This window comes from Paenibacillus sp. J22R67 (assembly GCF_059692175.1).
In genome coordinates this window covers 805808-920676 of the sequence record NZ_JCAUAX010000002.1, presented here as the reverse complement: position 1 = coordinate 920676, position 114869 = coordinate 805808, and the positions used below count along the sequence as shown (strand labels likewise).

The following is a 114869-nucleotide window of genomic DNA, read 5'->3' as shown; positions in this document are numbered from 1 at the left end:
ATTCATTTCACTCATGGTGACATCTCCTTAAAATTAAATTGACTCTCCTATATTATCAGATAGGCGGCGACGTGAAAAGGACCGCGTATCGAGTCGAATCAACTCGAATGCGCGGCCCCCTAATTATGAGATGGCTTTTGAGGCAAATTGGCTGTTATACAGGTCGGCATAGAAGCCATTTTGCGCTAAAAGCTGTTCGTGTGTTCCCTGTTCAATAACGGTTCCGTGATTCATCACAAGAATGAGATCAGCGTCACGAATGGTAGATAATCGATGGGCAATGACGAAGCTCGTGCGGTTCTCCATCAGATTGTTCATTGCTCTTTGAATGGAGACTTCGGTCCGAGTATCTACTGAGCTGGTCGCTTCATCCAGAATCAAAATAGCAGGATCCGCTAATATTGCTCGAGCAATGGTAAGCAGCTGCTTTTGACCATGGGAGAGATTGGAAGCTTCTTCATTTAAAATGGTGTTGTAACCGTCCGGCAGCGTTCGAATGAAGTGATCCGCATACGCCGCGCGAGCCGCATTCACGATTTCTTCCTCGGAGGCTCCGTTTCGGCCGTACGCGATATTCTCACGAATCGTGCCGTTGAACAGCCACGTGTCTTGAAGGACCATGCCGAACAATCCCCGAAGGTGGCTGCGAGACATTTTACGGGAATCAACGCCGTCAATGGATATCGTTCCGCCTTTTAATTCATAGAAGCGCATGAGCAGGTTTACAATGGTTGTTTTTCCTGCACCGGTCGGGCCAACAATGGCCACGGTTTGACCTGGCTCCACTTCAATATTCATATGATCAATGAGCGGCTCATCCGTTTTATAGGAAAAAGCGACCTCGTTGAATTTCACATGCCCGCGCACATGCGAAACGGACTTACTGGCTGTCTCCTCTAATACTTCTTCAGGCTCATCCAATAGCTCGAAGATACGTTCAGCGGCAGCGATGGTGGACTGAATAACGTTTGCGATATTAGCAACTTGCGTGATGGGCATTCCAAATTGACCAGAGTACTGGATGAAGGCCAAAATATCCCCAATTTTGATCGCACCATGCGTTACCATGATACCGCCAATGACGCTGACAAGCACATATCCGATATTTCCGATAAATGACATGAGGGGGAAAATCATCCCGGAAATAAATTGCGCCTTCCAGCCTGAATGATACAACCGGTCATTGATGTCATTGAATTTCTCGATTGATTGATGTTCACGCCCGAAAGCTTTGACAATGGTATGCCCCGTATACATTTCCTCGACATGGCCATTGAGCTCGCCAAGTGTTTTTTGCTGCCCTTTAAAATATTTCTGTGAGCGGGAAGCAATCATTTTCGTTCCCATAATACTTAGAGGCAACGTGATTATAGTTACCAAAGTCAACAGCGGGCTAATCGTAAGCATCATAATAATAATCCCGAGCAGAGTAACAAGGGAGGTGATTAGCTGTGTTAAGCTCTGCTGCATGGTGGAAGAGATCGTATCCACGTCATTCGTTGCGCGACTCATCGTATCTCCATGACTGCGAGAATCAAAGAAGGAAAGAGGAACCCGAGCCAGCTTGTCGCTAATATCTTTGCGGAGATTAAACACAATTTTCTGTGTGACACCAACCATGATCCTTTGCTGGATAAAAGTTAAAACAGCGCTGAAAACATAAAGCACAGCTAGTATTAAAACAATTTGCAGCAGCGCATCAAAATCGATGTGTGCGCCAGCCACACCTTTCAGCTTAGCCATGGAGCCTTCATATAGCTTCGTCGTTGCATTCCCCATGAGTTTGGGGCTAACGATGCTGAAAACTGTACTAAGCACGGCAGCTATAAACACAGAAACGATGGATATCCGGAAAGGTTTCATGTAGCCGGTAAGCCGGCGCAAGGTGCCTTTGAAATCCTTTGCTTTTTGAACGGGCATACCCATTGCACCCATGCCGCCTCGGCCAAAATGAGCCGGATTAACACCCTGGGAGGAAGGGCGCTGTTGATTTTTCGGTTGATCACTCATGCTATTTCCTCCTCTGACAGCTGGGAAGCTACAATTTCTTGATAAACGCCGCAGGTGCTCATCAGCTCGGTATGTGTACCGATCCCGGCAATGCGTCCGTCTTCCAGCACGATAATGCGATTGGCATCCATAATGGTGCTGACACGCTGAGCTACGATGATTTTGGTAGCTTGCGAGGTTTCAGCTTTAAGTGCAGCTCTAAGCCTTGCGTCGGTTTTGAAATCAAGTGCAGAGAAGCTATCATCGAAGACGTAGATTTCCGGTTTGCGAGCGAGGGCTCGGGCGATAGCCAACCGCTGCTTTTGACCGCCAGATAAATTCGTGCCTCCTTGGGCGAGGACAGATTGATAGCCGTCTTTCAGTTCAGCAATGAAATCTGCGGCTTGCGCCGTCTGTGCAGCCTGCTCGATCTCTTCCTCTGTCGCCGCCTCGCGTCCAAAGCGGATGTTATCCGCAACAGTACCGGAGAAGAGAGCTGCCTTTTGAGGGACGTATCCAATTAGTTGTCTAAGGCTATCTAACTTCAATGTAGGCAAAGGATGACCGTCAATTGTAATGCTTCCTTCATTAACATCATAAAAGCGCAGCAGCAAATTGATCAGTGTTGTTTTACCAGAACCCGTACCACCAATAATGGCTGTTACCTCACCCGGCTCTGCCCGGAATGAAATATCACGGATCGCAGGTTGCTCGGCACCCGGATAACTGAAGGTTACATGCTTAAATTCGATCGCTGCTTGATCAGAGGGAAGGGTCATTGCCTCTTTGGTATTTTGTATCGTAGAGGTCAATGTCAGAACTTCATTAATACGCCCTGAAGATGCGGATGCTCTTGGAATCATCATGAAAATCATCGTCATCATGAACATCGAAAACATAATTTGCATCGCATATTGAATGAAAGCCATCAAATCGCCAATTTGCATCTGATTGCTATCAATGCGTATTCCACCATACCAAAGGATGACAACAATCCCCAAATTAAAGACCAACATCATGATCGGCATCATAGTTGCCATGATAGTGTTCACTTTGATGGCCGTTTGTGTATAATCTAGATTTGCTTTTTCAAACTTCATCTGTTCATGTCCAGACCGGTTAAAAGCGCGAATGACTCGGATACCCGTCAAATTCTCGCGAAGCACGAGATTAATGGCATCGATTTTGACTTGCAACACTTTAAATAGAGGAAGCCCTTTAAACATGATGCCTACAATAGCTAATGCGAGAATCGGTATAACAGAGATAAGGACAATTGCCAGATGGGCATCCTTGTAGGTCGCCATGATTACACCGCCAACGAGCATTGTCGGTGCGCCAATGAACATCCGCATCATGACAACGACTTGCTGTACTTGAGCGATATCATTTGTGGTTCGTGTAATGAGGGATGAGGTACCAACCTTGTCAAATTCATTAAGAGAAAAGCTTTCAACATGGCTAAAAAGCTTGCTGCGCAAATCTCTGCCGAATCCAGTGGCTGTCCGCGCCAGCAAGTAGCTGGCGATCATAACGCAAACCATCGCACCCATAGCTACCAAAAGCATGTAGGCGCCAAAGCGTAGAATATAGGCAACATCTCCATGCAAGACCCCGACATCCACAATGTCCGAGAGCAGAGTAGGGAGATACAATTGGGCTAGTGATTGAAGAAGCATTAGGGCAATGATGGCTGCTACTGCAAATTTGTACGGTTTCAAAAGTCTAAACAGTTTGAACAAATGTTTTCCTCCTTAAAGAATCGTGAGTAAGTGTCATGGTATGAATTTGATATGTAAATTATAACACATGATAAAATATCTGTTCAAAAAAACAATCACGTTAATATTGACTTATCGTGTCGAAAGTGGCATAATTCTTTTAATTACATATGTACCTTTAAAAACAGTCCAGAGAGGCTGGCAAGGTAGTCGATAAGAAAAGACGGGATAAGCTGAATCGAGCATTCAGTTTATGAACAAGCTTGAGGATGTGCGCATCCTTATGCCCCGGTCTGTATCTTTATGCACGCTAACTCCTTGCCAATTAATGGGCAAGGAGTTTTTTGGTGTGTTTTAACCTGGCCAAAACTCAGCTAGTGCTTACGATGTAAGTTTTGCTAAAGCAAAACTCTCAGGAGGCGAATCAAATGAACGAAGCAGCCGAACACACGATTATAGACGAAATGGGAATTCGACGTGCCCTTACGCGGATTGCGCATGAGATACTTGAAAAGAATAAAGGGGTAGAAAATTGTACCCTAATTGGGATTCGGACAAGAGGCATTTATTTAGCGAAGCGAGTCGCTGAGAGAATCTTAGAAATCGAAGGCGTACCGGTTCCTGTTGGCGAGATTGATATCACCTCTTATCGAGACGACCGGGTCAAAGTGAAATCAGTTGAGAACGTCCAAGAAGGCGGCCGCATCCAAATTCAAGACCGGAAAATCATTCTGTTCGATGATGTCCTGTTTACAGGACGCACCGTGCGAGCAGCAATGGACGCCTTAATCGACTTGGGCAGACCGCAAATGATTCAGTTGGCCGTGCTTGTGGACAGAGGGCATCGCGAACTGCCGATTCGCCCGGATTACGTAGGAAAGAACGTGCCTACCTCCAAAAGTGAAAGCATTGAAGTGCTGCTAACGGAAATCGACGATAAAGACGGCGTCATTATACTTCAACAGAGGGGGAAACAGGAGTGAGCATGGTGAGTACACAAACGAAACATTTTCTAGGATTAAAAGGGGTTAGCGCTGATGAGATCACGAGCATCCTTGATCGCGCGGCCTACTTTGAGCAGAGTCCTGTGAAAGTGACTAATCAATTTAACGGCAAATTCGTCTCTAACTTATTTTTTGAAAATAGCACAAGAACCCGTTTTTCCTTCGAGCTGGCGCAAAAGCGTCTAGGCGCGGATGTGCTAAACTTCTCGGCAGCGGAGTCCAGCGTACAAAAAGGCGAGTCCATCTACGACACAGTTCGCACATTGGAATCCATGGGCATCGACGCAGGCGTTATCCGCTTGAAGCCGAACGGCGTGCTCCAGGAGCTCGCGGAGAAAATCAAAATCCCGCTCATTAACGCGGGTGATGGCAACAACGAGCATCCGACGCAAGCGCTGCTTGACTTCTACACGATGCGCAAACAGTTTGGCGCCATCAAAGGCTTGACCGTCTCCATCGTCGGAGACATTCTGCACAGCCGCGTGGCGCGCTCGAATCTGTGGGGGCTGCTCGCACTAGGCGCGAAAGTACAATTCTGCGCGCCGGCCAGTATGCAGGCTCCAGAACTCGCAGAGTTCGCGCCGTATGTGTCCTTCGACGAAGCGCTGAAGGCAGACGTCGTCATGATGCTGCGTGTGCAGCTAGAACGCCACGACACAGGTCTTCTTCGTTCCGCGGAGGATTACCGCGAGCAGTATGGACTGACAGTAGAGCGCGCAAGCCGCATGGCTCCTCACGCGATCATCATGCATCCGGCTCCGGTTAACCGCAACGTGGAACTGGACGATGAACTTGTTGAACATGAAAAATCAAAAATTTTCACACAAATTGCTCACGGTGTGCCGATCCGTATGGCCGTCATCGAACGAGCTTTATCATAAAACAGGGGGATTTCACCACAATGGGCATTTGGATTCTAAACGGATTTACAGTTGACGCAAATAATGTACAAGCGAAGAAACACATTTTAGTTGAAAATGATAAAATTGCTCAGGTTTTGGACGCAGCTGACGGTTCAGCTCCGCAAACAGAAGGGCATGAAGTGATCGACGCAGCAGGCAAATTGGTAACACCTGGCTTTATCGATATGCATGTTCACTTGAGAGAACCTGGGTTTGAACATAAAGAAAATATTGCGACTGGAACGCGCTCCGCAGCAAGAGGCGGCTTCACAACGATTGCTTGTATGCCGAATACGAGACCCGTCATCGATACCGTTGAGACGGTGAACTACATATTGGATAAAGCAGCTACAGAAGGCGTAATTCGTGTCCTGCCTTACGGCACGATCACGAAAAACGAGCTAGGCCGCGAGTTGACTGACTTTGCCGCGTTGAAAGAAGCGGGCGTCATCGGCTACACGGATGACGGCGTAGGCGTACAAAGCGCGCAAATGATGAAGGATGCAATGGCACTGGCCGCATCCATCGGAATGCCCATCATCGCTCACTGCGAAGATGATACGCTTGTAGTCGGAGCGCCAGTCAGCGAAGGTTCTTTCGCGAAGAAGCATGGCCTAAAAGGTATCCCGAACGAATCCGAAGCGATTCACGTTGGGCGCGATGTGCTGCTGGCTGAAGCAACGGGTGTTCACTACCACGTGTGCCACGTTTCTACAGAGCAATCGGTTCGCTTGATTCGTCACGCGAAGCAGTTCGGCATTAAAGTGACCGCAGAGGTATGCCCGCATCACCTCGTGCTGTCGGATGAAGATATTCCAGGTCTAGACGCTAACTGGAAGATGAACCCGCCGCTGCGCACACCGCGCGATGTGCAAGCTGTCATCGAAGGTCTCGAAGATGGCACGATCGACATTATCGTTACGGATCATGCCCCGCACTCGGAAGAAGAGAAAGAGAAGGGCATGATGCTTGCGCCTTTCGGTATTCTTGGTTTCGAGACAGCCTTCAACCTGCTGTATACGAAATTTGTCCTGACTGGCAAATGGACGCTAGGTTTCCTAGTAGATCGAATGACGAAGAAACCTGCTGATGTATTCGGACTTCCATACGGAACATTGCATGTAGGCAGCGTCGCGGACATTACCATTGTAGATTTAGAAACAGAACGCGAGGTTCTCAAAGAAGAGATTGTTTCGCGCAGCAAAAACACACCGTTTATCGGATGGAAACTGAAGGGTTGGCCAGTTGTTACCATCGCTTCAGGAAAAATTGTTTATTCATAAAAACGACACGATCGATCTATACGGCAACCGAAAAATCGTGTATATTTATACAAACTAATCATTTTTTATGCAAGTCTACGTAGGAATGATGGTAACAAATTAGCATGACATCTGCGGTTCGTTAGAATCGTTGACAATAGTGAAGGAGCTGAACATACATGCAGGCAAGATTGTTGCTGGAAGACGGCACGCTTTTTACAGGAAAATCGTTCGGTAGTGAAGGAGAGTCCGTCGGCGAGGTAGTATTCAACACGGGGATTACAGGGTATCAGGAGGTTCTTTCCGACCCTTCCTACTGTGGTCAAATCGTAACGATGACTTATCCTTTGGTGGGGAACTACGGTGTGATTCGTGATGATTTTGAATCCGTACGCCCATTCATTCATGGCTTTGTCGTTCGTGAGCATGAAGAAATCCCGAGTAACTGGAGAGCTCAATACACGCTTGGCAGCTTGCTTAAGGAATACGGCATCGTAGGCATCAGCGGCATCGATACGCGTATGTTGACTCGTAAGATTCGTCACCACGGTGTTATGAAAAGTTTGCTGACAACTTCCAATAAATCCGTTGCTGAGTTGACTGAAATCCTGAGAGGAACTTCCCTCATGACGGATCAAGTTGCTCGTGTCTCCACGAAAAGTGTGTTCGGAGCACCTGGTCACAAAGAGCGTATCGTACTCGTTGACTTTGGCGCAAAAAGCGGAATTATCCGCGATCTGAGCAAACGCGACTGTGATGTTGTTGTAGTGCCTCAAGATGCAACAGCGGAACAAATCCGCCGCCTTGCACCAGATGGCGTCCTGCTCTCTAACGGCCCTGGGGATCCCAAAGATGTTCCTCATGCTGTCGAAATGATCAAAGGTTTGCTTGGCGATATCCCACTTTTCGGAATTTGCTTGGGTCACCAACTGTTCGCACTCGCTTGCGGTGCTGACACAGACAAACTGAAATTCGGACACCGCGGCGGTAACCACCCGGTTAAAGATTTGGCTTCAGGCCGCTGCTATATTACATCACAAAACCATGGCTACACAGTTAAAGATGAGTCCGTCGCTGGAACTGATCTTGAAGTGACGCACATTAACAATAATGACCGTACGATCGAAGGTTTGAAACATAAGAAATTCCCAGCTTTCTCGGTTCAATACCACCCGGAAGCCGCACCTGGACCTTTTGACTCCAGCTATCTGTTCGATGACTTCATCTCGATGATTCGTCAACACAAACTTGATAACCCAGAGCAGCCGCGCCAAGCGCAAATGCTTGCTCAGTGGAAAGCGTCCACGGCATCGACATCGACATCTGTAAGTAAAGCTTACGAAGCAAGTTTTGCTGACGCAAAACTCTAGGGAGGAACTGTAATATGCCAAAAAATAATACACTCAAAAAGATCCTCGTTATCGGTTCCGGTCCGATCGTTATCGGTCAGGCAGCGGAATTCGATTATGCGGGAACGCAAGCTTGCCAAGCATTGAAAGAAGAAGGCATGGAAGTTATCCTGATCAACTCCAACCCGGCTACGATCATGACGGATACGAACATGGCAGACAAAGTATATATTGAACCCATTACCCTTGAGTTCGTTACACAAATCATTCGTCAAGAGCGTCCAGACGGCTTGCTTCCGACACTAGGCGGTCAAACAGGTCTGAACATGGCTGTAGAACTTGCTCGCGCAGGAGTACTTGAGAGTGAGAACGTGAAGCTTCTGGGGACGCAGCTTACTGCGATTGAGAAAGCGGAAGACCGTGATCTTTTCAGAGACTTGATGAGAGAACTAGAGCAGCCTGTACCGGATAGCGTTATCGTAACAACAGTCGCGCAAGCGGTAGATTTTGCTAATGAAATCGGCTTCCCGATCATCGTTCGCCCAGCTTACACACTTGGTGGTACTGGCGGCGGTATCTGTAACACAATGGAAGAGTTGACGGAAATCGTAGCTTCCGGAATTCGATACAGCCCAATTGGCCAATGTCTCGTTGAGCGCAGTATCGCAGGCATGAAAGAAGTCGAGTATGAAGTCATGCGTGACGCGAACGACAACTGTATCGTTGTATGTAACATGGAGAACTTTGATCCGGTAGGCGTACATACAGGAGACAGCATCGTAGTAGCGCCAAGCCAAACGTTGTCGGACCGTGAATATCAAATGCTTCGCTCCGCTTCCTTGAAAATCATTCGCGCTTTGAACATCGAAGGCGGTTGTAACGTACAATATGCGCTTGATCCACACAGCTTCCAATATTATGTCATCGAAGTTAACCCGCGTGTAAGCCGCTCATCGGCGCTTGCATCCAAAGCAACAGGTTATCCGATTGCCAAAATGGCAGCTAAAATCGCAATTGGTTACACGCTCGATGAGCTTGTGAATCCAGTTACGGGTCAAACTTATGCTTGCTTCGAGCCTGCACTTGACTACATCGTGTCCAAGATCCCGCGCTGGCCATTCGATAAATTCACGGCAGCTAACCGCAAGTTGGGTACACAAATGAAAGCAACTGGCGAAGTTATGGCTATCGGCCGTACATTCGAAGAGTCCATTCACAAAGCAGTTCGCTCGTTGGAAATTGGTGTACATCGTTTGTTCCTGAAGGAAACAGACCTTATAGATAAAGCAACATTAGAAACCCGTTTGCAAAAACCTGATGATGAGCGCTTGTTCTTACTAGCAGAAGCTTACCGCAGGGGCTATTCCGTAGAACAATTGCAAAATTTGACGAAAATTGACTGGTGGTTCTTGAACAAACTTGAAGGTTTGATTAAGTACGAGAAAGAAATCGCGGCAAGTGAATTAACGGCTGAGCTGATCTTTGAAATTAAGCGTAAAGGTTTTACAGATCGCGCAATTGCTGAAATTCGTACGCTTGCAGGCTGCACAACATTCATTAACGAAGCGGATGTAAGAAATTATCGCTTGAAGCAAAATATTAAACCTGTTTACAAAATGGTTGATACTTGCGCAGCGGAGTTTGAAGCTTCGACGCCATACTATTATTCAACTTATGAGCAAGAAGATGAAGTAACGGAAACAACAAAAGAGAAAGTTGTCGTACTTGGCTCTGGTCCGATCCGTATCGGTCAAGGGATCGAGTTCGACTACTCAACAGTACACGCTGTATGGGCGATTCAAGCTGCTGGCTACGAAGCTGTTATTATCAATAACAACCCAGAGACGGTATCCACGGATTTCAATACATCCGATCGCTTGTACTTCGAGCCATTGTTCTTCGAAGATGTTATGAACGTAATTGAACGCGAGAAGCCAATCGGGGTTATCGTACAATTCGGTGGACAAACAGCGATCAACCTGGCAGCTCCTTTGCACAAAGCAGGAGTTCGCATTCTAGGTTCCGATCTGGAAAGCATTGATACAGCGGAAGATCGCAAAAAATTCGAAGCCCTGCTAAGCAAGCTTTCGATTGCTCAGCCTCCAGGCGGCACAGTAACTTCGGTGGATCAAGCGGTTGGAACAGCTGCGAAGTTCGGCTATCCGGTTATCGTTCGACCTTCGTATGTCTTAGGTGGACGTGCGATGGAAATCGTCTACTCCGATGAAGAATTGCTAAGCTACATGGAATATGCTGTGAAAATCAACCCTGAGCATCCAGTGCTTATTGACCGTTATATGTTAGGTAAAGAGGTAGAGGTAGACGCGATTTGTGATAGAGAAACGGTCCTAATCCCTGGGATTATGGAACACGTTGAACGTGCTGGCGTTCACTCCGGCGACTCCATCGCTGTGTACCCGCCGCAATCGCTCTCTGATGATATTAAAGCGCAAATTATCGAGATTACGACAAAAATTGGTCTTGAACTTAACGTCGTTGGTTTGGTAAACATCCAGTTCGTTATCCACAACGATCAAGTGTATGTAATCGAGGTTAACCCGCGTTCTTCCAGAACGGTACCATTCTTAAGCAAAGTAACGAACATCCCGATGGCAAACGTGGCAACACGCGTAATTATGGGACAAAAGCTGACGGACATGGGATACCAAAGCGGTCTATGGCCGGAAGATAGCTATGTCTCTGTAAAAGTGCCGGTATTCTCCTTTGCGAAACTGCGCCGTGTAGATACAACGCTCGGACCTGAGATGAAATCAACAGGTGAGGTCATGGGCCGTGATACGAACTTTGCCAAGGCTCTTTACAAAGGCTTAATCGGTGCGGGTATGAAAATTCCATCTGCTGGTTCAGTCGTAGTAACGGTTGCTGACAAAGACAAAGAGGAAGCAATTGAAATCTTGAAAGGCTTCTATCGCCTCGGCTACAAAATCATTGCGACTGGCGGAACGGCGACAGCTATTGAAGAAGCTGGGCTTCCAGTAACAACGGTGCATAAATTGAGCGAAGGCTCGCCAAACATTTTGGACTTGATCCGCAGCGGGGATGCGCAATTTGTTGTAAACACGCTGACCAAAGGTAAAACGCCTGAGCGCGACGGTTTCCGTATTCGTCGTGAAGCTGTAGAGAACGGTGTGGTATGTATGACATCGCTCGACACAGTAAGAGCACTCGTTAATATGCTTGAAGCGATCAACTTCTCTTCACGCGCAATGCCAGTTCATGTCTAAGAAAGAGGTGACGGACTTGTCAGTATTAACTCGTACGGATGTTGCAGGACGCATTATGGTCGCGTTAGATTATGCGAATGCGGCAAGTGCCGAAGGGCTGCTGAAGCAGCTTGAGGGGATTCCTTGCTTCGTGAAGGTGGGCATGCAGCTGTTCTATGCTGCAGGTCCAAGCTTCGTCGCGAGTCTGAAAGATCGCGGTTATAAGGTGTTCCTCGATGTGAAGATGCATGACATTCCGAACACAGTCAAAGGCGGCGCGGAAAGCGTAACGCGCCTAGGGGTGGATGTTTTCAACGTCCATGCAGCCGGAGGCAAGGACATGATGGTAGCTACCTTGGAGGGTGTCGACAAGGGACTAGCCGCAGGCGCTGCACGCCCGATCGTCATCGGCGTGACACAGCTGACCAGCACCTCGCAAGCGGTGCTGAACGAAGAGATCGGCTTGACCGGCACGGTTGAGCAAGCCGTCATTCGTTATGCCCGTTTGGCGCATGCCGCGGGGCTTCAGGGCGTCGTCGCCTCACCGCTAGAGGTGACGGCGATTAAGGCGGCGTGCGGTGACGGATTCGTCACCGTAACGCCGGGCATCCGCCCAGCAGGTGCGGATATTGGCGACCAGTCGCGCATCATGACGCCAGGAGAGGCGTTCGCGCAGGGCACGGACTACGTCGTGATCGGCAGGCCGATCACAGGCGCGGCAGATCCAAGGGCTGCGTTGGAATCGATTATTGATTCCATCCTGTAGCACCTAATAACGGAAGGAACGGTGGAAGAAACATGAGCCAACTCGAAACGATTGCGAAGCATGTCGCGGCTTCCTTATTAGATATTGAAGCGGTCGCTCTTCGACCGCAACAACCTTTTACATGGACATCGGGCTTGAAATCCCCGATTTATTGCGACAACCGTCTGACGATGTCTCACCCGGCTATTCGCGAAGTAATTGCTGACGGCTTCGTCAGTTTGATTCAAGAGAAGTTCCCGGATGCTGAGGTTGTAGCTGGCACAGCAACTGCTGGCATCCCCCATGCTGCATGGGTAGCTCAGAAGCTGGGTCTTCCGATGATTTACATTCGCGATAAAGCGAAAGGTCATGGCAAAGAGAACCTGATTGAAGGTTCTGTGAAGCCAGGCCAAAAGGTCATCGTTATCGAGGACCTGATTTCAACAGGCGGAAGCTCTTTGAAAGCAGCAATTGCTGTCAAAGAAGCCGGAGCTGTTCCGCTAGGCGTACTAGCGATTTTCTCCTACCAATTGGACAAAGCGACAGACGCTTTCCAAGCAGCAGAGATGCCGCTTCATACGCTTTCCAACTACTCTACGCTGCTTGAAGTTGCCTTAGAGAAGGGCACAATCAAAGCTGACGACATGGCACTACTTCGTTCATGGAGAGAGAATCCTGCAGCGTTTGGCGTGTAGAAGAGGCTCGAAGATTATTAGATTCAACTGGTTACCGCATGAGCGGCGCCGCATTTGGATGGCCATCTCGTCATTCGTTTATAAGTGAAATAGGAAAGAGGCCCTACCTTTTCGATAAGGAGGGCTTCTTTTGTATTTATTCCTTTGGGCTGGTCAATAACTGGATAAATGTTTGCAAGGGCTGGGAGATCCACTTTTTGGGATGGAGCAGTAGTTGGATATCCAGCTTTAATTGTTCATGTGAAAAAGGCAGGGAAACGAGCTTTTGTTGCTCGAGTTCGCTCTGAACGACAATCTTAGGCAGCAGCGCGATGCCAAGTCCATTCATGACACATTGTTTAATCGCTTCTAAATTACCGAGTTCGAAGCCGATTTGGAGCGGGATGGCGTGATCTTTAAGCAACTTTTCAAACATCCCCCGATAAATGCAGCTTTCTTCTGTCACAATAAATTCAGTTTGTTGAAGATCAGTAAGACTAATGTGGTCTAGCTGTGTTAACGGATGAGTCAATGGAGCAACGAGCAGTAAAGGTTCTTCTTTTATTTTCGTACAAGTCAGGAGGGGCTCAGCTGGATATCGATCCAATAGCAAACCCAGATCATAGTCGCCTTCTCTGACCTTGGTCATAAGCGAGGATTCGCTGTCAGGATATAATTGAATGTTAAGACCAGGATAAAACTGTTTCAAAGCTTGCAAATACGGAGGCAGGTAATAAGCTGCAAGAGAGTTAATCGTGCCAATCGTCAGAGTACCCGTGACCTGGCTTGCCACCATTTCTTTGGACTGATCATAGAGATCGAGCATCTGTACAGCCAGCTTCAGCAGGCTTTCACCAGGAGATGTTAAGCGCAGCTGCCGGCCATATCTTTCAAAAAGAGGCACCCCGTATTCACGCTCAAGCTTCTGAATTTGCATGGTAATGCTGGACTGTGCATACCCTAATTCTTCGGCGGCTTTGGTAAAGCTTTTTCTTCGGGCAACCTCCCGAAAGGTGCGGAAATACGTTAAGTCCATGGTAGCTCCCTGTATTATCATCAAAAATATTGATGAGTAGTATCATTTATTATAGCTAACTGTGATGATACTTTCCATGCTAAAGTGTATGTACGACATCAAATTAACGGGGAGTTGGCTTATATGATAAAAGAAAAAGACTTGCATGGTGTATATGTGCCTATTATTACGCCTTTTGATGAGGAGGGCGAGTTGGATGCTGCTTCCTTTTATAATCATGCTTACAATTTGTTTCAAGATGGGATCGATGGACTCGTTGTTAACGGCACGACGGGGGAATCACCAACGATTACAGCTGATGAGCTTGGCGTTATGTTTGCAACAGCTCAAGCGGCTCGAGACGCAGCCCATGTGCAGGTACCACTCGTAGTCGGTACGGGTACGAATGATACGCGTTCCACGGTGCGTAAAACAGAAGAAGCTGGAAACCTTGGTGCTGACGGAGCTTTAGTTGTGGTACCGTACTATAATAAACCTAGCCAGCAAGGGATTATTGAGCATTTTCGCCGAGTTGCTAGTGTTGGTGTGCCTGTGATTTTATATGAAGTACCTCACCGCACAGGGGTGAAATTAGAGTTGGATACAGTTAGGGCCATTCTCGAACTTGATGGTGTGATTGGGATGAAAGACAGTACACCTAACACACAGGTAGTCGTGGAGCTTACTAGAATGGGCTCGAAACCGATTTTGTGCGGAGAGGATACGCTGCTTTTCGAGGCTCTTCAATCTGGAGCAAAAGGTGTAATGAGTGCATCTGCGAATGTGGAGACTGAGCGGTTTGTAGCGTTTTACCGTCATTTTCTGGCAGGTCAGCAGGAGAAAAGCAAGGAGCTTTACGAAGAGTTGCAGCCGCTAATTCGTCTTCTTTTCCAGGAGCCGAACCCAGCTCCCCTCAAATGGCTGCTTGAACAGCAAGCTATTATTGAAACGGGAACGCTGCGGCTGCCACTTTTGCCAGTAACGGAAGGCCTGCGCACTAAGCTTGCATCTTATTTGTAAAGGGAGAGTTGACTGAGCTATGACTCGAACAAAAGTATTTACGGGTTCACCTTGGGAGCCAACGGTAGGTTATTGCCGGGCAATCAGAGTCGGAAATCGCATAGAGGTAGCTGGTACAACTGCGATGAAGGAAGGGAAAGTAGTTGGGGAAGGCAATGCCTATGAACAAGCGCGTTTTGTGCTCGAGACCATAGAGAAAGCACTCTTGGAGCTTGGTGCTGCCATGTCGGATGTTATACGTACGCGCATGTTTGTGACGGATATTTCTTTATGGGAAGAATTCGGCCGTGCGCATGGGGAATATTTCCGGGAAGTTCAGCCTGTGGCAACAATGGTTGAGGTGAAAGCATTAATTGATCCTAGGTTAATGATCGAGATTGAGGTTGAGGCGCTTAAGACCGAAGGTTAATGGGGGGTTTGGAATTCAAGCTTTAATAAAAATAGCGCTTTTCCATCTTGTTGTCGATAGCATGTCGCAGACAAGAGGGAGAAGCGCTATTCGGATTGCTATCTGTTACCTGCTAACCTACTCGTTTCCCAAGAATAATCAGGTCTCGTTCGATTCCGTCAAGCTCAGCAATGCCCGGAAGATGCGCCCAATTTTCAAAACCGAATTTACGGAAAAGCTGCAAACTAGGTTCATTATGTCCGAAAATAAAGCCGAGCAAAGTTTTAAGTCCTAGCTTGGGACAAGCCTCCAAAGCCTGCTCCATGAGGTATCGGCCAATTCCTTGGCCGCGGCATGCTTCGTCTATGTAAATACTGACTTCTGCCGTAGCATTGTAGGCTGGGCGGCCATAAAAGGATTGAAAACTAAGCCAACCGCAGATCCCGCTGCCATTTTCCAGTACCCATAAGGGCCGGAAATCGGCGGAGTGCTCGTGAAACCAGCCTTCACGACTGGCTGTCGTAACGGGTTCCGTATCTGCGGTGACCATACGTCCTGCGACAGTTGAATTATATATTCGTACAATGTCCGCGAGATCTTCCAAGTTGGCATCGCGAAGAGATAGATTTGTTGTGCTCATGGTGTTTCTTCATTCCTTTCATGCTTTCTCATTTCTTGCGGCTAGCTTCAGCCAGAAGCGGCTGATTGTCTCCGTTCCCTTATCCCAATTGTTCAAATGGAAATGCTCATTGGGTGCATGCAGGTTCTCGCCAGGCAAGCCGAAGCCCAGCAGAACAACAGGGGCATCAAGCACGCGGCCTAACACTTCCACGATTGGAATGGACCCGCCGCTTCGCGTGTACACAGGCCAAACGCCATAAGTATCTTCATAGGCTTCAGCGGCTGCAACCATCACAGGCTCATCGATTGGCGTAATGAACGGATTGCCGCGCAATTGACGGTCTAGAGTTACTTTAACGCCAGGCAAATCTTGGGCATGAATATGCGCTTCAACGGCTTCCATAATTTCATCCGGTACTTGCGCGGCCACTAGACGGCAGGCAATTTTGGCGGAAGCACGGTTAGGGATAATCGGTTTGATTCCTTCTCCTTGAAAACCTCCGCTCACTGAAGTGATTTCCAAAGTTGGTCTCGATGTTGTTTGTTCATAAAACGAGAAACCTTTTTCCCCATACAGCTTATCTACCTTTAGATCAGTACGGACCTTATTTTCATCAGGTTCAACTTGTTTAAATGCCTCACGTTCCTTATCTGAAAGCTCAATAACTCGATCATAAAAGCCTTTGACAGCTACTCGGCCATCGGCATCATGAAATGAGCTAAGCAGCTGCGTTAAAGCGTGAATCGGATTTTGCACAGCACCGCCAAACAATCCGGAGTGCAGATCACTACTTGCTCCATCGATCGTAATCTCGAACCCGGCAAGACCACGCAGGCCATACATGAGTGCAGGTTTGCCAGGTCCGTGCATCTGAGTATCCGAGAGGGTAATCGCGTCGGCCTGTAATTTATCTTGGTACTTTTCTACAAAAGGAGGCAGGTTTTTACTCGCAATCTCTTCTTCGCCTTCAATGCAGAATTTCACATTCACTGGGAGGCTGCCCTGTGTGCTCAAGAAAGCTTCAACCACTTTTACATAAAGCAGGAGTTGGCCTTTATCGTCTGTGCTGCCCCTGGCAAAAAGCTTCCCGTCGCGAATGACAGGCTCGAAAGGCGGGGTGTCCCATAGATCCAGCGGCTCAGCAGGTTGAACGTCATAGTGTCCATAGATAAGCACCGTTGGCTTGCCTTCTGCATGCAGCCAGTCAGCATAAACGACAGGATGGCCGCCTGTTGGCATAATTTCAATATTTTCTAGGCCGGCTTTTCTCAGGGATTCAGCCGTCCATTCTGCACAGCGCTTCATATCAGGTTGGTGTTCGGCAACAGCACTAATACTTGGAATCCGCAGAAACTGCATCAATTCCTCTATGTGTTGATCCCTTTGCTCTTCCAAGTAGGTTTTGATTGTTTCAATCATGTCGGTATTCTCCTTCTTTGTAAGCAATTCTAAATAAGCTACTTCTTTTAACTTCCCCAAAGGGAGGTAAAATCCTGCAAATAAATGCCGCAGTTTCACATTTTGTAGGAGAGTTGCATGCAGATTAAGGAAGCGGGTATTATTGTAAAGCCGAATAAATGGAACAACGACGGTTAAGGAGGTGTAAACATGCAGCTGGTTTGCAAAACAGAACGAATGTCCTTGGTTCGTTTAGATCCAACTTCCGCTGAGTTGGTGCTTGATTATGTGAATCGCAATCGGACTTTTTTGAATGAATGGGAACCCGAGCGGAATAGATTGTATTATACGAAGTCGTATCAGGCTGATTTGCTTGACAAAGAAGTTAAGTTAATCGAGGACGGGCTATTGCAGAAAGTATGGATGATGTATGAGGACAGGATCATTGGGTCCATTTCCTTGAGCAATATTGTCAGAGGGGCTTTTCAATCCTGTCATCTGGGCTACCGAATGGATGGAAGTCTCGTCAATCGCGGACTTATGACTGAGGGCGTACAAGCGATGATTGATTATGCTTTTGAGGTCATGGGGCTGCACCGAATCGAAGCCAACATCATGCCTCGCAACACGGCTTCATTGAAGGTTGTGGAGAAGTTAGGTTTTTATGAAGAAGGCTTAGCGCTCAAATATTTGAAAATTCACGGTGTTTGGGAAGACCATATTCATATGGTGCTGCGAAATGCGGCTATGGAATAGAAGCTGTTGATATAGAAAAGGACCGTCTTTAAAGTCTGTAAGGACTTTCAAGATGGTCCTTTTTTTATTTAAAGATTTACAGTGGAGAGGAGGACAGCAAAGGTTTCAGTAGGGCAAATCCAGCGAGTGATTGGTGAGTAGTACTAGGTAAAGATAGTACTATCAGAATCGCAGTAAATGCTTACAATGGGACTATGACCTGGTATTAGAGATTTGTTTTCGTATAACAGTGAAAGGGATGCAGTAGCTAATTTGGATAAAATAGGTATTTTGTTGCATGACATTTTTTTACAAAAGATAGTATATTTTAATAGATTCATACAAGAGAACGTTCGTGCTCAAAAACTTTCAGGAAATTTTCAGTTTCATGGAACTTTTTGAAACGGTCATTCGTCTAATTTATCATACAGGCTGATTTGGAAATGAAAGGAAGAAGTACCATATGGCGAATTGGTTTCGCAAAAAAAGCACAGCTGAGTCTACTTCTACAGAAGAGAAGGAGTACCTCTTCGAGATGCAAGCATCTTCGCACGCACATAATAATTCGCCGCTTTTAACGGTAACGGGTGTGCATCGCTCCTTTCAAGTTGGTGGCGAGCGATTAGAGGTACTCAAAGGTATTGAGATGGAACTCAAACCGCTTCAGCTTGTTATGCTCAAAGGCCGTTCAGGCTCAGGTAAAACAACACTTTTGAATTTAATTGGGGGGCTTGATCAGCCTAATGAAGGAGAAATTATGTTCCTCGATCATGCTTTTCATTTAGGAAGCGACAATGAACGAACATTAGTTCGTCGCAAAGAGATCGGCTTTATTTTTCAATCGTATGCCTTAATGCCGCTGTTATCAGCTTGGGAAAATGTGGAGCTTGCACTGCGCATGGCAGGTGTTCCTCGGTCTGAGTGGAAAGAAAGAGTGGCTTATTGTCTGGAACTTGTCGGGCTTGGGAAGCGAATGTACCATCGTCCTTTCGAGCTGTCTGGCGGTGAGCAGCAGCGTGTTGCAATTGCCAAGGCAATTGCGCACCGGCCTTCATTGATTTTGGCCGACGAACCGACGGCTGAGCTGGATTCCCAGATGGGTGCACAGATCATGTCTGTTTTCCGGAGCATGATTGCAACAGAGCAAGTAACGATTTGTATGACGACCCATGACCCTACGATTTTGGAGGTTGCCGATCATGTTTACGAAATGGTGGACGGGAAATTCGTCTCCTAGCTGGAGAAAGCCCGTAACTGCACTACTTATATGTTCAACACTTATACTATCTTCCGGCTGCTCTCTGCTGCCGAAGGAACAAGAGGAAGAGGCGCTTCCGAGCATTAACCCGCCCAAGCTTTCCAAGAAGCCTGAATATACGGTGAAAACAGAAACACTTGAGTCGAAAGTAAGAGGGAGCGGGCGTCTCATGGCGCTGCAGGAAGAGAAACTGTTCTTCTCTGAAGATATGACCTCCAAACGGATTAGTGCCATTCTGGTGAAAAATGGCGATACGGTTGAGAAGGGTCAGCCTGTTGCTGAACTGGATGTTTCGGATATGGATAGCGATTTGAAGCGGAAAAAGCTTGAAACCCGCAAAGATGAGCTGACGATGATCGAAACGCTGCGGAAAGCGGACGAAATGACGCCCGAACAAATTGAGCAGGCGAAGATTGATTTTGAACTGAAGCGGGAGGAACTCACGAAGCTAGAAACACAAGTGAGTAAAGCGAAGCTTCTCGCACCGTTTAGCGGAACGATTGTGTCGGTTACAGCGAAGAAAGGTGACACGGTGAAATCAGAGGAGTCCGTTGCAACTTTGGCAGACTTGAATGAATTAACAGTGGCGGCAAGCATAAGCGCAGACGACGCGAAGAAAGTTTCCATTGGCATGGATGTCCAAGTGGATATTAACTCTGCTGGACAGCACAAAGGGAAAGTTAAGCAGCTGCCGAATCCGCAAGCGACAGGAAATAATAATGGCAATTTCCCAGGTGGCGGGCAAGACGGCCAACAAGATTCAATTGATCAATACTTAGTCGTTCAGTTAGATGAGTTTCCAAAAGGTTTGAATCGGGGAACGCCACTTAGTGTGACGATTATTACACAAAGGAAAGAAAATGCAACAACGATACCTTTGGCGGCGCTTCGTTCCTATTCTGGCCGGAATTATGTGCAGGTGGTTGATAATCAGGGAAATAAGAAGGAAGTTGATGTGGAAATCGGTCAACAGACGTCAACGGATGTAGAGATTGTAAAAGGCCTTACCGCCGGACAGAAAGTAGTGGGTCGCTAATGTCTATCCCCATGCTGCGGTTTTTATTTCGGAAAATGTGGAATACCCGTTGGCTGACGCTCAGCACATTACTTGGTTTAATTATGGCTGTTGCTTTCACCACCAGCATACCGATGTATGCGGACGGATCGCTGAAGCGTGTCGTAGCCAAATCGCTTGAAGAGAAAAGCAGCGGACTTCCAGCAGGCTCTGTGCTCATGCGGTATCAAGCGGTAGGGACAGAACGTGCAGGGTTAGACGAGCTGAAAGACGTCAATGTGTACATAGGAGAAGAAATCCCCAAAGAAATTGGATTTCCCGTTGAAACGTTTACCAAAAGCTACACGATCAAAGCAGCTCAAATAACGCCTGTTGATACTTCGAAAGTAGATCCAAGCAAGAGGCGTCAAATGGCGCTCACCTCATGGAGCGAGCTAAATACTCACGTTGAGTGGTCCATTGGCCAAATGGCTTCGGATCAAGTGCAGAACGGTGTTCTGGAAGCTGTCGTTTTGGACGAAGCCTTGTACAGGAATGATTTGCATATCGGCGATGTGTTCAATTATTCGGTCTCTGGCGCAGGAGGCAGCCAACTGCTTAAGGTGAAGATTGTTGGCTCTTTCAAGCCCAAAAATGAAACGGATGCCTATTGGTTTCAAGGTTTAGAGGGGCTGCTCAATTCACTTATCGTAAGTGATGATGTGTTTATGAAGACGTTGCTAACAGAGAAGAAAATTCCGCTACAGCTGGCCAATTGGTATTATGCTTTCGACTTGCGGAATATTCAAACAAGTCAATTGTCTCCATTAGATCACCGTCTGGAGAGGCTGGACATTAACCTGTTCCAGAAACTCAAAAATACGAAGGTTGATGTTTCATTCAAACCGATGCTTGCTGAATTTAAGGCGCAAAGCCTACAGATGCAAATCTTACTCTTCACGTTAGCGGCACCTATGATTGCTATGGTTTTCTATTACATTGTGATGAATGCCAGACAATCGCTTGATCGGCAACGGGGAGTTATTGCCACTTTGCGAAGCAGAGGTGGCAGTACGAAGCAAATTATCGGGATTTATTTTCTGGAAGGTTTATCACTAGGAATCATAGCGTTAATAGTCGGACCGTTCATGGGTTGGTTCATGGCCAAGAGCATAGGTTCTTCCAGTGGGTTCCTAACCTTTGTTGACCGGAAATCAATTCCTGTCAGCTTCACCAAGGAAGCATTGCTGTATGGCGGGCTTGCTGTGCTCATCGCTATCCTGGCAAGCGTCATTCCAGCCGTTCTTTTCGCTAAAGCTTCGATCGTGAACTACAAGCAGCTCCTTGCACGATCTGATCGATCGCCACTTTGGCAGCGTTGGTTTATCGACATTGTGCTGCTCGGTGTTGTTGGCTATGGCTTTTACTTGTTTGATCAGCGGCAAGTGTTGTCTGTGCAGACTGGCTTGACAACGGATCAACTGCAAGTACATCCACTATTGTTTTTCGTGCCTGCACTCTCGATTTTCGCGTTGGGATTATTCTTTTTACGAATTTTTCCGTGGTTGCTGCGTTTTTTTGGATGGCTTGGGCGGAGATTCCTACCGGTACCTCTCTACTTAACGCTTGTGCAGCTTTCCCGCTCAGCCAAAGCTTACTATCCGTTAATGCTATTGTTGATTCTTACACTGGGACTCGGGGTATACAATTCTTCGGCCGCACGCACGATTGATCTGAATTCCACAGAGCGAACACTCTACCAATATGGAACTGATGTGGTGCTGCAAACCGTGTGGGAAGGCTTTTCCGATGATCTGCCTAAGGATCCTAATGCAGGAGGAAATTCAGGTGGCGCTCAAGGCGGTGGCTCAGGAGGTAATAATGGCGGTAACGGTGGTTCCGGTAACGGAGGAGCCGGTGGCAACGGTGGTCAAGGAGGCCAAGGTGGTCAGGGCGGTGGAAATCCTGGAGAGGAAACGCCATCGAAGATTCGTTACGTGGAGCCGCCATTTCAAGTTTTTCGTGAGCTTGAGGGCGTTCAGGCAGCGGCAAGAGTTCTGCAAACCAAAGGGAATGTCGTGGTTTCCGGGAAGTCGACAGGCCAAGGGCTCGTCATGGGCATTGATAATGTCGATTTTGCTAAAGTCGGATGGTTTCGGCCTGATTTATTTCCAGCCCCTCCGTATCAATATTTGAATTTGCTTGGCAGCTATGAGCAAGCCGTTATTATTCCTTCTAATTATGCAAGCAAGTATGCGCTGAAAGCTGGGGATCTGCTCTCGATCACAATTAGCCAGCAGCCTGTGGAATTCGTTATTGTGGGCATTCTTCCTTACTGGCCAAGTCAGTATCCAGATCAGACGCCATTTTTCATTACAAATTTAGATTATGTGTATGATCAAGCGCCTATGGTTCCTTATGAGGTTTGGTTGAAAATGAAACCAGACGCGAAAGTGGCGCCGATTGTAGCTGCCTTGCAAGAAAAGGGAATTGAACTGGCTTCTGTTAAGGATGTTCGCAATGAGCTGATTGTTCAGAAGAAACTGCCGGCAAGAGGTGGCGTGTTCGGAATTCTAAGCTTAGGCTTTCTCGTATCTGTCTTTGTATCATTAATCGGCTATATGTTGTACTGGTTCTTTAATCTGTCAAGCCGAGTTGTGCAGTTTGGGGTCCTTCGCGCGATGGGGCTTTCCCGCAAGCAATTGACCGGCATGCTGCTGCTTGAGCAAGGTTTTACAGCAGGTTTATCGATTGCGTTAGGAATTGCGATAGGTAAACTGACGAGTTATTTCTTTTTGCCTTTCTTGCAAACTTCTCAGAATGTGAAGACTCAGGTGCCGCCATTTCGGGTTGTTTTCGATTCCAAAGACACCAATCAGCTCTATTTCGTTGTAGCTTTCATGATGGGAACAGGAGCTTTACTGCTGTTCTTGCACATTAGAAGGCTGCGAGTTCATCAAGCTGTGAAGCTCGGGGAGGAGAAATAGAATGATAACTTGTGAAGGCTTAGTCAAAATTTATAAATCAGACGAAGTAGAAGTTGTCGCTTTGCAAGGTTTGAACATCCAAGTTGACGCTGGTGAGCTCATGGCCATTATCGGGAACAGCGGAAGCGGCAAGTCTACATTGTTGAACATCTTAGGTGGTCTAGATCGTCCTTCTGCAGGTCAAGTGAAAGTTGGCGATTGGGATTTGTTGAAAATCACAGATAAGCAGCTGGTCGAATACAAAAGGCATACTGTCGGCTTCATCTGGCAAAATAATGCCCGAAATCTCGTTTCCTATTTGACTGCGCTCGAAAATGTAGAAATGCCGATGATGCTCAGCGGGAAGTATGATCCCGCCTATGCCAAGCAATTGCTGGAATGGGTTGGGCTTAGCCATCGGCTGAACAATAAACTACAAGAGCTGTCAGGAGGCGAACAGCAGCGTGTAGCCATTGCCATTTCACTTGCAAACCGTCCAAGGCTGCTGCTCGCCGATGAACCTACGGGGTCCGTAGATTCGAAAACAGCGGATATGATACTCAATATTTTTCAGCGTCTGAATAAAGAATTGGGTGTTACGATTGTCATCGTTACCCATGATTTATCCATGGCTGGGAAAGTGGGCCGAGTCGTTGCCATCAGGGATGGCATGACTAGCTCAGAGTTTATTGCGCGAAGCCCGTCGCTTGTTGGCACTACCGGTATGGCAGGCGGGCTTGCGAATAAGGATCATGAAGAATTCGTTGTATTGGACCGAGCAGGACGCTTGCAAGTACCAAAAGCTTATCTGAATGCTTTGCAAATCGAAGGTAAAGCAACGATGGAGTTTGATGGGGAGAAAATTATGATTAAAGCACCGAAAGCCATACCGGCTTATGGGGGCAAGGAAAAGAATTCACATGCTGACGGAGGTAAATCGAAATGAAATCAATTACACGTAAAATGGTCGCTACATCTTTGACCCTGGCCATGGTCGTACCCCTTGCAGCAGCTTGTACAAAGGGGGAGAAAGCTGACGATCAACAGGAACGGGTGCTCAAGATCGCTACATCCATGGGTTTCGGCGATGATGAGTATTTCAGACAACAGTTTACGGAAATTTTTGAGTTCGCTAACCCGAATATTAAGATTGAAATGATTCCAACGATGGATGACAAGTATCGGTACGGCGGCGTACAGCCTGGCGAGAAAATGCCAGATCCAATGGAGAAGCTGAAAGAGGTTATGCAGGGCGATAATCCTCCGGATGTTGTGATGGTCGGTTATGAGCAGTTACCGGACATTATTGAAAGCAACATGCTGACTCAACTGGATCCGCTAATTACCAAAGATAAATTCGATACAACTGGAATTGTACCTGCTGTCATTGATGGTATCAAAAATGCAGGCAGCGGCAAGTTGTATGCACTTGCGCCAACGTTCTCGTCCTCTGCTTTGATTTATAATAAGAAAATGTTCACGGATGCTGGGGTTGATTTTCCGAAAGATGGTATGACGTGGGATGAGATTTTTGACCTTTCCAAACGACTTACCAAAGGGGAAGGGGAAAACCGTTTGAATGGGTTCTCATTCTCGACGCAAGCTCAAGGTGATTTGTTCTATGGTATGCAAATGTACACGGCTCCCCTTCAACTCAAAATGTTTGATGATGCTGGAGAGAAGATGACCGTAGACACGGATCAATGGGAAAAAGTATGGACGAAAATGGCGCAGCTGCAAAAAGATAATGTCTTCCCTGAGCTTATGGATCCACAAAAGGGGATGAATCGCAAATTCGATCAAGAAAATCCCTTTGCCTATGACGATTTCATGTCGAACCGCTTGGCGATGGGAATTATCAATTATGGTCAAATTCAACAAATTACGAATGCGAATAAGAACGCTGCTAGCTACAAAGGGTTTACACCAATTGACTGGGATGTTGTAACGATTCCTTCTCATCCTGAAGCTAAAGGAGTTGGCGGTTCCATTTATATGAATGGTATAATGGGGATTAACGCGAAAGCGCAGAATCCAGAAGATGCCTGGAAGTTCATTAAATTCGTGAATGGCGATGACTGGGCTAAATTGAAATCATACAGCTCTTATAACTTAGTTGCACGCTCCAAGTATTTGAAGCCCAAAGACGGCTTGGACTTCCACATGGAAGCATTTTACAATGTCATTCCTGCGCCGTCTGATAATAACATGAAGATTTATCGTGATAAGCCGAACATTTATCAAGTCCAAGAAATTGGGCACCAAATGTTTAACAGTGTTTTACAAGGAAAAACGACAGCTCGTGAGGGGCTCAAAGAGTGGCAAACCCAAGGCGACGCGATGTTGAAGCAAATGAAGGAAAATCCAGGTGAACCGCCGAAACCAATGACTATGCAAGCTGTGCCTGCTGGTTAAATAGCACAAATGTATGCTGACAGTTACATCAATGAAGGAGGCAAAACACAACATGAAGATCAGGTTCGGTTATAAATATGCGGCTACTATTGCTTTGTCTGCTACGATGGCCTTCGGTGCCATGACGCCTGTTTGGGCAGATGGCACTCCAACCGCCATAACAATGGCGATAGGTAAGGTGCCGATTACGAATAACAGCTATTTCGAATTAAAGCAAATTCACGTTTTACCTGATCAAAGCGGAAAGATCGCGACTTTTACGATTTCCATTCATAATGAAGGCAGCAGTGAACTGCAATTTATTGATTACTGGGCTAGGTTGAAAAGCAAATCAGGCGATCAATACTCTGCGCGATTGCTACCAGCTGACAAGGATAAGAACCGGGTAGCCCCCGGTTCTACAACCGATTTAACGTTCTATGCGACGGTGAACCCAAGTACGAACCTGCAGGACCTCGTTGTTCAATTCATCAAGTGGGATTTTAGCCAAACGAATTTCGAACGGGTGCTTGGAGAAGTAGCAGTACCAGATAATTATACAGACGTCATTCCTTCTGATGGTACTGGCACCATTTCTGTTGGCGGTGTTGAAGTACATGCATCTATTAAAAAGTTCATCAGCAACAAAAATGAGAAATATCATGTTCCCACGGTTTACTTGACGCTAGAGAATGCAGGTAGTCACGCTGTTACTATTCCAGCTTATTTATTCTCTATAAGGACGCAGGATGGGCTCTTGTATCCATTGGAAGCCAAAGGACTGAAAGATTTGAAAATTAATCCAAAAGAGAGCAAAGAAATTCAGCTCTCCGGTTCCATTCCAGTAGCGGTAACCGCGGATGCTTGGCAGCTGGCTGTTGCGGACACGATCGCGGATTTGAAACTTAATGTAGCGGTAGCGAATTTTCAACTTCCGACAGTAAGTTCTCAAGAAGGTGGATCCATTGGCAAAGAGTATTCTTTCACCAATAAGTCTGGCGTTTACACGGCTCAGCTAGGCGGTCTTCATCGTCTTCCCTGGGAGGACCAAGATCTATTGACAGCCGATTTGGTTCTTAGCAACAAGGGAGATGAGTCGCTGCCAATTCCAAAGTTGTCTGGATATTTCCTGCTGGATGATGCGGTCAAAATCGATGCGAAGCTTATTCAGACAGCTAAAGTGATTGGACTTGGTGCGGGTACAAGTGTTAACTTGCAGCTTGCCGGCAAATTACCGTATACGTATGAATTTTCTCAAGTGAAGCTTGTACTCCAAGAGAATGAGGGAGAGGCACCGGCTACGGGGACAGAGACTACGAGCACTACAGCAACTGACGTGCTGGAGTTCTCGACACAAGCCGAGCTTCAAGCAGTTCCTTCTATTGGACTGGGCGAATCCTACACATCGACAGACGTCGGGCGCAAAGCGAAATATGCGATTAGGAACGTATCGACCTATGAGGACAAAACAAGTATTATGTATTCAGCTATAGTCGAGGTGACGAACCTAGAGAAAAGATTTACGAACGCTTCCAAGCTTGTCGCGAATTTCAGGTCACCAGACGGGACGGTATTCCCAGCTTCTGTTGCGGAAGTGAAGAACAAAATTTCTCCATCAGGAAAAGCGCTGCTTAATGTTTGGGTACCTGTACCAAAAGGTTTTTCTACTGAGAATATGAATTTGCTCCTTGGTGAAGCCGTTACGGAAGGTAAACTGTCGGAAGGCGACAAGGCTGTAGCTGATTCCTATGTAAATCCAGTTGCTTATTCACTTCCAGCGGAGAATACGAAAGTGGCAACTACGCTTAAAGATGTGGATTTATTCCCTTACACCATCAGCATTGATAAAATTGGGACGAGTATTGAGAATAAAGTATTTACACTCAAATTCAACTACGAGTTAACGAAAGAGAAGTTGACCGAAATTAATACCGAAGGCCATAACTTATTGCTCGTGTTTGAGGATGGCGGCGGAATTAAACGTTTTGAGAAAAGATTCGATTTCAAAGACTTTGACGTCTTCAATGGAGATTCCACGGAGGATGAGGATACGAAGATTCGACTTGGGAAAAGAGAGAATTTCAAAATCTCGATCCCGGATGAAGGCCTTATTTTTAATACAAAATTCCTAGAAAAATATACACTTAGTGTATACGACGAATTCCAAGGGCAACGAAAATTGGTTGCTTCTCAGAAAGCGGATTGGTTTATTACAACAGAATAAACATACTTCAAAGGGTTGTCTCAAATGGTCTGTAAAAACCGATGAGCAGCCCTTTTTTTGCGTTCAGTCATAAGAAGTCATAATTGGATTGCCCTATATATGACCAATATATGACTGAAATATGACTTCACTCACCTGTTTTTATACAAGTCGCGATATATAATAAATCCAGATCGAAAAAAACATAAAATTTCCAATACTATTTTATGTTTTGTTAAGAAATTCCAAGTATGATGGTTTAGTGAGCGTATCAGAGTATTAAAGCTGGTGATAGGGGAGAAGTGAGAATGATCAAGTTAACCGAGTTTTCAATGAAAAATGTAGCAGCAATTTTCATCCTCATGCTGCTGTTGGTCGTAGGTGGGACGTATTCCACAACGACGCTCAAGGTAGAAAGTTTTCCAGATATTACTTTTCCGGTCGTCATTGTAAGTACTACATACGTAGCGCCTCCGAAGGATGTGCTAGACGAGATTACGAAGCCTCTCGAAAAGGCGGTTGCAGGATTAGACGGGCTAAAAACGCTCAGCTCAAGCTCGCAGGATAATTACTCACAAATTATTTTGGAACTGGATCAGGATAAGAAGCCTGAAGACGTGAAGAAAGACGTTGAGAGCCTTATCTCCAATGTGAAGCTTCCACAAGGCTCTGAGAAGCCGAAAGTGTTAACAGCTGGATTCGCTTCCGAACCGGTTTACTACTTAGCCGTGTACGGCGACGAGAGTATGAACCAAGCAGAGCTAGATAACGCGTACAAGGATACAATTTTACCAGGCTTAAATGGGCTTAAAGGGATCGACCATGTAGACTCTGTTGGTAACCAGGACGCAGTGCTCACGATTAAGTTGGATGCGCCAGCGATTAACAATTACGGTTTAACGCCGGCAGATGTTTCTGGATCCATTAAGGCAGCATTGGTATCTAGCCCAGCAGGAACAGTGGATTTCAATGGTAATCAGCAGATGGTTCGTGTGAAAGGCGAAATGGATACCATCTACAATTTAGACAATTTAAAAATCACTACGAAAACAGGCGATACGCTACTTCTTAAGCAAATTGCCAAAGTTGAAGCCATTAGCGAATCCAAGTTTATTGCCAGATTAGACGATAAACCAGCGATCGGTGTGCTTCTGTACAAAACCAAAGCAGCGAATGCCGTTGAATTTGCAGACAGTGCAGATAAGTTAATGGCAGAATGGACACAGACACTGCCTGGTGTGAAATTCCACAAAATTTATAATTCAGCCAACGATATCAAAGATTCTATTCATGGAATGGTGCAGGAAGGCGGTTTAGGCGCAATTCTGGCATCTGTTATGATCTTGCTGTTCCTTCGTAATATACGCATGACACTCATCGTACTCGTTTCCATTCCTCTATCCATTCTCGTCACGTTGTTAGTCATGGGACCACTCGGTATTTCACTGAATATCATGACGCTTGGCGGTATGGCGATTGCCGTTGGTAGGGTAGTTGACGACAGTATCGTTGTAATTGAAAATATTTATAGTCAACTGCAAGTTGCACAGCAGCGTAACGAATCCGTTATTCGATTAGCAACGAAACAAGTATCGAGTGCGATTACTTCTTCAACCATTACAACAGTTGGTGTATTTGGTCCGATCGGCTTCGTAAGCGGGGTTGTCGGCGAAGTCTTCCGTCCTTTTGCAATTACGCTGGTTGTAGCCCTACTATCTTCCTTAATTGTTGCTTTAACTGTTATTCCAATGTTGGCGAAGCTAATGGTGCTTAATTCCAAAAAACTTACCAATCACGATGAGCATCATGTTGGGCCTATGGGTGAGAAATATAAAAAAGCGCTCATCTGGTCTCTGAATAACCGCATTAAAACGCTTTTGATAGCCGGAGTTGCCCTTATTCTTTCTATTATGATTACCGTTCCGAATTTAGCGGTGGCTTTCATGCCAAACAGTGAAGCTGTAAAACAAGGTGCCATTGATATAAAAATGCCTCGCGAAACATCCATTGAGATGATGAATGAAAAATCCAAAGAGCTCGAAAAAGATTTGAAGCAGCATAAAGACAAATTAGGCAATCCTGCTTTCAAGTATATAGAGTCTCTAGTTGGTTATAACCAAAGCAGCGACAGGTATGCGTATAGAGCAATGATGTTCTTTGAACTAACCGCAGACACGGATGCGACAGAGGCTGTCAAAACCTACAAAGAAGACATGCTGAAATTGATGCCGCCTGGCTCGGAAGTCAACATCCAGTTGTTTACCGGTGGGCCTCCAACATCAACAGGTGCTGACTTTGCCTACTCACTCAAAGGTGATGACCAGCTGTATCTCCAGCAAGCCGCACAGATGGTGAAAGATAAGCTGAAAGAATTTCCAGAACTGAATGATATCAAAGATAGTTTGAGTGATTCCAAAACCGAAGTCGAGATTACAGTGGATCAAAATAAAGCGCGTTTATATGGACTATCTTCCGCACAAATTTTGCAAGTTGTTAACTCTTGGATTGCGGAAGAAAAGCTAGGAGATTTGAAGTTTAACAATGTTACCTATGCAACCAAAGTTATGCTCAATCCGATTTATAAAAACTCCGTTGATAAACTAGGCACATTTTTGATTAAAACGCCAACGGGTCAAACCATTCAGTTAAATGAAGTCTCTCGTATTGAGCAAATTGACGCACCAAACAGCATTAGTCGTGAAGATGAAGAACAAATTGTAAGTGTAAGTGCCAAAATTGAAAGCACGGATAAAGGTGGCGTGAGCCAAAAAATAACGGCTGAATTGGCGAAGTTGGAGCTGCCGTCTGGTGTCTCTCGTGAAGTCAAAGGGGTTTCCGATGATATTAACAGAAGCTTTATGCAAATGTTTATCGCGATCTTTGCATCCATCTTCATTGTTTACATCGTCATGGTAATCGCATTTGGTAACGCACGAGCGCCTCTGGCTATTCTTTTCTCACTTCCGCTTGCGGCAATTGGGGGACTTCTAGGGCTCCTAATTACGGGAGAATCCATCAATGTTACCTCACTCATCGGGTTCCTCATGTTGATCGGTATCGTTGTAACGAACGCAATTGTACTCGTAGACCGTGTACAGCAGCTTAGGGAGCAAGACTATTCCATTCGCGATGCACTTATTGAGGCAGGAATTACACGTTTAAGACCAATCATTATGACGGCAGGCGCAACGATTATTGCTCTCTTGCCACTGGGATTAGGCTTATCCAAAGGAACCATTATCTCCAAAGGATTGGCGGTCGTTGTTATTGGGGGTCTTACGACTTCAACGTTGTTAACACTTGTTATTGTACCGATTATGTATGAGTTTTTATTTAAAAAGAAAGATCGCCGTTGGTTCAATAGAAAAGGGAAATCATCCATACAATCGGAGCAAGCACCATCTGCGCTTCAATAAGCTGAATTGGGGAAAAGGAGAAATTGAATATGAAACGTCAGTTGTTTACGATTAAGCAAAGTGCCAAGTTATTCGGTGTCGTCGCGCTTAGCGCGGCGATAATCGCAGGATGTTCCGCAACACCTGCTGCAAGTCCGAGTGCAACACCGGCGAACGCTGCCGAGCAAGGGGTTAAGGTCGTGAAAACGGCTAAAATTGCCAAACAAAAGATTGGTAATCCCGTGGAGCAAGTAGGAGACGTTGTCTCTTCCGTCCAATTGGATGTGGTAGCAAAGTCAGGTGGGGAAGTTATTGAAATTCTTAAGAAACGTGGAGATAAAGTTGAAAAAGGCGATGTGCTGTTCCGCTTGGATCCGACCGATGTTTTGATTCAAAAAGACTTGAACACTGTGAGCATAAAAGGAGCCCAGGCCGGGCTTGTCGAAGCTAAACAGAAGACAGCCAATGGCATCGCAGATGCCAAAGACGCGGTTTCCAAATTAGAGACAGCCGTTAGCGATCTTGAGAAGGCCTATAACAAGGCTCGTAATGAATACGATCTAGGTACAGCAACGAAAACACAGCTAGAACAGGCCGAAACAGCGTTAACGAATATGAAGAAAGATCTGGAGAGCGCACGTAGATCGCTGAAAACTGCGCAAGAAACGAATTCACTTGCACAAGTGGAAACTAGCCTAGAGTCAGCACAGGTTAGCGCGCGCAGCATTGATAGAACACTAAGTAATCTCGATGTTAAAGCGCCTGCATCAGGTGTGCTAACGGATCTCAACGTGACAGTTGGTGAAACTTTAGCACCAGGCGGCCGTGTAGGCGAAGTACAGCAGACGAATCCGGTTAAAATTAAATCCCAACTGACCGAAGCATCGGCGGCTCTTGTTCGGGGTAAAGGCGAATTAGTTTTCTACATACCAGATGTTACGGACAAAGCCAGCGCTAAAGTAACGTATTTATCTGATGTGATCAATGGTCAATCCAAGGCTTATGATCTGGAGTTAGAGGTTCCGAATCCTGATGGCAAGTTGAAACCGGGTTCCAAGGCTCAAGTCGAGCTTACCAAAGATGATGAACAAATCGTACCGGTTATCCCGAGTCTTAGCATCGTCCGCGAAGGCGGCGACAGCTATGTTTATATTGTGAACGGTGAAACGGTTCAAAAACGCAAGGTTGAACTTGGACGTTTAAATGAAACGAACCAAGAAGTGTTATCTGGTGTTAAGGAAGGCGAGATGCTAGTGATTTCCGGACAGCACCAGCTAAAAGATCAAGATAAAATTAAAGTGAGCAACTAGCACGAGCTCAAGGAGGAGAACTACGTGAATAAGAAAATGAAGAGATCGCTGGCCACCATTGTACTATCCGCTGCACTTTTAACTACCGCTTCTTTTCCTGCATGGGCTGCGGAGGGTGTGAGCTCGGCAGTTTTCGCTCAAACGAGCACGAACACCAGCTATTCACTGACAGATAAAGTTGAAGTGGAGATCAAAAGCATACTCAACGAGCATGAATCGGATACAACGAAGCTAGGAGCAGTCGTTCGTATTAAAAATACGACGGATAAAATAACGCGTGTACCTGATTTTGAATTGCGTGTTCGTATGGCGGATGGTATTGAATATACGCTGCAGCCAAGTGCCAAAAATCCGAAGTCTATTCTACCGAAGACGCAGCAAGAGCTTAGTTATCTGACGAACGTAGAACGTAGTGATGATGCTGAACTTAGCACGCTTAGCTTTGTAGATGTTGATTTGGAAGTGTATCCAAAAAAAGAAACAACACTGCTGAGTGTACCGGTTGACGCGGCTCTTGTGTGGAATGGTAGCGACAGCACGATCACCAAGTCCTCCGCAATTCTGAAGTGGGGAGAGCCTTTCACACTGCCATCTCTGAGGTCATCTGTAGGTTTCATCCCAGTGGATATCCATAAGGAAATCTCGGCCAAAGGCGTGTCAACGGTTGTGCAGATTCAAGTAGTGAACCCAACGAATGAACGTCAAACGGTTCCGAATTTCGGAATCGATGGCAAAACAGAAAGTAAGGTATATTCTGGAAATCGTGCGGAGGCTTCCGTAGTGCTTGATCCAGGTGAGAAAAAATATATCCATGTCGTCATCCCAACCGATTTGGACGCAGAATTCACGAGTTTGAATGTCGTGACGCCAGAGAGTTTCTTCGCCTCGCAGGGCGATGGCAAAATGGAAGAAGATACGTACCGTGTAGGGCGTGCGAACATTTTACTGCCTATCGGAGCAGCGACACAAGGCGTTATTCCAGCTCCAGCCTACACGTTAGGAACACCGGTCAAGCTGGATTCAACGAATAAATTTGTGCCATCCAATGTCGATGTATCGCTTGTTGAGCTGCACGTCACAAACAATGAAGACGATGGATTCAATACGGCAGTTGCCAAATTTAAACTAACGAATAACAGTGACCGTCCGGTCCCTATTCCAGCGATTCAAACCGAGCTCGTAAGTAAAGACGGTTATGCTTATGGAGGCAGAAGACAAGAGGCAACAGCGCTTAGTGTTGTTCCTAAGGCTTCTTATGTTGTGAGCTATTCCTATGCGCTTCCTGCTTCAGAAACAGGCGAGGGCTTGAAGATGAACCTGTACAGCCAGCAAGCTAGTGGTGAGACAACGTACAAATCGTTGCTCGCAACAGCAAAAGTACCGGTTCAGGCTAACGATATAACGAGCAAAGTTCTAAACGTATATCCTTATGAGATCAATATTAAGGATTGGAGTATCTCAGCGATTTATCAAGCTTCCTTGACGTATGATTACAAGTTGAAGCTGGAACTGGACATCCAACCGGATAAACAAGTGACTGTGGATAAGTATAACAACAAGCTTTCCTTCGAATTATTCGATAAAGTGGGCAATCCCGTTGGAAAAACGACGAAAGACTTATCAGGCGAAGGCAGATTGTACAGTGGTACGAACACGATTGACTTAAGTGCGAGATCCGGTCAACTGGATTTTCCGATTCAAGTTAAAGTATATGAGACTTTTACGAACGAATACGGAGAAACGGTTAAACGATTCCTGACATCATTCAAACAATAATCGTTTATTGAATAAATCGCTTGGTGGTGCATAAAGCACTACTAAGCGATTTATTTGTTTTTATCGTGCTGTCAGGATGTTCATAAGGAGGGACTCATAAGTATGTCCTGTTTTGGATAAGATAGGTTTATCGATTTTATTTAAAACGGAGTGATTGCGATGAACTGGATATATTGGGCGAAATTATATGATTCCAAGTTTCAAGCGGGCTGTCTGGCGAAAAGGATGGAAGAAGACTGGTGGATTTACGGGTATGAGTGTCCACAAGAAGTAGAAGTTTTTAAGTCGAAAAAGGGACGTTTCGGCGTTCGTTACAATACGTAATTGCCAGTATTTTATCTAAAAATTAACGCTTGACTTACCACTCGCGCTTAGTGTATATTTATTTTTGTCGCTGTTGAGCGGCACACATGACGCGGGGTGGAGCAGCTCGGTAGCTCGTCGGGCTCATAACCCGAAGGCCGCAGGTTCAAATCCTGCCCCCGCAACCAAATTTTATTTGGGCCTATAGCTCAGTTGGTTAGAGCGGTCGGCTCATAACCGATTGGTCGGGGGTTCGAGTCCCTCTGGGCCCATAGCAGTGAAACCCTTGAAATATAAGGGTTTTTATTATTTCTGGATATGAAACAAGCCTCTCATTCTCATCGTAGTTTGATGAAAATGAGGGGCTTGTTTTTTTAAAACCTACCGAAATTCTTGCGTATGAACTTTAGCATGCCGATATTCATCAGGTATACGGCAATATACACAGGGAAGGAATAGACCAGCCTCCAGCCTTTGTAGTGAAACACTTCAGCCCATACGGCTAGTCCCTCTAGGCCAGTTGTAATTAGGGCACAGACAATTAAATACAAGACGAATTTCATCCCTTTTAAATTCCAACGATCATAGAAGTAAATGATCACATAGGCGGAAGGTGGGTAGCAGAACAAGTATAAAATGACGTCAAACCATTCGTACTTGATAGAGTCATTGACATCATACAAATCCAGTGGCGTCGTGGCTATGCTCAAATCGACCACAAGTCCAAGGTAGAAGTTGAACAGGAACACATACCAAATTACGATCGACGGAAAACGCCGTTTTAAAAGCAGCATAACCAACATGGATGCCAGCGAGGCGGCAATAATGAACCATTCGTTTCGATCAAAGGGTTCGGGTGGGAGTAATATCATGATGCGCTACCTCCATTCTTACGTAATGGATATAGCCGCAATAGCCTGTCGAACAGCTCAGTCAGCATCAGAATTCCAGCGTAGAGCAGAACGTTATATAGTCCTTTCCAACCCGTATAATGCAAGCAACCGAGGCTTTTAAATAGGAATGTTAAAAAGGATAATACGAGAGCCCAAATAATTATGCTTAGTAGACGACTTCCCCGCATTCCCTTCGCATTTGTCATGAAGTAAAAATGCCAAGCTATTATCATCGGAAAAATAATAATTTGACTGATTCTCATAAGAATAACGTCCATCGGATGTTCGGATATATTTTTTAAATTCAAATTGATATCAATAATATAGATGGACTGCTGCAGCAAGACCGAGGCGAACATAATGATTGCCGTCAGCTCTACGACATGAAGCCGCTGCTGCAGTCTAGGCCATGAGAAGATCAAGAAGACGATCTCAAGGAATAGAATCAAGCTTAAGATAAATGCAACAAACATCGCTGTCCTCTTTCATAATTAGACTATATTGGTAAAGTATTTGTGCACTGCGATATTTTTATGCTTTTAAATTTTATTTCGTAAATTAGTTGGTTAGAGTGGTCGACTCATGTTATTTTATTTTTATGACATATGCTTACGTTCAACAATTCAAAAAAAAATGCAAAGGAGCTGCTTGAATGTGCCGTAATATTAAGCCGCTTTTTAATTTCAACCCAGTTGCTACAGATGCTGAGATTCAGGCGGCCTCTTTACAATTTGTTAGAAAGATTTCGGGTTTCACTGCACCTTCCAAGGCCAATGAGGAAGCTTTCAACCGAGCGGTAAGCGAGGTGGCGCTGGCTGCACGTCAATTGATGGATACACTCGTCACCCATGCAGAGCCGCGCGATCGAGAAATCGAAATCGAACGTGCGCGCGCTAGAAACGCCAAACGATTCGGAACAGTAAAAAAACTGGATTCCTAACAATAAGGCTTTTACCTTCATAGGTAAGAGCCTTTTGTTACTTTCCTTTAATAAGCAACTCATTTGAAGTGTAGCAATCTATTGTCTACGAGCATATGATGTAACAAACTAGTAGAAATTAGGTGATAGAAAGTGACCAAAGGTTTTGATTGTTCAACGCCTTTAACGGCGCAAACCGCCGCTGCTTTCGTCAAAGATGGCTACTCGTTTGTGGCCAGATATCTCGTCCCGAGCGGGTATAAGGCTTTAACGAAAAGTGAAGCGGAGCGAATTAGCCAAGCAGGTTTGGAAATCGTATCTGTTTTCGAAACTACGGCAAATCGAGCTCTCGGCGGAAGAAGTGCAGGATTAGCTGACGGAGCTACCGCGGTACAGGTGGCTCATCAACTGGGACAGCCCGCAGGAAGCTGTATATATTTTGCCGTTGATTTTGACGCGACAAGCGCTCAAATGGCAACGATAATTGCATACATCCGAGCGGCAAGTGAAGCGACTCCGGAGTATACCACTGGGGTATATGGATCGTATGCAGTTATGGAAGCCGTGAAGAAGGCAGGGGCCTGCTCACGGTTTTGGCAAACCTACGCCTGGAGCGGCGGTAAAAAATCCACCTTTATTAACATTTATCAATATTTGAATGATGTTTCAGAGAATGGCATTCAAATCGATCATGACGAATCTTACGGCAGTGAAGGCTGGTGGAACACGCTGACGCCAGTGACTTATCCACTCTCTACGCATGATGCCAATGTAATCATACCTTTTCTGTCTGCTGGCTATGAGGCCACAACTTCGGTTCCAGCTCGAGCGGAATTCAATCGCCTAGCGAATGAGCTGCGCAAAGCTTCTGGTCAGCCGCAGCAATAAAATCAAGCCCGTTAACTCTCGTTTCATGTGAGAGTTAACGGGCTTTTGTCATTGCATGACCGCGCTGCGAATGTACCAGCGCGAATCAAGCGATGCTCTTTCGAGCCGAAAGAGCATACGCCTGTGTGCAGGCGCGGAAGCACGTGCCGGTGTAACCGTAACGTCGACCGCAGCCTCAAGCTCAAGGAGCTGGGACACGTCCCGCTCCGGGAACTTGGACAGGCGGCGCATGCTTCGCACATGCATCGCCTGCTCTTGCCCTGTGGTGACCTGCAGCAGCTGCAGGTCACCTTGATTGGCGCCGCTGATCCAGACGTCGATCAGCGCCCAAGGCGAAAGCTTGCTGATGTAGGACGTCAGCAAGCCGGCTGCCCGGTGCACCATGACCTGGTGCGCCGGATCCGAGGAGCGGGAGCCATGCGTCACGCTCCCGAGGAAGTGAATGCAGAAATGACCATCGAAGTCATTTCCGGGAATGCCGTCTCCGCCATGCGGCATGCCGTGCATGGAGCCAGCCAGCGTGCGGCCGTTAAACCTGACGAGGACCGCTTTGCGATCCCAGCTCCAGGCGCCGCCGTAAATGGTTTTGAGCGTCGCTGAGTCACTCTTCGTCAGCGGTTGGACATCCGCATGGCTCGAGCCTGCGCGTCGCTGTCCTTCAAAGCTAAGACCGCTTTCCACGTCGGTTATCGTGAATTTGCTATATTTAGGGATGACCTCGCTTGCGTCTTCCCAAGTCAGGATTTCGCCATAGTGCTGAGCTCTAAGCGCTTGAACTTGTGTGCGGAGCGCTTCTTGCACGCCAGTCGAGACTGGATAGATGGATTTGGTCATAGGATCAACCAATTCCCCGTTTACCGTGACGCCGTAGTTAACCGTCTGCCCTTTTTTATGATAAATGAGGGTGGTATCCGGCGGTAATGCTTCGGCATACGAAGCCCCTGCAGTCAGTTGCTCAAGTTCTCGCTGTAATTTTTTATTCTCAAAAGATGATTCTGATCGGTAGGCGGCATGTGGTGATGCTTGGACGACCAGCAGAAAGGTATTTGTACTCACTGTTTCTGGGTAGCTGAGGGCTTGGCCGAAAGGACATAACAGACCAATGGACATCACTGAAAGCAGCAGGGTGCAGATCAACGTTCGGAGCAAGCGAGTTGCTCGGGCATCATGCATAGGTAAGCTTCCTCCTGAATTGATTTTAGTGGCGGTCCACATTTGCGTTGCAGGATGAAACGCCATAGTCAAGTTTTTACTAATTGCCATAAATTTATGAACAATTCATCGTCTCCTGCTGTCTGAATAACATTTGTGTTAAAATATAGCAGTACTTAGGAGAGGGAGGTAACTTATGCAACCAAGTGAAGGTAAAGCATTTGAACTACATATAGGAGAGAATCGGATTGTCAGAGGTGATTTCTATGAAGCGGCGTCACAGCCGGCTCTGGGGACGATTATTATTTGCCATGGATACAAAGGTTTTAAAAACTGGGGCATGTTTCCACACGTGGCGCAATCTTTGGCAGCTGATGTAAACGTGATGGCAATCAATTTCTCTCACAATGGCGTTGGAGCGGACTTGCTTGAATTTACAGAGCTTGAGAAGTTCGCACGCGATACCTATTCCAGGGATCTTGAAGATTTGGATGCCGTTGTGAGAGAGATTCGGCGGAATGAAAGTTTTGCTGGTGCTGCTGCTGCGGAGAAACCGATCTTGCTTATGGGCCATAGCAGAGGGGCAGGGGTGTGCTTAATCTATGCGCTCGATCATCCCGATCATATTGCGGGTGTGATTAGCTGGAATGGCATTTCGAATGTCGATCTGCTGACAGAGGATAATAAAAAAGAGATGCGCACAGCAGGAAGAACATATACGTTAAACGGTCGCACGAAGCAAAATATGCCGTTAGATCTCGAGATCCTTGAAGATATGGAAAGCAATAGTGAGCGTTTCAATATTATAGGTAGAATTAGCGGCGCAGCGTTCCCAATTGCGTTAATTCAAGGAACCGAGGATGGAGAGCGGCTAATTCGAGGCTCAAAACAGCTGGTAGAACAAAATTCATCCATCCAGTGGATCCGAATTCCTGGGGGGAATCATACCTTTGGTTCTGTACATCCTTATCAAGGAGAGTCTGAAGCACTTAAACAAGCCATCGAAGAGACCACGAAAACGATTCGAGAGATGTTAGGATAAAATGACACATGTTAACGAATAGACAACTTGGCGTAACGATACTTATTACCATTCTTGGACTCGCTGCCTCATATGTGCTTCATATCGCTCTGGCGATTGGTTTTTCATTTGGACTGATAACATTGGTAGTCATCGTCTGGCGGGGCGGAGCTGCCTTCAGGGGCATTCTAGGAAGCATGTGGGCGGGTGTCAAACATACCAAAGAGGTTATGTGGATTCTCGCATTAGTCGGCGTTGTTATCCCAACATGGACAGCCAGCGGAACGATCCCCTATATGATCGATTTAGGACTTCGAATTGTGGATCCAAGTTTCTTTCTTACTTTTTCGTTTGTTCTATCCGTTTGTATTTCTATGCTGCTTGGCACCTCAACGGGAACGCTAAGCTCGGTTGGAATCCCACTAATTGGCCTTGCTTTACTGCTCCAAATCCCATTGCCGATGGTTGCAGGGGCGCTTGTATCCGGTGCTTTTGTTGGCGACCGGACTTCACCTTTTTCAAGTGCGAACCGTCTTGTAGCATCTTCTACAGGTGTTTCCGTCAAAGACTTATTTAAAGCGTTGCTGCCAACCACGATTGGGGCTGGATGTATTACATTCGCTTTTTTCTTGTTTTGCGACATGAGCGGCGAGTGGCATCAAGGGGAAAAAAATTTGCTTCGTGAGCAATTTGGAACTGGTTTTAACTATAGCATTTGGTTGCTATTGCCTGTGCTCCTATTACTACTTTCGATTCTGCTAAGATTTAAAACAAGAACCGGATTTCTCATTTCCATCGCTAGTGCAATAGGAATTGGCGTTATTTTTCAAGGAGTTACTTGGCATGAGTGGCTGCATGCGATGTGGTTTGGTTTTCATTCCAGTATGTTTGATTCGCTGCAAACCAAAGGTTTGTTCGACATGGTTGAGTTAATTGTACTTATTGGACTTGCCGGAGCGTTCAACGGCATTTTGGAGGAAAATCGTGTATTAGAGGCCTATATGCAAAAATTATTGGGTGGGAGCTCTACTTCCTTATTTGCTGCCACTTTTCGAACTGGCTTATTTGGCTTAGGCCTTGGCATGGTTTCGTGCACGCAAACCCTCCCGATCATGATGTCAGGCAGGAGTTTGCTGCCCTTCTGGGAAGAACGCTTCCCGCGAAGTCAGCTTGCCAGAGTTGTTGCAGATTCTAGCCTGATTTTAGCTGCCATGATTCCTTGGAATATGCTGGCTATTGTATGTGGAACCATTGTTGGAGTGCCCGTCGAGCAATACGTTGGTTATGCGCCATTTCTTTGGGCTTTGCCACTATGTACCTTAATTTGGTCGTACGGGTGGAGGGACCGTGTGAAAGTCGTCGGAAATTGAATCGAAGGAGTTGTGAAAATGTCTACGACTTATTTTATTTCAGATCATCATTTCGGTCATAAAAACATCATTGACTTCGAAAACAGACCCTTCTCAGATGTTGACGAAATGACAGCGAATATGATTGCTAAATGGAATGCTGTTGTCCGTAATGAGGACAAAGTTTTTCATCTAGGTGACTTTTCTTTTTTTAATAAAGAACGCACTCAGGAAATTGTTTCACAGCTGAATGGGTACAAAATCCTTATCCTCGGTAATCACGATCGGGGGAGAACGAGGACCTGGTGGCTTGATGTTGGATTCGATGAGGTAAGTGAGTATCCTCTCATATATATGAATTTCTTTTTTCTTTCGCATGAGCCAATGTATATGAATAAACAAATGCCCTATTTGAATGTTCATGGTCATATTCATGGTCAGAAGTATGAGGGGCGGCATTATTACAATGTAAGTGTGGAACAATTGGATTATACACCTGTTTCTTTTGAGCAGATTCGTGATTCGGTTGTGGTGGATGAGGAGCAGGCGTAAAAGTAGAAGCCACAGCTGATTATGCTGTGAACACTTATAAGAGTAAGCACCTGAAATGATTCGGGTGCTTTTCTGTGTCTGGTATTGATGATGCAAGTTTTAATGTTTATAAAAGGTGGGAATAATGAAATTAATTGTTCGAGGAGGTTGAACTTATGTTAAACGATAATAATACTTATTTAAACGAAGGTGAAATCGAAATCATTTTGAATGCCATTGACTTATCGAAGGATGCCTTGCTGAAGGTGTATACGAAGGATTGGCTTGAAACAAGAATTAGTGACATAACAAATAAGCTGGATGCCCAACAGAAGGAACTTGAACGGAATAGAAGTGAATTATACGAATGAATAGAAGCCCGTGGGAAAGTATCCCCGGGCTTTTATTTTTTTTGAAACCACCAAAATTCAATATCAGTAGTTATAATCAGTAGCCATACATCTACTTTTTCTTTTTTCTGCTGCCTTGATTTGGTTTGTTATCTTTTTGATCTTTTAAGTGATTTTCTTGTTGTTGGTTGTTTTCTGACATGATAGTTGGCCACCTTTAGAGTTATTTTGAAGCACTCATATTGTGTGCATTTGAGGCAGAGGCAATTCCTGCGGAGATTTTAACATGAATGCTCTGGTGGGAGCCTTTTTTTGCTTCTGACGATTGATGCATGTAAAATATTCTTAAAGGACTTGAGAAAAGAAAGTCTGGACTTTAATAAAGTTTTAGGAGGATTCTTGTATGCCGCTATTGTCATCGTTTAAATTGCCTTGTGGGACGAAGAATAATTACCCAGAGAAACTGGACTACTTAACTCGAAAAGGGAAAGTAGTCATTTTCCACTCTCCTTCTTCCAAAGTAAAGAAAGCATATATTGTTTCTCCCAAACATAAAGGTGTAGAACTTATTGTTGAAGGGTCTCCCTTAGACATTGCTAATTTTTATGAAAGTATTGATCTTGATGAACATGAAATCAATGATATTAATGGTGTGTTTGTATATAAATTGGCTGAATCCAGGGAAGATTTTGATAAAGCGATTGAAAAATTCGTTGAAAAGGAAGGGTGAAATACAGTTTCCAGAGCATAGAAGATAGCCATATGAAAAGCCGTAGGTGTGTTTCCTGCGGCTAAAACTTATTAAATTATTTTATAGCATTCTTGCTGGGATTAACGTCAGGAGCTCGTCAAGACTCCAACCAATAAAAGCAATATACGCCGGTATTTGGCACTGCTATAAAAAGGTCAGGTCATGCTACAGCAAGACTTACTCTTGATACTTACAATCATTACTTCTAAGCATGCAAAAAGAGACTGCTGATAATTTTCAGGAAAATACTTTTCAGTAATGAAGCGTACTGAGTCTATTGCATTTATGTAAAGTAGTTCTTGCAAGGTATGTTATAATAAATAAAACTATCAAAATTAGGAGTTGTGTGGATGGATAATAGCCAGCTTAACCGACTTGAGGAAATGCTTGGCACATTAAAAAAAATGGTCGGGGAGAACAACGGTAGATTGAAATCGTCTGATTGGGCAAAGAGTGCCGTTGAAGCTGCTGTAAGATGCAATTTAATCGATTCCCCAGATGGTCGTAGTCACGATTTTTATAGTCTACTAACGGTTTTCCACCGAAAAGGACTCATTTAAACAAAAAAGCCCTCTTTCCCTAATCAAAGGGATTGAGGGCTTTTTTATTTGAATAATTTCTTGATCAAGCTGAAAATATCAAACGTTGTTCGGTTATATACCTTGTTGTACGCAGCTTTCTTCGGGTTTCTAAGCCATCCAAAGCCACGCGGCATTTTTATACCCATTCGATGCACGATCTGTCTCTTCAGGCTTGTGCGTGCGGCGATCCGTTTCTTTAGACTAGGCGTTCGTAATCCTAATTTCAAAGGAGCAACTCCCTATCATCTAAAAGTCGTATGCTTTGTTTTCCATTTTTCTAAAGCGATGAATAACCAGAATCCATAAATGCCTAGTGTAATGATTGAGAGAAGCCACCATTTGATCCAATTTCCAAACAACCCCATTGCGGTACCATTAAATTGAAGCCTTCTGCCATTTACAACGGTATGTTCAATTTTCCATTTATAAATCTTCGTCAAACTCCAAGGGTAGCAAATTCCCAATGTTATCACTGTTACAAAAGCACCTAAAATACTCCATCCTATGTACTGAAGAAGTCCACCATCAAAATGGGAATTTAGTTCTACTCGCTCACTTTGTTGTCCTGCATTTACATTCATTACGACACTCATGCTGATCAGCCTACCCTTTTAGAAAGTTTCTCCATCGGTTGAAGTAATTGCTAAATATTTTGTCGTATTTAGTTTAACAGGTCTAGGTATTTTTTACCATACAAAATGATACCTAACCTGATTGGAGAGGGACATATGTATAAAATTCGATATTTTATACATATGTCCATGTGATCGTTCAACTACCGGGCGGTTTAGTGTGGCAGATGGGATAGCAGCCGGATCACCTGCACTAGATCCGGCTCAATATACTTTATGTAGCCTGAAGCATTCAATCCACCCAAAATTTCATCTATAGGACAACCGTTTATTCCATACCTATGTTCCATTCATATAATATAAAGTTTTGATATTGTAGGATATTCATAATGGAGGGGATTGTATAATGTGTGGCTCAACTGGTGGATGTTGTCCTCCTGCACAAATGTTCCAAGAACAAATCTGTGGTAATTTTAATGGACCTTTAGCAGGAGAGAACGTATGGAGTGCTCCTGCTGGAGCTTATTTTTCAGGAACTTTTCAATTATTCAACTCAGCATCGAGCACAGCGACAGTTAATGCAGCAGGGAGCGCTACTCCCGCTATTGGTTTAAGTCCAGCTCAAGGAAATACTGACTCCCAATCAGTTAATAATCCTACCAGTTTTACAATTTCAGCAGCCCTCGGGGATAGCGGTACGTATTGTATCACTCTATATAAACGTGTACTCGCGTAGTGTAAGGATTGCAAGTTGTCTAGCTTTATATTATCTTTTTGGCCCGGCCGGCACGGATTCATTGTCATGATATTGTAGGATATTCATAGTGGAGGGGATTGTATAATGTGTGGTTCAACTGGATTAGGTGGTGGATGCTGTCCTTCTGCACAAATATTCCAAGAACAAATTTGTGGTAACTTTAACGGACCCTTAGGGGGAATCGGCGAAGTATGGAGTGCCCCTGCTGGAGCTTATTTTTCTGGAACCTTTCAATTATTTAACTCAGCTTCCAGTACAGCGACGGTTAATGCAACAGGGACTGCTACTCCACCTATTGCTATAAGTGCAACTCAAGGAAATACTGACTCCCAATCAGTTAATAATCCTACCAGTTTTACAATTTCAGCAGTCCTCGGGGATAGCGGTACGTATTGTATCACTCTATATAAACGTGTACTATTGTAGTGTAAGGATTGCAAGTTGTCTAGCTTTTATATTATCTTTTTGGCCACCGGCCGGCAAGGATTCATTTTCATATAGAAGTTTATTTTTTCAATTAGCATAGTTTTATCTTTACTAATTCCTTTATTCCTTTAAATCTTAATATTATGTCCGATAAAAAACCTTCTCAAAAGTACAAAAAAGGCTCCTATAAAGCCATTTTCTTTTTCCTTGGTCGTTTTTCGACGGAAACGGGAAGTGGTAAATAGGGCCTTTTTGTTTGTTTAACACGTTGTTACACAGCTGCCGTGGTAAGATTCTCACAAAATAAGAGGTTTTATGCATTCATATGTCTTGTTCAAGTAGTGCTCATTTGAGTAGAACCAGCATTATCCAACAGATTCTTTGAAACTACCACTCGTTATCCGAACCGTCATCTCTAGTAATACCAAAATAATGTGAAAAATATGCCAATTGCCAAAGTACTAGTGCATGTCCCCGAACATCTTAATTTGCATATTATAATTATATAATATGTCTGTTTTCGGTCGTGACTTGCGTCAAGTCTTCCTGGTTGGGACTCTTTCTACCATTTAGGGGTATTTAACAGGCGTGATATAAAATTAACTTGAAGGTTGTGATTTTGGTGTGTCAGAGAATGTATCTAAGTAACTCCCGTTGTTCTTGTTGCCACGGATGTACAGGTATGATGACAGTCGCGACATTAAACTTTGCAGATTTTTATGCGTTGATGCCTTCTGATAACGCAGCAACAGTTGCTCCCGGTACAGACGTAAGTTTCCCGCAAAATGGACCTACTAGTGGAAATGTTATTACCCGTACTGGAACCAGTACTTTTAAGTTATCCTCAATTGGCACTTATCAGGTCTTGTTTCAGGTGAGTGTGACCGAAGCAGGCCAACTGATTTTAACTCTCAATGGCGTTGACCTAGCCTATACGGTGGCCGGGCGAGCAACGGGTACTTCTCAGATAATAGGAATGGCTCTTGTGCAAACAACAGTCATCAATTCAATACTCACTGTACGAAACCCTGCTGGCAATCCCGCGGCACTAACCATCACTCCTCTCGCTGGAGGAACAAGGCCTGTTTCAGCACACCTTGTTATTACGCAAATCGCATAGAGGGGAAATAGAATCGTAAGCATTAAATAGCCCCCACCTGTTCAACAAGATGAGGGCTATGGTAGCCAGTTTTAACTTCCAATAACAAAGGGATAGCAGCTTGAACCAATGGAACTTGGGGATGGACGGCTTGAGATCGACAATAAATAACAAATGGGATTTTTCTTAAAAGGTGGTTAACTTCGATAATATAGAGTTAAACAGAATTTTCCACTGCATGTTGCCCCTGAGTCACCTTCACAACTTATTTGAAGGCTAGTTATAGATCGCAAAGTTACTGCTTTGGTTTGATCTCTATCCGTGATGGTAAATAAGGTTATATCTGGTATGCCATCGCCGTTCGTATCTGCTTTGACAGTCATAGTGCATTCACTGGAATTAATCACTGTAACTGATCCGTATTGAATAGAAGTAAGATCAATGGATCTCCAGTATTCTACAAATTCACCGTTACATTTTTGTTGTATAAGCCCACATATTTCATTCTTTATAAGATCATTTTTCGGAGATTCTGGAGGTATAGGGGGCGTGCATATTTCCTTTTGTTCTATCTTCTCGATCCGTGTCAATTCGCGGGGGTAAATCTGTTTAGGGAATTTAAATAATGTACAAAACGATTTGCGTTTCTTTTTCTTTCTCCTACAATATCGAAATGGTGGACATGCCCGACAAGAACCAGAACGCCGTGATTTTTTCTTAGGTGATGAACATGGTCGGGATGCTGCGGCGGGAGTACCTTTAGCGCATCGTCTCTTGGGAATATTTTTCTCCCCCACTGTTATCCCCCCCCCTCGCATTAATCTGATTCTTCATATTACGTCGATACCACTTCGTTTGCAATTTATTCCAGAAAAATGTACTCTTGGAATGATTAGCTTTTGCTTTATAAGTTGGGTTGAGCTAACTGGGAACGATAGTTCAAAAAACCAGGGAGCAGATGCCGCGGCAACTGCCCTTTTTGTTTAAAGTGAATGTTTGTTAGACACGGATTTTTTGATACCTGTTGGAATAAGCGAAAGCCTGGGGGTGCCCCAGGCTTAATTTTTATTCTATAACATTGGAGCAATACCTAAATACCTTCGACATAACTTCTCTTTCGTAATCATTTTTTACATAAAAGCAGTGACGTTTCCAGTCTAGAAGCCGCAGGGCTCCATCAATATCTCCAGCCATTGCATCATTAAAAGCCCTCTCAACCTGTTCCAATGAAGGGACTCTTTGATGTTCTCGGTGAAATCCAATAATTCTCGACAATTCAGTACTCTTGAACTTCATCAATTAAAAAATATGCCTCCATGTTTGTATCGAAAACAACGATGCGGCTATTTACATCATAATCCATATCATTCACTTCTAAATGACTCAGCGTTTTCTCTTCACCTGTCTCTGTATGCTTAACTCGGTATTCCATAAGTGTCATCCCCTAAACAATAAATTCCTCAAAGACTGGAAGTCGCATGATTCCAGATTTTTACCAATCCCTATATTTAACTCTACAGCGTACTACAGGCTTTATAAAGACGTAATCTTTGCTCTCACCACTTTTAAAAGAATGAAACACAGGCATCATTGATTCACGAGCAGACTTACTTATTCCAAGCTCCATGGTGCCAATACTGCGGACAGATTCACCCTCTTGATAGCTAAGAAGCCAAGAATGTTCTTTCTTGCTGTAACCGGTTATGTAAACCACTGCCTTTTGGTAGTTAATAACCTTCTGCCATGACCAGGAGCGTGCTCCCTTTTCATATCTCGAATCTTTTTTCTTAATGACAATACCTTCAAGACCATGATGACATACGATATTAAAAAAGTCCTTTGCACTGCCTTTAATAGGCCGAACAATTCTATAGTGTTCCGTCTCCTGAAGTGTCTCTTCAAGCAGCTGCTTGCGCCGCTCTGAAGGCAATCCAGTCACGTCTAAGTCTCGGTGGTACAAAATGTCAAAAGCCATGAATACAACTGGTTTACGTTTCTTACTGGACCGGAAACCTGTATTTGTTGCTTCGAAGTCCGCTCGCCCTTGTTCATCAAGGACAACAATTTCTCCATCGAGAATAGTTCCTTTAGGAATCGGTGGATTGTGTAGTTCAGGATATTTTACTGTTGCATTCGTGTTCTTTGTGTATAGGTTAAACTCATCCATATTTGATATAATCAACCGAATACCATCCCATTTCAATTCGGCGAAAGTGGAATCATCATCAAACGGTTCGTTGTTTTTGGCATATTGGAGAAGCATTGGAGGAATAAACATTTTCTTCATCACCCATAATAATGGTACACCTTAGAGCTATCTATGACTAATGGGATTTGAAGGAAGCAAGGAGCCTTAGAATGAAGAAATTAATTACCCCTAGTTCATTTGTTTGTTTGAGTATAGCAACTGCAATCACATTTCCAGTGTACTACGTCCTTAAAGGTAGATGAAGTACTCATGAGTTCGGAGAGTATTAATTTGCCAATAGAACTCATTTAGTAAATAAGTAAATCCCCACTGCTTAAATGGCTGTGGGGATTTTTGACTTCCTAAAAATAACTTGCATAGCGAATATGTGTTCGGTATATAATATAAAATACAAACAAATGTTCTTATTTTGAGGTGATTAAATGAGTGTCATGACAAATGTAGAGACCGACGAAGATGTTCAATTAATCAAAGAATTTACATTGTTTCCTATTTTACTTGATATGCTGGCGAGGGATTCGGAAGAGCTTAGGGTTCACAAAGATAAAATTATATATGGTCATATTCTTTTTTATTTAAAAGAAGTTGAGGAGGCAATTTATCCTGAAATACAAAATATTAAGAGTGCAATGAAAGTGCGTGACATCAGAGTGTTAAAAACATCAACCATAGCTTTAGGCATTAATGTTGAATATAAAGTTCGCGGATACGTCCACCATTTTACAATGTTACGCAGTTTGATTAAAGCTGAACTTATGACAACATTAATGAGAATGCGGAGGTCGTTGTAAATGGTATTGAGAGAAAAAAGTGATCGTACGATCTATCTCTCGGATTGCCAATCTTTTTACGCTAGCGTCGAAAAAGCTTCTCATCCGGGCTTAGAAAATCTCCCGGTTGTGGTGGCTGGAGATCCAGCTAGAAGATCAGGAATTATTTTGGCTGCTTGCCCAATAGCCAAGAGCTTTGGAATTAGTACAGCGCAGAGGCTTGGAGAGGCACTACAGTTATGTCCGAATGTGATTGTAATGCGGCCGCACATGCAACGCTATATTGATGTATCACTTGCGATTACGGATATTTACAAGGAGTACACAGACCTTGTGGAAGTATTTTCGATTGATGAGCAGTTTCTGGACGTGACAGGCTCGCTCAATCATTTTCGCTGTAATCCAGAAGAACTGGCTGTCATGATTCAAAAGAAGGTCGCGGCATCAATGAACATACGTATTCGTGTTGGCATCGGTCCTACTAAAATCCTTGCTAAACAAGCAACGGACAACTTCGCAAAGAAAAACCAGAATGGCATTTTTACACTTGGTAAAGAGGATGTAGAACGCGTTCTATGGCCTCTAAGTGTAGATAAGATGTACGGAGTTGGGTCGCGGATGACGAGACATTTTGTTAACATTGGCATGACCACAATCGGTCACGTTGCAAGGACACCATTGCATGTTCTCAAGCAGAAGTTCCGTGCACGATTTGGTAAACAGTCAGACATTCAGGCTGAGGTCATGTGGCGTACAGCTAATGGCTTTGACGATAGTCCAGTCACGCCAGGAACGTTCAATGTAGCTCCGAAATCAATTGGTCACGGAATGACCTTGCCAAGAGATTATTCGACGGCAGAAGAAGTAGATATTGTGCTTTTGGAATTAACGGAAGAAGTTTGCCGTGATGCGCGAAAGAAGGGATATACGAGCGGAACCATTCATGTATTCTGTATGTGTTCACCGTACGATGCTCCCACCGGATTTAGTATGCAGAGAAAAATGCCTTTTGCCACGAACAATACATTAAAAGTATTCGGATCAGTGCGTGAGATATTTCATCGTAATTGGAATGGTCAACCGGTACGTAAAGTTGGTGTCACACTAGGGTCGCTTGATGATGAGGAAATCACACAGCTGGACCTCTTCGAGGACGTGACGAAGTTGCGTAAGCTAGATAGTGTATTGGACGGCATCAAGGATCGGTTCGGTAACACGGCAATTATTAGGGCTTCAAGTCTAATGAAAGCCGGTCTCGCAGCGGATAGAGCAGGCAAAATTGGAGGTCACTATAAATGAGTAAAAAATTAGAACTTAACGGACTTTGGGAGTCTAGCCGTATGATGCTTCCACAGCATAAGGAAGCCGCGCTAAGAAGTCGAAAAGAAAATCAACGCTTGTTACGACCTATACGAGATGAGCAAGAAATTCAAAATATTTCAGCAGTGCTGAGCTTGTAGCAGATGTATAAAAAACCACTTGTACTAACATTGTATGAAGAATTTAAGACTCGATCAGTTACCGGCATTGTAGCGCGTAGTAAGCATGGTGAATTTCGATTAGACATAGTGGAGACTTCTAGCGGAGTAGGGGACTGGGAATGGATTGCTTATAGAGACGTTCTTAAAGCTGAATTATGCGCTGTATGGACAGAAGACGGAATGGTCGATCCATAAACAGATATATTATTAATTTGGGAGTCTATACTTAATTCCTCCCTATTTTCATCCCTTATCGGATGCACCACAGTGTTAACATTTAATTCTCAATGATTTTGTGGGGCAAACGTCTATGCCAACAACATATTTCCCTCATAGATTAGTCTAGTCGAAGAGAAAGGTGTGATTACGATGATTGTGAAGGGAATATTGGATGTAGGTGTAAGCCGCAACGATAGCAATAATGTGAATCTGTTAACTGACTGTGGCGGTTCTCCGTTTGATCCATTAGCTATTTCTTCCGGACCCGTAACAATGAGAAGAAGAAATAAGATTGTCAATGTCGAGCTGGAGAGAGAGGAGGGTGGGGAATGTATCGATCAAATTCTTACTGTCGGACGCAATGTTGCACAGAAGCTTATGCTGAAGAACCGACGGTACCGTGTTGTGTTCGATACGGAGACCAGAGCAATGAACTTGTTCAGAAAGCCGGTTACAATAGCGAGGCTTTCCTTGAGAGTCGGCAGACAAGTCATTGAGGATCAAGATAGTGAAAATCCTAATGTCATTACTATCCGGGACGGGCAGATCTATATATCCGCGAACGGACATGTTACCTTAGGGATCATCGGTGAACAACTGCTATTAAAGCACGGCCTAGATAGTAAAAGCCTCCGTATACTTGAAGGAAGTGACATTTTCATGGATGCAATCATTCAAGTTACTCCGCGGACTGCAGAACAGTTGGGTTTAACAGCGGGCAATGTCCTCATGGAATTCAATCAGATCACTTCTGTGCTGCGGATCAATCCAGGAAAGTAAGAGAACATCCGCCATTTGAGAAGGCAGCTGATCATATGATAATCATATGATCGGTTCCTTTTATTCCTTTTCTCAATTTGTGGAGATTAATTAGTGAGTGACAGGAAAAACTTCAAAACTATATTTGTCATTCCTATTTCAGCAACAAACCAGCAAACCCTTGAGTTTGCTGGCTTGTTTCACTTCAAAACCAATTTGTCCCCATACACTTCTTATTGGTTTACAAATAAGTCTTGAAGTATAGAATATGACCTATTATGAGATCTTTTTAGAAACAATTCGATTCATATCGGTTAAAAATAGCGTATCTTCGATATCTTACACTAGACAAGCAATAAATGAAATTCTGAGCAGTACATAACCTCGCCTAGACCGAGGCAGATGCGGAGCCGGTTAAGTCGACTTGGGGGAGTGTTAGGGGCAACACGATCATTTGGCGGCAATGTAACCGTAAGGGATGGGGAATTAATCGTCTGACGAATAAGGGAGCGGACTTTTGCCACATTCTTCGAAAAGATCGCGCTCGTTAATGCTTCGGCATAATTACTATCCTGGGCAATTCTTCTATATAAAGGAATTAATGTTTTGGCCAATGCTCGAACATGGGAAGGGCGTAACGCAGAACGTCCGATTACGAGATCGAAGGCATTGCAGAAATTCGTCAAGAATGCAGCGCCAACGCAAGCAGAGAAATTCCCCGGTTTTCCTGCCTCTAATCGAAACAATTTATTATCGCTAAAAGAAAACGGACCTAGAGTATTTTCTAATAAATCAAGCAACCGCTCTTGCTGGCCAATCCTCAGAACACGGGTTAATGCACATGTGAATCGGGGATTCGCCACAATGCGATTCAATAGACTTCTCATTAGCACAACATTTGCAACAAAGTTTCTCCTATATAAATCCATGTTTATTTCTTGTGAAGGTTTTACGCGAGCTCGAATTATTGTTCTATGGGTGGAACTGGTATTGTTTATTCGTCTTCCGATACGGAATATGTTTTTCCTAGTATCATACTGTACGATATAGGCCGCATTGTTTATCAGTTTGAATAATCTCTGGTTGGATCTTGTTAATTTAAAAGCCGGTTGGGGATCGTCTTCAAATGCTTCAAAAGCGACAGAGAGGTTGCCTCGAATCCGGGTTCCACGTTTCACAATTATTTTTTGTCCTGGTTTTAGAAATCCGAAAACATCGTCTGTAAATCCAATTTCGTTCGGAGATACACCGGTGTTGTTCGTAAATCGATCTATTGTTCTTATGAGCATTCCAATACCTCCATAACATGAAAATACTTCAAATTATGTACGGATTACTTGGATTGCTACTACTTTGTCATTTGTTTTTCACGAAAAAGCCAAGCAAACCGTTGAATGTGCAGGCTTCTTGCAATTCAAAACTTATTTGTCTCCAAAAAGTGGTTTTTCTGATGCTAACGGGTAACGTTAGTTTAATGACAACAGCGGCGGTCTAAGACTTTATTATTAAAGTCTTGGTCTGCCGCTGTTTCTTTTATTGGATCAGTCTAAAACAAAATTTCAAAAGCTGACCATTCTTCAATTTAAAGACCGTATTAAATCAATGACTCAAGTCTGATACTTATTGTTCGTTAATTTAGTTTGTAAATGAAGTTACAGTAATCACTTCATGACGTATTTTGAATTGTAATAAAGTATTTGGTATCCAATGCGTAACCAAACAATAAAAAAACAAACTGTTATATGTACTTTTTTAAGACTGTACTAATAAACAAAACCCGCATAGCACATGGCTTTGCGGGTTTCTGTTATATATGACCTGTAGTGGGCTCGAACCACTGACCCCTACCCTGTCAAGATAGTGCTCTCCCAGCTGAGCTAACAAGTCGTTTTTGTGAAGACAATTAGTAATATACCAAGAATTTGTATGTGTGTCAATACATATGAGGGTTATTTTGTAAACGATTAGTTGCGCCAAAGTCGAAAAAGCTTAGAGAGAATATGGTAAGTTTTACGCTTCTTTTTGGACCTGGGCATAAAGGAAAGTTCAGTAGATGAAGCTTCTAAAGTTGCTGTATGACCTTTACCCAGAAGGATGGATAGCTCATCGTCAGTTACGCCTTGCGTTGTCATGGATTTGTCAACCTTTCTGCTCAATCATGTCACTAATATATCAAAAAAGTCAGCGCTTTGATATAGGACTTTCATATTAGCGGAATTTATGGTAACTTGGTGTCATTAGAGTTTGGGAGGAACAGGCATGACGAAGCAGCAACATCGATGGAATTTGCGTTTGAAAAGCAGTAATGTGTATCTAGGTACTGTATATTTGGGTGATCCGCTTCCTGAAGTGGAAGATGTGATTATGATTGGCGATAAGAAGTATACTATTCTTGAGCTAGGAAGTAATCGTGATGCAAATGATGTATTTGTAGAAGAAGTGAAAAAGAAGTAACTCATGGTAAAAAGCGCTGTCTAGGTGGGTACATCCACCTAAACAGCGCTTTTCAATTTTTTTGCATGAACTAGGCAATGTTGTAAAGCGAAGCCAGGCAATCAACGAACATTTTGTTATATTCCTCACGGGTGTAGTCTTTGTTGCAGGCAATGTCTCTTCCTAGGAATTGAAACCAGGTGATTTCAGTTTGTGTTTTTTTGTAAATAAATTTGCCGTGCTGAATGAGGAAGGTGTCGTTTTCGAAATAAGGCACGTTGTCAAACTGCAGCGTTGTTTCACCTTTTTGTTCGCTAACTAATGTGGCCAATAAAATAAGCATGCGGTACGGATCACGGAAAATTTCATATTGTTGTTCAGTCATGGTTACCACTCCTTTCGTATGTAAGGGATAAAGTCATCATACTAAAGAGGTAATCTGAATAGAATATGCGAGTTAAAAGTGGTGAGGATATCGAAGGAACAGATGACGATATTGAAGAAAAAGAAAAAAGACTGATGGTCACTCTAAGGAGGATCGAGTGAAATCAGTCTTTTGGAGTTTGCTCTTACATGAAAGAATTAACGTTTAAAGCTGGAAAGTTGTTGTTCAGCGATTTGTACCAAACGCTTCGTGATGTTTCCGCCGATCGCGCCAGCATCACGAGTTGCCAAATTACCGTTGTAGCCAGTAGGGGAGAGAGGGACACCAATTTCCTGAGCGACTTCAAACTTCAGTTGATCCAATGCTGCTTTTGCTTGTTGTACGACTAAAGTGTTGTTACTAGCCATTCAAAATCATCTCCTTTTTTATGGTACACCAATATTATTTGAATGTTCAGAAAATTTATACACATAAAATATAAAATATCTATAAAATCAATAAACCCCCAGCCGGTAGGCTGAGGGAGGATTTATTTTAAAATAAGGATCAATTATTCCTCTTCGGATTCCACGATTTCTTCAGCCGCAGCAGCTTCTTCACCAGCCTCTGCAACTTCTTCAGTCGCCTCTTCGTTCACCACTTCTTCTGTGGACTCTTCAGCGATTTCTTCTTCGTTTTGGGATACAACTTCTTCCTCTTGGCTCATTCATTGTCACCTCCTCATGTTATGTATACTATCATTCTATCCGCTCTTATTAGGCTATACAAGAGGTTTAAAGGGCTATCAATAGATTTAATGAAACCTTAATACGTTTGTCATATCCTGCTGAAATGAGACCGTGCATAATCACGTTATTTACCCTAAAATGGCTTATTTTCGCCGGATTTCACTAATGAGCATGTTTTATTTTTCTATGAATATACATGAGGCAAGCAGCGAAAGTTTATGATTTGCTAAGCTGAGCTAATGCTTACAAAGATAGTTTTCTTACGAAAACTCTTAGGAGGAGTCCGAATGAACCGGTCGGATGTTATTTTGGAATTACAGTTAGTACCTGAGCTGCTCAAACAAGCTGAAGCTATCTATGTGGATGCTGTATCTGAGCTAAGTTGGGCCAAACACGAGCTATTGGCGAAGGAATGTGAGGTCATTGGCGATGGCGTGGTCACAGGAAAAAATGAGCAACAGCGCCAAGCAGAAATGTGGCCTTACACGAAAGATTTGCAGCAACAAGTCTTACGAATGGAAGATGCCGTTGAGCATACGAAGGTTGAGTTCCATTTCTACAAGCGAAAGCTTGAAAATCTACAAATTATAGCCAAATTGATGACCATTTTATAAGGGGAAATAAATGATGAAAAGCCTGCGATCGAAAGATTGCGGGTTTTTTACTATTTCTGAACAAATATGAAAATTTTATTCTTGTAATACGGTTACAGCAGAAGTCAGTTGTGCATCCTAAGGGTAGATTATGTAAAATGCTAAGTCTTCGGGAGGACAATATGTCATGAAATCATTAAAAATTGCTATGTCTGTGAGTTTGGTACTGATCGTGCTGACTGGCTGTCAAAGCGTGAAAAGCACGGCGACAGCAGAATCCGACTCCACGCCGCCTCTACAGGTTGCATTAATTGGTGCAAGTGGACAAGCCATTGGAAAGGCGCAATTGACAGCAGTCCCAGAAGGGGTACAAATTGATCTTCAAGTAAGCGGACTAACGCCTGGTGCCCATGGTTTTCATATTCATGAAAAATCAGCTTGCGATGCGCCGACATTTGACTCTGCAGGTGCACATTTTAATCCGATGCATAAAGAGCATGGTTTTCTTAATCCCAAAGGTGTTCATGCAGGGGATCTTCCTAACCTGGTCGTAGATGAGCAGGGAAATGGCCATTTGAGTACTATGACCAAATCCGTGGTACTGCTTCCTGACAAGCCGAATTCACTATTTAAGCCAGGGGGAACCTCTCTCGTCATTCATGAGAAAGCTGATGATCTGAAGACGGATCCATCCGGAAATTCTGGTAAACGAATCGCCTGCGGTGCCGTGAAATAAAGGAAGGAGCAATCTTGACAACATGATCAAAACACAGGATCTTAAGTTGCAAATGGATGAACTCACCAAGCAAAATGATTTGGTGTTAATTGAGCTCGAACAAGTAAAGAAAATGTTGTTAGGCGGATCCCAGAACTCGCAAGGTGGCCAAAATCAGCAGCAGCAAGCTTCGGATTCTGGTCAACAGCAAGCGCAGGGACAAGACCCAGCACAAAGCCAGGATCAAGCTCAGAGCCAAGGACAAAGCCAGGATCAAGCTCAGAGTCAGGGACAAGGCCAAGGCCAAGGTCAAGCTCAGGGCCAGCAAGCCCTACAAAATGGTAATAGCGGCCAACAAGTCTCAGACTTAGCCAATGAATTATTGAAAATTAAGGATTTGGTTGAAAAGCTCGAACAAAAAACATCCCAGTATGTCAGCAGCCAATCTAACAATGGCACATTAACGGAGAAGGACGCTGTCAATCTGATTTTGACATTAATGAACGGCATGGTGGATTGGGCTAGCGAATTTGTATCCTCCAAAGCTTCCTCGAATGGACAGCTACAATAATATAAGATGTCATCAGCAAAGTGAAAAGAGCTGCTAGCTGCAGCTCTTTTTCGTTTTTTTGTCGAAACACAACCTTTTAATTTGTTTTTTCGGTGATGCGTTTTATCTATTCTTTAGGCGATTCGACAATATGCACTTATTTACATATTCGAGTCTGATCGATAAAGTAAAGAAGAGTTAAACATAAAGAGACAAACCATAGATGGGGTGTAGTGTATGAGAGAAATAGATATTCATCATCTGATGAATCAACTTGGAATTCAGCCTGATCAATTGTATAAATGGATGTCTGATCAAGGGAATGCAAGTCAAGTGGAAGGGGCACGTAAAGCTGATCATTATTTGATCACGCCTACTCCTTCGAGCTTCATTTCAACTCCAACACGGAACTCCAATTCGGGATAGAGAGCTTGCCAAGTATGCCATTCCTCTTCTACCGTTCCAAAGTGATGCGATCGATACTTCAGTCCGAAGGCAAGAGGATCCAGATTATTGTCTCGTAATTTTTTCAAAAGTAGGACTATTTTTTCTCGAACGTACTGGCAAACCGCTGCTTCATATTGGGAGAGCTGTTCGATTTTGAGGGGACCTAAATCTGATTCTTCAATGACACCTCTCATTTTAATATGCATGTCCACATAAGGGGGTCCACTCTTGGGAATGCGAACGTGGTAATTCGAATTAATATTATCCACTGAAACAAAAAACTTGGAGTCCTGAAAGGGTGTTCCAATTTCAACTTTATTAATACTTGCCTTTATAATATTAAAGAGTCGAGTTTCACTTGGGTTGAGCATGAGCTTAGGGTTCATCTTATCAAAAACGACGGCAGTGTTAATGGTAAAATGGTTATTAGCCGATTCCACAATAGGGAGAATGGGATCTAATCCTAGTTCTTTTTTTTTGCGGTAAAAGTCAAATAAGTACTGGGATACCACATATCCCGATTCTACCCCCGTCTTACCAAAGCTTAGCAGCAAGGAGTTACCAGGCATCCTCTCGTGGGAAATTTTTGTTCCCAATACGGCTTCTGCTGAAGGTTGTCCTACAGCAACCCAGGACACGAGTTGAATATCTCTGCGACGATTGAGCCAGTCTAACTCATTGATGCCGTTTTCCTTCAAAAATGAATAACCAAAAATAATAATTTTTGCATGACCGAAATCCAGTTCTTTATCAACCTTAGACTTCAGTAATCGCACACCCTCGGTGATGGAGTTGGCATCCTGTGTAATCAATTCGTATTGAGCTGAACTATTATCGAGGTTGCTCCCAGGAACGGCTAATTTGAGGGAAATTCGATATTTCATATCTTTTTTTTCAGATTTATCAATCCCAATGGAAACAACGAAAAATCGTTTGTCAATATCCTTGAAGCCGCACCCTCCGCACAGGCACAGGCACAAAAGAAGCAGGATGAAGAGCAATTTTTTCATGCGATTTTCCTCCTGGCAAAAATAGCGATGAGAATGACCAAGGCAATTTCAGAAACCAGTCTTATATTTAAATAAACAGTGCCAAAATTGAAAAGGGAATTATCGTTGAAGAAGTAGCTGAGCAGAAAAGTGACCCCACCCATAACGGCGACTACTGCCCAGGAGATGTAGGTTTTTTCTTTTTGACTAGGAAACAGTTCTTTAATAAATTCCACACCTACATGCCAATGGATAAAGGAACCAGCCAAGCTAATATTGGTGTACAGCAGCATGAAAATAAATAAGACCCTTTCGACTAAACCAAATTCTACTCGCATAGAATCTGAGGTTGAAATCCAAGGGTAAATGAACGTATTTACTGCTATGGTTCCATGGTAGCCGACAGGAATAAGAAAACTTGTTAACAAAACACAGGTTCCAACAATCGGGATTGTCCAGAGAAAGGGGATTTTTTTGTTTGGTTTAAGGAGTCTGTTAAAGATAACTAAATTCGTGTATCCGGTGAAAATGTAAGTACCAGCTGATATTGATTCCCATGTCGGCCTGTTCAGTATATGAGTAGCTATTTCGAAACAAGCATCATAATGCATGGCTTCATTCGTTACAGCTTTATACAGAACCCAGGCAATAACGGGGACATTGGTAACCAGCAATATTTCCATGCTGAAAAGGACGGATTCTGATTTTAAACGGGCGATCATGCCAACAACAATCACGAAAGCTAGAACGATCAGCATCGACGAAATATCGGGATTAATATATTTTTTTGTGATCTCGCTAAAGGCAATCAACGTTATCATCCCAGCCAAAAACCAGAAAACAATAAAATAGGACAAAATGAAAATACGCACCCATCGCGGCGCGTGTTTTTTTAATATTTCCGGGAGACCCTGCCTAGGGAACTTCGTAATCGATTTGACGAAAACATACAGGAGGGTGAAGCCGATCGGAACAGATAAGACCAGCGACATCATACTTCCCTCAAATCTGTGTGAGAGAAGAATACGAGGTACAAAGAGGATGATGTTCGCCAGCATATTTAACAAAACCAAATAGTAAAAATAACGGATCATCGGTGAAATCACCCCACTCAGGTAGAACTCGCCTTATTTTCGGTAGAAAAATAAGCGTAAATAAGGAACGCCAAAGCTTCTTAAATTAGCCATATAGGCCGTCATACCAATGAGTCCAAGCACGACTCCAGTAATGCCTAATACGGATGCGAGCAGGACAAGAGGATATTTCATAATTCTCATCGCGAAGCTCATTGAATTTATGGGAACAACAAAGTTAGAGATCGCTACTGTTGATACGATAATAATCATAATGTTGCTGATTAAGCCCGCGGAAGTAGCAGCTTGTCCTAGTATTAATCCGCCAACAGTAGTAGCTGTGGAACCTACTGATTTTGGTAAACGGATGCTCGCTTCAAGCAGAAGCTCCATGAGTATCAGCATCAGCAGGACTTCGACATAGGCCGGATAGGGCACGGAAGCGCGGCTGCCAGCGATGGACAGAGCGACTTGGACTCGGAATATTTCCGGATTGTACGCTGTAAGCGCGACGTACGCTGCCGGCAAAATTAAGCTCAATAACAAAGCAATGTAACGCAAGATAAGCAGGAAAAAGCTAACTAAAGAAAGCTGATAGTTATCATCCATAGCCGAGTAGAAATCATAAAACACGGCGGGCAGAATCAGAACAAAGGGTGTTCCTTCGAGCATTAATATGACTTTTCCTTGCGAAAGATTAAGAATGGCTCTGTCAGGACGTTCTGTCGTTAAGTAGGTGGGAAAGATAGAAAACTTCTGTTTGTTTAACAGTTGAGTAAGCTCACTAGTTGATTGCAAGGTGTCGACCTTTATCTCATCAATCGTTCTTCTTAATTGATCAAGTATCTGATGGTCTACTTGCAATTCATCATACATCATGCATAGCCTAGATTTGGATAACCGTCCGATCTCCAGGCACTCCACGCGCAATGAGTTGTTTTGATAGCGGAAGCGGATTAGGTTGATATTGGTATCAATGTGCTCGCTAAAGCCCGTTTGTGGTCCTTGAATCGTTGCTTCCACTTGAGCGTCGCTGAGTGCAGCGGCCTTTATTTGTGCAGCGTTGAAAAGCAGAATGCGTTCTCGGAGCATTATGGCAACATAGCCAGCAGTAATTTTGTTCAGAGCGTCAACATTAGAAGCTGGTCGAATGCAGCCAGGAAAAGAGAGTAAATAATTTTCAAATTCGTCTTCCTGTTTCATCTGGAAAAAGGGTTGAATGATCTTGTCCCGGATCAAACTGCTGTCACAAATATTTGTGATAAATAAAATTTCGGCTTGAAAATGATTGGATTGCATCAAGCGATGCTCCAAATCGTCGGAAGGGCCAAGTTTATCTAATAGCCATTGCTTGTTCTGGTTCATCGGATTCAAGAGGATATCCTTCCTTTCCAAGCAAAGTTTTCCTCTTAGTTTGTCTCTGGAGGGCGAACCCTATCCATGCCTTTAGGCAACTGGTTTATCTAGGGGCTTTGTTCGGGTGTTTGATAGGAGGAGCGTATCTACTAGTGAAATAAGAGGAAGGAAGTATTGCCGCGGTGATAACTAGTGGAAAGGAACATTTATGGGGTTGCTGCTTGTTTTTTCTTGAGGGAAGCGGGCAATCCGTTCCTGGGAGGAACGGACCCGTACTTCCGAGATTCCATTGATTAGCTGAGGTTATGGATAAAATGGATGACAATTATGTCGATGCTTAAGTATCTGCATACCTTGTATTTCTATAGGCGTTCATGCGGTGACTACCTCTCACCTGCAGTGGAGGGAGATTTGAACACGACTTGTTTCGCGCAATACTCGATGATTTCACTTCTTCGAACAATGCCGATAAACTTATCGGAGTCATCAACAATCGGCACGAAGTTTTGCACTTTGGCTAAATCAATGAGGTCTACCATGTCCGCATGGATATGAACAGGTTTATTTTGTACACGAAGGGGAACCTCAGATAGCAAATGACGGTGAGCGTTCTCGAATGAAACACCTTCTGCGTTTTTCAAGAACCATAACAAATCGCCTTCGGTAACGGTCCCTACATAATGACCATCGTCGGATAATATCGGTACCGCGGTATAACGGTGATATTCCATACGCTCAAGTGTTTGACGAAGCGTTGTTTGTAATGTTGTTGTAATAACCTCGGATTTTGGTAAAAGGAAAAAAGCGATATTCATCATTCACACTCCTTAGAGTTTTCATAAGAAAACTGACGTTGCTAGCAAATGCTTGGAGTTTTTCGCAGGAAAACTTTCTTCGTAAGCTAACACTCCTATTGTATCAAAATTTACGAATAGAATCTAAACCTGTGTTGGATGCTACAAGTGAGGTGAGCAAAATGAATCGAGCGCTAATAACAGCATTGCTAGGAATTGGTACCGCACAGGCGATAAAAATTCCTCTTACTTATATGACAGCGAAGAAGTGGGATTGGTCACAACTCATTCAAACCGGTGGAATGCCCAGTTCGCACTCCGCGGGAGTGTCGGCGCTGGCTACTTATATCGCTATGAAAAGAGGGCTTTCCGCAATTGATTTTGCCGTTACTTCCGTTTTTGGAGCCGTAGTCATGTATGATGCTATGGGAGTGCGACTTGCAGCAGGGGAAATTGCCGTTGAAGTAAACGAAATTGATGAGCAAGTTGAGCGACTAGCTAAGCAGCATCCAGGATTATACCATACCCGCAGACGTAAAGCTTTGAAGGAGCGGCTGGGGCATTTGCCGCGTGAAGTTTTGGGCGGTGCGATTTTGGGGATAGCCATTGGCGCATCCAGCTATATGTTGGAGAAAAAGAGGTAACCTTTGACGCATGTGGACATCTTTTCATGAATGAGATAAGATCAAGGAATATTCATTGAAAGGAAGAAAGTCCACATGGAAATCATTCGCGTTACGAATCAAGATCAACTGAAAGAATGCTTTAAGGTTCGTTTTAAAGTATTTGTAGACGAGCAGCAAGTGCCAGAACATTTGGAGATGGACGAGAAGGATGAATCGCCGGAAGCCTGCCATCATTTACTTATTCTAGACGGCGAACAACCTGTCGCCACAGGCCGTTGGTATGAATACCAGCCCCAAACTGCCAAGTTGCAGCGCGTAGCTGTGTTGAAAGAATATAGAGGCCAGTCCCTTGGTAAGCAAATTATTCTGGCCATGGAGCAGCAAGCCCGTGAATTGAACTGCACGTCATCCATTCTGGATGCACAGTGTCAAGCTGAGGGGTTCTATGATCAACTGGGATACAAAGTCATCTCGACAGAACCTTTCTACGACGCAGGAATTCTGCACGTTAGAATGAAAAAGCCGCTGTAACTACAGCGGCTTTTTTTTGTGCTATAACGATGTTATTGCGCTAAAGGGAAGGTGATGATGAACCGTGTGCCAGTTCCAAGCTCACTTTCAACCTCCAGCGTTCCTTGGTGATCTTGCACGATTTTGTAGCAGATCGATAACCCAAGTCCAGTACCGGATTCTTTGGTCGTAAAGAAGGGATGGAAGATCTTTTCTAATTGCTCACCCGGAATCCCAGGGCCGTTATCTGCAATAATGACGGTCACGTTTTTGGCATCAGACGTCAATTGCATGTGCACGACACCGTTTTCTTCCATGGCTTCGCAGGCATTTTTTACAATGTTGAGCAGTAATTGAATCATTTTATCTTGATCCATCAAAACAAGGAGGGGATCCGCCGCTTCTTTGTAATGAATTTGATGACCGAATCGGGTTGCTTCCGACTCCATCAGCGCAATGACCTTGAGCACACACTCGTGTAGGGAGTAGACTCGGAAATCGACGCTATGCGGCTTGGAGAACTGCAGGAATTCGCCGGTTAAGTCACTCATGCGATCAATTTCTTCCATAATCAAACTGTACCAATTTTCGATATTGTAACCGTTTGCTTTCGAAATTTGTAAAAATCCTTTGACCGTTGTAAGAGGGTTGCGTATTTCGTGAGCCATACCAGAGGCTAATTCACCGATGACTCTCAGCTTATCGGATCTAAGCATATGTTCTTCACGGTTTAACCACGACTCACGTTTCTTCGTAAATAAATTATTTTCAGCTAATAAAATTAGATCATCTTTCGTCAAGCCGTCTAGCGGGTAGGAGGCAATCCCATAAGTAATTTGTATGCCTGTCAGCTTAGGGAGCTCGGAGTCCAGTTTTAGTTTTAAAGAGGATGTGGCTGATTGGTCAGCAACTAATGGCATCACCACTGCGAATTCATCACCGCCGTATCTTGCGATAAAGAGTGCATCTTTAAACAAGATTTGGAGGAGCTCGGCCATCTGCTTCAAAATAAAGTTTCCAGCCTGGAAGCCGCGGCTTGTATTCATCGCCTTCAAATCCGTACAGTCGATAAGGATCAGGACCAACCCCTGCTTCTGACGGATGAGCTGCTCAAGCCGGCGATGGGATTCTTCGTAGTTGTAAAGGCCTGTTAGCGAATCCTGCTGCGAAAATAAGTAGCGTTCTTTCTGTAGGCGATCAGCTTGCTTGAGAGTGGAATATGCCGCTTTCGTAAGTAATGCAATGGTTGTGAAATGGAGCAAGCATTCAATGACATAAATCCAAAGCAGATCATATAGACCTTTAATGAAATACACATTGCTTAAAAAAATGAGCGCGTATGAGGCGGAAAGCACCCAAGTTTTTTTGCGATTTTCTTCTGTATAAATATCATAGAACAGCGTTAGTATGTATAGAGGGAGAAGCAAATTCAAATGACCGATGTAATGTATGATGCCAATGATCAGTAAACGAAGCCATGGCATTGCAGCATGTTTGGATTGAAAACGAAAGCTAATCATGTACAGTAGAACGAGAAGGATTTGTAAGGGAGTGTTAATGGAAGTGTGCAGAACTGTCGTATATAGCATAAATACAAATGCGTAAGCAAAAAGAATCCAATTGATCATCAAAATATCATCTCCTGCAAGTAACGATGTCCAGTATAACCACTATGCAGACATGTTCTCTGTCTGTTTACCCAAATCCTGCTTTCAGGTAAAAAGAATAGGAAATAAACACGTATTTTCGCGAAAAAAGAACCTTTAGGGGTATTGAAATCCTAAGGTTCCATGATAAATAATTATTCTGGAAGATCAATAATTTCGTGCTGGGCAACGAACTGCATACGGCCGGTTTTGCCAATGAAGTCGCTCATGTTGTCAGCATAATGCATGAGATATACCCGCTGCTGGATATGTTCTGGTAACGTGAGCAATTCTTCGAGCGTAGCGTGTATGAAACCTTGGCCGCTTAATTGACAATCATGAAAGATGGTATGGCAGTCTCTTTTATCAATGACTTCGCTAATGAGCAGGTCTTCGCTGAAGCGGGTATCTGCACTATAGAAGATTCGGTCGTTGATAAACAGTGAGTAGCTAGGTTTGCGAGGAATGTGCAGGGTTGGCACGAGTTCTATGGTTAAACCAGGACCTATGACAACAGGCACTTGTTCCTCCATCACAATGACGTCAAAATAATCCTCGAGAGAATGGAATCCATCTTCCGGATTATACATGCCGCCCTTCAGGGTGTTCTCCCATAAGATGTTAGCGATCGCTCTGGTCAAGTACAGTTTTGTTTTCTTCTGATTGCTTTCATATAATAAGCGGAAAGCCATTTCTTCTAGTCCGCCAACGTGATCGGCATGAATATGTGAAATAACGATGCCATCGATTTGATCGGGTTGGATCTGTATGTCGTAAAGCGATCTTGGAGTTGTTGAACCGCAGTCGATGAGTATATTCATTTCATTTGAACGGATTAATGCGCTTGTATTATAAAATGTTTTGGCAAAAGCACTGCCGGTTCCCAACATTTGAATTTGCAAACTCATTCAGCCGCCCCCATTTTTCGACAAAAAACATCTTTTTCTAATGTAGCATGGGAGGTTGCTCGATTTCAACCCTTATATGTCTGACATATAAGCTTAAAGTACGGGGTTTATCTATTTCTATTTCATTTAAGGTGATGATATTGGGATGATTTGGTATCTAATTGGCTCGCTGATCGTGATGATTGGCTTGATTTTGGTGGGCATTTCTACCTATGTTGGCTGGCAGTTAACACATCCGAAACGAAAGATCGTCGATGAGTTCCCAGAGCAATATGGCTTGCAAAAGCAGGATATTACCTTTCCTAGTCAGTTGCAGGATGTTGCACTGGATGGATGGTTTTTCAAATCTCCTTCCGCACCCGCTGGTGAGTTGGCAACGACGGTTATCATGTCACATGGGTATGCGGGTACACGACTCGAGAAGGGACTGCCGGCGCTTGCCTTAGCGAAGGCTATTGTTGATGAAGGCTACCATGTGCTCATGTTTGATTTTCGCAATTCGGGCAATTCCGAAGGCAGTTTGACGACTGTCGGTTATTTGGAGAAGCAGGATGTACTTGGCGCAATTAAGTGGGTGCAGGAGCATGTCCCTAGTAAAATTTGCTTGCTCGGCTTCTCGATGGGCGGAAGCACGTCGCTTTTAGCGGCTGCGGAAGAATCCACCGTTGCGGGAGTCATTACGGATAGTGCTTTTAGCCAGTTAAGCCCCTATTTGCGAGATAACTTGCCGGTGTGGTCGAAGCTGCCGAGATTTCCATTCACGCCTTTGATTTTGGGCATTTTGCCAAGGCTGATAGGGATTAATCCCCGTCATGTAGATGCACTTGCGGCTGTCGAGCACATTTATCCCAGGCCGATTCTTTTTATTCACAGCAAGGATGATGATGCAATTCCATGGTCGAATAGTGAGGGGATGTGGCGTCGGCATCCGGACGTTTTTGAGCTGTGGCTTACACAAAAAGCGGGGCATGTCGGGTCCTATCATATGCAGCCAGAGGCGTATAATCAACGTGTTCTATTATTTTTATCAAAATTATAAAATCATCGCAACTCTTTTTAACGTTAGGAGTATAAAGATGCAGACATAAAGATTACTAACGAGAGCTGGAGGTTATCTAAAATGAAAGTTGTTCAGCGGATATTTACGTTGATGCTGGTGTTTTTTGTTCTAAGCACGGCTGCAGTGGTGGCCTCATCGATATGGGGGGATTTTAAGGGTTACAACATTGCACGTCTGATCGTCAATGATACGACAACAGAGTTTGGGGAGTCGGATGTTCCGCCACTTATTGTTGAAGGGAGTACTGTTTTACCTTTACGCGCTGTTAGCGATGCCTTGCAAGCGTTGGTGAAATGGGATAATTCCAACAAGACGGCTTATTTGTACAAACCGAACGTGCACTTGTTCTTTACAACGGAAGTGCGGAAAGATTCGGCCATCGTTCCATTTGGCGTTGTTGAACGCGGTAAGCAGGCTGATTTCATTGTGTTTGCGCAGGTAGATAATTTGAAAACAAGCATTAACTCTGTCCAAGTTTCCATTATATCGCCAAGCGGCAAGAGCGTGGTTACACCTGTCGTTAAATCTATCACGGACTCCAAAGAGTCTTTCTGGTTGAAGGTACCTTTGTATGGCGTTTCTTTTGACGAAGCGGGCACTTATGTTGTTAAATTTGCGATGCAAGCAACAGGCGCTACCGAATATTCCGTCGTTTCCGAGAAGCAGATCCAATCCGAATAGGATAAGCTCACGAGAAAGTGGTTTGACCTCTGAATATGAAAATGTTAGGATGATTACGTAACTAATTATTCGACGAAATGAGGTTCTGCCTGTGAGCGATGAGAAGCACGATCATGTACACGGCCCGGACTGTGACCACGATCACGAGCATGGGGAAGATGTTTTTATCGTAACGGACGAGAACGGTGAAGAGCACGAGATGGTTATGGTTTATACCTTCCAATCTCAAGAGCAAGCTTATGCCGTATTGCTTGATCGCAATGATCCTGAAGCGGACGGCGTAATTTTCCGTGTTGAGGAAGATGGCGACGATGCTTTCTTAGTCAACATTGAGGATGAAGAAGAATGGGAACGCGTAGTGACCATTTACAATGAAATCGTAGCTCAAGAAGGCGAAGAATAAGAGCTATACATAAGAAAGGGCTGTCCATTCCGCAGGTAATCTACGGAAGGGCAGCCCTTTCACTATTTCTATAAAACGGGGCTGTCCTGGAGGTTTGGATTAACCTTCCGGGACAGCCCCGTTCGTGTAAGATTTCATTTTCGAGGATTGAAATACATGATTCTGCCGTTAAATAGATGAAGTTCAGCTTTTAGCAGTTTACCAAGGTATTTGCAGAACTCATTGCCTTTGCTCTTGTCGCCATGTGTGGCGTCGTCAGGCAATACGACCTGGACATAATGCCGATCTTCCTCTTGAATCTTCTCGCTGCCGACACCAATCACGATATATTTGTATAAAGGATTGATACCTTTCAGATAGAACCATTTTCCTTCGCCTTCCGGCTTCGTCTCAATGGTATAAGGGAATCCGGCCTCGTCATATTCCCAGCCAAGCTGCTTGGCTGTTAGACTGAGCTGCTCACGGTAATGCAAAAGCCTGTCCCTCAGTTCATCCAAGGTGAGTGCGGGTACTTGGGAGCCTGTTACGAATTTAATATAAGCGCTTTGAGCCATTCCTAGTTCACCTCATTCGCTAAACATCACCAATATCATAGCATCATGTAAACGGTTTTACAATAACTACCTGTTACTCAAAAGTCTAGAATATCGCTTGTGTCTCTACGATAACCTTGACATTTTGAACACTGCGATCCTCAGGACCTTTGACAGGAAGTCCAACCTCAACATGCTCGACGATGTAATCAATAAGCTCTTGCGTGATGACTTCACCTGGAAGCAAAATCGGAATCCCCGGTGGATATACGTAGATGAACTCAGCGATGATCCGGTCGGCGGAATCTTTGAACGGCAGAATTTCGGTCTCGCCATAGAAAGCATCTCGCGGCGTCAGCGTTAATTGAGGAATAGCAGGGACTTTAATAACAACCTCTTTGACTTCGACAACATCATCATTCATATGCGAGAGTTTGCGCAGAGCTTCTAATAGAATCTCAATGTTCTCTGGCGTATCACCCGGTGTAATGAGGCAGAGGATGTTATACATATCGCTCATTTCGACTTCGATATTGTAGTGCTCGCGCAGCCAGTTCTCGACTTCGAAGCCCGTGATGCCAAGCTTTCGCACGTGAACACATATTTTCGTCGGATCATAAGTATAAGTAGCTTCTCCACCTAGAATTTCTTCTCCGAAGCAGTAAAGGTTCTCAATTTCATTGATTTGCTTTCTAGTATACTGGGCAAGGGCAATTGTACGTTCCGCCATTTCATACCCATTCAAAGCCAAGTGCCTGCGCGCAGTGTCTAACGAGGCTAGCAAGATATAAGATGTTGAAGTCGTCGTTAGCATGGAGATAATCGTTTGGATCCGCTTAGGATTTACGCGATTTCCTTTCACGTTCAAGACGGAACTTTGGGTCATAGATCCACCTAGCTTATGAACGCTAGTTGCTGCCATATCGGCGCCTGCTTCCATAGCGGACATCGGCAGTTTGTCGTGGAAGTGAATGAGCACGCCATGCGCTTCATCAACAAGGACAGGCATGTTATAGCTGTGTACCAGATCAACGATCTCTTTAAGATCTGTACATACGCCATAGTAAGTAGGGTTGATAACCAATACGGCTTTGGCATCGGGATGCTTCTCAAGCGCTCTGCGGACAGAACGAGTTGGAATACCGTGATCGATTCCTAAGTTTTTGTCACGTGCTGGCTGGATAAATACCGGCTTAGCGCCAACGAAAATAATCGCGGCAAGAACGGATTTATGTACATTTCGTGGGACGATAATTTTATCGCCTTCGGAACATACCGTCATAATCATCGTCATGATGGCTCCGCTTGTCCCTTGTACGGAGAAAAATGTATGGTCGGCGCCATAGGCGTCCGCAGCCAGCTTCTGGGCTTCCTCAATGACACCCATCGGTTGATGGAGATCATCCAGCGGTGCTATATTGATGAGGTCGATGGACAGGGCATTGTCTCCAATAAAGGAACGAAACTCCGGGTCCATGCCGACTCCTTTTTTGTGGCCAGGAATGTGAAACTGAATTGGGTTTCTTTCAGCATGCTTGAGCAATGCAGTGAACAGGGGGGTACGGGTATGATCCACCTGATTATCGCTTCCCTTCTATCGTGGATTGCTTGTCGAAAGTTGCAACAAACAAAATGAGTATATCAAACTAGAGATTTCATGCAAGCTAATTTTTTGAAAATAGTTTGTGCAAATTGGGGAAAAACTAACAACACTTGTTAAAATACGGGCAAATAAGGAGAAATCACATGATTTTGATGCAAAAATGGCGGAAAAACCAGCTGTTTTCCCCATTTGTGATCGAATTGTTAATTATTATGTTTATCGTCGAATTTGTGAAGGGCGCACTGCTGATTACAATATTGCCTGTGTATATGAAAACAGGGCTTGGAGCATCCGCCTTTATCATTGGATGGACACTTGCGGCTCAATATATTGGTGATAATGTGCTGCGCACGCCCGTCGGCTGGATCATTGATAAGCTCGGTTACCGAACAACCATGCTCACAGGTGTGCTCTTGACCTTTCTTTCTGTCATCCTTATGGCAACGACTTCCCAATATATATGGATGATTGTCGGCTGCGCACTGCTTGGCTTTGGTACAGCCCCTCTGTGGCCCTGTGTGATCACAGGAACGACGGAAGTAGCAGGGGAGGAGGGCAAAGCAACGATCATGAGCGTTGTATATATGGCATGGTTATCGGGTGTCGGACTTGGGCCGGTAGCCATTAACTTTTTTGTAGGTGAAAATCGGTACACCGTTGCATTTCGTTTATTGATTGCATGCATGACGGTTGTAGTGCTCGTAGCGCTTATGCTGCCTCGGAAAAGTTCATTGGCGATGGAAAAGGTCATTACGCACACTAAAATAGAGAAAGCGCCACTTGCTCAGCGAGTTTCGGCTTATCTAAGTGAAGTAAAGCGATCGCTGTCTGTTAGTCCACTCATGTTTCCGGCCATGTTCGCACAGACATTTGCTCTCGGCATATTGACCCCTATTTTGACGTTGTACGCGAAAGAAGTGCTTAAGCTTTCTTCCTTTGAATACAGCATGTTTTTGGTTGCAGGAGGAGCCGTTACAGTCATTTGCTTAGTGCCTATGGGGAAATGGGTGGATCGACGAGGCATACGGCCGTTTTTGATCACGGGTTTCACGATAAGCGCTGCAGCTCTGCTGTTGTTTACATATGCCAAGTCTATGACCATACTGTATGTATTGGTTGCCCTGCTTGGAATCGGTTACGCTTTTATCATACCATCCTGGAATGCGCTGATTGCTTCTGCCATACCACCTGAGAAGAGAGGGGCTGTATGGGGCTTCTTTCTAACGATTGAAGGGCTCGGCATGATCATCGGGCCGATTGTTTCCGGCAAGCTTTGGGATGTATATGGCTACCATGCGCCTTTTTTGATGAGCGGTTCAGTCCTCGTGCTGCTACTTGTTCTTCAAATGTTCATTTCCATCCCCAAAAAAGGTATGGTACGATAAGGAAAAATGTTTGGTTTGGAGGCTCATAAGCATCATGAATAAACAGATTGGAATCATCATGCTGTTGTTGATGACCATTTTCGTAGGTTTTGGCATTATCATTCCCATCCTGCCGGAAGTAGTCAAAGGAGCTGGCTCTGAGTATCATAACGCGTTGTTGCTATCGGTTTACTCTGCAGCTTCCTTCCTGATGTCTCCGATTTGGGGCGCGGTCTCGGATCGCATTGGACGCAGACCGATCATCTTAATTGGCTTGCTGGGCTTTAGCATTAGCTTTTTGATTTTCGGGTTCGCGGATGGACATCTGTGGATCATGTACGTGTCTCGCATCTTGGGAGGCTTATTCTCAGGAGCTGCAACGGCCTGCGCTGTTGCTTACGTGGCGGACATTACAACGGCCGAGAATCGGACGAAAGGCATGGGAATGGTGGGCATGTCGATTGGTTTAGGTTTTATCTTCGGGCCGGCGCTTGGAGGAATTCTAAGCCGCTGGGGGACATACGTGCCTTTCTTCGCAGCTTCGATCCTGGCGTTTGCTTCGTTCCTTTTTGCTTTTGCGATCCTCTCGGAATCGTTGCCAGCGAATAAGCGATCTTCGGTAAAAGAGAAAGCTCCTTCCAGATGGAAAGCATTCTCTGGAGCATCCAAGTATCTGTATGTGTTATCCTTTTTCGTTTCGTTTACACTCGCTGGCCTAGAAGCGACACTTCAGTATTACCAAATGGACAAGATCGGTGCAACGCCATTTGATATCGGCATGATGTTCCTTGCCAGCGGCATCGTCGGCGCCTTGATCCAAGGCGGTGTGGTTCGCCGCTTGGTCAAACAGGGGGCCGAGCAGAAGGTGATCGGCATCGGCTTATTGCTCTCAGCAGCTGGCTTCTTCCTGCTGCTGTACTCCAGCAGCGTAGTCACCGCTGCGATTTACTTGTCCGTATTCGGCGCAGGGAACGCGCTCATACGTCCTTGTGTGACGTCGCTGATTACGCAGCGTACGAAAGTGGGACAGGGCGTCGCGACAGGGCTCAGCTCCTCCATGGACAGCCTTGGCCGCATCGCCGGCCCGCTGCTTGGCGGAGCGGTGTTCGCCATCGCGCACTCCTTGCCGTTTATTATCGGCGGCGTACTTTGCTTGGCGGCGATCCTGCTGCTGCAGCGCTTCGTGCTTGTCGATCGTCAGACACGTGTGCAACAGCAAACAGCTTAGCACAAATAAAAAGCTGTACACTGGCTTTCTCTATGGAGAAGGCGGGCGTACAGCTTTTTTGATTTTTGTGGTTCTCTTTTAGGCTTTGCGTGGCGATAAACCGTGCATGATGAAGTTATGGTGGGAGCCGGAATCTCAATGAGTGGCCTTCCCCCTGAGAGTGCCGGATTGCCTTATAAGCTTTTTCCAGCACGAAGGCTGCGAGAACGGCGACGTCCATCCAGATGCGATCCCATCCCGCGCCGCGAATCATAATATTGCGCAGCGCGTCAGCGTCGTATTTTAGGGGCATGACGACCCCGATCCATCGCAGGTACATAGGATATCGTATCCAAGCTGAAAAGGCCTGAGAAGAACCCCTGAGGGACGATAATGAGCGGTATGAATTGAATTATCTGGAATTCGTTCTTGGCGAATGCGGTAATCAGCAGGACATACCAGAAAGAGCCGACCATCATTGTGAAGTGAGTAATCACTCATTATGAAAAAAAATGCAAAAGGCAAAAAAAGACTGCTCCAACGCCATCAAAGATGACAATGGGCAGCCTTTTTTATGTGTCCTATTCCTTAGCTTTCTTGTCTTTCTTGTGATCAACCCACTTCTCAATGGAAGGGGTTAACTGATCTTTAATGGACGCGACGAGCTTGTCCTTGGAAATGCCCTTTGATTGTGCGATTTCGGTGAGCGATTTGCCGGAGCGGAGCTGGGCATGTAGTTCATCTTTGCTCAGTCCGAGCGTTTTGGCGAGTTTTTCCGTGTCGGGCTTCAGTCCGAAGCGGTGCCACTTACTTCTGCCATGACTGTCCAGCAGGTTCTTCTCGTTAAGGATGAACTTCAAATGTTCTCCGAGCTTTTGCTTCATATGCTCGCCTTGGTCGGCTGTCAGCTTGCCATCCTTCACGGCTACTTCAATTTTTCCGGTACGGAGCTGCTGGAGTTTTGCCGTTAGGTCGGCTTCGCTCACGCCTTTGTCGGCTGCTGCTTCCACGATGCTTTTACCGCTCTTGAGCGATTTCACGAGCACTTCTTTGTCAACGCCAATGACATTCGCAGATTCCTCGATAATCGGCCACTTGCGGTTATGGCGCCCGTGCCCCTTCTCATCTGCTTGCTGCAGAGAAACGATCTCTTGCCCGTTGCCGGAAGGTGCCTGCGCCGAAGCAGAAAGCGAAGGGAGCACAGTAGCTCCCAAGACGAACGAAAGGGCCACCGTGCTCACCAGCAGCTTTTTCATATAAGGCTGATTCATGTGTACGCCTCCTTTCCCAAATAATAGGAATTACAGAACATAGTCTGTGCAGGAGGGATTAATTTTAGTTTAAAATAACCTTAGTTTTACATAAAAATTCCAAGATTCGAGTTATTTCGCATCGACAGCTAGTTGATACAGAGGAATTAGCTTCTCGAATGTTGATTTAATCAACGATTCAAGCTCGTCAGGTTTGGTAAGCACTGGATCTTGGAAATGAAGGTTTCTGCCGATCAGCAGCTCAACTTTTTTGACATCGCGGAAACGGATCAAAGCGTCATTCCAAGCGCTGCGGTCTAGATCAGCCAGCGGTGTAACATCCTTTTTCATATGATCGAAGGAGAGAACGAAATCGGTAGGTATTTCTTTTTGAATGCGATCAATCTGATTCATGTACGTAGTGGCGATGTTGCTTTTATTAGGCAGCTCATAAATGAGTGCAAGCCAGATAAACACGCGATCATCAAACAGCCCGACTTGGAAATGAGGAACTTGTTTGTAGCCTCTTTTATTCGGGCAGATCGCCATCCAGGTGTCCACTGGCGGATTGATTTTGCGTCTTAAATGCTTGGCAATATGTAAGAACATTTCGGTTCCAGCAAAGAGCGAGAGATCCTGCGCCAATGAATCGCCTAACGCTTTAAATTTAGGTTGAATGCGCTCGCGAATGGCTTCCATTCGTCCATCCAAACCCTCTATGGCAAATGTATCGAAATCATGCTGTGTAAATCCAGTAAAGCTCATAGTTAGGTGCCTCTTTTCACTTACGTTTTTCAATTATTTTAAATTAAATGAGTGAGCTCTGCAATGTTTTACGAGTTTCGTAGAAGGAAAGTAGGAAGAATGTCCCATTTTGTCTAAAAAAGCAGGAATAAATAGGAGTTTGCCGAAATATGAGGAATAATCTATTGGAAAAGATAGGAGAATTCTGCTATGAAAATGAAGAAATGGTCCACGATCGCTCTTTTGGGCGCTTTAATGGGAACATGCTTTACGGCAGGCGTCTATGCGCAAGATGTGCTGCAACGCGTTGATGCTTATTTAAGAGATGATTTCAAGGTAGTTGTGAATGGGCAGCAGGTTAAGCTTACGAATCCGCCGTTGATTTATAACAATAGCAGCTACTTGCCAGTGAAAGAGTTAGGGAACTATTTGGGGGCAGTCGTAAATTGGCAGGAAAGCTCCAAATCGATTTATATTAACCCGCGTATCAATTCCGGACAACCCACTGAGGGGAATAATACGAATTACACGGAAATAGTGTTCCAGTATCCTTATGTGCAGTACTTTGATTATCGAGGTGCCACCTATCCAGTTCTCACGAACATGACGGAGCTGACCTACTACCGATTAGCGGATGTGGAACGAATGGGTGTGCCAACAGCTGGTTTGCGTAAAGCGAAGGAGAAATATTCGGAAGACATTTATGTCGGTGAGGATGAATTGAAGAAGGTTTGGGGGAGCGAGCCCCCGCAATTATCATATGTTTACAACGAAGGTGTTACCATTACAGGGGAGAAAGACCCTATCAAAATAAAAGCACTCAGAGACTATGTGGAGAGCTTCCGATACTATGAAATCGATAAGATACCATTTATGTCGAGTCCCATTGTTATTGATGCGCTGCCTGAACTCAATACATACAGTTATTTGCTTTCCGAAAACGGTCATTACTACCGCACGACACTCAAGCTGACTCAGAGTAATAATAACAACAGCAATAATCAGCCTGAATATGTGGTGGGGAGCTCCTCCAAAGAGGATATCGAGGTCGTTAAAGTAAAAAAATAGCTATACTAGCTGTTTACTCCGGATTGTTTTTTTAAATAGAAGATGGCAATTTGCGTGCGATCGCGGAGATTCAGCTTGCTAAGAATTTCAGTTATATAATTTTTGACCGTACCTTCGCTCAGGAAAAGCTCCTGGGCGATTTCTTTGTTCGATAAGCCCTCTGATATTTTCTCAACCACCGCTTGTTCGCTGGCCGTTAACCCATACTCTCGCAGCGTAGTAGGAGCGGATGCGCTTGGTGCGGGAGTGGGACTAATGAAGGTTGCCAATTTCTTAGCAATGTCAGGATGAATAAGCAAATTGCCTTGCTCAACCATTTTTATACCTTGTATGATACGGTCGGGGGAAATGTTCTTCAGTAAATAGCCGCTAGCTCCGTTACGTAGCGCCTGTACGATAAATTCATCATCGTCAAATGTCGTTAGAATTAGAATGGAAATCGCGGGATTTGTTTGTTTGATCTTGCGTGTTCCCTCGACACCATCGCAGATGGGCATTCTAATATCCATCAGGACTACATCGACTTGAACACCACTTTGGATAATAGCCAATGCTTCATCGCCATGGGTGCACGTACCTACAACAGTAATGTCTTTGTCAAGTCCGATAATTAATTGTAAGCTTTCTCGAATAAATGGATCATCGTCAGTAATAAGAACATGTATCATGGTTGTTTCAACCCTTTCTTTCTTCGTTTGCATTAGAGCGTTTGGCGAAAAGTGGGCAGGACTGTTGTCACGGTAAAAGGGGAAGCAATTGTCACATGAAGCTGGCCGCCTATAAGCTTGCTGCGTTCTTCCATGCCTGTCATTCCGAGTCCTTTCGCGGTATGAGCCGTAGGGACCTGCCCATTATTCGAAATGCTCATTGTAATTTGCTTGGTTTCATAAATTAATTGAATCTGTACAGATGTTGCATGGCCGTGACGAATCGCATTCGTGATGGCTTCTTGGGCGTTCCGGTATAGGATGAAGGCTAGACTAGGGTACAAGACATAGGGCATTCCCTGAATATCAACCTCGATCGATATGCCATTCTCCTTGGTTAGTCCCTCAATAAGCCGATTCAAGGTGAACGACTGCATGGAATCGTCATCCGGTTTCAGTTTACGCACCGTCGATCGAAGCAGTTCCATGCTTTCGGTTAGCTGATCCCTAACGGAGGTTAACATCTCCATGCCTTTATTCATTTGCGTTGGCAATATCCGCAGGCCGGCTTCCATCATCATCTTGAGACGAATCAATTGATGCCCCAAATCATCGTGAATATCTCGCGAAATCCGGTTGCGTTCATCGAGCTGAGCGATATTCTCAACCTTTTTGGCATAGTCCAATAACTGCATGCGAGCTTCATCCAGTTCATAATGCTGCCGTCGCAGCTGATCATAGAGCAGTTCGATGTCCACTTTGTTTTGTTCCACTTGGTTCATATGACGAAGTAGCAGCGCCAGGGTAAAGAAGAGGAGATTGGCTAACACGTAATAACTGCTCGATTCGCCCTGTAAGCTCAAATTTAATGCGATCAATTGAACACCTAAGAAAGAAAATCGGATATGACGATGGAAGGTAGGAAGATAAGTCAGCAATGTGGAGTAAAAGATGATGAATAATAAGCCGTCAAACGTATAACAAAGCCATCCGCCGAACCCAACTTCTACCAGAAGCATCCCTACCGATTTCTTGAAAATCGTTCTCCGCAGCTCTGCGACCCAAATGAATAGAAGAATAAAGAACACATAGGTGCCATTAGACGCGTAACTTTCGAGAAACATGGAGGCAACCGCTGGAATGAGAATGAGTGTGTAGCGGGTAATAAGCAGTAAAGGTAACAAGCGATTCCCTTCCTTTGCAAGCGTATAGCCAAATTATAGCATAATTGGCAAGCAAGTTTACATGTTTAACGAAGTGTTTATGACTTTTGTCACCTTGTCAGATGACTTAATCTACCTGTAGATGCATTTTGAATGAGGTACAATAAGTATAATTCAAGCAGTCGAGAAAAGGGAGAGGATCCTAGTGAGCTTTATTCAAATTAAAAATGTTGTTAAAAAATACAGCAATCAAATATCCGTTGATCATTTGAATTTATCCATTCAGGAAGGTGAAATATTCGGGTTGCTGGGTCCAAACGGGGCAGGTAAAAGCACCACAATCAAAATGCTAAGCGGCTTGCTTAGAATGGATGGGGGAGAAATGATAGTAGACGGGTTGTCCGTTGCAAAGGATACGCTGGAGGTTAAACGCCTCATAGGTCTTGTTCCGCAGGAGCTTGCCATATTCGAGAGCTTAAGCGCTAGGGAAAATGTGACGTTCTTTGCCAGACTCTATGGCTTGAGAGGCGCTCTTTTGCAGAGCCGTGTCAAGGAAGCGCTGGAATTCGTCGGGCTATCAGATCGAGCTAGCGATAAGCCGAGTGCTTTTTCAGGTGGAATGAAAAGGAGATTGAATATTGCTTGCGCTATTATGCATCACCCTAAACTCATTATTATGGATGAGCCGACCGTGGGAATCGATCCCCAATCCCGGAATCACATCTTAGAGTCGGTCAAAACCTTGAACCGTATGGGTTCGACGATCATTTACACATCACATTACATGGAAGAAGTATCTGCGATTTCGACGCGTGTCGGCATCATGGATCACGGACATTTGATCGCTTGCGGCACGCAAGAGGAGCTCCGCAGCAAAGTCGCGCAGGATAACAAGATTATGCTTCAAGTAGCAAATTTAACCGATGATGCGGTTAAGGAGCTTCGTGATCATCCCAAAATTAAGCAGGTGAACACCCAGGAGCACGCGCTTGAACTGCTTGTTGGATCGTCGCAAGCCTATTTGCAAGACATCCTGTTCATTTTATCCAAGCACAATGTCAAAATTCAATCACTCGCGCAGGTAGAACCGGATCTAGAGGCATTATTTCTGTCGTTGACCGGTAGAACTTTACGGGATTAGGGGGAGAGCGCGATGCAGTTATGGATTATTGCAAAATATGAAGTTTTGCGAATGCTTCGCATGCGATATGTTATGGCTATCCAGTTTGCGATGCCGCTCTTGCTCATTTTCATATTGGGCTCAGCACTTTCTGGTGCTTTCAAAGTGGAAGATCGGACCATCAATCCTGTGAAAGTGGACGTTGTACAGGGAGATTCGGGTGAGCTGAAATCCAGCATAGAAGGCTTTCTGCACTCGCCTGATATTGGGAGTTTGCTTCAAGCCTCAACTATTCAGACACGTGACGAAGCCGTCAACCGGATTAAATCAGGTGATTCCGAATTTGCGCTTGTTATTCCTAGTGATTTCAGTGCTCGTGTGATGGCGGGAAAGGAAGCAGAATGGGAAATGATTCTCGGGAACAACTACGAGCAGAATTTGACAGCTCAAATGGTACTTCGTTCCTTCCTGGATAACGTGAACCACAGACAGGCAGTCGCGATGACAATTGGCCCTGAAGCAGCAGCCTCGATGCAGAACCAAGGTTCATCTGATCATGTCAAGCAAGGCAATCTAGCAATGGGCAATTCCCAGTATACCGCTATGCAGTATTACGCAGCCTCGATGCTGGTCATGTTTTTGTTATATTCCGGCCTGTCCACGGCGATGACGCTGCAAGGCGAAAAGGATAAACATACACTATCCCGACTTAATGCCATGCCGGTTCGTGAGTATAAGATTTTACTCGGAAAGGTACTTGGCAATGCCTTTATTGCGATTTGCCAGGCGGCGGTTATCGTCGGAACAACCGTTATTGTTTATCATGTCGATTGGGGAAATTCGTATGGGATACTGGCACTAATCTGCTTTTTCGTCATCATAGCGTCCATGAGTCTCGCTGTTTTAATAGCTCTGATTGTGAAATCGTCCAAAGGGATCTCAACCATTTTCCAAATGATGGTGATGGTTATGTCTTTTCTAAGCGGAGGCTTTACACCTCTACCTGATGGATTTCTGCGTCAACTTGGCAATTTCACCCTGAATCACTGGGCTATGCAAAGTATGTATCGCATTATGCTGGGCAGTGACCCCTCCGTCTTAGGCCAACATTTATTGGTCTTGGGATGCATCAGCGCTGGCACACTGTTCATTTCTTTCATCGTTTACCGAAAGGTGGGATACCATGAATAGCTTGTTAATCGCCTATAATATGCTTCGTCGCACGCTTTTACAAAAGAGAGGTTTGCTGATGTATCTTCTTATCCCGGCAGGGGTGGTTTCTTTGATTATTGGGGTAATGGGGCAGCAGCAAGTACATCGGGTTGATATCGCTTATATTAATATGGATCGCGGACCGCTCGGCGCTCACTTGGTGCAGGAGTTGACTGAGCTGCCTGATTACAGGCTGAAGGAACAGGCTTCCGATGCCTCCTTGAAGGAGAATGTTACGAAACAAAAAGTCGCTGGTGCGTTCGTCATTCCGGAAGGATTCAGTGAGACGTTATTGACAGGTTCCGCTCCGCAAGTAGATATGTATCAATTGAGTGTAAGTGAAGCGACCATTACGTTGAAAATAACGCTGGATAGTATACTTACTGGCTATCAAGCAACTGTTGATGTGCAGCGAAAGCAAGGCCTTCAGGGCAAATCGCTTCAGGATGCCGTGGAAAAGACATTGACCCAACTAGAGAAGCATCAAGTTAAAGCGCGTATTACAGATCTGAACTTGTATGTGAATCCGAATACACATCTCGTCATTGGCTTTATGCTGATGTTCATGATGGGAGTCATCAATAATACGATATCCGTCATTATGGAGGACCGGAGAATGCGGACCATGGCAAGAACCTTCACGGCTCCAGTTCGCTCCATTGAAATTATGCTAGGCAATTTTATGGGCAGCTTTTTTGTAGGAACCTTGCAAGTGCTTGTTATCTTAATCATTACTCGTTATGTGGCTCTATATGATTATGGACTCCCGTTCTTCTCGCAATTTGTCATGTTGGAGTTTTTCTTATTAGCGAGTATGGGTATTGCCAGCGCAGTTGCAGGTTTGGTGAAGAATGCGTCCAATATGGGCATGATCAACGCTTTGATCGTTACGCCTTCCTGCATGCTAGGCGGCTGTTTCTGGCCCATTTCTCTGATGCCGGAGTGGATGCAGAAAATTGCCAATTTCGTTCCCCAGAAATGGGTCATAGAAGCAATCCAGCTTATGGCTTCTGGGCAGTCTTTGTCCCATATGTGGATGCACATGGGTGTGCTCACCTTGTTTGCGCTGATTCTGCTTGGCGTCGGGACAGTGATTTTGAGACCCGAGGATGCTGATGTGGGTTAGACGGTTCTCATCATGGAGGGTCCCCGAAACGTTCACTTAAGCATGGATATGAATAAAGGGCTGCTGGCAGTGTTGCCAGGCAGCCCTTTCGTATTTGAAGTGGATTAGATAACGAATGCACTAGAAATAATAACTAACAAAATAAAGAGAACCAAAATTGCGGCAGCAGAATTATAACCACCAACACCAGCTACACCAGCTCCATAACCCATCCAAAATCACCCTTTCGTTTATTAGTTCTGTTCGTTTGTCTTACAGAGATAGCATATGGTGTTCCCCCTAGGAAGGAATGGGCTAATAAACCAGAATGAGGATGATTGTGCTCCTGTACCTATTTGATCGATAAATGTAAAGAAAATATGTTACAATGGAACGATTGATTCATCTTATTGGACAAGGTTCAATTATTCATAACGAGTGAAATGAAGGAGAGAACGGGAATGGCCGTTACGGCGAACGAGGTTGCAGAATGGATGCTGGAACAGTTGAAATCCGCAGGGATTTTGCATCAGAAAGAAGCAGTTGACTATATTATTCGTCATTATGGAGAATCCTTTATTTATGTCAACGAAAATGGGAATCAAGCGATATCCAAAGAGGTCAAAAAAATATTTAAGAAACTTCATGGTGGTAAAGCAGCCTGGGAGCGCGACGGATTTTTCTGGGGATGGCATTAAACTGGGCACCTCTGCATAGCAGAATCCGTCTTCCATTTTTTGCTAGGCTGACGCCGCGGTCATACAGGCATCAGCTTTTTTTGTACGTTTTTCCTTAAAAAAATGTCAATAATCCAAGTTGCTAAAACATAGAATTCATAATAAGATAAGGATAAGAAGATAAGTTGTCTGAATATTTAAATAAAACCAAACGCACCAATTATGGAGGGGATTGCCGTGAGTAAGAGTCATGAAGTGGAGTACTGCAACCTAGAGTTACGATTTGATCGCCGGCTAATCCGGAACTTCATTAAAGCGCTCATTCAGGAAGGTTATTCTCTGTATTGGAACGAAAGTGAGCTGCAGTTCATCATTTCCATTCGTACAGGACGTAAGCTGATTAAGCTGAAGTTTGAGCGAATTGGTGAAAAGTATAAAATTGTGGGTAATTATTCGTTCAAAGACGAGAAGCTCGCGGAAATGATGGAAAAATTGATTGGTGACACACGCGGTCATGCGGTAGTAAAAAGATTCAAAGATCGGCAAATTCTCATTGAGAATATTATGTTCGGGGAAATTATTCGCATGGTTGAGATTAGCGGCATCGAACATAAAGTGCTGTATCAGAAGGAGCCAGCCGTGACAGTAGAAGAAGTCATGCAAGCGCTGCGATCCAAGCGTACCGATGAACGAATTCCTATTTTGCGCATGGAGCTCGATTATGAACTAGCCACCTTACATGATGCTATAGCATCTGGGGATGCCAAAGCGATTATGGAGAGTAAAACCAAGTTGCTCGAAATGCGTCAAGAAATGCTCTTATTGGAGATGTGAGAATGAATAGTGGATTTGAATAAGAAGAGAGCCTGTATTCATACATACGGACTCTCTTTTGTGTTTCTTCGTATTTCTGAAAAAGAATAAGTGTATTTACTTGGAATTTTTGCTTAAACTAACGATAGTCGGCTCCCTGGAAAGGGAGTTTTTTAGTTGAAAAAGACTATTGTTAACGTGTGCACGATTGTGATATGCTTCTGATAGAGGTGAAGGAATGAGCGTAACGATTAAGGATATTGCCAAGCTTGCGGGTGTGTCCCATACGACTGTTTCCAGGGCGCTTAATAATAGTCCGCTTATTCAAGAGGAAACGAAAGAACGTATTCGCCTCATAGCCGAGCAACTAGATTATACGCCCAATTACAGTGCAAAGAGCTTAGTGCTCGATCGATCGTATAATTTGGGACTGTTCTTTACCACACTGAGTCAAGGAACTTCAGCAGGCTTCTTCTATGAAGCCATTCGCGGCGTCAACTCGGTCATTCAGGACCGGTATCAACTGATTGTCAAGGGGATTGATGATTATTCGAGCTTTCAATCCATTACCCGCAAAAGCTTTGACGGGATCATCATTGTTTCTCAAAGCGATGACGACCAGGCCATTATTGAACATATCGTAAGTAAAGGCATTCCGCTAGTCGTTCTCAATCGGCCAGTCTCTACAGCTGGTGTGCTGAATATCCTGTCTGACGAAGAGCAGGGTGCTTTCCTGGCATGTTCCTATTTAATTGAACAAGGCCACACGCGCATTGCGTTGATTGAGGGTCGCAAAGGCTTTAAATCCGCCCAAAATCGGAAAGATGGCTTCGAAAGAGCCATGAAGCATTATGGAATTAGCATTCCGTCTATTTATAGAGTGCCAGGCCTATATGATCTCGAAAGCGGTCATAAAGCTATGCAGCAATTTCTTGCCTTGGAAGAGCGTCCTACCGCCGTTTTTAGCTGTAATGACGAGATGGCGCTAGGTGCAATGAAAGCGATATCGGAAGCCGGTATGCAGGTGCCAGCGGACATTTCGGTTGTGGGGTTCGATGATACGGTGTTTGCAGCTTATGTCACGCCTGCTCTAACAACTGTCCGTCGGCCAATTGAACAAATTAGTAAAGAAGGCGCTGTACGGCTCCTAGGTAATATTGAAAATAAGCAGCACGAGACGGAGCAGGTGCTTTTGAAGACAGAGCTCGTCGTGCGGGAGTCCGTAAAGAAGCTGTCAACATAAAGAAAGAGGGAATAATCGATGAGCATATTAAGAGAGCTGTTAAATGATATTCCGATCCCGCAAGTGGTTAAAATTCGTCAGAAGTTCGACCGCACGATTCTGGAAAATCCAGAGCAAGAGCTTGCAGATAAACTTGCAAGCAGCGGGGCCATGGAAACCATACTTCCAGGTCAGCAGGTTGCTGTAGCCGTAGGGAGCAGAGGGATCGCGAACATCGCGGGATTTACCAAAACGACCATTGATGCCATTAAGGCAAAAGGCGCGTTTCCATTCATTGTGCCTTGCATGGGCAGCCATGGCGGTGCAACTGCTGAAGGACAAACAGAAGTACTGCTTCATTTTGGCATTACGGAAGCGTCGATGGGCGCTCCAATTCGTTCCTCTATGGAAGTCGTGAAAATTGATGAGCTTCCCAACGGGTTGCCGGTTTACGTAGATCGTATCGCTTCGGAAGCGGATGCGATCGTCGTAATTAACCGCGTGAAGCCACATACGGCTTTCCGTGGACGCATTGAGAGCGGCATCATGAAGATGATCGCGATCGGGTTAGGGAAGCAAAAAGGCGCGGAAGCCTGCCATCAGCTTGGCTTTAAGTATATGGCGGAGAATGTGCCGGCCATGGCTAATCTGATGATTCAGAAGCTGCCAATCGTGTTTGGTGTAGCTCTCGTTGAGAATGCTTATGACGAAACTTGCCGTGTAGAAGTGCTTCTTGCCGCTGAAATTGAAGAGCGCGAAGAGCAGCTGTTGATTGAGGCGAAGGCGCGGCTTCCGAAGATTCTGTTCGATGAGATTGATGTGCTGGTCATTGATTATATCGGTAAAAATATTAGCGGCGATGGCATGGATCCCAACGTAACAGGCCGTTACCCGACGCCTTATGCGCATGGTGGCCCGGATGTTGCGAAAATGGTTGTTTTGGATTTGACACCAGAAACAAAAGGCAATGCAAACGGGGTAGGAACGGCTGATTTTACGACTCAACGCTTAGTGGATCAAACTAACCTGGAGTTTACGTATGCTAACGGACTAACTTCCACTGTATGTGCGCCAACGAAGATCGCAACAACGCTGGAGAATGATTTCTATGCCATTAAAGCGGCTGTAAAAACTTGCAACATTCTAGATTACACGAAATGTAAGCTGGTTCGAATTCAAGATACGCTTCATCTTGGCGAAATCGAAATCTCCGTGAACTTGCTCGACGCAGCGCGTGTGCATCCGGATATTGAGATTTTAACAGAGCCTTATGAGCTTTCATTTAACGCAGAGGGGAATATTAGCAAATGACAGACCAATTAAGTACCCTCAAGCCATACATCATCGCGGCTGATATTGGTACGACAAGCACCAAAACGCTCGTCATTTCACGCGAGGGGAAAGTTCTTGGGTCTCACTCCATTGAATATCCTCTTTTTACACCGGCTGCTGATCGCGCCGAGCAAGACCCGGACCAAATTTTTGATGCTGTCGTGCAAGGGATCGGCGAAGTTGTTCGGAAGGTAGGCGTCAATCCTGAGCAAGTGCTTTGCGTCTCCTTCAGTTCAGCTATGCATAGTCTCATTGCTGTTGATAACAACACAACGCCTCTAACTGCTTGTATTACTTGGGCAGACAATCGCAGCGCAATGTATGCGGCTGAATTAAAGCGCAGCGGTCTGGGGCAGCAGATTTATTCGCGTACAGGCACGCCAATCCATCCGATGTCTCCGCTGCTTAAGCTCATGTGGTTCCGTGATAATGAACCAGGGCTAATGAAAGAGACATACAAGTTCATTGGTATCAAAGAATATGTCTTCGCGAAGCTCTTTGACCGTTATGTCATTGATCATTCACTTGCCAGTGCGACAGGCTTATTCAATCTCGAGAACCTGGATTGGGATGCAGAAGCCCTGGGTCAAGCCGGCGTTACTCCGGAACAGCTTTCAGAGCTAGTCCCAACAACATACCGCGTAGAGGGCCTTACCGCTGAATACGCTTCTGTGATGGGGTTGGCCCAGGACACACCGTTTATTGTCGGAGCTTCCGACGGTGTCTTGGCCAATCTAGGCGTTGGCGCTTTTGAGCCCGGCGTTGTTGCTGTGACTATCGGAACCAGCGGCGCGGTGCGCAGCGTAGTGACGAAGCCGCAAACAGACCCGGAAGGCAAGCTGTTCTGCTATGCGCTAACAGAAAAGTTCTGGGTCGTTGGCGGACCGATCAATAATGGCGGCATTGTTTTCCGCTGGGTAAGAGACCAGATCGCTACTGCGGAGTCTGAAGAGGCACGCCGTCAAGGGATCGATCCTTATGATTACCTGACGGAACTGGCTTCCCAAGTGAAAGCGGGCTCCGACGGTTTGTTGTTTCTGCCGCTGCTTTCCGGGGAACGCGCTCCGTACTGGAATGCTAATGCACGCGGTGTTTACTTCGGGCTTTCACTTAGCCATGAGAAGAAGCATATGATTCGCGCTGCTCTGGAAGGCGTCATGTTTTCCATTCAAGCTGTCGCAACGTCGCTTGAGCGGATTATGGGGCCGGCGGAGGTGATTCGAGCTTCAGGTGGTTTCGCCAGATCCGAATTTTGGCGCCAGATGATGACGGACATGCTGGGTACTTCCGTTACGGTGCCGGATTCCATCGAAAGCTCTGGAATCGGGGCTGCACTGCTAGGTTTACTTGCAATGGGCGAAATTGATGATTTGGCTCATGCACACAATTGGATTCAGGTGGGAACGGCTCACGAGGTGAATGAAAGTAATTATCGCGTATATCAACAATTGACATCTATTTATACAAGCGTATATCATCAGTTAAAAGATCAATTCGACGCGATAACCGCCTTTCAAGGTCAGCACCTTCGGAGCCCTCAATCATAAATTGCTTAAGCAAACAAAATGCTAGAGGGGATGAAGACAAATGAATTTATTCGATCTTACAGGGAAAACAGCAGTAATTATCGGGGGTAACAGTACACTTGGAGGTTCAATGGCGATTGCTTTGGCCGGTCATGGCGCGAAAGTAGCCATTGTCGGACGCAATCAAGAGAAGAGCGATCAAGTTCGTAAGGAGATCGAAGCGATTGGCGGCGAAGCTCAAACTTTCCAAGCGGATGCAACGAAACGTGAAGATTTGGAGCTTGTGCTTAAGGAAGTTATCGCTTGGTCTGGCCGTGCGGACATTTTAATGAACTGCCCAGGGAAAAATAGTGCTACGCCTTTCTTTGACATTTCCATGGAAGAATGGGATTCTATTATGGAGGTAAATTTGAAAAGCGTCGTGCTAGCTTGCCAGGTGTTTGGGAAATATATGATTGATCGTGGCGAAGGCGGAAGTATTATCAATATTTCGTCTGTGTCTTCTGATCCACCTCTATCACGTGTGTTCACTTACTCCGCTTCTAAAGCAGCTGTTAATAACATCACGCAGAATATGGCGCGTGAATTCGCTCCGAGCCGTGTGCGTGTTAATGCGATCATTCCTGGTTTCTTCCCAGCTGAGCAGAATCGTAAGATTTTGTCGCCTGAGCGTATCGAGTCCATTATGCGTCATACGCCAATGAATCGATTCGGTGAGGCATCTGAGCTACAGGGTGCTGCTGTGTTCCTTGCTTCTGAACAAGCTTCCAGCTTTGTTACAGGCTCTGTTTTAAGAGTAGATGGCGGTTTTGGCGCGATGACGATTTAAATATTTATATATCGGAAGGGTGTATGAGAGACGTGTCTAAACAACAAATTGGTGTAGTTGGATTAGCGGTAATGGGGAAAAACTTAGCGTTAAACATCGAGAGCAGAGGTTTCACTGTATCCGTATTTAACCGTTCTGCCGAGAAAACAAAAGAGCTTCTTCAAGAAGCAGAAGGCAAACAACTAGTTGGTACATACACTGTGGAAGAATTCGTACAATCCTTGGAAGTTCCACGCAAAATTTTGATCATGGTCAAAGCAGGCGGTCCAACAGACGATACGATCAACCAATTGCTGCCGCACCTTGAAAAAGGTGATATCCTGATCGACGGAGGCAACGCATTCTTCCCAGATACGCAGCGCCGTAACAAAGAACTTGAAGCACATGGTATTCGTTTTGTTGGTACAGGTGTTTCCGGAGGCGAAGAAGGCGCGCTTAAAGGCCCGTCAATTATGCCAGGCGGTCAAGAATCCGCTTATAAATTGGTTGAGCCTATTCTTACAGCTATTTCTGCCAAAGTTGGCGACGACGCTTGCTGTACGTATATCGGACCAGACGGTGCTGGACACTATGTAAAAATGGTGCACAACGGTATCGAGTACGGCGACATGCAGCTGATCTGTGAAGCTTACCAACTCCTGAAAGATGTCTTGAATGTAAGCACTGAAGAGCTTCATGAGATCTTCACAGAGTGGAACAATGGCGAACTTGACAGCTACCTGATCGAAATTACACGTGATATCTTCACGAAATACGACCCTGAAACTGGCAAACCAATGGTTGACGTTATCCTGGATTCCGCTGGTCAAAAAGGAACAGGAAAATGGACCAGTCAGAGTTCTCTGGACCTTGGCGTACCGCTTTCCATCATTACGGAATCCGTATTCGCCCGTTTCATCTCCGCGATGAAGGAAGAACGCGTAGCGGCTAGCAAAGTGCTCAAAGGACCTGATGCTCCAGCTTATACAGGCGATCGCAAAGCATTTATTGAAGCTGTGCGTCAAGCGCTATATGCAAGTAAAATTTGCTCTTATGCACAAGGTTTTGCTCAAATGAGAGCAGCTTCTGATGAATATAAATGGGATCTGAAATATGGCAACATCGCAATGATCTTCCGCGGCGGCTGCATTATTCGTGCTAGATTCCTTCAAAATATCAAGGATGCGTATGACCGCGATCCGGAACTGAAAAACCTTCTGCTGGATACTTACTTCACAGATGTGGTTGAAAACTATCAACAATCATGGAGACAAGTTGTTGCAGAAGCTGTAACTCGCGGTATCGCGGTTCCTTCTTTCGCATCGGCACTTGCTTACTACGATAGCTACCGTACAGAAAGATTGCCGGCTAACTTGCTGCAAGCGCAGCGTGACTATTTCGGCGCTCACACGTTCCAACGTGTGGACAAAGAAGGTTCCTTCCACTTCAACTGGATGGAAAACTAAGAGGGCAGGGGCGTTATGCCTCTCCCTGCAAACCGTAAGCCGCTTCGCGCAGCCACATTTTCAAACGATCGGCTTCTTGATCGAAGCCGTTCCTTCTGTGAATGAGCATCAAGGAGACTTCGGCAAAATAACGGAAATTTTTTAACAATCGTGGTTGAGCAAGACCTTGCATGCGAGGGTCTTCTTCAGCCACTTTTTTCTTAATAAACTCCAAAATCCAAACAACATCCTCTTTGCACAAAACATAGCTCGGGTGTAAGATTTGCTCCAGTTTGCCTTGCGTGTGGTTGGAATAGGCAACAGTTGGGTTCAAAACTTCATCTCTCCTTGTCGGCATTAGGTTTCTCTTAAAATCTTCACTGTTTGTGTTGGAATTTATTCACACTACTATATGATTTTCAATTGGATTGTATTCATGACTATTTGGCTATGGTATGATGTTGGGAAAGTTTGTATAGACAGCATATGAGAAAAGGGGATTAACGTGACAACAAGCAATCTTGTAATTGTAGGTTTCATGGGGACAGGCAAATCAACCGTCGGGAAGATGCTCGCTGAGCGTCTAGGATGGAAGTTTCAAGACTCGGATGCCGTGCTTGAAGAAGCGCAACAGACGAGCATTGCGGATTTGTTTCGTCAATTTGGGGAAGCGCATTTTCGTTCATTAGAGAGCAAAACTCTTGAAAGTTTATTGGCTCAAAACGGGCAAATTGTGGCAACAGGCGGGGGCGCTGTGTTAGCTGAGGAGAATAGAGCGTGCATGCTTCGCAATGGCTTTGTCGTGGCGCTGAAAGCTTCACCAGAGGCAATCATTCATCGGGTAAGCACCGATATTAGTCGTCCTTTATTGCAGGGGAACTTGGAAGAACGCGTTCACACACTGCTTGAACAGAGAAAGTCAGCGTACGATTTCGCGCATACCGTGATCGACACGACGGAGCTAACAACGGACCAAATTGTAGATTTGATTATTCGGCAAGCTAATCTTTAAGAGGAGGGACAAGCCTTGAGCTTAGTCCTCCCACTCCAACATACCACCAGTCATATTTTTAAGACCTTTATAGCCTTGTGCTTCCAAAAAGCCAAGTGCTCGTCCGCTGCGATTGCCGCTGCGGCAGACTAGAATCACTTCGTCCGCTTGCGGGATTTCGCTTAATCGCTCCGGCAGTTGGCCTAGCGGAATATGAATGGCACCTGCAATCATGCCTTCAGCTACTTCTTCGTCTTCTCGAACATCGATGATTGCCAGCTTCTCGCCACGGCTTAATCTATCTTTGACGGCGGATGGTAAAATCGTATCCATCGTAGTACCTCCTTGTTTTGAATTGCTGGGGGATTAGCCCCATCACAAGTAATGATAGAAACATTAAGACCAGATGTCAAACCTCGCGCAGCACCGGGAGTTGTTAACATGTTATTTATAGGTTTAGCTGGTATTCTAGGCGCACTTGCGCGCTTCGGGCTCTCCGCATTATGGAATCCGGCAACGGCTACATTTTTTCCTTGGGGTACTTTTATCTGCAATTTACTTGGTTGTTTATTGCTTGGTTTTATTACATTTACGAATAGGCTTCCGATACCTGTGAAGCTTCAATTGCCAATTACGACTGGTTTTATAGGCTCTTTTACTACATTCTCTACGTTCAGCTATGAGACGGTACATATGTTTCACCAAGGACATCCGTTCCTCGCTCTTATTTATGTGCTTGGCAGTTTGTGGGGAGGACTTGCATTTACTTGGATAGGTGTTCGCTTCGCACTGCTTTCTCATCGGGGGGAGCAACTTTCATGAGTACTTGGCTATGGCCGATATGTTTAGTAAGTATTGGTGGATTTTTCGGGGCGATCAGCCGATTTGGACTGGGCACGTACATATCGAGAAGGTTCCCAAGTTCTATTCCGTATGGTACACTGACAATAAATCTTTTGGGCTGTTTTTTACTAGGAATTCTTATGAGATACCATGCGTTTGACGATTGGAAACTATTGATTGGGACAGGCTTTATGGGAGCTTTCACTACATTTTCAACCTTGAATTTGGAAAGCGTTAAACAGCTCCGCGCAGGGCTATGGAAAGCTTGGATGATCTATACAATGCTCAGTTATACCGGTGGAATTCTATTAACATTCATCGGATATTACATATAAACACATGCGAAGGAGATATTAACCACATGAAAGCCATTGTGAAACCTACTGCAAACCTACAAGGAGAAATTAACGCGCTTTCCTCCAAAAACTACACAACTCGTTATTTGCTAATTGGCGCACTTGCGAATGGAACAAGCACGATTTATTACCCAGCTCATAGTGAAGATAGTGATGCAATGAGACGCTGTGTACAAGATTTAGGCGCTATCATTGAAGAAGATGATGAAAAAATTGTCATTACAGGCTTCGGTAAGAACCCTAAGCACGTGTCTGAGTTAAACGTAGGAAATGCCGGAGCTGTTCTGCGTTTCTTAATGTCTACAGCAGCATTTTGCCCAGATGTAACATTCGTTAACACTTACCCTGAATCATTAGGCAAGCGTCCGCATGATGATTTAATCGAAACTTTGCAGCAAATGGGTGTTGAAGTACAACATTCTAACGGTCGTTTGCCGATAACTATTAAAGGGGGCAAACCCCGCGGCGGCAAACTTACGGTTTCCGGAAATGTCAGTTCGCAGTTTCTTAGCTCTCTCTTATTCATGACACCACTGCTTGAAGAGGATAGCGAGATTGAAGTGCTGCATGATTTGAAATCCAAAATTATTGTGGGCCAAACGCTTGAAGTGCTTGAGCAAGCTGGCATTGTTGTTCATGCAAGCGAAGATTTGATGCATTACCGGATTCCAGGTGGACAATCCTATCAAGCGAAAGAGTATGTCATTCAAGGGGATTATCCAGGTTCAGCGGCCATTCTGGCAGCTGCGGCAGTTACGAACTCGGATGTACGAGTGCTTCGTCTAGAAGAAAATAGCAAGCAAGGCGAGAAAGCTTGTGTCGATGTTTTACGTGCTATGGGTGTTAATTTAACGCATGATAACGGAGTTGTGCACGTTCGCGGCAACCAAAAATTGATCGCAGGGGAGTTTGATGGCGATCACTTCACAGACGCTGTACTAGCAATGGTTGCGGCAGCCGTTTTTGCAGAAGGTACTTCCCGTTTCTACAATGTCGAAAATTTGCGTTACAAAGAGTGCGACCGAATCACTGATTACTTGAACGAGTTGCGTAAAGCAGGCGCTGACGTGGAAGAACGTCAAAGTGAAATTATCGTCCACGGCAAGCCGGAAGGAGTTACTGGTGGTGTCGAGATCAATGCTCACTTCGATCATCGCGTCATTATGGCTTTAACCGTCGTTGGTCTTCGTTCCGAGAAGGGATTGACTATTCGTGATGCTCATCACGTGGCCAAATCTTATCCGCAATATTTTGACCATTTGCGTTCTATCGGTGCTCAGGTTGAACTTGTGAAGGAGTAATTTCATTCCATAAACAAGGATCGGGTGAGTCAGCATGAGGATTATTTGGCAGGGGCTAAAGGTGACGTTTGGATTATTCCTCGTTGCAGGACTTGTGTTTGCCAGCAGTGTTTTTGCTGTACTGCTATATGCCAAAGCTACTGGGAAAGAGCCAGCATTATTTGCTGCCAACCCGATAGTACCTATGGCTAAGCCAGCCGTGCCTGTTCAAGCAGCGGAGGTTTCTTCGCCACAACCAACAATCCAGACAAAAAAATCAGCAATGATTGATGCGCCTGTTTTCTCTCAACTGCCTGAACTGCCAGCAGGTTGCGAAATAACGAGTCTGACGATGCTGCTGCATTACTATGGAATTACCAAAAGTAAGATGGAACTTGCTGCCGAGATGCCTAAAGATGATACACCTATTAAGCTTAATGCGGATGGCTCGCCTGCTTACTGGGGAAATCCGAACATAGGCTTTGTAGGTGATGTTACCCGGAAGCAAAGGGGTTTCGGCATTTACCATGCCGGTCTTTTCCCGCAGCTAAAGTCCTACATACCTGAAGCGATCGATATTACAGGTGAGTCTTTCGAACTATTTGAACAGCAGGTAGCAAGCGGTTTTCCGGTCATTACATGGACGACAATTGATTATAATATGCCATATAAATGGGTGACATGGGATACACCGATAGGACCTCTTCAAACGACTTACGCGGAGCACGCTGTATTATTGGTCGGATTCGATGAGAATAATGTATACTTGAATGACCCGCTAAGTGGTAAGAAACAGCTGCAAGTAAACAAAGCGCAGTTTATCGATAGTTGGACCGCTATGGGGAAGCAAGGCCTCACTTACTTGAAAAAATAGGAGGTACTACGCATGACTTTTGAAAATCCGTCCAGAGAGCACATTAAGGAGATTCTAGCGAATGCAGGTAACATTGCGGTCGTAGGTTTATCCGATAAACCTGATCGCACATCTTATATGGTCGCTGCTGCGATGCAGAGCAGGGGATATCGGATTATTCCAGTTAATCCGAACGCTACGGAAATTTTGGGTGAGAAATGCTACGCATCATTATCCGATATTCCGGAGCCTGTGGATATCGTCAATGTATTCCGCCGGGCAGATCAAGTCGTTCCCGTTGCGGAGGAAGCCGTGAAAATCAAAGCTAAGGTCTTTTGGCTTCAGCTTGAAATTGTGAATGAAGAAGCAGCTCGTATCGCAAGCGAGGCAGGCTTAGAAGTCATTATGGATCGTTGTATTAAAGTTGAGGATGCAATTCTCAATCCGCGAAACAACTAATTTATAACTCAAAAAAACCGCTTTTCTCAGACCATTATGGTAAGAGAGAAGCGGTTTTATTTATGATACAGCTTATGCTTTTAATACATCGTGATCGACGTAACGAGCTCCATTCAATTCACTGATCACGTTAATGGCCACTTTGGCGCCATCTCCGGAAGTGACAATGGTGTGCATGGAAACACCGGCAATTGTGCCAGCTGCCCATACACCTTTGAGGCTCGTGTTACCTTGTGCATCAGCATCGACAACGGTTTTGATACGAGGCTCTGTACCAGGCTTCGTCTGAATGCCTGAAGCTTCTGCAAGGTCAACGGATAATCCAGTAGCAAGAATGACATACTTACCTTCGTATGTACCATTTTCTGTCGTTACTTGAAAGCCCTCGCCAGCTTGACTTAATTGTGTAGCTTTTCCTTGCACGAATTCAGCACCGAATTTAGTCGCTTGTTTCTTCCCGATTTCGACTAAATCAGGACCTGTAATTCCATCTACACCATAATGATTTTCAATCCATGCGCGTTTTGTCACGCTTTGATCACTATCGATAACTAATGTTGACTTGCCAGCCTTAGCTGAGAATAACGCTGCACTTGCTCCAGCAGGTCCTGCTCCAATAATAATAATGTCATAGGCCATTGTAGTGTATTCCTCCTTGTAAAGAGTATGGGGTACTAAGAAATTATGGCATATTTATTTCCTATTAGTCAACTTATGTGTATAGAAAGTATGTTATCTCATTAAAACAGAATACGAGGCTCTCAAAATAAAAATAAATAAAATACGGAGGAGCGGAGAGAATAAAAGAGGCTCCAAAAAGGTGCCCAAAAACTAGAAGTATGAAGGAGAATTTTACACATGTATAACAACTTTAACAACAACAACGGTACCTCATCATTCGGAAACTCTTCTCAAGGTATGCAAGGTGTGCAAGCGTCCCGCAATAATCAAACAGATCAAGGGTATCAGAGCAACACATCGCAATATCAGGGTTACCAGAAGACGTATCAACCAGTAGGTTATGTCCAGTCATTCTACAATGGTTATAGTCAAGGCAACAACCAGGGTTACAATCAAGGTCATAATCAAGGCAACTACCAAAGTCACAATCAAGGTAACAATGAAGGCCATAATCAAGGCCACGCATCCACAGAGTCTTTTCACATGACGAATTACCGGGTGAACCAGTCTGACAATGACAATCCTATGCGTAACGATTCTTCCATGTCATCGCATTACCAACCATCGAGCTTTCAAAACGCTTATTCTACCTATAACGGGAGGAATAACCAAAGCAATTCGATCTCCTCTAATCAATCTCAACCGTCTACCTATTCATACAGCCAGCCGTCAATTACGAGCCAGCACACGGGCTCTTCACAATTGAATCAACAGCAGTATACCGCTCAAACCTATGTATCGCCCACAGCCTACCATACGTCCAATTATCGTGGAAACCAACCAGGTCATGATGCGTATTTGCGCAGTGATTCTTCTACACCTTCTATGCAATCCAACCAGCCCAGCTACTCATCTCAACAAAGCATACATCAGGGTTATCAGCAGCAAGGGCAACATTCGCAACAACAAGGGCAAGGACAATCAGGCTATCAAAGCTACCAACAACAAAACACGCAACCATATAACCAAACTTTCAGCAGTATTGGCATGGGACAGCAATACGGAAATAATTCCTCCCACTAATTGCCTTGCGCTTATTAACATTCATAAGCGGGTCGATCCTCGACCTGCTTATTTTGTTTTGACAAACAGGCAAACAAGCTATACGATTTGATAAGAGAGGCTTTTGCTCACCATGTAAGTTTTTTCGAGAACACTAGGCTTTGGCTTACGATGTTGGTTTTGTTAAGGCAAAACTTTTAGGAGGTAGCATACGTTTGAACTGGATGGGGAACTTACAACAGCTTGGCCGCTCATTAATGCTGCCCACCATTGCGCTTCCTATTGCTGCTGTGCTGCTTAGTCTGGGGAATCTACCTTGGGATGGGATTCATGCATCCGGCTTTGGGGATATGCTGCTGTTAGCAGGGAATACGGTCTTTGACTATATACCCATCATATTCGCTGTTGGCGTGGCGCTTGGTCTTACAGAAAGTGCCGGAATTGCCGGACTATCTGCCATGCTGGGCTATTTTATGTTTACAAGGCTCATCGAACATTCACTTGGGTCCCATTTTCAATTGGGTGTACCAGGCGGGATCTTAATCGGCTTGCTTGCAGCCATTATTTATCATCGCTGTAAAGAGATCAAGCTGCCTGAATACATACAATTTTTCGGTGGTCCCCGGATGGTGCCGCTCATAATGGGGATGTGCACGCTCATTGTGTCCTATATTATGATTGTGATAGGACCATTTTTGGAAGATGGGATGGGGAAGCTTTCGAATTGGCTGCTCGGTCTTGGAGGGTTTGGTGCATTTGTTTACGGTATTGCGCATCGATTGTTAGTGCCGTCAGGATTGCACCATATTTTGAATAACTTTTTTTGGTTTCAAGTGGGGGCTTACAAAACGCCATCGGGCCAAATGGCTTACGGGGACTTACCGCGTTATTTTGCCGGGGATCCTACAGCTGGGATGTATATGGCCGGCCTATACCCGATCATGATGTTCGCTCTTCCTGCCATTGCATTTGCCATCATTGGGGAAGCACGTGAGGATTTGAAGCCGAAGATTAAGGCGACATTTCTGACAGCGGCGCTAGCCTCTTTTTTGACAGGTGTCACGGAGCCAATTGAGTTTGCTTTTCTATTTGTTGCACCTTATTTGTTCATTATTCACGCAATTTTATCCGGTGTGGCCATGTGGTTGGCTTATGAGCTGCATATACAACATGGTTTTTCATACTCAGCAGGAGCCATAGACTACGTTATTAATTTGCATTTATCGCATAATGGTCTGCTTCTTATCCCGATTGGGATCGTGTATGGACTGGTGTATTACTTCATGTTTCGCTGGGCGATTAGAAGGTTCCAAATTCCGACGCCAGGCAGGGAAGAAGGTTCTTCACTCGAAGAGTGGGCAGGCGATATTCCGTATCGCTCGCCATTAATTCTGCAAGCCCTAGGTGGGAAAGACAATATTAAGAAGATTGAAGCCTGCATTACCAGATTGCGCCTTACGCTTGTTAATGATCGATTGATTGACATCACGGCATTACGACATTTAGGAGCTGCAGGCGTCATCCGTCTTGGAGGAGGCAATGTTCAGGTCGTGTTCGGGACATTCTCAGAGCTAATTCGTGAAGAAATTATGAAAGTACTGCGCAAAGACATTCATGTAGTACTGTTTACTTCGCCGATGCAAGGGCGCATGATTCCAATTGAGGATGTGCCTGACCGCATATTTGCCTCGCGCTTGGTGGGGAACGGCGTAGCTTTCATCCCTGAAAAAGGAGAGTTGGTCTCGCCTGTTGCAGGTACCATTATGCATATTTATCCGACCATGCATGCACTAGGCATTTTGACGGATGAAGGATTAGAAGTCTTGCTCCACATTGGTATTGATACGTCAAGTTTACCGGGGAAATGCTTTAATGCTGTGGTAAAAGAAGGCGATCGAGTAGAACCCGGGCAGCTTCTAGTTAAATTTAATTATAATAAAGTTAAAAAGTTTGCTTCATCTTTGGCGACACCGATGATTATTACAAATCCGGATCTTGTTAAGTCTTGGAGCTTTGCTCCGTTCAAAGCTGTAAAAAAAGGCCAAGGTTCTGTGATGTCCGTCGTCTTAAAGCCTACTAAATCTACGGGGGGGATGAACGGATGATCAGAGGGATAGGCGCGTCTTCAGGCATAGCAATGGGTCAGGCTTTTGTCATTCCTACGTGGGAGTGGGATTTTCCTGAGAAAATGATCGATGTGACAGATTTGGCTTATGAATTTGAGCGGTTGTATGATGGCATCCGCTCTTCTAAAGATGAATTAGAGTTAATTAAGCAGGAAATTAAGGAAGTTGTCGGGCAAGATCAAGCGTATATTTTTGATGCCCATTTGGCGATTCTGGAAGATCCCATTTTTATGAATGAAATTCAGGGGATTATTGAGCTTCAGTACAAAGCCGCCGAAGTTGCGGTGAAAGAAGTTATCGATAAATTTGTCGGCATGTTCAATATGATCGACGATGAGTACATGAAGGAGCGGGCGCTTGATATTAAAGATGTGGGGAACAGGCTTCTGAAGCATTTGCTTGGGGATACAAGCTCAACTGTTCCGCCTATCGATCATCCGTATATATTGGTTGCCAAAGAGCTCACACCTTCGCAACTGGCCCATCTAGATCCGACTAAAGTGCTAGGGCTTCTAACCATTCTAGGAGGTACGCATTCGCATGTGTCTATCATGGCAAGAGCCATGTCTGTTCCGTATGTGTTAGGCCTGGAAGGGAAGCTTCTACGGCCGATTCAAAACGGTGATTTCTTGATCATAGACGGTCAAGAGGGCACCCTGTATATCAATCCGGATAAGATCACGATTGAACGTTACCAGGCACGCAAAAAGAATTGGCTGGAATTCAAAGAGAGTTTGCAGGAAATCGCAGATGTTGCGCCTGTCACTGTGGACAACAGCTATGTGAATCTGCATGCCAACATCAACTCGGTCATGGAGATCGATCAGGTTTTACGCAACGGTGCTTCAGGGGTCGGCTTGTTCCGCACCGAGTATTTATACATGGACCGCGATTCGCTGCCTGGCGAGGATGAACAGTTCGAAGTGTATCTTCATGCAGCCAAGCAGTTAAAAGGTCGACCTATAGTAATCCGAACTCTGGATATTGGTGGAGACAAAAAGCTGGATTACATGCCGCTTCCCAAAGAAGATAATCCGTTCCTTGGATACAGAGCTATTCGGATCTCACTGGATCGTAAAGACCTTTTTATGACACAGTTAAAAGCTATTCTTAGGGCAAGTCATTACGGGAACGTGAAAATCATGTATCCAATGGTTACTTCGCTGGGTGAGGTGCGTCAAGCTAAAGCCCTTCTGGAGAAGGCGAAAGCTGAACTCAGTGCCCAAGGAGTTCCTTACAATGCCCAAATTGAAGTAGGATTAACCATTGAAGTACCTGCTGCAGCTCTTATTGCAGATGTCCTTGCTAGTGAAGTGAATTTTATGAGTATCGGTACCAACGATCTCGTTCAATATGTGCTTGCTGTAGACAGAATGAACGAAAATATTGCGCACTTATATAATCCTTATCATCCGGCTGTGATCAGACTTCTGAAACTTGTTATTGATGCTGGCAAAAGTGTTGGCATTCCTGTTGGCGTCTGCGGTGAAATGGCGGGGGACGTCCGCGCGCTTCCTATTTGGTTGGGACTCGGCATTGAAGAGCTGAGCATATCCGTGCAAACTCTTTTACAAGTCAAACACCGTTTATTAAGCAGTGACGCTAAGAAATGCAAGCAATTAGTAAGTGAAATTTTAGTTTGCAAAACTAGCGATGAAATTATTGAGCTGTTAGCACAAACCGAACAAACAGAATCCATTGTAGGAGGTACTTAGGATGGAATTGCAGGGTACGAAAGTATTAGCATTTGTTGATGAAGAGTTTGAGGATTTGGAAATGTGGTATCCTGTTTTACGTTTGCGTGAGGCTGGTGTTGTCGTAGATATCGTCGGGCCAAAAGCGAAAACAGTGTATCACGGTAAATATGGTGTGCCGATTACAACGGATTATGCTTTTGATGAAGTGCAGTCCTCGGATTATATCGGTCTGTATGTTCCAGGGGGCTGGGCACCTGATAAATTGCGCCGTTATCCAGATGTGCTTCGCCTTACACAGGAGTTTCATGCCGCGGTGAAGCCGATTGCTCAAATTTGCCATGCCGGCTGGGTGCTTATCTCAGCGAAAATCGTAAACGGCTACACAATGACCTCGACGCCAGGCATTCGAGATGACCTCGAAAATGCAGGAGCAACTTGGGTTGATGAAGAAGTAGTGGTCGACCGTAATATCATTTCAGGGCGTCGTCCGCCGGATCTACCTGCATTTTCCAAGCGTTTTGTGGACGAGCTCGTGCAATATTATAAACATCAGGAAAAGTAACAGGACGCTTCCATTCGTGGCAAAAACTACTACTCTCCTTTCGGCAGGAAATCGTATAGAATCGTAGAATATCTTAATTACAAGAAATTCATGTTCATGCCGCCTGCCAGTGAAGGAGTGTTAGAATGCAAAAGTTTTGTAAGTGCGGACGCACGATGAACCTTCGTCTGCGTACGGTTATTTATCAAAGTAAAGTTGATATTGAAAATGTACCTATTTATTCATGTGAGGCTTGTGGACGAAGTGAAGTTGTTCCTCATGTTAAACCCGAGCTTACCGGTTTAATCGGCAAGCTGGGGAGTAAGCCTGAGAAACAACAGTTGTTTTTTCATGAGCTGTCGGAAGTGGCTTTCTTGCTGCTTAAGGTAACCGAGAAAGAACATATGAATGATTCCATGGAAAAGATTGTAGAAGAACGTATAAATGAGCTTCTGGACATCTTACTGCTGGCACAATCGCTTGGTGATGAGCCATGGGCTGAAGAAATTCGCAAACGGTTATCTCAGATCACTCAGAGCGCAATATCGACATAAGCAGGATGCGGCCAATCCCTATCGGATTGGCTTTTGTACATATTTGAACAACTTTTGAAAACAAAATGAAATTATTTTCAAAGTATTTTCATTTTTCATTGCAAGATGGATTAAATTGTCGTATCATAACGGTAATATACTAGGCTCGCAGAATACTTTTGAAAATGGAGAGAGTAACCGTGACCGTAACCATTTATGATGTAGCTAGAGAAGCAGGCGTATCCATGGCAACCGTTTCCAGGGTTGTAAACAACAATCCGAACGTGAAGCCGCAAACGCGTAAGAAGGTTTTTGAAGCCATTGAACGTCTCGGTTATCGCCCTAATGCGGTAGCAAGAGGATTAGCAAGTAAGAAAACGACAACCGTTGGTGTCGTCATTCCCGATATTTCTAACTCAATTTTCGCAGAAGTTGCACGCGGAATTGAAGATATTGCGAATATGTATCATTACAATATTATTTTGTGTAATGCGGATAAGAAGAAGGAAAAAGAAATTCGAGTCATTAACACGCTTTTGGAAAAACAAGTCGATGGCTTGCTCTTCATGGGTGGCGTCGTGACAGAAGATCACATTCAAGCTTTCCGCACCTCTTCCGTTCCCGTTGTATTGTGTGGAACGAAGGATGAGGCACAAACGATGCCTTCCGTGGATATTGATCATGAGAAAGCCGCATTCGATGCTGTTAATGTATTAATCGCAGCTGGACATCGAGACATCGCAATGATTTCCGGAACTCTACACGATCCAGCTAATGGATTCGCGCGTTATCAAGGGTACAAGAGAGCCCTCGATGAAGCAGGAATTGAGCTGCGCGATGAATATGTTCGTATCGGCAACTATCGATATGAATCCAGTGTCGACGCTGTCAAATATTTCTTGGAGCTTTCCCCTCGTCCAACCGCAATTTTCTCGGCAACAGACGAAATGGCGATTGGCGCCATTCACACGATTCAAGATAACGGACTCAAAGTACCGCAAGATATCGCTGTAATCAGTGTGGATAATATTCGCATGGCTTCCATGGTAAGACCGACGCTTACGACAGTTGCCCAACCGATGTATGATATCGGAGCAGTATCGATGCGTCTACTGACGAAGTTGATGAACAAAGAATCAACGGATAACATGCAGGTCATTTTGCCGCATGAAGTCATTAACCGTAACTCTGTTACACAAGCCTAGTGAACTTAAGCCTCTAAGCGAGCTATTCCTTTCGAGGATGACGCCGCTTAGAGGTTTTCTCCTTTATACATAACTGAAATGAGGATCGATGAAATGACATGGAATAAACTTGCACTAATCGGTGCGATGAATGAAGAAATTGAATTGCTTGTTGCGCATATGTCGGATGTGCGCGAAACGGTGAAAGCGGGAATTACCTTCAGAGAAGGGACGTATTTCGGAAAAGAAGTCGTCGTCTGCCGCACTGGCGTAGGGAAGGTTAACGCTGCCGTAACTACTCAAATTTTAATTGATAAATTTGCTGTTGAAGCCATTATCTTCACAGGTGTTGCTGGTGCTTTGGATCCCGAACTGAATATCGGCGATCTTGTCGTTTCCAGTGAATGCATGCAGCATGATATGGATGTTACACCGCTCGGTTTCGCACGGGGCATCATTCCTTATGAAGCGAAATCTATTTTTGAAGCAGATAGCAAGCTGGTGGATTTGGCGGTTGCTTCAGGTGAGAAACTTTTTGCTGGTAAAGTGAAAAAGGGGAGAGTCCTCTCTGGCGACCAGTTCATTGCTAGCCGTGAAGTAGTAGCTAGCCTTAATACGGAGCTTGGTGGCGTTTGCGTGGAAATGGAAGGGGCATCCGTTGCACAGGTTTGTTCCATGAATGCAGTTCCATACGTCGTGCTTCGCTCGATGTCTGATAAAGCAGATGGCTCTGCTCATGTGAACTTTGCAGAATTTACGGTTCAAGCATCCGAGAATTCTTATAAAATGGTTGAGGATATTGTGAAGCAGCTGTAGATTAGTGAGGCTGTTAAAAACCAGTTGTACATTTGAGGATGTAAAAAAGAGTTAAGCAGGTACAACTTGCTTAACTCTTTTTGCATCCTATTTCAAATACATCATAGAGAGATCCTTCGTTTGCCGGTTCTTATCTGTAATGACCTGGCGCCTCGGAATCGGCGCCCAAGCATCCACAGGGTCCAGCCACGTATCCACGAGCTGGACCGGGCTCTTGCTCCCCCAGGCGTCCAGCCACGCCTGGGGGAGTTTCAGCTGCGGCTGCGCCGCCAGCTGGGGCAAAACAGCCTGCTCGCTCATCACGAGCCAGAGCAGGCTCCAAGCCCGTGGTACGACACGCCAGATGTCGTACCCACCACCCCCGAGCGCAACCCACCGCCCTTCGCACCATTGGTGCGCAAGGGAGTGGATTAGCTCGGGCATAGCCTTGTACACGCGCATGGAGCAGTGCACATGCGCGAGCGGGTCGAATGCATGGGCGTCGCACCCATGCTGCGAGATAATGACGTCCGGCTGGAAGCGGGCGATCGTCTCGGTTAGCACCTCGCTGAAGCATTCCAGCCACGATTCATCCTCGGTGTAAGGTTCCATCGGGACGTTAATGCTGGTTCCGAACGCGTCGCCTTCTCCGCGTTCGTTCACGGCCCCCGTGCCGGGGAATAGAAATTTCCCCGTCTCATGGATGGACAGCGTGCATACCTGGGGATCGGCGTAAAAGCTCCACTGCACGCCATCCCCATGATGCACGTCCGTGTCGACGTACAGCACTTTGGCGCCGTATGTCTCTTTGGCGTGCGCAATCGCCGCTGAAGCGTCGTTGTAGACGCAGAAGCCCGCGCCTTTGCTCTGCAGCGCGTGATGCAGTCCGCCGCCCAGATGAAGAGCGTGCGGGGCTTGGCCGGACATTACCAGATCTACTGCGGTAATGGAACCGCCTACAATCTTCGCCGTGATGTCATGCATCCCGGGGAAGAAAGGCGTGTCATCGGTATCGAGTCCGAAGCGTGCCGCTTCTTTGACCCAGCGTTCCTCTGGCACGGAAGCGCTCAGTGCTTTCACAGCTTCGACGTAAGCCGGTGCGTGAACCCGGAGCAGCTCGCTGTCTGTAGCAACGCGAGGCGTCCATAGCGCGTTGTCCGGAAGCGCACCGGCTTTGCGAAGCAAATCGACCGTCATCACAAGACGGTCTTGATTAAAAGGATGATTTTCATTGAATTTATACTGAATTTCTTCGTCATCATAGATAAAGACAGGATTTGGTGTATTCTTGTTCATATCCCACATTCCCCCGAATGAGCTAACATGCTTGCTTGAAGCCTTAGAAATCCAAAGATTAGTTTAAATTAGTACATGAATCGTTGCTGAAAGCGAATACGATCAAACTGTTCTATGGAAGATATAGGCACTTGCTTGCCTATACGAACCATCAGACAATTGGCTGGGTGCGAACAGATCTCAGGATCATCTGTAGCGAACCAGATCATATCAACGCTTTTCATTAACTTCTCCATCATTTGCCGGTACTCCCAAACGGTGAGCTTACTATTTTCCAAGTCCCAATGCCAATAATACTCCGTAGTAAAGCATATGACATTCTCCATCTGTTCGTCCTCGAAAGCAAGGCGAATCATCCGTTTGCCGAGCCCCATGGTGCGATAGTCATCCGCAACTTCTATAGCACCAAGCTCTATTAAATCTTGCATATGGCCTTGTGACCACCGCTCAATTTCGTCTGGATAATGGAAGGTGACATAACCGACAATGGTGGTGCCGTCTCTGGCTATGATGATTCGGCCTTCCGGTAATTCCGCAATTTCAATTAGCGCTTCCAGTTGTTCCTTAGGTCTTCGGAAGGCATCTAATTTGCTATGCATCGTGAGATTGTGCAAGCTGTCAGAAGAAACAGGACCTTCTATCATAATTTCTGGTTGATCGGGAGCTGTGCGCAAGCGAAATGAGTGATATATTTTGGTATGCTGCATAACCTTAGCTCTCCTTTTGAAAAACAGCATGATGAGTGATTCCTTTTCCGTTCGGTCATAGTCCCTTTATACCAAATTTTATTTGGAAATAAAAGCGAACTTAGGCGTAGGCGAAAAATTCTTCGTGTGATATAATAGAATATGTCAAAAATCGATCACATTTTGCTCGAAAACATCAGTAAAATGAAAGCGGTTTATCTCGTGAGGAGGGTTTTACGTACATGGATCAAATGAAAGTTGAACTCATTGAAGCGGTAGCTGCAAATCCTAATATGAAAAATTATGAGGAAACACATGCTAATTTTGACTGGAAAGACATCGAGAAGAGCTTCTCTTGGTACGAAACTGGCAAAGTGAATATGGCTTATGAAGCTATAGATCGTCATGCTGAATCATCGAGGAAGGATAAAGTTGCTCTGTATTACAGCGACAATCAAAGAGAAGAAGCTGTAACATTTGGACAGATGAAAGATAGGTCCAATCAATTCGGTAATGTACTTCGTGGTCTTGGCATCGGCAAGGGTGAGCGCGTATTTATTTTCATGCCACGTACGCCGGAGCTGTACTATGCTTTGCTTGGAACGCTGAAAGTAGGAGCTGTTGTAGGGCCTTTGTTTGAAGCTTTTATGGAAACTGCTGTGAAAGATCGTCTGGAAGACAGTGAAGCTGTTGCCATTGTGACGACGCCAAGCTTGCTTTCCCGGGTTCCTTCGAGTGACCTTCCTAACCTGAAGCATATCATCGTTGTTGGTGAAAATGTGGAGCCTGCAGAAGGCCATGTTGATTTCTACAAAGAGATGGAAACGGCTTCTTCGGATCTTGAAATCGAGTGGTTGGACCGTGAGGATGGACTCATTATTCATTATACATCGGGTTCAACAGGCAAGCCGAAAGGTGTTTTTCACGTACAGAATGCAATGATTCAACATTACTATACAGGTAAAATCGTACTGGATCTCCAAGAAGACGATATTTACTGGTGTACAGCTGATCCAGGCTGGGTAACCGGAACCTCTTACGGCATTTTTGCTCCTTGGCTGAATGGGGCTACGAATGTAATCCGTGGTGGGCGTTTTAGTCCTCAGGATTGGTATAATACGCTGCAAAAATATAAAGTAACCGTTTGGTACAGCGCACCGACTGCCTTCCGTATGTTGATGGGTGCAGGTGATGATGTTGTTTCTGGTTTCGATCTTTCTTCGCTTCGCCATGTGCTGAGTGTTGGTGAGCCATTAAACCCGGAAGTTGTTCGTTGGGGGCTTAAAGTGTACAACCAACGGATTCATGACACTTGGTGGATGACCGAAACGGGTGGACAGCTCATCTGTAACTATCCATCCATGACGATTAAGCCTGGTTCCATGGGACGTCCGATTCCGGGCGTTGAAGCGGCGATTATTGATGATGCTGGGAATGTCTTGCCTCCGAACCGGATGGGGAACCTGGCAATCAAGACGCCATGGCCGTCAATGATGCGCAAAATTTGGAACAATCCGTCCAAATATGAAGAATATTTCAGATTAACTGGCTGGTACGTATCTGGCGATTCAGCTTATCAAGATGAAGAAGGGTACTTCTGGTTCCAAGGCCGGGTTGATGATGTAATCAACACGGCAGGCGAGCGGGTAGGTCCATTCGAGGTTGAGAGCAAGCTTGTTGAGCATCCTGCGGTTGCAGAAGCAGGGGTAATTGGTAAGCCTGATCCGATGCGCGGCGAAATCATCAAAGCATTTATCGCGCTGCGTGAAGGATATACACCATCCGATGAGTTGAAAGCGGACATTTCCAAGTTTGTGAAAGAGGGGCTTTCCGCCCATGCTGCTCCTCGTGAAATTGAATTCAAAGACAAGCTGCCGAAGACGCGCAGCGGCAAAATTATGCGCCGTGTCCTCAAAGCTTGGGAGCTCAATCTCCCAACTGGTGACTTATCAACGATTGAAGACTAACAGAAAAGAGCCTAGTGATGATATCATCACTAGGTTCTTTTTTTAGTCATTATAAGCAATGGAAGCAGATGCTTTGGATTCACCTGAGTCATTGACAGCCGTTACTTTGTAGAAGCCATTGTAAGCCGCTGCATAATAATGAAATTCTGTGCCGCCGTCTACCGAGCCGAGCTTGGTATAGGTGCCTTTTTCCTTATTACTAAAGTAGATGTTATATTTCTTAATTTTCTCTTTTGCTGCATTTGCTTTCCAAGAGAGTGCAATGCCTGCTCCGTCTGCTTTGGCTTTAAGTCCGGTTGGAGCACCTGGTGCATCCTTCGCTGTCGTGGATGGCGGTTCAGTTGCGCCAGCAGGAGAATTCGTTGAGCCAGGAACTTGTGTGCCCTCTTCAGATGGGACAAATAGTGAATCAAGCGAGCTTCCGTCGGTATAGGCCGAACGACTTGGCACTGATTCTTTGCCGGCAACATCGACAGCAGTCACGTAGTACCCCATTAAGCTTGATGCAGGGATCGTATCAACAAACTTCGCATCCGCACCGGCCAAAACAACCTTGCCGCCTAATAGTTGGAACTTACCGCGGTTATCCGAGCGATAGATCCGGTAACCAACGATATCCGCGTTCGCGCTTGGCTGGAATGTGATGGTGGCTGTTTCTCCGGACTTCGTTGCTGTTATGTTCGTTGGAGCCGTTGGCTCTTTGCCGTCATCAACCCTTGGGTCTGTTTCGGAAGGAGCATCGTCATCATAATCTGTCGGTTTGTAATTATCGATTGACTTTCTGCTCTTCTCAGGAAGCTTGTTCATAGCATCTTGGACTTCTTTGAGCAGTTGGGAAATCGATTTTTGGCGTTTAATAACCGTTTTTTCTTGAACGAAATCTACCGGTGTTTGATCCTGTGCCATGTAATTCAAGCCGTTATAGGAGCTGATTTTCATCCGTACCATGACATTGTCGACTTCCGTAGGCACATATTTCTTGTTAAAAATATCAGTCACTTGAAGATTCGAGCTCTTCGTTAATTCGCTTGGCAGCTTGCCAGACAAGCTGGACACGGTAGCTGAAACGATACCATCAGGTTTGGCGAACGTTTTGGTTGGGAAGAGATCCGGTTTCTGTTCAATCGTCTTATTCATGATTAAGGCCCAAACATCTTTGGCGTGATTCGTTTGCAGCGTTTTGGAAGAGAGCTTGTTAATGGGTTGATCATAGCCAATCCAGACGCCGACAGTAATATCCGGTGTAAAGCCCATGAACCATGCATCGGCATCATCTTGTGTAGAGCCTGTTTTACCTGAAATCTCGATCTTGCCGTAAGATTTATATTTCTTCATTAAATCCGTTGCCGTACCTTGGCTAATCACCGTTTTCATCATATCCGTAATCAGATATGCACTTTGTGGGGAGTAGACCTGTGTTGGCTTTTGATCGTGAGAATAAATAACTTGACCGTTTGAATCTTTGATTTCACGAATCATGAATGTTTCATTGTATTGTCCTTTGTTCGGAATAGATGCGTAGGCTCCTGTCAGCTCTCTGACGGAGGTACCGCGGCTTAGTCCACCAATTACGCCGGTTTGGGCGTAGTAATCTTCTTTTTGAATAGAGGTGATACCCAGCTTTTTCGCAAAATCCCAGGCGTCATTAATACCGACTTTATTCAAAAAGATATCAATGGCAGGGATGTTGTAAGACTGGTTCAATGCTTTTCTGGCTGTCATCAATCCGTGGAACTTGTGATCCCAGTTCTCTGGAAGATGGAAACCTTTGACGCCGTCCTTTAGAATAATTGGAATGTCATCCACAATACTTGCCGGTTGAACGGCTCCTTTTTCTAAAGCTGGAATGTATGCGGCGATGGGCTTCATTGTTGAACCGGGCTGCCTATACGCTTGTGTAGCGTGATTCAGCTGTTCGTCGAAGAAGTTCCGTCCTTCAATCATTCCCTTGATGGCACCGGACTTAGAGTCGATCATAATCGCGCCAACTTGCTCAATGCCCTTTTTCTCATCATTTGGGGCAAAGTTTTTATCGTTGCTTGAGATTTCGTGCATGGAATCATAAATCGTTTTGTCGATCGTTGTGTAAATTTGATAACCACCGCGTAACAGCTGTGTATGTATGCCTTTCAAAGCTTCACTATAAGCGACCTGATTTTTGGTCGGATCAAGGTCTGGCTTTTGAATTTTCAGCAAAATCTCGGCTGCTTCCTGTTCCGTCTCAATCATCAGATAAGGATAAGTGGTGTAAGCTTTTTGGGCAGCGGATGGCATTGACGCTTTAAGATCAAATTTAAGTGCAGCTTGATATTGTTCATTCGTTATTTTTTCTTCTTCAAGCATCCGTTTCAGCACTAGCTGCTGCCTGACGACAGCTTTTTTGAAGCCATCTTCATCAAACTCCGGTTTACTAGTAAATGCGGAGTACTGGGAAGGGGATTGCGGTAGTCCAGCTAGATAGGCAGCTTGGGCTACGTTTAGCTTGTTCAGATCATCAATGTCGAATAGACCTTTAGCAGCAGCTTTAATCCCATATAAGTTGTAACCTGTTGAGCCATTTCCGTAAGGAATTTTGTTCAGATAGGCGAGCAAAATCTCATCTTTGGACATAAGGCGTTCCATCCGCAGGGCGAGCAGCAGCTCTCTAGCCTTACGGCCATCATCTCGATCCAGCGTTAAGAAGACCCGTCTGGCGAGTTGCTGCGTAATCGTACTTCCTCCGGTTTGGACTTCTTCATTCAGCAGCTTCTGAGTGACTGCCCGATAAAGCCCGCGGAAATCGATTCCGTGATGTTTGTTGAAGTCTTTGTCTTCAATTGAAAGAACAGCATCTAACAAAACTTGTGGAATATCATCCAATTGAGCGAGACGTCTGTCTTCTTCGGTTCGCAATTGCCCAATGACGGTATCGTCATTAAAGTAGGCGAAGCCGGTTACGGCGTTTTCCTGCATCTGCTGGCGAATGGCTTCTTCGCTGCGGACAGGATCTTTTTTAACCAGTGCACTGACATATCCAAATGCTGCGGAGCCGCCTACGATTCCTGCTAAAAAGACAGAAATGAGCGTCCATTTTAACGTAATTCCTATTACTTTGAAGGTCGTTCTTACCCAAGGGCGATTCATTTTGGCGAAAAAATTGCGCATAAGTTCCAATATCCTCCTTACATGAACCCTAATAGTATACCATAATTGCCCTGCTAGCGGTAATGATGTGTCGAAGAAAGGTGGTTGCATGGTTTGACAATTGCCGGAAATCTATGATATAAATTGTACAAATGCGTAGAGAGATCAGCAGTAGGTAGCTTGTGGATGCTTTCAGAGAGCCGGTGGAGGGTGCGAACCGGTACCTGCAGGTTAGTGAATTACGGTCAGGAGCAGTAAGTAGGAACTTACAGCAACAGAAGCTGTATTAGTAGTATTTACCGATTAAGCCCCGTTACAGGTTCTTGAGTGAAAATAGTTAGCCGTACACGGATGATTTTCCTATAGATGTACGTAACTGCTGTTTTAATTAGGGTGGTACCGCGAGTCAAGTCTTCTCGTCCCTTGTGGATAAGAAGGCTTTTTTGTATGCCCACATGAAAAAGGAGATGGATGAACATGTCGATTTTGAAGGATTTGGAGTTTCGTGGATTACTTCATCAAATTACGGACCGCGAGGGCTTGGACAAGAAGCTAAGCGAAGAGCGAGTCGTGCTCTACTGCGGGTTTGACCCGACAGCGGATAGTCTGCACATCGGCAGTTTGCTGCCTATTTTAACCTTGCGTCGCTTTCAGTTAGCAGGACACGTTCCTCTAGCGCTCGTTGGGGGAGGCACTGGTTTGATTGGTGACCCAAGCGGCAAAGCTAATGAGAGAACCTTGAATGGGCCAGAGACGGTTGAAGCGTGGTCGCAAAGTATTAAGGGTCAGCTATCTAGATTTTTGGACTTTTCATCGGATATCGAAAATAGCGCGGAGCTAGTCAACAATTATGATTGGCTAGGGTCCCTGAATGTTATTGAATTCTTGCGCGATGTAGGTAAAAATTTTACGGTGAACTACATGCTTGCTAAGGATTCCGTTGATTCAAGGATATCAAAAGGTATTTCTTTTACTGAGTTCAGTTACATGATCCTGCAGTCTTACGATTTCTTGAAGTTGAACGAAACCAAAAAATGTTCCTTGCAAATTGGTGGAAGTGACCAGTGGGGCAACATCACAGCCGGGCTTGAGCTTATCGGCAAAACGACGGAGAGCAGAGCTTACGGCGTAACATTACCGCTTGTGACCAAAAGCGACGGACAGAAGTTCGGTAAAACAGAAGGCGGAGCGATTTGGCTGGATGCAAACAAAACATCCCCATACCAGTTCTACCAATTCTGGCTAGGCACGGCGGACAATGATGTTATTCGCTTCCTGAAGTATTTCACGTTTATCAGCCACGAGGAAATTGAGCGATTAGAAGTTGAAGTTCAAACACAGCCTGAGAAGAGGGAAGCGCAGAAATTGCTTGCTCGTGAAGTAACGAAGCTTGTGCATGGAGGAGAAGCCCTGGAAAGCGCGATTAATATTACAGCGGCTTTATTCAGTGGCAATATCCATGAACTATCTCGCACAGAGATCGAAGAAGCCTTTAAGGATGTTCCATCTTCGACATTAGAACAAGAGGATATGGCTTTGATAGATCTGCTTATTTCCGTAGGGGCTGCACCGTCCAAACGCCAAGCTCGTCAAGACATTGAAAGTGGAGCTGTGACGGTTAACGGAGTCAAAATAACAGAGCTTGATGCGGTTGCCAAAGATTTGGGAAGGCTCGGAGAGTCTTATATCGTTATTCGCCGCGGCAAAAAGAATTACTACCTGGCGCAGTTTAAATAAAAAAAACCCCTTAGGGAAATCCCTAAGGGGTTTGCTTTTATTAACGGCTGTAGAACTCGACGATTTGTTTCTCGTCAATTTCTTGTGGAAGCTCAGCGCGCTCTGGCAAACGGATGTATTTGCCTTCTACTGCTGCATCGTTGAACTCAAGGTAAGTTGGCAAGTGGTTACGGTTAGCAATAGCTTCTTTCACTGCGGAAAGACCTTTGCTTCTTTCGCGAAGCGCGATAACGTCACCAGTAGATACGATGTAAGAAGCGATATCTACTTTTTTGCCGTTCACAGTTACGTGACCGTGGGAAACAAGTTGACGTGCGCCTGCACGAGAGTTGGAAAGACCAAGACGGTAAACCAAGTTGTCCAAACGGCTCTCAAGCAAGATCATGAAGTTCTCACCGGAGATACCTTTAAGTTTGGAAGCTTTATCGAACAAGTTGCGGAATTGCTTCTCGTTCAAGCCGTACATGTGACGTAGTTTTTGTTTTTCATTTAATTGAACGCCGTAACCGCTCATTTTTTTACGTTGTCCTGGGCCATGTTGACCTGGAGGGAATGGGCGTTTCATGTCTTTGCCGTTACCACTTAAAGAGATACCAACGCGGCGGCTTAATTTGAACTTAGGTCCTGTATAACGTGACATTTAGGAAAAACTCCTTCTTTTTAACAAATAGTTTAGTAGATAGCATCTAGATGTCAGGGTGAAGACAAGTGCCTGGTTTTGCTTACGAATCATAAAGTGATTCCCTGACAAGAGTAGTTCAGCCGCTGTCTTGGCAGGAGCAAAAGCAGTGAGGGTGATCACAAATGGCATTCACCGAAATCATGTTGTTACTCGACTTCTAATTTTATTAAAAAGCGGGGCAAGTGTCAAGTCTCAATCCGTCAGAACAAATTGAAAATGTCGTGCAATAACAGTCGAAAAATAGTATGATAAATGAGGTAACATTTAGCCTGGATCAAAAGGACTATAGTTTGTTAGTGAGGAGAGCCTATGAGTGAACCACTTCGTAGTATGAAACAACATAGCCCGGCAGAGCACTTCGAAGAGTTTCTTCGCCAAGGACTTGTTCTTTCTAGCAACTTTTCCTATGGAGAATTCAATTCTGATCAAGCGCTGCAGGATGCGTTTGAGTATTGGGTTTATCAATTTGGACAAGCGATGCTACCGCACCAAACCGCACTGTTGTGCGTAAATAGGGATCTTCGTGTCATGAATGCCTGTTTAAATAAAGCCCCGTTTATGGATGAATACTCGCAAACAGGCATGTCTTGGAACTATGCTGAGCGGGATGACAATCCTCTAGCAAGGTGTTTCGCAATTCCCCAATTACATGTAATGACTGACGAAGAAATGAACATTTCTAGGCAGAACTCTATAGTAGCTGCCGCCATTCCAATCTTGGACCGACAAAAACAACCCATTGCCTATCTGGGACTATTCTCCCATTTTCTTACAGAGCCTAAAGAACTTATTCAATTGCTTTACACCTTATCATTCTCATTCCTTAGTTGTGTACAAAGCATTGAGGATCGTCGCAGATACGACCAACTGCTGCTCCAAAATCAACAAAGAGAGCTTGATTTTAAAAAGCATGACATATTGTTTGAGGCGTCTAAGAAGCTGCATGCCAAAATCGATGTTGACTCCGTGCTGACTGAGGCAATTGAATGCATGTACCGCGTATACCCTCATATTCAAGTCGATCTGTTGCTTTCACAAGATAATGATTCAACGAATCTCTCCGTCAAACCCTTGAATTTTCAGAGTATAGAGAATGACATATGTACACGTGCTTTTATGGAAAGCACCGTGGTCTTTGAACCGACTAAGGGCAGCGAAGGGCCAAGTACGGGCAAAGTAGCGGCGCCGTTATCCGGTAAGCAGGGCGTGTACGGCGTCTTATATATGCAATTTGAGCATGATTTGATTACTGCCACCGATTTACAATTCATCTCATTGCTTGCGGATACAGCAGGCTCTGCATTTGAGAATGCGAAGCTGTATGAGCAGTCTAACGTCATGATTAATGAACTTCGTTTAATTAATGAAATCACCAAACAACTTAATCAGAGCTTGCGGTTGAACGAAATTTTCAACTCGGCTTCCAGTGAGATTTTAAGTATCTTCGGCGCTGATTTCAGCTGCATTTTGCAAACGGATCAAGATTCGGACAAATTAATTGTACAAGCAACGAATTTACCTGCGTTGTTCCATGAGATTTTTACAATGGACCAAGGCTTCTCCGGTCAAATCTACAGGACGAAAGAACCGGTTATCATTTCGGACTATCTGGCAACCAATAAGGTGAGCTCGAAGATCATGCAGTTAAGCAGCTCCAGGTCGCTCATCGGATCGCCAATTTTAGTGAACGGCCGCGTAGAGGGTGTCATTCTCGTGGCGCATAGCAAGCCGAATTTCTTTTCCTATGATAACTATAAATTGCTGCAAGTGCTTTCCGGACATATAGGTTTGGCCATGACGAATGCTTCTTTGCATGCAGAAGTGAAACGGATGGTTATCACGGACAATTTAACCGGACTCTATGCTCGTCACTATTTGGATGAGCAAGCGAATTTGTTGCAAAAGAAGGATTTCTGCGGCTCGCTAATCGTTGTAGATATCGACAATTTCAAACGTATTAATGATACACATGGCCATCAAATTGGTGATAAAATATTGATTCAGGTGAGCCAAATTATTAAGACCTGTATTCGCGAGAGCGACATCGCGGCTAGATGGGGTGGAGAAGAGCTCGCCGTTTACTTGCCTCAGGTTGCCAAAGATCAGACGATTCGGATTGCAGAGCGGATACGTTCAAGAGTCCTTAAGGAAACGAGTCCTCAGGTTACAGTTTCCTGCGGGGTATCGGATTGGAACTGGGAAGAGGACAAGATTAGTGTCGAATCTTTGTTCTATCGGGCAGATATGGCGCTGTATCAAGCTAAAAATAGTGGGCGTAACCAAATTAAAGTTGGTTAGCTCTCGGCGAAAACCACTTGTCGATGGATGGGTGGTTTTTGCTTTTCATAACGTTGCAATAATAGGGCAGACTAGCTTCAGACGCGCATACTTTTGCCCTACTTTTCTCTTCCTGAACTAACGGTAACATGTTACAATGGTTTGGTTAAGGGAAGGATGGTCGAAATTTGTCAGTGGCTAACAGAAAGCGGATACTTTCAATTCTAATTATTTTAGTTTTAGTCGTTTTTTTGGTTTATTTTTTCTTTTTTAACCCCATAGGCATTAAACTCGCGCACAGCAATATGAGACAGCTGTCTGATCATTTGAGGGATCTTGGCTGGCCCGGTAAAATCATCGGAATGGTTTTGATATTTGCTCAAACCTTTTTTCCCTTTATTCCGTTTGTGCTGGTAGCCGGGACGAATGTTGCGATTTTTGGGATTAAAGTAGGATTTTTCGTGAACTATATCATGTCCTGCTTAGGAGCAATTGCCTCTTTTTATTTTGCTCGTTACTATGGACATGCTTGGGTTGAGAAGAAATTAGAACGATTTCCGCTTGTTACTCAGTTCAGCCGCCGCATGGAGCAGCGTGGATTTATCTATGTGCTATTAGGCAGATTGATTCCGATTTTACCGTCATCGGCAATTAACTTTGCTGCAGGACTCACTAGAATACGGTTTACGCAATTTCTATGGGGCACATTAATTGGGAAACTTCCAATCGTTTTTTTAGAGTCCATGATTGCTCACGATTTATTTCATTTTCACAAATATAAAGGAAGACTTCTCCTTCTGCTTGGTATTTTAGTCGTTTTAATTCTGATTGGTAATGGCGTGAAGCGGGTGCTGACGCCCAAGTCGAAATAGGAACGTGTTGGAGAATGCAGGAAATTTTCTAGTTGCGCTTTGTCACCTATCCAAGTTATCATATAGAAAGCAAGGCGACCAACTCATATGTTAATAAATGGAGGAATGAAATATGCCAAGTGCTAATAACGCCGCAATTGTTGAAATTTCACAAACAGCTAATAAATTTAGATCATCCATCGTTCTCCAATATGATAATAAGTATATCGATGTGAAAAGTATTTTGGGGTTGTTCACAACGCTGCTTAGCTCCAGCAAATATGATTTGCATGTTCATGGTCCAGACGAGCAAGAAGCGAAAGTCGCTATGGCGGAAGTTTTCGCTAAACATGACCTAGGAGTTAACGTTGTAGAAGACTAGTTTAATGGCTTTAGAAGGTACTCTCAGAATCTCTGAGGGTACCTTCTCTTGTATATTGGAGCAATTTCGCTTAATATAGATACATATAAGGACGGATGACTATGCGTATAGGGGGAAGTGGAATGTCTTCATCTGATCTGTTGTTGGACATGAATCAAAAAGCGCTTAATCTTCTTCAAGAAGATGCAGATAAAATCGAAAAGCTGATCGAAGTACAAATGGAAAATTTGACAACACGTCAATGCCCGTTGTATGAAGAGGTTCTAGATACGCAAATGTACGGTCTGTCTAGAGAAATTGATTTTGCCATTCGGGCGGGACTTATTTCCGAAATGCCAGGCAAGCAAATTCTCAATAAGCTTGAACGTAACCTTGCTCAGCTATATGAAGCGCTGAATAACAAAAAGTAACCCATCA

The 114869-nt window shown here is 44.8% G+C and carries 114 protein-coding genes, 3 tRNA genes, 1 pseudogene and 1 other annotated feature (1 of these 119 cut by a window edge); of the genes and pseudogenes, 78 read left to right on the top strand and 40 right to left on the bottom strand.

What is annotated here, in order from left to right:
* From dapD to AC58VC_RS10445, 3 genes are all read right to left on the bottom strand, one after another.
* Positions 1–15, bottom strand: the start of a protein-coding gene (dapD, locus tag AC58VC_RS10455; RefSeq protein WP_497368704.1) for a 2,3,4,5-tetrahydropyridine-2,6-dicarboxylate N-acetyltransferase. 696 nt of this gene lie to the left of the window's left edge; only the first 15 of its 711 coding nucleotides appear in the window; the start codon lies at positions 13–15; the stop codon falls past the left edge of the window.
* A 108-nt stretch (positions 16–123) separates the two neighbouring features.
* Entirely contained in the window at positions 124–2010 is a 1887-nt protein-coding gene (locus AC58VC_RS10450; protein ID WP_497368703.1) for an ABC transporter ATP-binding protein, read from the bottom strand.
* Positions 2007–3731 (bottom strand): ABC transporter ATP-binding protein, encoded by a 1725-nt coding sequence (locus tag AC58VC_RS10445; RefSeq protein WP_497368702.1) that lies wholly within the window; start codon positions 3729–3731, stop codon positions 2007–2009. Before AC58VC_RS10445 ends, AC58VC_RS10450 begins: the two co-directional genes overlap by 4 nt.
* A gap of 407 nt (positions 3732–4138) precedes the next feature.
* On the opposite strand from AC58VC_RS10445, the gene pyrR reads away from it, so the two are divergent.
* The 7 genes from pyrR (at position 4139) to pyrE (ending at position 12891) form a co-directional block, all read left to right on the top strand.
* Positions 4139–4693 (top strand): bifunctional pyr operon transcriptional regulator/uracil phosphoribosyltransferase PyrR, encoded by a 555-nt coding sequence (gene pyrR, locus AC58VC_RS10440; RefSeq protein WP_161406028.1) that lies wholly within the window; start codon positions 4139–4141, stop codon positions 4691–4693.
* 2 nt (positions 4694–4695) lie between these two features.
* Positions 4696–5595: an aspartate carbamoyltransferase catalytic subunit gene (locus tag AC58VC_RS10435; protein ID WP_497369013.1), complete on the top strand. Its 900-nt coding sequence runs from the start codon at positions 4696–4698 to the stop codon at positions 5593–5595.
* A 20-nt stretch (positions 5596–5615) separates the two neighbouring features.
* A complete protein-coding gene (gene pyrC / locus AC58VC_RS10430) occupies positions 5616–6899 on the top strand; it encodes a dihydroorotase (protein ID WP_497368701.1) in 1284 nt (427 codons plus the stop codon).
* A 158-nt stretch (positions 6900–7057) separates the two neighbouring features.
* Positions 7058–8248: a carbamoyl phosphate synthase small subunit gene (locus tag AC58VC_RS10425; protein ID WP_497368700.1), complete on the top strand. Its 1191-nt coding sequence runs from the start codon at positions 7058–7060 to the stop codon at positions 8246–8248.
* Between the two features lie 14 nt (positions 8249–8262).
* Entirely contained in the window at positions 8263–11472 is a 3210-nt protein-coding gene (gene carB / locus AC58VC_RS10420; RefSeq protein WP_497368699.1) for a carbamoyl-phosphate synthase large subunit, read from the top strand.
* Positions 11465–12217: an orotidine-5'-phosphate decarboxylase gene (gene pyrF, locus AC58VC_RS10415; RefSeq protein ID WP_497368698.1), complete on the top strand. Its 753-nt coding sequence runs from the start codon at positions 11465–11467 to the stop codon at positions 12215–12217. Before carB ends, pyrF begins: the two co-directional genes overlap by 8 nt.
* Before the next feature lie 32 nt (positions 12218–12249).
* Positions 12250–12891: an orotate phosphoribosyltransferase gene (pyrE, locus tag AC58VC_RS10410; protein ID WP_497368697.1), complete on the top strand. Its 642-nt coding sequence runs from the start codon at positions 12250–12252 to the stop codon at positions 12889–12891.
* A 136-nt stretch (positions 12892–13027) separates the two neighbouring features.
* Here pyrE and AC58VC_RS10405 read toward each other — a convergent pair whose 3' ends face one another.
* A complete protein-coding gene (locus tag AC58VC_RS10405) occupies positions 13028–13906 on the bottom strand; it encodes a LysR family transcriptional regulator (protein ID WP_497368696.1) in 879 nt (292 codons plus the stop codon).
* A 123-nt stretch (positions 13907–14029) separates the two neighbouring features.
* On the opposite strand from AC58VC_RS10405, the gene dapA reads away from it, so the two are divergent.
* Together dapA and AC58VC_RS10395 are read left to right on the top strand one after the other, a co-directional pair.
* Positions 14030–14905 (top strand): 4-hydroxy-tetrahydrodipicolinate synthase, encoded by an 876-nt coding sequence (gene dapA, locus AC58VC_RS10400; protein WP_497368695.1) that lies wholly within the window; start codon positions 14030–14032, stop codon positions 14903–14905.
* A 19-nt stretch (positions 14906–14924) separates the two neighbouring features.
* Positions 14925–15314 (top strand): RidA family protein, encoded by a 390-nt coding sequence (locus AC58VC_RS10395; protein WP_497368694.1) that lies wholly within the window; start codon positions 14925–14927, stop codon positions 15312–15314.
* Positions 15315–15426: 112 nt separating this feature from the next.
* On the opposite strand, the gene AC58VC_RS10390 is transcribed toward AC58VC_RS10395, so the two are convergent.
* Both AC58VC_RS10390 and AC58VC_RS10385 read right to left on the bottom strand, forming a co-directional pair.
* A complete protein-coding gene (locus tag AC58VC_RS10390; protein ID WP_315951367.1) occupies positions 15427–15933 on the bottom strand; it encodes a GNAT family N-acetyltransferase in 507 nt (168 codons plus the stop codon).
* 18 nt (positions 15934–15951) lie between these two features.
* The gene (locus AC58VC_RS10385; protein ID WP_497368693.1) at positions 15952–17334 is read right to left on the bottom strand and encodes a dipeptidase; all 1383 of its coding nucleotides are present in this window, start codon (positions 17332–17334) and stop codon (positions 15952–15954) included.
* A 189-nt stretch (positions 17335–17523) separates the two neighbouring features.
* Between AC58VC_RS10385 and AC58VC_RS10380 the strand changes: the two genes are divergently transcribed.
* The 13 genes from AC58VC_RS10380 to AC58VC_RS10320 all read left to right on the top strand — a co-directional run bounded on the left by AC58VC_RS10380 (position 17524) and on the right by AC58VC_RS10320 (position 34919).
* Complete coding sequence (locus AC58VC_RS10380; protein ID WP_497368692.1) at positions 17524–18069, top strand: GNAT family N-acetyltransferase; 546 nt, start codon at positions 17524–17526, stop codon at positions 18067–18069.
* Between the two features lie 514 nt (positions 18070–18583).
* On the top strand, positions 18584–19285 hold the full coding sequence (locus AC58VC_RS10375; RefSeq protein ID WP_497369012.1) for an ABC transporter ATP-binding protein: 702 nt from the start codon (positions 18584–18586) through the stop codon (positions 19283–19285).
* Positions 19248–20342: an efflux RND transporter periplasmic adaptor subunit gene (locus AC58VC_RS10370; RefSeq protein WP_497368691.1), complete on the top strand. Its 1095-nt coding sequence runs from the start codon at positions 19248–19250 to the stop codon at positions 20340–20342. Before AC58VC_RS10375 ends, AC58VC_RS10370 begins: the two co-directional genes overlap by 38 nt.
* A complete protein-coding gene (locus tag AC58VC_RS10365; RefSeq protein ID WP_497368690.1) occupies positions 20342–23287 on the top strand; it encodes an ABC transporter permease in 2946 nt (981 codons plus the stop codon). Before AC58VC_RS10370 ends, AC58VC_RS10365 begins: the two co-directional genes overlap by 1 nt.
* Position 23288: 1 nt before the next feature.
* A complete protein-coding gene (locus AC58VC_RS10360) occupies positions 23289–24212 on the top strand; it encodes an ABC transporter ATP-binding protein (RefSeq protein WP_497368689.1) in 924 nt (307 codons plus the stop codon).
* Positions 24209–25681, top strand: a complete 1473-nt coding sequence (locus tag AC58VC_RS10355; RefSeq protein ID WP_497368688.1) for an ABC transporter substrate-binding protein — start codon at positions 24209–24211, stop codon at positions 25679–25681. The genes AC58VC_RS10360 and AC58VC_RS10355 overlap by 4 nt, the downstream gene beginning before the upstream one ends.
* Before the next feature lie 52 nt (positions 25682–25733).
* Positions 25734–27884: a hypothetical protein gene (locus tag AC58VC_RS10350; RefSeq protein ID WP_497368687.1), complete on the top strand. Its 2151-nt coding sequence runs from the start codon at positions 25734–25736 to the stop codon at positions 27882–27884.
* Between the two features lie 287 nt (positions 27885–28171).
* Positions 28172–31279: an efflux RND transporter permease subunit gene (locus AC58VC_RS10345; protein WP_497368686.1), complete on the top strand. Its 3108-nt coding sequence runs from the start codon at positions 28172–28174 to the stop codon at positions 31277–31279.
* A gap of 29 nt (positions 31280–31308) precedes the next feature.
* On the top strand, positions 31309–32568 hold the full coding sequence (locus AC58VC_RS10340; RefSeq protein WP_497368685.1) for an efflux RND transporter periplasmic adaptor subunit: 1260 nt from the start codon (positions 31309–31311) through the stop codon (positions 32566–32568).
* A gap of 24 nt (positions 32569–32592) precedes the next feature.
* Positions 32593–34344, top strand: coding sequence for a hypothetical protein (locus AC58VC_RS10335; RefSeq protein WP_497368684.1), 1752 nt, complete (start codon positions 32593–32595; stop codon positions 34342–34344).
* 159 nt (positions 34345–34503) lie between these two features.
* Positions 34504–34668: a hypothetical protein gene (locus tag AC58VC_RS10330; protein ID WP_164484139.1), complete on the top strand. Its 165-nt coding sequence runs from the start codon at positions 34504–34506 to the stop codon at positions 34666–34668.
* 90 nt (positions 34669–34758) lie between these two features.
* Positions 34759–34835 (top strand) — tRNA-Met (locus tag AC58VC_RS10325).
* 10 nt (positions 34836–34845) lie between these two features.
* Positions 34846–34919 (top strand) — tRNA-Ile (locus AC58VC_RS10320).
* A 102-nt stretch (positions 34920–35021) separates the two neighbouring features.
* Here AC58VC_RS10320 and AC58VC_RS10315 read toward each other — a convergent pair.
* Both AC58VC_RS10315 and AC58VC_RS10310 read right to left on the bottom strand, forming a co-directional pair.
* Positions 35022–35519, bottom strand: coding sequence for a hypothetical protein (locus tag AC58VC_RS10315; RefSeq protein WP_497368683.1), 498 nt, complete (start codon positions 35517–35519; stop codon positions 35022–35024).
* Positions 35516–36013, bottom strand: a complete 498-nt coding sequence (locus AC58VC_RS10310; RefSeq protein WP_497368682.1) for a hypothetical protein — start codon at positions 36011–36013, stop codon at positions 35516–35518. Before AC58VC_RS10310 ends, AC58VC_RS10315 begins: the two co-directional genes overlap by 4 nt.
* Positions 36014–36192: 179 nt before the next feature.
* Here AC58VC_RS10310 and AC58VC_RS10305 point away from each other — a divergent pair, with 179 nt between their 5' ends.
* The gene (locus tag AC58VC_RS10305; protein WP_497368681.1) at positions 36193–36480 is read left to right on the top strand and encodes a DUF2277 domain-containing protein; all 288 of its coding nucleotides are present in this window, start codon (positions 36193–36195) and stop codon (positions 36478–36480) included.
* A 132-nt stretch (positions 36481–36612) separates the two neighbouring features.
* Complete coding sequence (locus AC58VC_RS10300; protein WP_497368680.1) at positions 36613–37347, top strand: DUF1906 domain-containing protein; 735 nt, start codon at positions 36613–36615, stop codon at positions 37345–37347.
* 48 nt (positions 37348–37395) lie between these two features.
* On the opposite strand, the gene AC58VC_RS10295 is transcribed toward AC58VC_RS10300, so the two are convergent.
* Positions 37396–38520 (bottom strand): hypothetical protein, encoded by a 1125-nt coding sequence (locus AC58VC_RS10295; protein ID WP_497368679.1) that lies wholly within the window; start codon positions 38518–38520, stop codon positions 37396–37398.
* 175 nt (positions 38521–38695) lie between these two features.
* Between AC58VC_RS10295 and AC58VC_RS10290 the strand changes: the two genes are divergently transcribed.
* The 6 genes from AC58VC_RS10290 (at position 38696) to AC58VC_RS10265 (ending at position 43061) form a co-directional block, all read left to right on the top strand.
* Positions 38696–39541 (top strand): alpha/beta hydrolase family protein, encoded by an 846-nt coding sequence (locus AC58VC_RS10290; protein ID WP_497368678.1) that lies wholly within the window; start codon positions 38696–38698, stop codon positions 39539–39541.
* A gap of 8 nt (positions 39542–39549) precedes the next feature.
* Positions 39550–40890: a Na+/H+ antiporter NhaC family protein gene (locus AC58VC_RS10285; protein ID WP_497368677.1), complete on the top strand. Its 1341-nt coding sequence runs from the start codon at positions 39550–39552 to the stop codon at positions 40888–40890.
* An 18-nt stretch (positions 40891–40908) separates the two neighbouring features.
* Entirely contained in the window at positions 40909–41421 is a 513-nt protein-coding gene (locus tag AC58VC_RS10280) for a phosphoesterase (RefSeq protein WP_497368676.1), read from the top strand.
* A 155-nt stretch (positions 41422–41576) separates the two neighbouring features.
* On the top strand, positions 41577–41771 hold the full coding sequence (locus AC58VC_RS10275) for a hypothetical protein (RefSeq protein WP_497368675.1): 195 nt from the start codon (positions 41577–41579) through the stop codon (positions 41769–41771).
* Between the two features lie 382 nt (positions 41772–42153).
* Positions 42154–42480 (top strand): hypothetical protein, encoded by a 327-nt coding sequence (locus AC58VC_RS10270; protein WP_497368674.1) that lies wholly within the window; start codon positions 42154–42156, stop codon positions 42478–42480.
* A 371-nt stretch (positions 42481–42851) separates the two neighbouring features.
* A complete protein-coding gene (locus AC58VC_RS10265; protein ID WP_497368673.1) occupies positions 42852–43061 on the top strand; it encodes a hypothetical protein in 210 nt (69 codons plus the stop codon).
* Positions 43062–43105: 44 nt separating this feature from the next.
* On the opposite strand, the gene AC58VC_RS10260 is transcribed toward AC58VC_RS10265, so the two are convergent.
* Both AC58VC_RS10260 and AC58VC_RS10255 read right to left on the bottom strand, forming a co-directional pair.
* On the bottom strand, positions 43106–43309 hold the full coding sequence (locus AC58VC_RS10260; RefSeq protein WP_497368672.1) for a hypothetical protein: 204 nt from the start codon (positions 43307–43309) through the stop codon (positions 43106–43108).
* A gap of 15 nt (positions 43310–43324) precedes the next feature.
* Positions 43325–43675: a DUF898 family protein gene (locus AC58VC_RS10255; protein ID WP_497368671.1), complete on the bottom strand. Its 351-nt coding sequence runs from the start codon at positions 43673–43675 to the stop codon at positions 43325–43327.
* 385 nt (positions 43676–44060) lie between these two features.
* On the opposite strand from AC58VC_RS10255, the gene AC58VC_RS10250 reads away from it, so the two are divergent.
* The 3 genes from AC58VC_RS10250 (at position 44061) to AC58VC_RS10240 (ending at position 45957) form a co-directional block, all read left to right on the top strand.
* Positions 44061–44390: an S-Ena type endospore appendage gene (locus AC58VC_RS10250; RefSeq protein WP_497368670.1), complete on the top strand. Its 330-nt coding sequence runs from the start codon at positions 44061–44063 to the stop codon at positions 44388–44390.
* Positions 44391–44495: 105 nt separating this feature from the next.
* Positions 44496–44837, top strand: coding sequence for an S-Ena type endospore appendage (locus AC58VC_RS10245; protein ID WP_497368669.1), 342 nt, complete (start codon positions 44496–44498; stop codon positions 44835–44837).
* A gap of 682 nt (positions 44838–45519) precedes the next feature.
* Positions 45520–45957: a hypothetical protein gene (locus tag AC58VC_RS10240; protein WP_497368668.1), complete on the top strand. Its 438-nt coding sequence runs from the start codon at positions 45520–45522 to the stop codon at positions 45955–45957.
* Between the two features lie 176 nt (positions 45958–46133).
* Here the strand turns inward: AC58VC_RS10240 and AC58VC_RS10235 are convergent, their stop codons facing one another.
* The 3 genes from AC58VC_RS10235 to AC58VC_RS10225 all read right to left on the bottom strand — a co-directional run bounded on the left by AC58VC_RS10235 (position 46134) and on the right by AC58VC_RS10225 (position 48223).
* Positions 46134–46754: an S-Ena type endospore appendage gene (locus AC58VC_RS10235; protein WP_497368667.1), complete on the bottom strand. Its 621-nt coding sequence runs from the start codon at positions 46752–46754 to the stop codon at positions 46134–46136.
* 458 nt (positions 46755–47212) lie between these two features.
* Positions 47213–47368, bottom strand: a complete 156-nt coding sequence (locus AC58VC_RS10230; protein WP_157317848.1) for a hypothetical protein — start codon at positions 47366–47368, stop codon at positions 47213–47215.
* Positions 47369–47428: 60 nt separating this feature from the next.
* Positions 47429–48223, bottom strand: a complete 795-nt coding sequence (locus AC58VC_RS10225; protein WP_497369011.1) for an ATP-dependent DNA ligase — start codon at positions 48221–48223, stop codon at positions 47429–47431.
* A 344-nt stretch (positions 48224–48567) separates the two neighbouring features.
* Between AC58VC_RS10225 and AC58VC_RS10220 the strand changes: the two genes are divergently transcribed.
* The 4 genes from AC58VC_RS10220 to AC58VC_RS10205 all read left to right on the top strand — a co-directional run bounded on the left by AC58VC_RS10220 (position 48568) and on the right by AC58VC_RS10205 (position 51395).
* Positions 48568–48936 carry a YhjD family protein gene (locus AC58VC_RS10220; RefSeq protein ID WP_497368666.1) on the top strand — a complete coding sequence of 123 codons (369 nt, stop codon included), beginning with the start codon at positions 48568–48570 and terminating at the stop codon, positions 48934–48936.
* Positions 48937–48942: 6 nt separating this feature from the next.
* A complete protein-coding gene (locus AC58VC_RS10215) occupies positions 48943–50214 on the top strand; it encodes a DNA polymerase IV (protein WP_497369010.1) in 1272 nt (423 codons plus the stop codon).
* A complete protein-coding gene (locus AC58VC_RS10210; RefSeq protein WP_497368665.1) occupies positions 50211–50375 on the top strand; it encodes a YolD-like family protein in 165 nt (54 codons plus the stop codon). The genes AC58VC_RS10215 and AC58VC_RS10210 overlap by 4 nt, the downstream gene beginning before the upstream one ends.
* 390 nt (positions 50376–50765) lie before the next feature.
* Entirely contained in the window at positions 50766–51395 is a 630-nt protein-coding gene (locus tag AC58VC_RS10205; protein ID WP_497368664.1) for a hypothetical protein, read from the top strand.
* Between the two features lie 323 nt (positions 51396–51718).
* On the opposite strand, the gene AC58VC_RS10200 is transcribed toward AC58VC_RS10205, so the two are convergent.
* Together AC58VC_RS10200 and AC58VC_RS10195 are read right to left on the bottom strand one after the other, a co-directional pair.
* Positions 51719–52261, bottom strand: a complete 543-nt coding sequence (locus tag AC58VC_RS10200) for a hypothetical protein (protein ID WP_497368663.1) — start codon at positions 52259–52261, stop codon at positions 51719–51721.
* Positions 52262–53188: 927 nt separating this feature from the next.
* Positions 53189–53261 (bottom strand) — tRNA-Val (locus AC58VC_RS10195).
* 372 nt (positions 53262–53633) lie between these two features.
* Between AC58VC_RS10195 and AC58VC_RS10190 the strand changes: the two genes are divergently transcribed.
* Positions 53634–53828, top strand: coding sequence for a hypothetical protein (locus AC58VC_RS10190; protein WP_497368662.1), 195 nt, complete (start codon positions 53634–53636; stop codon positions 53826–53828).
* A 70-nt stretch (positions 53829–53898) separates the two neighbouring features.
* Here the strand turns inward: AC58VC_RS10190 and AC58VC_RS10185 are convergent, their stop codons facing one another.
* The 3 genes from AC58VC_RS10185 to AC58VC_RS10175 form a co-directional block, all read right to left on the bottom strand.
* On the bottom strand, positions 53899–54192 hold the full coding sequence (locus AC58VC_RS10185; protein ID WP_497368661.1) for a hypothetical protein: 294 nt from the start codon (positions 54190–54192) through the stop codon (positions 53899–53901).
* Positions 54193–54389: 197 nt separating this feature from the next.
* Positions 54390–54599 carry an alpha/beta-type small acid-soluble spore protein gene (locus AC58VC_RS10180; RefSeq protein ID WP_127452072.1) on the bottom strand — a complete coding sequence of 70 codons (210 nt, stop codon included), beginning with the start codon at positions 54597–54599 and terminating at the stop codon, positions 54390–54392.
* Positions 54600–54742: 143 nt separating this feature from the next.
* On the bottom strand, positions 54743–54898 hold the full coding sequence (locus tag AC58VC_RS10175) for a hypothetical protein (protein WP_497368660.1): 156 nt from the start codon (positions 54896–54898) through the stop codon (positions 54743–54745).
* Between the two features lie 309 nt (positions 54899–55207).
* Between AC58VC_RS10175 and AC58VC_RS10170 the strand changes: the two genes are divergently transcribed.
* From AC58VC_RS10170 to AC58VC_RS10160, 3 genes are all read left to right on the top strand, one after another.
* Positions 55208–55534: a hypothetical protein gene (locus AC58VC_RS10170; RefSeq protein WP_145656799.1), complete on the top strand. Its 327-nt coding sequence runs from the start codon at positions 55208–55210 to the stop codon at positions 55532–55534.
* Between the two features lie 166 nt (positions 55535–55700).
* Positions 55701–56249: a superoxide dismutase family protein gene (locus AC58VC_RS10165; RefSeq protein ID WP_497368659.1), complete on the top strand. Its 549-nt coding sequence runs from the start codon at positions 55701–55703 to the stop codon at positions 56247–56249.
* Between the two features lie 22 nt (positions 56250–56271).
* Complete coding sequence (locus tag AC58VC_RS10160; RefSeq protein ID WP_497368658.1) at positions 56272–56799, top strand: hypothetical protein; 528 nt, start codon at positions 56272–56274, stop codon at positions 56797–56799.
* A gap of 338 nt (positions 56800–57137) precedes the next feature.
* Here the strand turns inward: AC58VC_RS10160 and AC58VC_RS10155 are convergent, their stop codons facing one another.
* The 4 genes from AC58VC_RS10155 to AC58VC_RS10140 all read right to left on the bottom strand — a co-directional run bounded on the left by AC58VC_RS10155 (position 57138) and on the right by AC58VC_RS10140 (position 61458).
* Entirely contained in the window at positions 57138–58235 is a 1098-nt protein-coding gene (locus AC58VC_RS10155) for a Ger(x)C family spore germination protein (RefSeq protein ID WP_497368657.1), read from the bottom strand.
* On the bottom strand, positions 58232–59308 hold the full coding sequence (locus AC58VC_RS10150; RefSeq protein WP_497368656.1) for a GerAB/ArcD/ProY family transporter: 1077 nt from the start codon (positions 59306–59308) through the stop codon (positions 58232–58234). The genes AC58VC_RS10155 and AC58VC_RS10150 overlap by 4 nt, the downstream gene beginning before the upstream one ends.
* A 33-nt stretch (positions 59309–59341) precedes the next feature.
* Positions 59342–60682: a spore germination protein gene (locus tag AC58VC_RS10145; protein ID WP_497368655.1), complete on the bottom strand. Its 1341-nt coding sequence runs from the start codon at positions 60680–60682 to the stop codon at positions 59342–59344.
* A gap of 344 nt (positions 60683–61026) precedes the next feature.
* Positions 61027–61458 carry a CBS domain-containing protein gene (locus tag AC58VC_RS10140; RefSeq protein ID WP_497368654.1) on the bottom strand — a complete coding sequence of 144 codons (432 nt, stop codon included), beginning with the start codon at positions 61456–61458 and terminating at the stop codon, positions 61027–61029.
* 161 nt (positions 61459–61619) lie between these two features.
* Between AC58VC_RS10140 and AC58VC_RS10135 the strand changes: the two genes are divergently transcribed.
* Together AC58VC_RS10135 and AC58VC_RS10130 are read left to right on the top strand one after the other, a co-directional pair.
* Positions 61620–62081 carry a divergent PAP2 family protein gene (locus tag AC58VC_RS10135; protein WP_497368653.1) on the top strand — a complete coding sequence of 154 codons (462 nt, stop codon included), beginning with the start codon at positions 61620–61622 and terminating at the stop codon, positions 62079–62081.
* Between the two features lie 75 nt (positions 62082–62156).
* On the top strand, positions 62157–62594 hold the full coding sequence (locus AC58VC_RS10130) for a GNAT family N-acetyltransferase (protein WP_497368652.1): 438 nt from the start codon (positions 62157–62159) through the stop codon (positions 62592–62594).
* Positions 62595–62626: 32 nt separating this feature from the next.
* Here the strand turns inward: AC58VC_RS10130 and AC58VC_RS10125 are convergent, their stop codons facing one another.
* Positions 62627–64201 (bottom strand): ATP-binding protein, encoded by a 1575-nt coding sequence (locus AC58VC_RS10125; protein WP_497368651.1) that lies wholly within the window; start codon positions 64199–64201, stop codon positions 62627–62629.
* A gap of 173 nt (positions 64202–64374) precedes the next feature.
* Complete coding sequence (locus AC58VC_RS10120) at positions 64375–65127, bottom strand: MBL fold metallo-hydrolase (RefSeq protein ID WP_497368650.1); 753 nt, start codon at positions 65125–65127, stop codon at positions 64375–64377.
* 145 nt (positions 65128–65272) lie between these two features.
* Between AC58VC_RS10120 and AC58VC_RS10115 the strand changes: the two genes are divergently transcribed.
* The 3 genes from AC58VC_RS10115 to AC58VC_RS10105 all read left to right on the top strand — a co-directional run bounded on the left by AC58VC_RS10115 (position 65273) and on the right by AC58VC_RS10105 (position 67271).
* The gene (locus AC58VC_RS10115; protein WP_497368649.1) at positions 65273–66166 is read left to right on the top strand and encodes an alpha/beta hydrolase; all 894 of its coding nucleotides are present in this window, start codon (positions 65273–65275) and stop codon (positions 66164–66166) included.
* An 81-nt stretch (positions 66167–66247) separates the two neighbouring features.
* Positions 66248–66868, top strand: coding sequence for a stalk domain-containing protein (locus AC58VC_RS10110; RefSeq protein WP_497368648.1), 621 nt, complete (start codon positions 66248–66250; stop codon positions 66866–66868).
* Between the two features lie 91 nt (positions 66869–66959).
* Positions 66960–67271, top strand: a complete 312-nt coding sequence (locus tag AC58VC_RS10105) for a DUF1292 domain-containing protein (protein ID WP_127452090.1) — start codon at positions 66960–66962, stop codon at positions 67269–67271.
* A 134-nt stretch (positions 67272–67405) separates the two neighbouring features.
* Here AC58VC_RS10105 and AC58VC_RS10100 read toward each other — a convergent pair whose 3' ends face one another.
* Together AC58VC_RS10100 and AC58VC_RS10095 are read right to left on the bottom strand one after the other, a co-directional pair.
* The gene (locus AC58VC_RS10100) at positions 67406–67825 is read right to left on the bottom strand and encodes a DUF1885 family protein (protein WP_497368647.1); all 420 of its coding nucleotides are present in this window, start codon (positions 67823–67825) and stop codon (positions 67406–67408) included.
* Between the two features lie 85 nt (positions 67826–67910).
* Positions 67911–69380 carry an aminotransferase class I/II-fold pyridoxal phosphate-dependent enzyme gene (locus AC58VC_RS10095; RefSeq protein ID WP_497368646.1) on the bottom strand — a complete coding sequence of 490 codons (1470 nt, stop codon included), beginning with the start codon at positions 69378–69380 and terminating at the stop codon, positions 67911–67913.
* Positions 69381–69550: 170 nt separating this feature from the next.
* Here AC58VC_RS10095 and AC58VC_RS10090 point away from each other — a divergent pair, with 170 nt between their 5' ends.
* Both AC58VC_RS10090 and AC58VC_RS10085 read left to right on the top strand, forming a co-directional pair.
* Complete coding sequence (locus AC58VC_RS10090) at positions 69551–70792, top strand: MFS transporter (RefSeq protein WP_497368645.1); 1242 nt, start codon at positions 69551–69553, stop codon at positions 70790–70792.
* Positions 70793–70826: 34 nt separating this feature from the next.
* A complete protein-coding gene (locus tag AC58VC_RS10085; protein WP_497368644.1) occupies positions 70827–71999 on the top strand; it encodes an MFS transporter in 1173 nt (390 codons plus the stop codon).
* 115 nt (positions 72000–72114) lie between these two features.
* Here AC58VC_RS10085 and AC58VC_RS10080 read toward each other — a convergent pair.
* The 3 genes and pseudogenes from AC58VC_RS10080 to AC58VC_RS10070 all read right to left on the bottom strand — a co-directional run.
* Positions 72115–72457: pseudogene (locus AC58VC_RS10080) on the bottom strand (ABC transporter permease); the annotation flags it as partial.
* Positions 72458–72559: 102 nt separating this feature from the next.
* Positions 72560–73249, bottom strand: a complete 690-nt coding sequence (locus AC58VC_RS10075) for a hypothetical protein (RefSeq protein ID WP_497368643.1) — start codon at positions 73247–73249, stop codon at positions 72560–72562.
* A gap of 111 nt (positions 73250–73360) precedes the next feature.
* The gene (locus tag AC58VC_RS10070) at positions 73361–73993 is read right to left on the bottom strand and encodes a YktB family protein (protein WP_497368642.1); all 633 of its coding nucleotides are present in this window, start codon (positions 73991–73993) and stop codon (positions 73361–73363) included.
* Positions 73994–74182: 189 nt separating this feature from the next.
* Here AC58VC_RS10070 and AC58VC_RS10065 point away from each other — a divergent pair, with 189 nt between their 5' ends.
* Positions 74183–75040 carry a stalk domain-containing protein gene (locus tag AC58VC_RS10065; RefSeq protein WP_497368641.1) on the top strand — a complete coding sequence of 286 codons (858 nt, stop codon included), beginning with the start codon at positions 74183–74185 and terminating at the stop codon, positions 75038–75040.
* 5 nt (positions 75041–75045) lie between these two features.
* On the opposite strand, the gene AC58VC_RS10060 is transcribed toward AC58VC_RS10065, so the two are convergent.
* Together AC58VC_RS10060 and AC58VC_RS10055 are read right to left on the bottom strand one after the other, a co-directional pair.
* Positions 75046–75708 carry a response regulator transcription factor gene (locus tag AC58VC_RS10060; protein WP_497368640.1) on the bottom strand — a complete coding sequence of 221 codons (663 nt, stop codon included), beginning with the start codon at positions 75706–75708 and terminating at the stop codon, positions 75046–75048.
* A 32-nt stretch (positions 75709–75740) separates the two neighbouring features.
* Complete coding sequence (locus AC58VC_RS10055; protein WP_497368639.1) at positions 75741–76871, bottom strand: sensor histidine kinase; 1131 nt, start codon at positions 76869–76871, stop codon at positions 75741–75743.
* Positions 76872–77055: 184 nt separating this feature from the next.
* Between AC58VC_RS10055 and AC58VC_RS10050 the strand changes: the two genes are divergently transcribed.
* Genes AC58VC_RS10050 through AC58VC_RS10040 form a run of 3 tightly spaced genes read left to right on the top strand, consistent with a single transcriptional unit; the run spans position 77056 to position 80308 of the window.
* Positions 77056–77991 (top strand): ABC transporter ATP-binding protein, encoded by a 936-nt coding sequence (locus AC58VC_RS10050; protein ID WP_497368638.1) that lies wholly within the window; start codon positions 77056–77058, stop codon positions 77989–77991.
* Positions 77992–78003: 12 nt separating this feature from the next.
* Complete coding sequence (locus AC58VC_RS10045; protein ID WP_497368637.1) at positions 78004–79161, top strand: ABC transporter permease; 1158 nt, start codon at positions 78004–78006, stop codon at positions 79159–79161.
* Positions 79154–80308: an ABC transporter permease gene (locus AC58VC_RS10040; RefSeq protein ID WP_497368636.1), complete on the top strand. Its 1155-nt coding sequence runs from the start codon at positions 79154–79156 to the stop codon at positions 80306–80308. Before AC58VC_RS10045 ends, AC58VC_RS10040 begins: the two co-directional genes overlap by 8 nt.
* A gap of 104 nt (positions 80309–80412) precedes the next feature.
* Here AC58VC_RS10040 and AC58VC_RS10035 read toward each other — a convergent pair whose 3' ends face one another.
* Positions 80413–80520 carry a YjcZ family sporulation protein gene (locus tag AC58VC_RS10035; protein ID WP_145656775.1) on the bottom strand — a complete coding sequence of 36 codons (108 nt, stop codon included), beginning with the start codon at positions 80518–80520 and terminating at the stop codon, positions 80413–80415.
* A 228-nt stretch (positions 80521–80748) separates the two neighbouring features.
* Here AC58VC_RS10035 and AC58VC_RS10030 point away from each other — a divergent pair, with 228 nt between their 5' ends.
* From AC58VC_RS10030 to gnd, 7 genes are all read left to right on the top strand, one after another.
* Positions 80749–80985: a DUF6953 family protein gene (locus tag AC58VC_RS10030; protein ID WP_477503298.1), complete on the top strand. Its 237-nt coding sequence runs from the start codon at positions 80749–80751 to the stop codon at positions 80983–80985.
* Positions 80986–81201: 216 nt separating this feature from the next.
* Positions 81202–81798, top strand: a complete 597-nt coding sequence (locus tag AC58VC_RS10025) for a YkzI domain-containing protein (protein WP_127452115.1) — start codon at positions 81202–81204, stop codon at positions 81796–81798.
* 217 nt (positions 81799–82015) lie between these two features.
* The gene (locus tag AC58VC_RS10020; protein WP_497368635.1) at positions 82016–83020 is read left to right on the top strand and encodes a LacI family DNA-binding transcriptional regulator; all 1005 of its coding nucleotides are present in this window, start codon (positions 82016–82018) and stop codon (positions 83018–83020) included.
* A gap of 18 nt (positions 83021–83038) precedes the next feature.
* A complete protein-coding gene (locus AC58VC_RS10015) occupies positions 83039–84310 on the top strand; it encodes a nickel pincer cofactor-dependent isomerase, group 22 (RefSeq protein ID WP_497368634.1) in 1272 nt (423 codons plus the stop codon).
* Complete coding sequence (gene gntK / locus AC58VC_RS10010) at positions 84307–85878, top strand: gluconokinase (RefSeq protein ID WP_497368633.1); 1572 nt, start codon at positions 84307–84309, stop codon at positions 85876–85878. The genes AC58VC_RS10015 and gntK overlap by 4 nt, the downstream gene beginning before the upstream one ends.
* 40 nt (positions 85879–85918) lie before the next feature.
* Positions 85919–86686, top strand: coding sequence for an SDR family oxidoreductase (locus AC58VC_RS10005; RefSeq protein WP_497368632.1), 768 nt, complete (start codon positions 85919–85921; stop codon positions 86684–86686).
* A 32-nt stretch (positions 86687–86718) separates the two neighbouring features.
* Complete coding sequence (gene gnd, locus AC58VC_RS10000; RefSeq protein WP_497368631.1) at positions 86719–88131, top strand: NADP-dependent phosphogluconate dehydrogenase; 1413 nt, start codon at positions 86719–86721, stop codon at positions 88129–88131.
* Positions 88132–88144: 13 nt separating this feature from the next.
* On the opposite strand, the gene AC58VC_RS09995 is transcribed toward gnd, so the two are convergent.
* Positions 88145–88444: a hypothetical protein gene (locus tag AC58VC_RS09995; protein ID WP_145656767.1), complete on the bottom strand. Its 300-nt coding sequence runs from the start codon at positions 88442–88444 to the stop codon at positions 88145–88147.
* 171 nt (positions 88445–88615) lie between these two features.
* Here AC58VC_RS09995 and AC58VC_RS09990 point away from each other — a divergent pair, with 171 nt between their 5' ends.
* The gene (locus AC58VC_RS09990; protein WP_497368630.1) at positions 88616–89122 is read left to right on the top strand and encodes a shikimate kinase; all 507 of its coding nucleotides are present in this window, start codon (positions 88616–88618) and stop codon (positions 89120–89122) included.
* Positions 89123–89143: 21 nt separating this feature from the next.
* Here AC58VC_RS09990 and AC58VC_RS09985 read toward each other — a convergent pair whose 3' ends face one another.
* The gene (locus AC58VC_RS09985; RefSeq protein ID WP_145656764.1) at positions 89144–89434 is read right to left on the bottom strand and encodes a rhodanese-like domain-containing protein; all 291 of its coding nucleotides are present in this window, start codon (positions 89432–89434) and stop codon (positions 89144–89146) included.
* Positions 89435–89485: 51 nt separating this feature from the next.
* Between AC58VC_RS09985 and crcB (AC58VC_RS09980) the strand changes: the two genes are divergently transcribed.
* From crcB (AC58VC_RS09980) to AC58VC_RS09960, 5 genes are read left to right on the top strand one after another with little or no spacing between them, the layout of a single operon-like run.
* Positions 89486–89923 carry a fluoride efflux transporter CrcB gene (crcB, locus tag AC58VC_RS09980; protein WP_497368629.1) on the top strand — a complete coding sequence of 146 codons (438 nt, stop codon included), beginning with the start codon at positions 89486–89488 and terminating at the stop codon, positions 89921–89923.
* Entirely contained in the window at positions 89920–90279 is a 360-nt protein-coding gene (gene crcB, locus AC58VC_RS09975; protein WP_497368628.1) for a fluoride efflux transporter CrcB, read from the top strand. Before crcB (AC58VC_RS09980) ends, crcB (AC58VC_RS09975) begins: the two co-directional genes overlap by 4 nt.
* A gap of 26 nt (positions 90280–90305) precedes the next feature.
* Positions 90306–91601 (top strand): 3-phosphoshikimate 1-carboxyvinyltransferase, encoded by a 1296-nt coding sequence (aroA, locus tag AC58VC_RS09970; protein ID WP_497368627.1) that lies wholly within the window; start codon positions 90306–90308, stop codon positions 91599–91601.
* A 34-nt stretch (positions 91602–91635) separates the two neighbouring features.
* The gene (locus AC58VC_RS09965) at positions 91636–92454 is read left to right on the top strand and encodes a C39 family peptidase (RefSeq protein ID WP_497368626.1); all 819 of its coding nucleotides are present in this window, start codon (positions 91636–91638) and stop codon (positions 92452–92454) included.
* A gap of 12 nt (positions 92455–92466) precedes the next feature.
* On the top strand, positions 92467–92892 hold the full coding sequence (locus AC58VC_RS09960; RefSeq protein WP_497368625.1) for a CoA-binding protein: 426 nt from the start codon (positions 92467–92469) through the stop codon (positions 92890–92892).
* Between the two features lie 72 nt (positions 92893–92964).
* Here AC58VC_RS09960 and AC58VC_RS09955 read toward each other — a convergent pair whose 3' ends face one another.
* A complete protein-coding gene (locus AC58VC_RS09955; RefSeq protein ID WP_497368624.1) occupies positions 92965–93531 on the bottom strand; it encodes an NAD(P)/FAD-dependent oxidoreductase in 567 nt (188 codons plus the stop codon).
* 219 nt (positions 93532–93750) lie between these two features.
* On the opposite strand from AC58VC_RS09955, the gene AC58VC_RS09950 reads away from it, so the two are divergent.
* The 7 genes from AC58VC_RS09950 to AC58VC_RS09920 all read left to right on the top strand — a co-directional run bounded on the left by AC58VC_RS09950 (position 93751) and on the right by AC58VC_RS09920 (position 101472).
* Complete coding sequence (locus tag AC58VC_RS09950) at positions 93751–94596, top strand: hypothetical protein (RefSeq protein WP_497368623.1); 846 nt, start codon at positions 93751–93753, stop codon at positions 94594–94596.
* Between the two features lie 194 nt (positions 94597–94790).
* Entirely contained in the window at positions 94791–96680 is a 1890-nt protein-coding gene (locus tag AC58VC_RS09945) for a glucose PTS transporter subunit IIA (protein ID WP_145656757.1), read from the top strand.
* Positions 96677–98416: a phosphoenolpyruvate--protein phosphotransferase gene (gene ptsP, locus AC58VC_RS09940; RefSeq protein WP_497368622.1), complete on the top strand. Its 1740-nt coding sequence runs from the start codon at positions 96677–96679 to the stop codon at positions 98414–98416. Before AC58VC_RS09945 ends, ptsP begins: the two co-directional genes overlap by 4 nt.
* A gap of 1 nt (position 98417) precedes the next feature.
* Positions 98418–98960, top strand: a complete 543-nt coding sequence (locus AC58VC_RS09935; RefSeq protein WP_497368621.1) for a type 1 glutamine amidotransferase domain-containing protein — start codon at positions 98418–98420, stop codon at positions 98958–98960.
* 125 nt (positions 98961–99085) lie between these two features.
* Positions 99086–99493 (top strand): hypothetical protein, encoded by a 408-nt coding sequence (locus AC58VC_RS09930; protein WP_161405948.1) that lies wholly within the window; start codon positions 99086–99088, stop codon positions 99491–99493.
* Positions 99494–99672: 179 nt separating this feature from the next.
* On the top strand, positions 99673–100677 hold the full coding sequence (gene ccpA, locus AC58VC_RS09925) for a catabolite control protein A (RefSeq protein WP_497368620.1): 1005 nt from the start codon (positions 99673–99675) through the stop codon (positions 100675–100677).
* A gap of 93 nt (positions 100678–100770) precedes the next feature.
* The gene (locus AC58VC_RS09920) at positions 100771–101472 is read left to right on the top strand and encodes a 5'-methylthioadenosine/adenosylhomocysteine nucleosidase (protein ID WP_497368619.1); all 702 of its coding nucleotides are present in this window, start codon (positions 100771–100773) and stop codon (positions 101470–101472) included.
* Positions 101473–101559: 87 nt separating this feature from the next.
* On the opposite strand, the gene AC58VC_RS09915 is transcribed toward AC58VC_RS09920, so the two are convergent.
* Together AC58VC_RS09915 and AC58VC_RS09910 are read right to left on the bottom strand one after the other, a co-directional pair.
* Complete coding sequence (locus AC58VC_RS09915; protein ID WP_497368618.1) at positions 101560–102747, bottom strand: acetoin utilization protein AcuC; 1188 nt, start codon at positions 102745–102747, stop codon at positions 101560–101562.
* Between the two features lie 68 nt (positions 102748–102815).
* Positions 102816–103454 carry a GNAT family N-acetyltransferase gene (locus AC58VC_RS09910; protein WP_497368617.1) on the bottom strand — a complete coding sequence of 213 codons (639 nt, stop codon included), beginning with the start codon at positions 103452–103454 and terminating at the stop codon, positions 102816–102818.
* A 221-nt stretch (positions 103455–103675) separates the two neighbouring features.
* On the opposite strand from AC58VC_RS09910, the gene acsA reads away from it, so the two are divergent.
* Positions 103676–105400 (top strand): acetate--CoA ligase, encoded by a 1725-nt coding sequence (acsA, locus tag AC58VC_RS09905; RefSeq protein WP_497368616.1) that lies wholly within the window; start codon positions 103676–103678, stop codon positions 105398–105400.
* Positions 105401–105442: 42 nt separating this feature from the next.
* On the opposite strand, the gene AC58VC_RS09900 is transcribed toward acsA, so the two are convergent.
* Entirely contained in the window at positions 105443–108544 is a 3102-nt protein-coding gene (locus AC58VC_RS09900; protein WP_497368615.1) for a transglycosylase domain-containing protein, read from the bottom strand.
* Positions 108545–108671: 127 nt separating this feature from the next.
* Positions 108672–108950 (top strand) — a binding site (T-box leader).
* A 50-nt stretch (positions 108951–109000) separates the two neighbouring features.
* Between AC58VC_RS09900 and tyrS the strand changes: the two genes are divergently transcribed.
* On the top strand, positions 109001–110260 hold the full coding sequence (tyrS, locus tag AC58VC_RS09895; RefSeq protein ID WP_497368614.1) for a tyrosine--tRNA ligase: 1260 nt from the start codon (positions 109001–109003) through the stop codon (positions 110258–110260).
* Between the two features lie 40 nt (positions 110261–110300).
* On the opposite strand, the gene rpsD is transcribed toward tyrS, so the two are convergent.
* On the bottom strand, positions 110301–110900 hold the full coding sequence (gene rpsD / locus AC58VC_RS09890; protein WP_145656736.1) for a 30S ribosomal protein S4: 600 nt from the start codon (positions 110898–110900) through the stop codon (positions 110301–110303).
* A 351-nt stretch (positions 110901–111251) separates the two neighbouring features.
* Between rpsD and AC58VC_RS09885 the strand changes: the two genes are divergently transcribed.
* The 4 genes from AC58VC_RS09885 (at position 111252) to AC58VC_RS09870 (ending at position 114862) form a co-directional block, all read left to right on the top strand.
* Positions 111252–113240, top strand: coding sequence for a sensor domain-containing diguanylate cyclase (locus AC58VC_RS09885; protein ID WP_497368613.1), 1989 nt, complete (start codon positions 111252–111254; stop codon positions 113238–113240).
* Between the two features lie 284 nt (positions 113241–113524).
* Positions 113525–114091 (top strand): TVP38/TMEM64 family protein, encoded by a 567-nt coding sequence (locus tag AC58VC_RS09880; protein ID WP_497368612.1) that lies wholly within the window; start codon positions 113525–113527, stop codon positions 114089–114091.
* Between the two features lie 112 nt (positions 114092–114203).
* Positions 114204–114452, top strand: coding sequence for an HPr family phosphocarrier protein (locus AC58VC_RS09875; protein ID WP_127452161.1), 249 nt, complete (start codon positions 114204–114206; stop codon positions 114450–114452).
* 122 nt (positions 114453–114574) lie between these two features.
* A complete protein-coding gene (locus AC58VC_RS09870; protein ID WP_028558177.1) occupies positions 114575–114862 on the top strand; it encodes an Fpa/YlaN family protein in 288 nt (95 codons plus the stop codon).
* The last annotated feature ends 7 nt before the right edge of the window (positions 114863–114869 follow it).

What these genes read in the sequence shown, in the direction of transcription:
- AC58VC_RS10450 (WP_497368703.1), bottom strand. Translation starts at nt 2,010, where the DNA reads ATGAGTGATCAACCGAAAAATCAACAGCGCCCTTCCTCCCAGGGTGTT.
- pyrR (WP_161406028.1), top strand. Translation starts at nt 4,139, where the DNA reads ATGAACGAAGCAGCCGAACACACGATTATAGACGAAATGGGAATTCGA.
- AC58VC_RS10435 (WP_497369013.1), top strand. Translation starts at nt 4,696, where the DNA reads ATGGTGAGTACACAAACGAAACATTTTCTAGGATTAAAAGGGGTTAGC.
- pyrC (WP_497368701.1), top strand. Translation starts at nt 5,616, where the DNA reads ATGGGCATTTGGATTCTAAACGGATTTACAGTTGACGCAAATAATGTA.
- AC58VC_RS10425 (WP_497368700.1), top strand. Translation starts at nt 7,058, where the DNA reads ATGCAGGCAAGATTGTTGCTGGAAGACGGCACGCTTTTTACAGGAAAA.
- carB (WP_497368699.1), top strand. Translation starts at nt 8,263, where the DNA reads ATGCCAAAAAATAATACACTCAAAAAGATCCTCGTTATCGGTTCCGGT.
- pyrF (WP_497368698.1), top strand. Translation starts at nt 11,465, where the DNA reads ATGTCTAAGAAAGAGGTGACGGACTTGTCAGTATTAACTCGTACGGAT.
- pyrE (WP_497368697.1), top strand. Translation starts at nt 12,250, where the DNA reads ATGAGCCAACTCGAAACGATTGCGAAGCATGTCGCGGCTTCCTTATTA.
- AC58VC_RS10405 (WP_497368696.1), bottom strand. Translation starts at nt 13,906, where the DNA reads ATGGACTTAACGTATTTCCGCACCTTTCGGGAGGTTGCCCGAAGAAAA.
- dapA (WP_497368695.1), top strand. Translation starts at nt 14,030, where the DNA reads ATGATAAAAGAAAAAGACTTGCATGGTGTATATGTGCCTATTATTACG.
- AC58VC_RS10395 (WP_497368694.1), top strand. Translation starts at nt 14,925, where the DNA reads ATGACTCGAACAAAAGTATTTACGGGTTCACCTTGGGAGCCAACGGTA.
- AC58VC_RS10390 (WP_315951367.1), bottom strand. Translation starts at nt 15,933, where the DNA reads ATGAGCACAACAAATCTATCTCTTCGCGATGCCAACTTGGAAGATCTC.
- AC58VC_RS10385 (WP_497368693.1), bottom strand. Translation starts at nt 17,334, where the DNA reads ATGATTGAAACAATCAAAACCTACTTGGAAGAGCAAAGGGATCAACAC.
- AC58VC_RS10380 (WP_497368692.1), top strand. Translation starts at nt 17,524, where the DNA reads ATGCAGCTGGTTTGCAAAACAGAACGAATGTCCTTGGTTCGTTTAGAT.
- AC58VC_RS10375 (WP_497369012.1), top strand. Translation starts at nt 18,584, where the DNA reads ATGCAAGCATCTTCGCACGCACATAATAATTCGCCGCTTTTAACGGTA.
- AC58VC_RS10370 (WP_497368691.1), top strand. Translation starts at nt 19,248, where the DNA reads ATGTTTACGAAATGGTGGACGGGAAATTCGTCTCCTAGCTGGAGAAAG.
- AC58VC_RS10365 (WP_497368690.1), top strand. Translation starts at nt 20,342, where the DNA reads ATGTCTATCCCCATGCTGCGGTTTTTATTTCGGAAAATGTGGAATACC.
- AC58VC_RS10360 (WP_497368689.1), top strand. Translation starts at nt 23,289, where the DNA reads ATGATAACTTGTGAAGGCTTAGTCAAAATTTATAAATCAGACGAAGTA.
- AC58VC_RS10355 (WP_497368688.1), top strand. Translation starts at nt 24,209, where the DNA reads ATGAAATCAATTACACGTAAAATGGTCGCTACATCTTTGACCCTGGCC.
- AC58VC_RS10350 (WP_497368687.1), top strand. Translation starts at nt 25,734, where the DNA reads ATGAAGATCAGGTTCGGTTATAAATATGCGGCTACTATTGCTTTGTCT.
- AC58VC_RS10345 (WP_497368686.1), top strand. Translation starts at nt 28,172, where the DNA reads ATGATCAAGTTAACCGAGTTTTCAATGAAAAATGTAGCAGCAATTTTC.
- AC58VC_RS10340 (WP_497368685.1), top strand. Translation starts at nt 31,309, where the DNA reads ATGAAACGTCAGTTGTTTACGATTAAGCAAAGTGCCAAGTTATTCGGT.
- AC58VC_RS10330 (WP_164484139.1), top strand. Translation starts at nt 34,504, where the DNA reads ATGAACTGGATATATTGGGCGAAATTATATGATTCCAAGTTTCAAGCG.
- AC58VC_RS10315 (WP_497368683.1), bottom strand. Translation starts at nt 35,519, where the DNA reads ATGATATTACTCCCACCCGAACCCTTTGATCGAAACGAATGGTTCATT.
- AC58VC_RS10310 (WP_497368682.1), bottom strand. Translation starts at nt 36,013, where the DNA reads ATGTTTGTTGCATTTATCTTAAGCTTGATTCTATTCCTTGAGATCGTC.
- AC58VC_RS10305 (WP_497368681.1), top strand. Translation starts at nt 36,193, where the DNA reads ATGTGCCGTAATATTAAGCCGCTTTTTAATTTCAACCCAGTTGCTACA.
- AC58VC_RS10295 (WP_497368679.1), bottom strand. Translation starts at nt 38,520, where the DNA reads ATGCATGATGCCCGAGCAACTCGCTTGCTCCGAACGTTGATCTGCACC.
- AC58VC_RS10290 (WP_497368678.1), top strand. Translation starts at nt 38,696, where the DNA reads ATGCAACCAAGTGAAGGTAAAGCATTTGAACTACATATAGGAGAGAAT.
- AC58VC_RS10285 (WP_497368677.1), top strand. Translation starts at nt 39,550, where the DNA reads ATGTTAACGAATAGACAACTTGGCGTAACGATACTTATTACCATTCTT.
- AC58VC_RS10280 (WP_497368676.1), top strand. Translation starts at nt 40,909, where the DNA reads ATGTCTACGACTTATTTTATTTCAGATCATCATTTCGGTCATAAAAAC.
- AC58VC_RS10275 (WP_497368675.1), top strand. Translation starts at nt 41,577, where the DNA reads ATGTTAAACGATAATAATACTTATTTAAACGAAGGTGAAATCGAAATC.
- AC58VC_RS10270 (WP_497368674.1), top strand. Translation starts at nt 42,154, where the DNA reads ATGCCGCTATTGTCATCGTTTAAATTGCCTTGTGGGACGAAGAATAAT.
- AC58VC_RS10265 (WP_497368673.1), top strand. Translation starts at nt 42,852, where the DNA reads ATGGATAATAGCCAGCTTAACCGACTTGAGGAAATGCTTGGCACATTA.
- AC58VC_RS10255 (WP_497368671.1), bottom strand. Translation starts at nt 43,675, where the DNA reads ATGAGTGTCGTAATGAATGTAAATGCAGGACAACAAAGTGAGCGAGTA.
- AC58VC_RS10250 (WP_497368670.1), top strand. Translation starts at nt 44,061, where the DNA reads ATGTGTGGCTCAACTGGTGGATGTTGTCCTCCTGCACAAATGTTCCAA.
- AC58VC_RS10245 (WP_497368669.1), top strand. Translation starts at nt 44,496, where the DNA reads ATGTGTGGTTCAACTGGATTAGGTGGTGGATGCTGTCCTTCTGCACAA.
- AC58VC_RS10240 (WP_497368668.1), top strand. Translation starts at nt 45,520, where the DNA reads ATGATGACAGTCGCGACATTAAACTTTGCAGATTTTTATGCGTTGATG.
- AC58VC_RS10235 (WP_497368667.1), bottom strand. Translation starts at nt 46,754, where the DNA reads ATGCGAGGGGGGGGGATAACAGTGGGGGAGAAAAATATTCCCAAGAGA.
- AC58VC_RS10230 (WP_157317848.1), bottom strand. Translation starts at nt 47,368, where the DNA reads ATGGAATACCGAGTTAAGCATACAGAGACAGGTGAAGAGAAAACGCTG.
- AC58VC_RS10225 (WP_497369011.1), bottom strand. Translation starts at nt 48,223, where the DNA reads ATGAAGAAAATGTTTATTCCTCCAATGCTTCTCCAATATGCCAAAAAC.
- AC58VC_RS10220 (WP_497368666.1), top strand. Translation starts at nt 48,568, where the DNA reads ATGAGTGTCATGACAAATGTAGAGACCGACGAAGATGTTCAATTAATC.
- AC58VC_RS10210 (WP_497368665.1), top strand. Translation starts at nt 50,211, where the DNA reads ATGAGTAAAAAATTAGAACTTAACGGACTTTGGGAGTCTAGCCGTATG.
- AC58VC_RS10205 (WP_497368664.1), top strand. Translation starts at nt 50,766, where the DNA reads ATGATTGTGAAGGGAATATTGGATGTAGGTGTAAGCCGCAACGATAGC.
- AC58VC_RS10200 (WP_497368663.1), bottom strand. Translation starts at nt 52,261, where the DNA reads ATGAGAAGTCTATTGAATCGCATTGTGGCGAATCCCCGATTCACATGT.
- AC58VC_RS10190 (WP_497368662.1), top strand. Translation starts at nt 53,634, where the DNA reads ATGACGAAGCAGCAACATCGATGGAATTTGCGTTTGAAAAGCAGTAAT.
- AC58VC_RS10185 (WP_497368661.1), bottom strand. Translation starts at nt 54,192, where the DNA reads ATGACTGAACAACAATATGAAATTTTCCGTGATCCGTACCGCATGCTT.
- AC58VC_RS10180 (WP_127452072.1), bottom strand. Translation starts at nt 54,599, where the DNA reads ATGGCTAGTAACAACACTTTAGTCGTACAACAAGCAAAAGCAGCATTG.
- AC58VC_RS10175 (WP_497368660.1), bottom strand. Translation starts at nt 54,898, where the DNA reads ATGAGCCAAGAGGAAGAAGTTGTATCCCAAAACGAAGAAGAAATCGCT.
- AC58VC_RS10170 (WP_145656799.1), top strand. Translation starts at nt 55,208, where the DNA reads ATGAACCGGTCGGATGTTATTTTGGAATTACAGTTAGTACCTGAGCTG.
- AC58VC_RS10165 (WP_497368659.1), top strand. Translation starts at nt 55,701, where the DNA reads ATGAAATCATTAAAAATTGCTATGTCTGTGAGTTTGGTACTGATCGTG.
- AC58VC_RS10160 (WP_497368658.1), top strand. Translation starts at nt 56,272, where the DNA reads ATGATCAAAACACAGGATCTTAAGTTGCAAATGGATGAACTCACCAAG.
- AC58VC_RS10155 (WP_497368657.1), bottom strand. Translation starts at nt 58,235, where the DNA reads ATGAAAAAATTGCTCTTCATCCTGCTTCTTTTGTGCCTGTGCCTGTGC.
- AC58VC_RS10150 (WP_497368656.1), bottom strand. Translation starts at nt 59,308, where the DNA reads ATGATCCGTTATTTTTACTATTTGGTTTTGTTAAATATGCTGGCGAAC.
- AC58VC_RS10140 (WP_497368654.1), bottom strand. Translation starts at nt 61,458, where the DNA reads ATGAATATCGCTTTTTTCCTTTTACCAAAATCCGAGGTTATTACAACA.
- AC58VC_RS10135 (WP_497368653.1), top strand. Translation starts at nt 61,620, where the DNA reads ATGAATCGAGCGCTAATAACAGCATTGCTAGGAATTGGTACCGCACAG.
- AC58VC_RS10130 (WP_497368652.1), top strand. Translation starts at nt 62,157, where the DNA reads ATGGAAATCATTCGCGTTACGAATCAAGATCAACTGAAAGAATGCTTT.
- AC58VC_RS10125 (WP_497368651.1), bottom strand. Translation starts at nt 64,201, where the DNA reads ATGATCAATTGGATTCTTTTTGCTTACGCATTTGTATTTATGCTATAT.
- AC58VC_RS10120 (WP_497368650.1), bottom strand. Translation starts at nt 65,127, where the DNA reads ATGAGTTTGCAAATTCAAATGTTGGGAACCGGCAGTGCTTTTGCCAAA.
- AC58VC_RS10115 (WP_497368649.1), top strand. Translation starts at nt 65,273, where the DNA reads ATGATTTGGTATCTAATTGGCTCGCTGATCGTGATGATTGGCTTGATT.
- AC58VC_RS10110 (WP_497368648.1), top strand. Translation starts at nt 66,248, where the DNA reads ATGAAAGTTGTTCAGCGGATATTTACGTTGATGCTGGTGTTTTTTGTT.
- AC58VC_RS10100 (WP_497368647.1), bottom strand. Translation starts at nt 67,825, where the DNA reads ATGGCTCAAAGCGCTTATATTAAATTCGTAACAGGCTCCCAAGTACCC.
- AC58VC_RS10090 (WP_497368645.1), top strand. Translation starts at nt 69,551, where the DNA reads ATGATTTTGATGCAAAAATGGCGGAAAAACCAGCTGTTTTCCCCATTT.
- AC58VC_RS10085 (WP_497368644.1), top strand. Translation starts at nt 70,827, where the DNA reads ATGAATAAACAGATTGGAATCATCATGCTGTTGTTGATGACCATTTTC.
- AC58VC_RS10075 (WP_497368643.1), bottom strand. Translation starts at nt 73,249, where the DNA reads ATGAATCAGCCTTATATGAAAAAGCTGCTGGTGAGCACGGTGGCCCTT.
- AC58VC_RS10070 (WP_497368642.1), bottom strand. Translation starts at nt 73,993, where the DNA reads ATGAGCTTTACTGGATTTACACAGCATGATTTCGATACATTTGCCATA.
- AC58VC_RS10065 (WP_497368641.1), top strand. Translation starts at nt 74,183, where the DNA reads ATGAAAATGAAGAAATGGTCCACGATCGCTCTTTTGGGCGCTTTAATG.
- AC58VC_RS10060 (WP_497368640.1), bottom strand. Translation starts at nt 75,708, where the DNA reads ATGATACATGTTCTTATTACTGACGATGATCCATTTATTCGAGAAAGC.
- AC58VC_RS10045 (WP_497368637.1), top strand. Translation starts at nt 78,004, where the DNA reads ATGCAGTTATGGATTATTGCAAAATATGAAGTTTTGCGAATGCTTCGC.
- AC58VC_RS10040 (WP_497368636.1), top strand. Translation starts at nt 79,154, where the DNA reads ATGAATAGCTTGTTAATCGCCTATAATATGCTTCGTCGCACGCTTTTA.
- AC58VC_RS10035 (WP_145656775.1), bottom strand. Translation starts at nt 80,520, where the DNA reads ATGGGTTATGGAGCTGGTGTAGCTGGTGTTGGTGGTTATAATTCTGCT.
- AC58VC_RS10030 (WP_477503298.1), top strand. Translation starts at nt 80,749, where the DNA reads ATGGCCGTTACGGCGAACGAGGTTGCAGAATGGATGCTGGAACAGTTG.
- AC58VC_RS10020 (WP_497368635.1), top strand. Translation starts at nt 82,016, where the DNA reads ATGAGCGTAACGATTAAGGATATTGCCAAGCTTGCGGGTGTGTCCCAT.
- AC58VC_RS10015 (WP_497368634.1), top strand. Translation starts at nt 83,039, where the DNA reads ATGAGCATATTAAGAGAGCTGTTAAATGATATTCCGATCCCGCAAGTG.
- gntK (WP_497368633.1), top strand. Translation starts at nt 84,307, where the DNA reads ATGACAGACCAATTAAGTACCCTCAAGCCATACATCATCGCGGCTGAT.
- AC58VC_RS10005 (WP_497368632.1), top strand. Translation starts at nt 85,919, where the DNA reads ATGAATTTATTCGATCTTACAGGGAAAACAGCAGTAATTATCGGGGGT.
- AC58VC_RS09985 (WP_145656764.1), bottom strand. Translation starts at nt 89,434, where the DNA reads ATGGATACGATTTTACCATCCGCCGTCAAAGATAGATTAAGCCGTGGC.
- crcB (WP_497368629.1), top strand. Translation starts at nt 89,486, where the DNA reads ATGATAGAAACATTAAGACCAGATGTCAAACCTCGCGCAGCACCGGGA.
- crcB (WP_497368628.1), top strand. Translation starts at nt 89,920, where the DNA reads ATGAGTACTTGGCTATGGCCGATATGTTTAGTAAGTATTGGTGGATTT.
- aroA (WP_497368627.1), top strand. Translation starts at nt 90,306, where the DNA reads ATGAAAGCCATTGTGAAACCTACTGCAAACCTACAAGGAGAAATTAAC.
- AC58VC_RS09965 (WP_497368626.1), top strand. Translation starts at nt 91,636, where the DNA reads ATGAGGATTATTTGGCAGGGGCTAAAGGTGACGTTTGGATTATTCCTC.
- AC58VC_RS09960 (WP_497368625.1), top strand. Translation starts at nt 92,467, where the DNA reads ATGACTTTTGAAAATCCGTCCAGAGAGCACATTAAGGAGATTCTAGCG.
- AC58VC_RS09955 (WP_497368624.1), bottom strand. Translation starts at nt 93,531, where the DNA reads ATGGCCTATGACATTATTATTATTGGAGCAGGACCTGCTGGAGCAAGT.
- AC58VC_RS09950 (WP_497368623.1), top strand. Translation starts at nt 93,751, where the DNA reads ATGTATAACAACTTTAACAACAACAACGGTACCTCATCATTCGGAAAC.
- ptsP (WP_497368622.1), top strand. Translation starts at nt 96,677, where the DNA reads ATGATCAGAGGGATAGGCGCGTCTTCAGGCATAGCAATGGGTCAGGCT.
- AC58VC_RS09935 (WP_497368621.1), top strand. Translation starts at nt 98,418, where the DNA reads ATGGAATTGCAGGGTACGAAAGTATTAGCATTTGTTGATGAAGAGTTT.
- AC58VC_RS09930 (WP_161405948.1), top strand. Translation starts at nt 99,086, where the DNA reads ATGCAAAAGTTTTGTAAGTGCGGACGCACGATGAACCTTCGTCTGCGT.
- AC58VC_RS09920 (WP_497368619.1), top strand. Translation starts at nt 100,771, where the DNA reads ATGACATGGAATAAACTTGCACTAATCGGTGCGATGAATGAAGAAATT.
- AC58VC_RS09915 (WP_497368618.1), bottom strand. Translation starts at nt 102,747, where the DNA reads ATGAACAAGAATACACCAAATCCTGTCTTTATCTATGATGACGAAGAA.
- AC58VC_RS09910 (WP_497368617.1), bottom strand. Translation starts at nt 103,454, where the DNA reads ATGCAGCATACCAAAATATATCACTCATTTCGCTTGCGCACAGCTCCC.
- acsA (WP_497368616.1), top strand. Translation starts at nt 103,676, where the DNA reads ATGGATCAAATGAAAGTTGAACTCATTGAAGCGGTAGCTGCAAATCCT.
- AC58VC_RS09900 (WP_497368615.1), bottom strand. Translation starts at nt 108,544, where the DNA reads ATGCGCAATTTTTTCGCCAAAATGAATCGCCCTTGGGTAAGAACGACC.
- tyrS (WP_497368614.1), top strand. Translation starts at nt 109,001, where the DNA reads ATGTCGATTTTGAAGGATTTGGAGTTTCGTGGATTACTTCATCAAATT.
- rpsD (WP_145656736.1), bottom strand. Translation starts at nt 110,900, where the DNA reads ATGTCACGTTATACAGGACCTAAGTTCAAATTAAGCCGCCGCGTTGGT.
- AC58VC_RS09885 (WP_497368613.1), top strand. Translation starts at nt 111,252, where the DNA reads ATGAGTGAACCACTTCGTAGTATGAAACAACATAGCCCGGCAGAGCAC.
- AC58VC_RS09880 (WP_497368612.1), top strand. Translation starts at nt 113,525, where the DNA reads ATGAGACAGCTGTCTGATCATTTGAGGGATCTTGGCTGGCCCGGTAAA.
- AC58VC_RS09875 (WP_127452161.1), top strand. Translation starts at nt 114,204, where the DNA reads ATGCCAAGTGCTAATAACGCCGCAATTGTTGAAATTTCACAAACAGCT.
- AC58VC_RS09870 (WP_028558177.1), top strand. Translation starts at nt 114,575, where the DNA reads ATGTCTTCATCTGATCTGTTGTTGGACATGAATCAAAAAGCGCTTAAT.